Origin of the sequence: Lysinibacillus sp. FJAT-14745 (assembly GCF_001275675.1) — a bacterium.
In the GTDB taxonomy this organism is placed as follows: domain Bacteria; phylum Bacillota; class Bacilli; order Bacillales_A; family Planococcaceae; genus Lysinibacillus.
Window position 1 is genome coordinate 714,402 of record NZ_LITM01000002.1, and the last position, 115,343, is coordinate 829,744.

General features: G+C 36.5%; 106 protein-coding genes, 5 pseudogenes and 1 riboswitch (1 of these 112 only partly in view). Of the genes and pseudogenes, 54 read left to right on the forward strand and 57 right to left on the reverse strand.

Annotation, left to right across the window (positions count from 1 at the left end; genetic code table 11):
* The first annotated feature begins 135 nt into the window (after positions 1 to 135).
* Complete coding sequence (locus AMS59_RS04885) at positions 136 to 1,338, forward strand: tyrosine-type recombinase/integrase (RefSeq protein ID WP_082337383.1); 1,203 nt, start codon at positions 136 to 138, stop codon at positions 1,336 to 1,338.
* A gap of 44 nt (positions 1,339 to 1,382) precedes the next feature.
* Here AMS59_RS04885 and AMS59_RS04890 read toward each other — a convergent pair whose 3' ends face one another.
* The gene (locus tag AMS59_RS04890) at positions 1,383 to 2,117 is read right to left on the reverse strand and encodes a hypothetical protein (RefSeq protein WP_053482625.1); all 735 of its coding nucleotides are present in this window, start codon (positions 2,115 to 2,117) and stop codon (positions 1,383 to 1,385) included.
* Positions 2,118 to 2,300: 183 nt separating this feature from the next.
* A pseudogene (locus AMS59_RS04895) lies at positions 2,301 to 2,762 on the reverse strand (PhnE/PtxC family ABC transporter permease); the annotation flags it as partial.
* A gap of 15 nt (positions 2,763 to 2,777) precedes the next feature.
* Between AMS59_RS04895 and AMS59_RS24065 the strand changes: the two are divergent.
* Positions 2,778 to 3,281, forward strand: coding sequence for a 5'-nucleotidase C-terminal domain-containing protein (locus AMS59_RS24065; RefSeq protein ID WP_255349999.1), 504 nt, complete (start codon positions 2,778 to 2,780; stop codon positions 3,279 to 3,281).
* Between the two features lie 91 nt (positions 3,282 to 3,372).
* Here AMS59_RS24065 and AMS59_RS04905 read toward each other — a convergent pair whose 3' ends face one another.
* The 3 genes from AMS59_RS04905 to AMS59_RS25760 all read right to left on the reverse strand — a co-directional run bounded on the left by AMS59_RS04905 (position 3,373) and on the right by AMS59_RS25760 (position 6,201).
* Complete coding sequence (locus tag AMS59_RS04905; RefSeq protein ID WP_053482627.1) at positions 3,373 to 4,164, reverse strand: GNAT family N-acetyltransferase; 792 nt, start codon at positions 4,162 to 4,164, stop codon at positions 3,373 to 3,375.
* On the reverse strand, positions 4,157 to 5,956 hold the full coding sequence (gene abc-f, locus AMS59_RS04910) for a ribosomal protection-like ABC-F family protein (protein WP_053482628.1): 1,800 nt from the start codon (positions 5,954 to 5,956) through the stop codon (positions 4,157 to 4,159). Before abc-f ends, AMS59_RS04905 begins: the two co-directional genes overlap by 8 nt.
* A 104-nt stretch (positions 5,957 to 6,060) precedes the next feature.
* Positions 6,061 to 6,201 carry an RAxF-45 family protein gene (locus AMS59_RS25760; RefSeq protein WP_166672191.1) on the reverse strand — a complete coding sequence of 47 codons (141 nt, stop codon included), beginning with the start codon at positions 6,199 to 6,201 and terminating at the stop codon, positions 6,061 to 6,063.
* Between the two features lie 251 nt (positions 6,202 to 6,452).
* Here AMS59_RS25760 and AMS59_RS04915 point away from each other — a divergent pair, with 251 nt between their 5' ends.
* On the forward strand, positions 6,453 to 8,147 hold the full coding sequence (locus AMS59_RS04915) for a methyl-accepting chemotaxis protein (protein WP_053482629.1): 1,695 nt from the start codon (positions 6,453 to 6,455) through the stop codon (positions 8,145 to 8,147).
* A 59-nt stretch (positions 8,148 to 8,206) separates the two neighbouring features.
* Here AMS59_RS04915 and AMS59_RS04920 read toward each other — a convergent pair whose 3' ends face one another.
* Positions 8,207 to 9,235 (reverse strand): AbrB family transcriptional regulator, encoded by a 1,029-nt coding sequence (locus tag AMS59_RS04920; protein WP_053482630.1) that lies wholly within the window; start codon positions 9,233 to 9,235, stop codon positions 8,207 to 8,209.
* Between the two features lie 229 nt (positions 9,236 to 9,464).
* Here AMS59_RS04920 and AMS59_RS04925 point away from each other — a divergent pair, with 229 nt between their 5' ends.
* The 6 genes from AMS59_RS04925 to AMS59_RS04950 all read left to right on the forward strand — a co-directional run bounded on the left by AMS59_RS04925 (position 9,465) and on the right by AMS59_RS04950 (position 13,359).
* Entirely contained in the window at positions 9,465 to 9,914 is a 450-nt protein-coding gene (locus AMS59_RS04925; RefSeq protein WP_053482631.1) for a LytTR family DNA-binding domain-containing protein, read from the forward strand.
* A gap of 1 nt (position 9,915) precedes the next feature.
* Positions 9,916 to 10,320 carry a DUF3021 domain-containing protein gene (locus tag AMS59_RS04930; RefSeq protein ID WP_053482632.1) on the forward strand — a complete coding sequence of 135 codons (405 nt, stop codon included), beginning with the start codon at positions 9,916 to 9,918 and terminating at the stop codon, positions 10,318 to 10,320.
* Positions 10,321 to 10,326: 6 nt separating this feature from the next.
* The gene (locus AMS59_RS04935) at positions 10,327 to 11,247 is read left to right on the forward strand and encodes an ABC transporter ATP-binding protein (protein ID WP_053482633.1); all 921 of its coding nucleotides are present in this window, start codon (positions 10,327 to 10,329) and stop codon (positions 11,245 to 11,247) included.
* The gene (locus AMS59_RS04940; RefSeq protein WP_053482634.1) at positions 11,247 to 12,122 is read left to right on the forward strand and encodes an ABC transporter permease; all 876 of its coding nucleotides are present in this window, start codon (positions 11,247 to 11,249) and stop codon (positions 12,120 to 12,122) included. Before AMS59_RS04935 ends, AMS59_RS04940 begins: the two co-directional genes overlap by 1 nt.
* Before the next feature lie 123 nt (positions 12,123 to 12,245).
* Positions 12,246 to 13,001 (forward strand): DUF2087 domain-containing protein, encoded by a 756-nt coding sequence (locus AMS59_RS04945; RefSeq protein WP_053482635.1) that lies wholly within the window; start codon positions 12,246 to 12,248, stop codon positions 12,999 to 13,001.
* A gap of 16 nt (positions 13,002 to 13,017) precedes the next feature.
* A complete protein-coding gene (locus AMS59_RS04950) occupies positions 13,018 to 13,359 on the forward strand; it encodes a GIY-YIG nuclease family protein (protein WP_053482636.1) in 342 nt (113 codons plus the stop codon).
* A gap of 545 nt (positions 13,360 to 13,904) precedes the next feature.
* Here AMS59_RS04950 and AMS59_RS04955 read toward each other — a convergent pair.
* The 9 genes and pseudogenes from AMS59_RS04955 to AMS59_RS26880 all read right to left on the reverse strand — a co-directional run.
* Positions 13,905 to 14,279 (reverse strand): MmcQ/YjbR family DNA-binding protein, encoded by a 375-nt coding sequence (locus AMS59_RS04955; protein WP_053482637.1) that lies wholly within the window; start codon positions 14,277 to 14,279, stop codon positions 13,905 to 13,907.
* Positions 14,280 to 14,463: 184 nt separating this feature from the next.
* Positions 14,464 to 15,279, reverse strand: a complete 816-nt coding sequence (locus AMS59_RS04960) for a YitT family protein (protein WP_053482638.1) — start codon at positions 15,277 to 15,279, stop codon at positions 14,464 to 14,466.
* 108 nt (positions 15,280 to 15,387) lie between these two features.
* Positions 15,388 to 16,713, reverse strand: a complete 1,326-nt coding sequence (locus AMS59_RS04965; RefSeq protein WP_053482787.1) for a M48 family metallopeptidase — start codon at positions 16,711 to 16,713, stop codon at positions 15,388 to 15,390.
* Between the two features lie 229 nt (positions 16,714 to 16,942).
* Positions 16,943 to 17,740, reverse strand: coding sequence for a hypothetical protein (locus AMS59_RS04970; RefSeq protein WP_053482639.1), 798 nt, complete (start codon positions 17,738 to 17,740; stop codon positions 16,943 to 16,945).
* Entirely contained in the window at positions 17,737 to 18,831 is a 1,095-nt protein-coding gene (locus AMS59_RS04975; RefSeq protein ID WP_053482640.1) for an MBL fold metallo-hydrolase, read from the reverse strand. The genes AMS59_RS04970 and AMS59_RS04975 overlap by 4 nt, the downstream gene beginning before the upstream one ends.
* Positions 18,824 to 20,485: an iron ABC transporter permease gene (locus AMS59_RS04980; RefSeq protein WP_053482641.1), complete on the reverse strand. Its 1,662-nt coding sequence runs from the start codon at positions 20,483 to 20,485 to the stop codon at positions 18,824 to 18,826. Before AMS59_RS04980 ends, AMS59_RS04975 begins: the two co-directional genes overlap by 8 nt.
* 60 nt (positions 20,486 to 20,545) lie before the next feature.
* Positions 20,546 to 21,571, reverse strand: coding sequence for an ABC transporter substrate-binding protein (locus AMS59_RS04985; protein ID WP_053482642.1), 1,026 nt, complete (start codon positions 21,569 to 21,571; stop codon positions 20,546 to 20,548).
* Between the two features lie 334 nt (positions 21,572 to 21,905).
* Positions 21,906 to 21,950 (reverse strand): hypothetical protein, encoded by a 45-nt coding sequence (locus tag AMS59_RS26875; protein WP_369814307.1) that lies wholly within the window; start codon positions 21,948 to 21,950, stop codon positions 21,906 to 21,908.
* Positions 21,951 to 22,053: 103 nt separating this feature from the next.
* Positions 22,054 to 22,536: pseudogene (locus AMS59_RS26880) on the reverse strand (ABC transporter ATP-binding protein); the annotation flags it as partial.
* A gap of 134 nt (positions 22,537 to 22,670) precedes the next feature.
* Here AMS59_RS26880 and AMS59_RS04995 point away from each other — a divergent pair.
* The 6 genes from AMS59_RS04995 to AMS59_RS05020 all read left to right on the forward strand — a co-directional run bounded on the left by AMS59_RS04995 (position 22,671) and on the right by AMS59_RS05020 (position 28,615).
* The gene (locus AMS59_RS04995; RefSeq protein ID WP_053482644.1) at positions 22,671 to 23,567 is read left to right on the forward strand and encodes a LysR family transcriptional regulator; all 897 of its coding nucleotides are present in this window, start codon (positions 22,671 to 22,673) and stop codon (positions 23,565 to 23,567) included.
* A gap of 79 nt (positions 23,568 to 23,646) precedes the next feature.
* Positions 23,647 to 24,096: a PTS sugar transporter subunit IIA gene (locus AMS59_RS05000; RefSeq protein ID WP_053482645.1), complete on the forward strand. Its 450-nt coding sequence runs from the start codon at positions 23,647 to 23,649 to the stop codon at positions 24,094 to 24,096.
* A gap of 5 nt (positions 24,097 to 24,101) precedes the next feature.
* The gene (locus AMS59_RS05005) at positions 24,102 to 24,365 is read left to right on the forward strand and encodes a PTS sugar transporter subunit IIB (RefSeq protein WP_049666973.1); all 264 of its coding nucleotides are present in this window, start codon (positions 24,102 to 24,104) and stop codon (positions 24,363 to 24,365) included.
* Positions 24,366 to 24,398: 33 nt separating this feature from the next.
* Positions 24,399 to 25,667, forward strand: coding sequence for a PTS ascorbate transporter subunit IIC (locus AMS59_RS05010; protein WP_053482646.1), 1,269 nt, complete (start codon positions 24,399 to 24,401; stop codon positions 25,665 to 25,667).
* Positions 25,668 to 25,970: 303 nt separating this feature from the next.
* Positions 25,971 to 26,957, forward strand: a complete 987-nt coding sequence (locus AMS59_RS05015) for a BMP family protein (protein WP_053482647.1) — start codon at positions 25,971 to 25,973, stop codon at positions 26,955 to 26,957.
* Positions 26,954 to 28,615 (forward strand): methyl-accepting chemotaxis protein, encoded by a 1,662-nt coding sequence (locus tag AMS59_RS05020; RefSeq protein WP_053482648.1) that lies wholly within the window; start codon positions 26,954 to 26,956, stop codon positions 28,613 to 28,615. Before AMS59_RS05015 ends, AMS59_RS05020 begins: the two co-directional genes overlap by 4 nt.
* 67 nt (positions 28,616 to 28,682) lie before the next feature.
* Here the strand turns inward: AMS59_RS05020 and AMS59_RS26885 are convergent.
* A pseudogene (locus AMS59_RS26885) lies at positions 28,683 to 28,763 on the reverse strand (SDR family oxidoreductase); the annotation flags it as partial.
* Positions 28,748 to 29,587 carry a hypothetical protein gene (locus tag AMS59_RS24850; RefSeq protein WP_234007681.1) on the reverse strand — a complete coding sequence of 280 codons (840 nt, stop codon included), beginning with the start codon at positions 29,585 to 29,587 and terminating at the stop codon, positions 28,748 to 28,750. The gene AMS59_RS24850 and the pseudogene AMS59_RS26885, both read right to left, overlap by 16 nt.
* A 425-nt stretch (positions 29,588 to 30,012) precedes the next feature.
* Between AMS59_RS24850 and AMS59_RS05025 the strand changes: the two genes are divergently transcribed.
* The 7 genes and pseudogenes from AMS59_RS05025 (at position 30,013) to AMS59_RS26895 (ending at position 38,417) form a co-directional block, all read left to right on the forward strand.
* Entirely contained in the window at positions 30,013 to 31,947 is a 1,935-nt protein-coding gene (locus AMS59_RS05025) for an ATP-binding cassette domain-containing protein (protein ID WP_053482649.1), read from the forward strand.
* 23 nt (positions 31,948 to 31,970) lie between these two features.
* On the forward strand, positions 31,971 to 33,491 hold the full coding sequence (locus AMS59_RS05030; protein ID WP_053482650.1) for a hypothetical protein: 1,521 nt from the start codon (positions 31,971 to 31,973) through the stop codon (positions 33,489 to 33,491).
* A gap of 88 nt (positions 33,492 to 33,579) precedes the next feature.
* Complete coding sequence (locus AMS59_RS05035) at positions 33,580 to 34,263, forward strand: response regulator transcription factor (RefSeq protein ID WP_053482651.1); 684 nt, start codon at positions 33,580 to 33,582, stop codon at positions 34,261 to 34,263.
* The gene (locus AMS59_RS05040) at positions 34,263 to 36,059 is read left to right on the forward strand and encodes a HAMP domain-containing sensor histidine kinase (protein WP_053482652.1); all 1,797 of its coding nucleotides are present in this window, start codon (positions 34,263 to 34,265) and stop codon (positions 36,057 to 36,059) included. Before AMS59_RS05035 ends, AMS59_RS05040 begins: the two co-directional genes overlap by 1 nt.
* 517 nt (positions 36,060 to 36,576) lie before the next feature.
* Positions 36,577 to 37,485 carry a permease gene (locus AMS59_RS05045; protein ID WP_053482653.1) on the forward strand — a complete coding sequence of 303 codons (909 nt, stop codon included), beginning with the start codon at positions 36,577 to 36,579 and terminating at the stop codon, positions 37,483 to 37,485.
* A 10-nt stretch (positions 37,486 to 37,495) separates the two neighbouring features.
* The gene (locus AMS59_RS26890; RefSeq protein ID WP_369814300.1) at positions 37,496 to 37,846 is read left to right on the forward strand and encodes a DUF1980 domain-containing protein; all 351 of its coding nucleotides are present in this window, start codon (positions 37,496 to 37,498) and stop codon (positions 37,844 to 37,846) included.
* 206 nt (positions 37,847 to 38,052) lie between these two features.
* Positions 38,053 to 38,417 (forward strand): annotated as a pseudogene (locus AMS59_RS26895) (TIGR03943 family protein).
* 201 nt (positions 38,418 to 38,618) lie between these two features.
* On the opposite strand, the gene AMS59_RS05055 reads toward AMS59_RS26895, so the two are convergent.
* The 6 genes from AMS59_RS05055 to AMS59_RS05080 form a co-directional block, all read right to left on the reverse strand.
* Complete coding sequence (locus AMS59_RS05055) at positions 38,619 to 39,050, reverse strand: response regulator (protein ID WP_053482654.1); 432 nt, start codon at positions 39,048 to 39,050, stop codon at positions 38,619 to 38,621.
* Between the two features lie 77 nt (positions 39,051 to 39,127).
* On the reverse strand, positions 39,128 to 39,976 hold the full coding sequence (gene eutC, locus AMS59_RS05060; protein WP_053482655.1) for an ethanolamine ammonia-lyase subunit EutC: 849 nt from the start codon (positions 39,974 to 39,976) through the stop codon (positions 39,128 to 39,130).
* Positions 39,977 to 39,991: 15 nt separating this feature from the next.
* On the reverse strand, positions 39,992 to 41,353 hold the full coding sequence (locus AMS59_RS05065; protein ID WP_053482656.1) for an ethanolamine ammonia-lyase subunit EutB: 1,362 nt from the start codon (positions 41,351 to 41,353) through the stop codon (positions 39,992 to 39,994).
* Positions 41,354 to 41,629: 276 nt separating this feature from the next.
* Entirely contained in the window at positions 41,630 to 42,727 is a 1,098-nt protein-coding gene (locus tag AMS59_RS05070; RefSeq protein ID WP_053482657.1) for a sensor histidine kinase, read from the reverse strand.
* Between the two features lie 250 nt (positions 42,728 to 42,977).
* Positions 42,978 to 44,687 (reverse strand): methyl-accepting chemotaxis protein, encoded by a 1,710-nt coding sequence (locus tag AMS59_RS05075; protein WP_053482658.1) that lies wholly within the window; start codon positions 44,685 to 44,687, stop codon positions 42,978 to 42,980.
* A 585-nt stretch (positions 44,688 to 45,272) separates the two neighbouring features.
* On the reverse strand, positions 45,273 to 46,244 hold the full coding sequence (locus tag AMS59_RS05080) for a DMT family transporter (protein ID WP_053482659.1): 972 nt from the start codon (positions 46,242 to 46,244) through the stop codon (positions 45,273 to 45,275).
* Positions 46,245 to 46,378: 134 nt separating this feature from the next.
* Between AMS59_RS05080 and AMS59_RS05085 the strand changes: the two genes are divergently transcribed.
* Entirely contained in the window at positions 46,379 to 47,236 is an 858-nt protein-coding gene (locus AMS59_RS05085; RefSeq protein ID WP_053482660.1) for a LysR family transcriptional regulator, read from the forward strand.
* Between the two features lie 188 nt (positions 47,237 to 47,424).
* Here AMS59_RS05085 and AMS59_RS05090 read toward each other — a convergent pair whose 3' ends face one another.
* The 4 genes from AMS59_RS05090 to AMS59_RS24860 form a co-directional block, all read right to left on the reverse strand.
* On the reverse strand, positions 47,425 to 47,820 hold the full coding sequence (locus AMS59_RS05090; RefSeq protein WP_053482661.1) for a VOC family protein: 396 nt from the start codon (positions 47,818 to 47,820) through the stop codon (positions 47,425 to 47,427).
* A 239-nt stretch (positions 47,821 to 48,059) separates the two neighbouring features.
* Positions 48,060 to 48,230 (reverse strand): hypothetical protein, encoded by a 171-nt coding sequence (locus AMS59_RS24855; RefSeq protein WP_156304558.1) that lies wholly within the window; start codon positions 48,228 to 48,230, stop codon positions 48,060 to 48,062.
* Positions 48,231 to 48,250: 20 nt separating this feature from the next.
* Positions 48,251 to 48,628 carry a MaoC/PaaZ C-terminal domain-containing protein gene (locus AMS59_RS05095; RefSeq protein ID WP_053482662.1) on the reverse strand — a complete coding sequence of 126 codons (378 nt, stop codon included), beginning with the start codon at positions 48,626 to 48,628 and terminating at the stop codon, positions 48,251 to 48,253.
* Positions 48,629 to 49,757: 1,129 nt separating this feature from the next.
* A complete protein-coding gene (locus AMS59_RS24860; RefSeq protein WP_156304559.1) occupies positions 49,758 to 50,000 on the reverse strand; it encodes a hypothetical protein in 243 nt (80 codons plus the stop codon).
* A gap of 841 nt (positions 50,001 to 50,841) precedes the next feature.
* On the opposite strand from AMS59_RS24860, the gene AMS59_RS05105 reads away from it, so the two are divergent.
* Both AMS59_RS05105 and AMS59_RS05110 read left to right on the forward strand, forming a co-directional pair.
* A complete protein-coding gene (locus AMS59_RS05105) occupies positions 50,842 to 52,239 on the forward strand; it encodes a hypothetical protein (protein WP_053482664.1) in 1,398 nt (465 codons plus the stop codon).
* A gap of 106 nt (positions 52,240 to 52,345) precedes the next feature.
* A complete protein-coding gene (locus AMS59_RS05110) occupies positions 52,346 to 52,897 on the forward strand; it encodes a GNAT family N-acetyltransferase (RefSeq protein WP_053482665.1) in 552 nt (183 codons plus the stop codon).
* Between the two features lie 206 nt (positions 52,898 to 53,103).
* Here the strand turns inward: AMS59_RS05110 and AMS59_RS26160 are convergent, their stop codons facing one another.
* From AMS59_RS26160 to AMS59_RS05140, 6 genes are read right to left on the reverse strand one after another with little or no spacing between them, the layout of a single operon-like run.
* The gene (locus AMS59_RS26160) at positions 53,104 to 53,316 is read right to left on the reverse strand and encodes a GntR family transcriptional regulator (RefSeq protein WP_234007694.1); all 213 of its coding nucleotides are present in this window, start codon (positions 53,314 to 53,316) and stop codon (positions 53,104 to 53,106) included.
* A gap of 44 nt (positions 53,317 to 53,360) precedes the next feature.
* Entirely contained in the window at positions 53,361 to 54,941 is a 1,581-nt protein-coding gene (locus tag AMS59_RS05120) for a hypothetical protein (RefSeq protein ID WP_053482666.1), read from the reverse strand.
* Positions 54,931 to 55,632: an ABC transporter ATP-binding protein gene (locus AMS59_RS05125; RefSeq protein ID WP_053482667.1), complete on the reverse strand. Its 702-nt coding sequence runs from the start codon at positions 55,630 to 55,632 to the stop codon at positions 54,931 to 54,933. The genes AMS59_RS05120 and AMS59_RS05125 overlap by 11 nt, the downstream gene beginning before the upstream one ends.
* 24 nt (positions 55,633 to 55,656) lie before the next feature.
* Positions 55,657 to 56,436 carry an ABC transporter permease gene (locus AMS59_RS05130; RefSeq protein WP_053482668.1) on the reverse strand — a complete coding sequence of 260 codons (780 nt, stop codon included), beginning with the start codon at positions 56,434 to 56,436 and terminating at the stop codon, positions 55,657 to 55,659.
* 4 nt (positions 56,437 to 56,440) lie between these two features.
* Entirely contained in the window at positions 56,441 to 57,343 is a 903-nt protein-coding gene (locus AMS59_RS05135; protein WP_053482669.1) for an ABC transporter ATP-binding protein, read from the reverse strand.
* Positions 57,327 to 57,578: a PLD nuclease N-terminal domain-containing protein gene (locus AMS59_RS05140; protein WP_053482670.1), complete on the reverse strand. Its 252-nt coding sequence runs from the start codon at positions 57,576 to 57,578 to the stop codon at positions 57,327 to 57,329. Before AMS59_RS05140 ends, AMS59_RS05135 begins: the two co-directional genes overlap by 17 nt.
* Positions 57,579 to 57,754: 176 nt before the next feature.
* Here AMS59_RS05140 and AMS59_RS05145 point away from each other — a divergent pair, with 176 nt between their 5' ends.
* Positions 57,755 to 58,300, forward strand: a complete 546-nt coding sequence (locus AMS59_RS05145; protein WP_053482671.1) for a helix-turn-helix domain-containing protein — start codon at positions 57,755 to 57,757, stop codon at positions 58,298 to 58,300.
* 38 nt (positions 58,301 to 58,338) lie between these two features.
* Positions 58,339 to 59,199 (forward strand): YitT family protein, encoded by an 861-nt coding sequence (locus tag AMS59_RS05150; protein WP_053482672.1) that lies wholly within the window; start codon positions 58,339 to 58,341, stop codon positions 59,197 to 59,199.
* A 276-nt stretch (positions 59,200 to 59,475) separates the two neighbouring features.
* Here AMS59_RS05150 and AMS59_RS05155 read toward each other — a convergent pair whose 3' ends face one another.
* Positions 59,476 to 59,973 (reverse strand): ABC transporter permease, encoded by a 498-nt coding sequence (locus tag AMS59_RS05155; RefSeq protein ID WP_053482673.1) that lies wholly within the window; start codon positions 59,971 to 59,973, stop codon positions 59,476 to 59,478.
* 284 nt (positions 59,974 to 60,257) lie between these two features.
* A complete protein-coding gene (locus AMS59_RS05160) occupies positions 60,258 to 61,094 on the reverse strand; it encodes a hypothetical protein (RefSeq protein ID WP_053482674.1) in 837 nt (278 codons plus the stop codon).
* A gap of 418 nt (positions 61,095 to 61,512) precedes the next feature.
* Here AMS59_RS05160 and AMS59_RS05165 point away from each other — a divergent pair, with 418 nt between their 5' ends.
* The gene (locus tag AMS59_RS05165; RefSeq protein WP_053482675.1) at positions 61,513 to 61,818 is read left to right on the forward strand and encodes a hypothetical protein; all 306 of its coding nucleotides are present in this window, start codon (positions 61,513 to 61,515) and stop codon (positions 61,816 to 61,818) included.
* Here the strand turns inward: AMS59_RS05165 and AMS59_RS05170 are convergent.
* The 4 genes from AMS59_RS05170 to AMS59_RS05185 form a co-directional block, all read right to left on the reverse strand.
* Positions 61,799 to 63,322 carry a HAMP domain-containing sensor histidine kinase gene (locus AMS59_RS05170; RefSeq protein ID WP_053482676.1) on the reverse strand — a complete coding sequence of 508 codons (1,524 nt, stop codon included), beginning with the start codon at positions 63,320 to 63,322 and terminating at the stop codon, positions 61,799 to 61,801. The two genes, AMS59_RS05165 and AMS59_RS05170, sit on opposite strands and share 20 nt — an antisense overlap.
* Positions 63,306 to 64,007, reverse strand: a complete 702-nt coding sequence (locus AMS59_RS05175) for a response regulator transcription factor (protein ID WP_053482677.1) — start codon at positions 64,005 to 64,007, stop codon at positions 63,306 to 63,308. The genes AMS59_RS05170 and AMS59_RS05175 overlap by 17 nt, the downstream gene beginning before the upstream one ends.
* 107 nt (positions 64,008 to 64,114) lie before the next feature.
* On the reverse strand, positions 64,115 to 64,708 hold the full coding sequence (locus tag AMS59_RS05180; RefSeq protein ID WP_053482678.1) for a DedA family protein: 594 nt from the start codon (positions 64,706 to 64,708) through the stop codon (positions 64,115 to 64,117).
* Positions 64,708 to 65,280 carry a class I SAM-dependent methyltransferase gene (locus AMS59_RS05185; RefSeq protein ID WP_053482679.1) on the reverse strand — a complete coding sequence of 191 codons (573 nt, stop codon included), beginning with the start codon at positions 65,278 to 65,280 and terminating at the stop codon, positions 64,708 to 64,710. Before AMS59_RS05185 ends, AMS59_RS05180 begins: the two co-directional genes overlap by 1 nt.
* Positions 65,281 to 65,485: 205 nt before the next feature.
* Here AMS59_RS05185 and AMS59_RS05190 point away from each other — a divergent pair, with 205 nt between their 5' ends.
* The 4 genes from AMS59_RS05190 (at position 65,486) to AMS59_RS05205 (ending at position 69,208) form a co-directional block, all read left to right on the forward strand.
* On the forward strand, positions 65,486 to 66,388 hold the full coding sequence (locus AMS59_RS05190; protein ID WP_053482680.1) for a hypothetical protein: 903 nt from the start codon (positions 65,486 to 65,488) through the stop codon (positions 66,386 to 66,388).
* A 479-nt stretch (positions 66,389 to 66,867) separates the two neighbouring features.
* Positions 66,868 to 67,515, forward strand: a complete 648-nt coding sequence (locus AMS59_RS05195) for a TetR/AcrR family transcriptional regulator (RefSeq protein WP_082337386.1) — start codon at positions 66,868 to 66,870, stop codon at positions 67,513 to 67,515.
* Between the two features lie 11 nt (positions 67,516 to 67,526).
* A complete protein-coding gene (locus tag AMS59_RS05200) occupies positions 67,527 to 68,414 on the forward strand; it encodes an ABC transporter ATP-binding protein (protein WP_199777671.1) in 888 nt (295 codons plus the stop codon).
* Entirely contained in the window at positions 68,411 to 69,208 is a 798-nt protein-coding gene (locus tag AMS59_RS05205) for an ABC transporter permease subunit (RefSeq protein ID WP_199777662.1), read from the forward strand. Before AMS59_RS05200 ends, AMS59_RS05205 begins: the two co-directional genes overlap by 4 nt.
* A gap of 88 nt (positions 69,209 to 69,296) precedes the next feature.
* Here the strand turns inward: AMS59_RS05205 and AMS59_RS05210 are convergent, their stop codons facing one another.
* Positions 69,297 to 69,893 (reverse strand): TetR/AcrR family transcriptional regulator, encoded by a 597-nt coding sequence (locus tag AMS59_RS05210; RefSeq protein ID WP_053482683.1) that lies wholly within the window; start codon positions 69,891 to 69,893, stop codon positions 69,297 to 69,299.
* A gap of 115 nt (positions 69,894 to 70,008) precedes the next feature.
* Between AMS59_RS05210 and AMS59_RS05215 the strand changes: the two are divergent.
* The 8 genes and pseudogenes from AMS59_RS05215 to AMS59_RS05250 all read left to right on the forward strand — a co-directional run bounded on the left by AMS59_RS05215 (position 70,009) and on the right by AMS59_RS05250 (position 76,557).
* Positions 70,009 to 70,497 (forward strand): annotated as a pseudogene (locus AMS59_RS05215) (HXXEE domain-containing protein).
* A 101-nt stretch (positions 70,498 to 70,598) separates the two neighbouring features.
* Positions 70,599 to 71,327, forward strand: coding sequence for an ABC transporter ATP-binding protein (locus AMS59_RS05220; protein WP_053482684.1), 729 nt, complete (start codon positions 70,599 to 70,601; stop codon positions 71,325 to 71,327).
* Positions 71,324 to 72,340 (forward strand): ABC transporter permease, encoded by a 1,017-nt coding sequence (locus tag AMS59_RS05225; RefSeq protein WP_053482685.1) that lies wholly within the window; start codon positions 71,324 to 71,326, stop codon positions 72,338 to 72,340. The genes AMS59_RS05220 and AMS59_RS05225 overlap by 4 nt, the downstream gene beginning before the upstream one ends.
* A gap of 164 nt (positions 72,341 to 72,504) precedes the next feature.
* Positions 72,505 to 73,383 carry an ABC transporter ATP-binding protein gene (locus AMS59_RS05230; RefSeq protein ID WP_053482686.1) on the forward strand — a complete coding sequence of 293 codons (879 nt, stop codon included), beginning with the start codon at positions 72,505 to 72,507 and terminating at the stop codon, positions 73,381 to 73,383.
* Positions 73,384 to 73,404: 21 nt separating this feature from the next.
* The gene (locus AMS59_RS05235) at positions 73,405 to 74,112 is read left to right on the forward strand and encodes a hypothetical protein (RefSeq protein ID WP_053482687.1); all 708 of its coding nucleotides are present in this window, start codon (positions 73,405 to 73,407) and stop codon (positions 74,110 to 74,112) included.
* 124 nt (positions 74,113 to 74,236) lie between these two features.
* Entirely contained in the window at positions 74,237 to 74,722 is a 486-nt protein-coding gene (locus tag AMS59_RS05240; RefSeq protein ID WP_053482688.1) for a DinB family protein, read from the forward strand.
* Positions 74,723 to 75,160: 438 nt separating this feature from the next.
* A complete protein-coding gene (locus tag AMS59_RS05245; protein WP_053482689.1) occupies positions 75,161 to 75,772 on the forward strand; it encodes a hypothetical protein in 612 nt (203 codons plus the stop codon).
* Positions 75,773 to 76,155: 383 nt separating this feature from the next.
* Positions 76,156 to 76,557 carry a hypothetical protein gene (locus tag AMS59_RS05250; protein ID WP_053482690.1) on the forward strand — a complete coding sequence of 134 codons (402 nt, stop codon included), beginning with the start codon at positions 76,156 to 76,158 and terminating at the stop codon, positions 76,555 to 76,557.
* Positions 76,558 to 76,823: 266 nt separating this feature from the next.
* Here AMS59_RS05250 and AMS59_RS05255 read toward each other — a convergent pair whose 3' ends face one another.
* Positions 76,824 to 77,282 (reverse strand): DUF523 domain-containing protein, encoded by a 459-nt coding sequence (locus AMS59_RS05255; protein ID WP_053482691.1) that lies wholly within the window; start codon positions 77,280 to 77,282, stop codon positions 76,824 to 76,826.
* A gap of 237 nt (positions 77,283 to 77,519) precedes the next feature.
* On the opposite strand from AMS59_RS05255, the gene AMS59_RS05260 reads away from it, so the two are divergent.
* On the forward strand, positions 77,520 to 77,996 hold the full coding sequence (locus AMS59_RS05260; RefSeq protein ID WP_053482692.1) for an 8-oxo-dGTP diphosphatase: 477 nt from the start codon (positions 77,520 to 77,522) through the stop codon (positions 77,994 to 77,996).
* A gap of 51 nt (positions 77,997 to 78,047) precedes the next feature.
* On the opposite strand, the gene AMS59_RS05265 is transcribed toward AMS59_RS05260, so the two are convergent.
* Together AMS59_RS05265 and AMS59_RS05270 are read right to left on the reverse strand one after the other, a co-directional pair.
* Complete coding sequence (locus AMS59_RS05265) at positions 78,048 to 78,569, reverse strand: DUF6886 family protein (protein ID WP_053482693.1); 522 nt, start codon at positions 78,567 to 78,569, stop codon at positions 78,048 to 78,050.
* A gap of 226 nt (positions 78,570 to 78,795) precedes the next feature.
* The gene (locus tag AMS59_RS05270; RefSeq protein ID WP_053482788.1) at positions 78,796 to 79,998 is read right to left on the reverse strand and encodes a YbfB/YjiJ family MFS transporter; all 1,203 of its coding nucleotides are present in this window, start codon (positions 79,996 to 79,998) and stop codon (positions 78,796 to 78,798) included.
* A 119-nt stretch (positions 79,999 to 80,117) separates the two neighbouring features.
* Between AMS59_RS05270 and AMS59_RS05275 the strand changes: the two genes are divergently transcribed.
* The 4 genes from AMS59_RS05275 to AMS59_RS05295 all read left to right on the forward strand — a co-directional run bounded on the left by AMS59_RS05275 (position 80,118) and on the right by AMS59_RS05295 (position 87,129).
* Positions 80,118 to 81,008 (forward strand): LysR family transcriptional regulator, encoded by an 891-nt coding sequence (locus tag AMS59_RS05275; RefSeq protein ID WP_053482694.1) that lies wholly within the window; start codon positions 80,118 to 80,120, stop codon positions 81,006 to 81,008.
* A 543-nt stretch (positions 81,009 to 81,551) separates the two neighbouring features.
* Positions 81,552 to 82,919 (forward strand): guanine deaminase, encoded by a 1,368-nt coding sequence (gene guaD / locus AMS59_RS05280; protein WP_053482695.1) that lies wholly within the window; start codon positions 81,552 to 81,554, stop codon positions 82,917 to 82,919.
* A 46-nt stretch (positions 82,920 to 82,965) separates the two neighbouring features.
* Positions 82,966 to 84,318, forward strand: a complete 1,353-nt coding sequence (locus AMS59_RS05285; RefSeq protein ID WP_053482696.1) for a uracil-xanthine permease family protein — start codon at positions 82,966 to 82,968, stop codon at positions 84,316 to 84,318.
* A 420-nt stretch (positions 84,319 to 84,738) separates the two neighbouring features.
* Entirely contained in the window at positions 84,739 to 87,129 is a 2,391-nt protein-coding gene (locus AMS59_RS05295; protein WP_369814301.1) for a DEAD/DEAH box helicase family protein, read from the forward strand.
* Positions 87,130 to 87,581: 452 nt separating this feature from the next.
* On the opposite strand, the gene AMS59_RS05300 is transcribed toward AMS59_RS05295, so the two are convergent.
* The 7 genes from AMS59_RS05300 to rpoN form a co-directional block, all read right to left on the reverse strand.
* Positions 87,582 to 89,561, reverse strand: a complete 1,980-nt coding sequence (locus AMS59_RS05300; protein ID WP_053482699.1) for a hydantoinase B/oxoprolinase family protein — start codon at positions 89,559 to 89,561, stop codon at positions 87,582 to 87,584.
* A 23-nt stretch (positions 89,562 to 89,584) separates the two neighbouring features.
* Positions 89,585 to 91,609 (reverse strand): hydantoinase/oxoprolinase family protein, encoded by a 2,025-nt coding sequence (locus AMS59_RS05305; RefSeq protein ID WP_053482700.1) that lies wholly within the window; start codon positions 91,607 to 91,609, stop codon positions 89,585 to 89,587.
* 194 nt (positions 91,610 to 91,803) lie between these two features.
* Positions 91,804 to 93,201: an aldehyde dehydrogenase family protein gene (locus AMS59_RS05310; RefSeq protein ID WP_053482701.1), complete on the reverse strand. Its 1,398-nt coding sequence runs from the start codon at positions 93,199 to 93,201 to the stop codon at positions 91,804 to 91,806.
* Positions 93,202 to 93,239: 38 nt separating this feature from the next.
* On the reverse strand, positions 93,240 to 94,568 hold the full coding sequence (locus AMS59_RS05315; protein ID WP_053482702.1) for an aspartate aminotransferase family protein: 1,329 nt from the start codon (positions 94,566 to 94,568) through the stop codon (positions 93,240 to 93,242).
* A 517-nt stretch (positions 94,569 to 95,085) separates the two neighbouring features.
* Positions 95,086 to 96,732 carry a sigma-54-dependent Fis family transcriptional regulator gene (locus tag AMS59_RS05320; protein ID WP_053482703.1) on the reverse strand — a complete coding sequence of 549 codons (1,647 nt, stop codon included), beginning with the start codon at positions 96,730 to 96,732 and terminating at the stop codon, positions 95,086 to 95,088.
* A 169-nt stretch (positions 96,733 to 96,901) separates the two neighbouring features.
* Positions 96,902 to 98,317 (reverse strand): amino acid permease, encoded by a 1,416-nt coding sequence (locus AMS59_RS05325; protein ID WP_053482704.1) that lies wholly within the window; start codon positions 98,315 to 98,317, stop codon positions 96,902 to 96,904.
* A gap of 619 nt (positions 98,318 to 98,936) precedes the next feature.
* A complete protein-coding gene (gene rpoN / locus AMS59_RS05330; RefSeq protein ID WP_053482705.1) occupies positions 98,937 to 100,274 on the reverse strand; it encodes an RNA polymerase factor sigma-54 in 1,338 nt (445 codons plus the stop codon).
* A gap of 222 nt (positions 100,275 to 100,496) precedes the next feature.
* On the opposite strand from rpoN, the gene AMS59_RS05335 reads away from it, so the two are divergent.
* The 5 genes from AMS59_RS05335 (at position 100,497) to AMS59_RS05355 (ending at position 105,591) form a co-directional block, all read left to right on the forward strand.
* On the forward strand, positions 100,497 to 101,651 hold the full coding sequence (locus AMS59_RS05335) for an acyl-CoA dehydrogenase family protein (RefSeq protein WP_053482706.1): 1,155 nt from the start codon (positions 100,497 to 100,499) through the stop codon (positions 101,649 to 101,651).
* Positions 101,648 to 102,724, forward strand: a complete 1,077-nt coding sequence (locus AMS59_RS05340; RefSeq protein WP_053482707.1) for an acyl-CoA dehydrogenase family protein — start codon at positions 101,648 to 101,650, stop codon at positions 102,722 to 102,724. Before AMS59_RS05335 ends, AMS59_RS05340 begins: the two co-directional genes overlap by 4 nt.
* A 49-nt stretch (positions 102,725 to 102,773) precedes the next feature.
* The gene (locus AMS59_RS05345) at positions 102,774 to 103,580 is read left to right on the forward strand and encodes an enoyl-CoA hydratase/isomerase family protein (RefSeq protein WP_053482708.1); all 807 of its coding nucleotides are present in this window, start codon (positions 102,774 to 102,776) and stop codon (positions 103,578 to 103,580) included.
* Positions 103,581 to 103,600: 20 nt separating this feature from the next.
* Entirely contained in the window at positions 103,601 to 104,743 is a 1,143-nt protein-coding gene (locus AMS59_RS05350) for a CaiB/BaiF CoA-transferase family protein (RefSeq protein WP_053482709.1), read from the forward strand.
* A gap of 80 nt (positions 104,744 to 104,823) precedes the next feature.
* The gene (locus tag AMS59_RS05355; protein ID WP_053482710.1) at positions 104,824 to 105,591 is read left to right on the forward strand and encodes an IclR family transcriptional regulator; all 768 of its coding nucleotides are present in this window, start codon (positions 104,824 to 104,826) and stop codon (positions 105,589 to 105,591) included.
* Between the two features lie 60 nt (positions 105,592 to 105,651).
* Here the strand turns inward: AMS59_RS05355 and AMS59_RS05360 are convergent, their stop codons facing one another.
* From AMS59_RS05360 to AMS59_RS05375, 4 genes are read right to left on the reverse strand one after another with little or no spacing between them, the layout of a single operon-like run.
* Positions 105,652 to 106,215, reverse strand: coding sequence for a nucleotidase (locus tag AMS59_RS05360; protein ID WP_053482711.1), 564 nt, complete (start codon positions 106,213 to 106,215; stop codon positions 105,652 to 105,654).
* Between the two features lie 16 nt (positions 106,216 to 106,231).
* Positions 106,232 to 107,317, reverse strand: coding sequence for an FAD-dependent monooxygenase (locus tag AMS59_RS05365; protein WP_053482712.1), 1,086 nt, complete (start codon positions 107,315 to 107,317; stop codon positions 106,232 to 106,234).
* Positions 107,314 to 108,423: a bifunctional diaminohydroxyphosphoribosylaminopyrimidine deaminase/5-amino-6-(5-phosphoribosylamino)uracil reductase RibD gene (gene ribD / locus AMS59_RS05370; RefSeq protein ID WP_053482713.1), complete on the reverse strand. Its 1,110-nt coding sequence runs from the start codon at positions 108,421 to 108,423 to the stop codon at positions 107,314 to 107,316. The genes AMS59_RS05365 and ribD overlap by 4 nt, the downstream gene beginning before the upstream one ends.
* Positions 108,424 to 108,437: 14 nt before the next feature.
* A complete protein-coding gene (locus AMS59_RS05375) occupies positions 108,438 to 109,169 on the reverse strand; it encodes a GTP cyclohydrolase II (protein WP_053482714.1) in 732 nt (243 codons plus the stop codon).
* Positions 109,170 to 109,439: 270 nt separating this feature from the next.
* Between AMS59_RS05375 and AMS59_RS05380 the strand changes: the two genes are divergently transcribed.
* The 4 genes from AMS59_RS05380 (at position 109,440) to AMS59_RS05395 (ending at position 113,579) form a co-directional block, all read left to right on the forward strand.
* A complete protein-coding gene (locus AMS59_RS05380) occupies positions 109,440 to 110,075 on the forward strand; it encodes a TrkA C-terminal domain-containing protein (protein WP_053482715.1) in 636 nt (211 codons plus the stop codon).
* 283 nt (positions 110,076 to 110,358) lie between these two features.
* Entirely contained in the window at positions 110,359 to 111,558 is a 1,200-nt protein-coding gene (locus tag AMS59_RS05385; RefSeq protein WP_053482716.1) for a glycine betaine/L-proline ABC transporter ATP-binding protein, read from the forward strand.
* Positions 111,551 to 112,405 (forward strand): proline/glycine betaine ABC transporter permease, encoded by an 855-nt coding sequence (locus AMS59_RS05390; RefSeq protein ID WP_053482717.1) that lies wholly within the window; start codon positions 111,551 to 111,553, stop codon positions 112,403 to 112,405. The genes AMS59_RS05385 and AMS59_RS05390 overlap by 8 nt, the downstream gene beginning before the upstream one ends.
* Before the next feature lie 298 nt (positions 112,406 to 112,703).
* Entirely contained in the window at positions 112,704 to 113,579 is an 876-nt protein-coding gene (locus AMS59_RS05395) for a glycine betaine ABC transporter substrate-binding protein (protein ID WP_053482718.1), read from the forward strand.
* Positions 113,580 to 113,716: 137 nt separating this feature from the next.
* Here AMS59_RS05395 and AMS59_RS05400 read toward each other — a convergent pair whose 3' ends face one another.
* From AMS59_RS05400 to AMS59_RS05410, 3 genes are all read right to left on the reverse strand, one after another.
* Positions 113,717 to 114,031 (reverse strand): multidrug efflux SMR transporter, encoded by a 315-nt coding sequence (locus AMS59_RS05400; RefSeq protein WP_053482719.1) that lies wholly within the window; start codon positions 114,029 to 114,031, stop codon positions 113,717 to 113,719.
* Positions 114,031 to 114,372 (reverse strand): multidrug efflux SMR transporter, encoded by a 342-nt coding sequence (locus tag AMS59_RS05405; RefSeq protein ID WP_053482720.1) that lies wholly within the window; start codon positions 114,370 to 114,372, stop codon positions 114,031 to 114,033. The genes AMS59_RS05400 and AMS59_RS05405 overlap by 1 nt, the downstream gene beginning before the upstream one ends.
* 558 nt (positions 114,373 to 114,930) lie before the next feature.
* A riboswitch (guanidine-I (ykkC/yxkD leader) is annotated at positions 114,931 to 115,026 on the reverse strand.
* 31 nt (positions 115,027 to 115,057) lie between these two features.
* A protein-coding gene (locus AMS59_RS05410; RefSeq protein ID WP_199777663.1) for a PstS family phosphate ABC transporter substrate-binding protein crosses the window boundary here: on the reverse strand, positions 115,058 to 115,343 show its 3' portion. Its footprint extends 866 nt past the window's final position; 286 of the gene's 1,152 nt are visible here — the last part of the coding sequence; its start codon lies off the right edge, out of view; its stop codon occupies positions 115,058 to 115,060.

Here is a 115,343-nt window from a genome sequence, read left to right on the forward strand (position 1 = left end):
TTTCGTGCCTGGAATATATTACAGAAAATTCAGTTTAAACGTTAGTGTGGAATTATTTTAATGCGACACTAGTGATAGTTTTTATAACTTTTAATCTCACCTATTCCTGTACACACGCCGCCAAGCATGAAAGGAATGGACAAGGTGAAATTATATAAATCAACAAAAGAACCTGAAATTTATCACTATTTCAATGCAAACAAAGAGAAATTGTGGATGTTTCGGCATAAGTATTATGATTCGTCTGGGAAGCGGAAAGAGAAGAAGAAAAGTGGTTTTAAAACAGAAAAAGCAGCATTGAAAGCCCTACTGGAATTGAAGGCTTCAACGCTGCGAGGTGAAACTAAACATATAGAAAATGATAACCTAACTGTCGGACAATGGCTAGATATGTGGTATGAAACCAATCAAAAAAAGTGGAAAATTGCTTCACAGAAACAACGTGAAATGGCTATTCGTTTACAAATGAAGCCATTAATCGGTCATTTAAAACTACAACAGCTAACAAAAGCGATATATCAAAAACATTACATTAATGAATTAGAAAAGAAATATAAACCTAGTACGGTCAGATTACTTCACGATTTATTTAAAATTGCTATCAATGCAGCGGTAGAAGATGAAATCCTAACACGGAATAAATTGCATGGAACTGTCTTGCCTTCTCTAAGAGGAAAAGAAGCAGATAAAAATTATCTTACACCTGAGCAGTTAGGTTTATTACTAAATCATATCAAGCAACACGAAGATATTGCCTATTACAGTTTATTTTTAACGATTGCTTATACTGGTATGCGTAAAGGTGAGGCATTGGGGCTTCAATGGCGGAATATCGACTTTACAAAACAAACGATTACCATTGAGCGTCATAGAGGTAGTAATGGTGTAGACTCTACGAAAACAAAGAATAGTGAGCGTACCATTAAAATAGATGAAGTTGTTTTGCAGCAGTTGAAGAGTTATCGAACAGCTGTTAAAGCGCTGTTGTTGTCACATGGTCGGAAATTACATGACGATATTACGAAAGATGATTCCTTTATTTTTATATCACCTAATACTATCGAACCATTTGCTTCTACAGGATTAAATGCCACTTTTAACCGTATTGTAGCAACAGTTGGGTTGCCAGCTACCACTATACATGGTTTACGGCACACACACGCTACAATTTTGATGAATAATGAAATTCCTGTGAAAGCCATTGCCGAACGATTAGGGAATACGCCTGAAATAATCCATACAACATACGGGCATGTATTGAAAGAGATGGAAGATAAAATTATCGACATATTTGACCGTGCTATTGGAAATGGGGCTAAAAGTGGGGCTAGCTCATAGCTAACCCCCATTCAAAGCGCATTATATAGGCATTAACATAGCCTTTAAGATTCTAGTACATTTAAAATAGCATCAAGATCATTGACAGCAATATCTAGGCGTTCCTTTGCCTCAATATTTTGCTGTTTTAATTGACTAAACTCTAGCAAATTTTTCTCATGCTTTAATTTGATAGAAGACAAGCGTTCAATTCGCGATTCTACCTTTTCAATAGCTTGCTCACAAACAGCTGTCCATAGCTTTTCTGAATGCTGCATTTCAGTCGTTGATGGGTTGTGTTGGCGCATAATTCGTGCATATACTGCTTCGATTTGTTCAATTAGTTCTGAATAAAAATGTCGCTCAACACGAGTTGTTTGGAATGTTGGGTGCTCTACCTCTTTTGCATATGGGGTAATTTGACGTAGCAGCTTTCCAGCATTTTCTCCAAAACCATGTGATAAATTCAATACATTCATTAACTGTAAAAGTAAACGAATTTCTTCTAAATTAATAAGCTGTGAATCGATGCTTTCCTTTACCTTTAAGGATTCCATATAGCGTCGATCAAAGTGCTCAATTTCACCATTGCGTTGTTCTACTAAATGATCACCTGCATTGTCTTTTAAGCTTTTAATATAGCGAATTGCATGGCTTTTTAGCTCTTCCATCGATAGCAAGTTATCATTGTCTTGTTGTGGCTTTCCTCGTTGAACATACGCAAATGCATCCATTTTTTTGGGCCATTGTGCTGCTGGGGTTTCTTCTGAGACATTATAGCGTATATAAATTCCGTGCATTCCATATCCTCCAAGTCCATTAAACAAGTATCTCTAAAGAGAGTAAATCGAATTCGCCATTTTTTCAAGTAAAAAACTTTTAAAGATTGAAAATCTTTCTTTTGAACAGTAATTCAAAAATCCTGAATAGTCGATACTATTCAGGATTGCCTCATTTTTTATCAAGATAAAAATTTTACCACTTTATCCTCTGACAAGCTTTGTTCGTATACGGTTTGAAACATACTCCACGACTAAAATAAGCAACATTAGTCCCAATAAAATAGCTCTTACCTCTGACCACTTATAGGCATTCATAGCAAAAATAAGTGGTGCTCCTATTCCGCCAGCTCCAACTAGGCCGAGTACTGTTGCATCACGCAAATTCATATCAAAACGGTAGATCACAATAGATAAAAATAATGCCGTGAGCTGAGGCCATATTCCAAATCGGATCTTCTCCATTAATGTGCAGCGGATAGCCTCCATTGACTCAAGTACACCTTTATCTAAGTCCTCAATTACATATACATATAGCTTTGCTAGCATTCCGATAGACGTCAATGACATTGTTAGCACACCTGCAAATGGGCCAGGACCTGTTACCCTGATGAACATAAGTCCGTAAACGATTGCTGGAATAGTGCGGATGACGATTAATAACAAAAATAATAGCAACAAATTCGCCCTGCTCTATTTGAGCGTGGTGGCTTAAAACAAGAGGTAACGATTCGTGATATTGTTACAAATTATATTTACGAAAATACATTAAAAGTTCTTCGTTTATCAGGGCTCGACATCTTACTCGCCCTTGAACAGTCAGCGACTTATTTTACTGTAGAGGCGGGAGAACTGAAAGTAGCCGAGTCTTTTCTTTATCCTAAAGCACAGCCTTATAATTATGACATGTGGGAAGGTATCGAATATATTTTTGATATTTCAAAGCCTATTGGTGAGCGTGTAACTAAGCTTACTATCAATGGTGAGCCTATAAAGATGGATGAAGAATTCGACGTTGTGATGAGTAGCTATCGTGCAACTGGGGCAGGAAATTTTGATTTTTTAAGAAACCGTCCTGTCGTGAAGGAAATACAAATTGATATAACGGAGCTAATTGCAGATTATATTTTAAAACACCCATTTATTCATGCAACATGTAATAAAAATTGGCAGGTAACGTTCTAGCAAAAAAAAATTCGCTATTTTCCTGTAGGAGGATCCACCTTGGATTGCTGTCCTACAGGAGTATGGCGAAATTTTTTATCGTTCACCCTAATTAAGAATCTTGTCGTATTTGATGAATGCTTTTTCCCTCGGTAAAGGCATGAATGGATTCAATTTTACCTACTGATTTGAAATTGGCTTTGTCATAGACCTTGGCAACCTGTTCATTGATAGGCAAAATCCACAGATAATCTAACCCCTGCTTTACCGACTCTTGCTGAATATGCTGCAGAATATACCCAATCAAACCTCGACCTCGATGGCTTTCAAGTGTTGCTACACTCTCGACTCTCCCTTGATTTCCTGAGACGAAAATATTGGCAGTACAGCAAGCTGTGCCATCCAATCTTAATAAATAATACGTAAAATGCGGAGAATGATATGTTTCCTCAAAAGCTTTTTTGATTAATGCAGGCTCCCCAAATGTAGAAATGCTCATTTCTACAGCTAATGCTTCCTCCATATTTGCATCTGTTACACGTTCAATTTGTATGGCTGGATTATGAGCTAATTGCGAGTATTCACCATTCCAACACTGTACATCATCAGTAAAGCTTTCATATTGAAAGCCATGATTCTCCAATGCTTCTATACATGACTGATTTTCCTCAAGATTGTATAAATACAATCTTGGTACGAGAGATTTTGACTGATAGAAACTCTTGATTTTCTTTAAAAACATATTTGGCTCGGCAATCTTCTTCCAAATGTGTGCATGATTGGCGTCGTAATATGTTGGTATTTCCTTATTGTAAAATAATATACCTTCGTTACATGTTTCCATCTCACTAAAACTTTTAATATAATCCTTATCTAACTGCATGATATGCTCAATTTTATGCATCTTTTGTTCCTCCCTCAATCCACTTTTCATATAAATCCTCTAGCTGCCGTTCAAGCTTTTGACGTTGCTCCATAGCAAGTGTTGGCTCCTTTAATCTCATTTCGAGCTTTTCAATTTGTTCTTCAATTGGTATCTCTTTTTTAACAGCATAGGATTTTTCAGGTACTTCTTTTAGTACTGGTTCTTTTACTATTTCTAAGCGTTTTTGCCTTGCCCATTCATAATCGCCTTCAAATACTTGAATCGTTTCGTGCTCAATCCATGCAACTTTAGTAAAAATCTTTTGTAAAAAATAACGGTCATGTGAGACGCCAATAATGGTTCCTTCAAAGGACTCCAGTGTATCCTCCAATACCTCTCTCGCTTCAATATCTAAATGGTTGGTTGGTTCATCTAGCATTAATAAATTAATATCCTCATGCATTAACTGCGCTAGACGTAAGCGCATTTTTTCTCCGCCACTTAAATCCTTTACTTTTTTAAAAACGTCATAGCCATAAAATAAAAACTGAGCAAGAATATGACGTGCCTCAGCCTCAGACACAGAGACGCTCTCACGAAAGGCATCTATTAAGCGAATGGCAGGATTTTTATGCTCAAATTGCTGTGAAAGGTAGCCAATTTTAACACTTCCGCCGACATGACAAACACCGTCATTAGGTTCAACCTCACCTAACATCATTTTTAATAACGTTGATTTTCCACTGCCATTGCCACCAACAATCGCCAGTCGTTCTCCGAAGTAAACCGCTAAATTACTTTCTTTAAATAATGGTTTCTCAAATGCATGGCTAATGCCCTTCATTTGTACAACTTCTTTCCCACTACGCTCAGCCATCGTTAACGCCAAATTCATTTTCTTTTTCGTTGAAGGCTTCTTCACACGCTCTATACGGGCTAGTGCTTTTTCCATACTTTTAGCACGACGATGCAAGCCAGCGTTTGGCGGATTCGCTTCATTGGCCCATTGCTTTAAGCGCTTTATAGTTTCCTGCATTTTTTTAATTTTCTTTTGCTGTTCTTCGTATTGAGCAAATTGCTGTTCAAGCTTAGCTTCCTTTTGTTCAATAAATGCATCGTAATTGCCAATATACGTAAATGCCTCTCCATCTTCAATTTCAATTATTTTTTGAGCCATTTGATTCATAAAGTGGCGATCATGTGAGACTGCAATAACAATTCCTGCAAAGTTTCGTACATAATTTTCTAGCCATTCAATTGCCTGCATATCTAAATGGTTTGTCGGTTCATCTAATAGCAAAATAGACGGATTACTTAACAGGATTTGCCCAAGCATCACCTTCGTTTTCTCCCCACCACTTAGGCTACTAAAAGGTTGTTCAAGCAATGGTGTTATACCTAGACCGTTTGCAATCATCGCTAATTGCGCATCAATTTCATAGCCACCCAGCAGCATAAACTGTTCCTGCACATGGCCATATTGCTGAAGTACCTTATCTGTAACAGTTAACTGCATTTCCTGCTCCAGCTTTGTCATTTTTGCCTTTAATGCATAAATTTCCGCAAATGCTTCTTCCAGCACTTCCTTCACTGAGAACAAAGGATACTGTGGAATTTGATGTAAATAACCAATCGTCGCTTCCTTACTTTTTATGATTCGTCCCTTATCTGGCGTATCCAACCCAGCTAGTAACTGTAATAAAGTCGTTTTCCCACTGCCATTCACGCCAACAATAGCAACATGCTCACTTGTATTTACTTCTAATTGAAGCCCTTCAAATAAAACATTTCCACCAATATTTTTTTCTATTTGTTCAGCCTTAATTTGCATCGTTTTTTTCCTCCAATGAAACGTGCGAAAAACATCTATAGACACAAAAAAGACTGCTCGATTAACAAGCAGTCTTTTCCTCATTTGTTTGTGAAAAAGAATGGTTAATTCGCTACGTTTGATATTTGATTTTGCTTAAAAATGGACAGACCTATCCCGTTGTTCGCAAAATCGAAAGTAATCACACGTGCAAAATACATAGCTGTATCCACTTTTACACATGTTTTCGTAGCGTTTTTATTCATCCCTTTTCACCTCCGTTCAATATAATTATATTTATATTACCATAATTCAGTGAATTTGGAAAAGGAAAATTTTTCACTTCCGAATTTTTATGAATATTCAATACTCTTACTAGCTATATACTAATATAAAAATAGAAATATTTTTCTATATTATTTCGTTAATTAGTCATTTTTTCGCGGATATACGAAAAAATTTCATGGTATATTAGTCTTACTTTATATTATGAGGGTAAAAATACGGAGGAACATTTATGAAAAAATTAAGTATGCAAAACAAAATGAGCTTATTAATTGTCGCAATCATTGCATTCGTAATTATTGCAATCGGTCTAGTCAATACAAACGAAATGAAAACAACATTGCAAGCAGAATATAATACTCGTCTCACTCAAATTTTTGATTTAAGCGTACATAATTTGGATCAAACATTGCCAGGCAAATGGCATTTAAAAAACGGGGATCTTTACAAGGGAGATGCTAAAATAGCTAACGAAACAGCTATCATTGATAAATTAGGTGAATTATCTCAAGCAGCAATCACTATTTTTGCTCAAGATACACGCATTAATACAAATATTGTAGTGGATGGAAAGCGTGCGATTGGGACAACCGCTGATCCTAAAGTAGCAGAAACCGTGTTAACGCAAGGAAAAAGTTATACAGGTACTGCTGAAGTTGTCGGCGAACCCTATTTAACAAAATATGAGCCCATTAAAAATGCGGGTGGGGAAACAATTGGTATGATATTTGCAGGAGTGCCTTCTTCTGAAATTGATGCAGTGGCTCAAAAAATGCTACTTAAAATGTGTTTCCTTACAATTATCGCAGCCATTATCGCTGTTTTTGCAGGTATTTTATTCGTACGAGGGATTGTTAAGCCTTTAAAGCATTTAAACACTCAGCTCGAAACAATTTCAGCTGGGAAGGGTGATTTAACACAGGAGCTTGTTGTCAAGTCTAAGGATGAAATCGGTGAACTCGCAAATTCCTTCAATGCTATGCTCGCCACATTACGTAAAATGATGCAGCAAGTCGATAAAACAGCAAATCAAGTATCTGCCTCATCAGCTGAATTATCTGCAACAGCGAGCTCTACAACATCAACAACTGAAAATTTAACGGCCAATATGCAAGAACTAGCGAGTGGAGCAAGCACACAAAAACATAGTGCTCATGAAAATGTGGAAGCTATGCAGGATATAGCAGGAGGTATTCAACTAGTAACTGAAACAAATAGCGAGGTTTCATCTTATGCATCTGATGCCTTTGTTACTGCTAAGCACGGTGAGGAAACGGCGCAGAAGATGCAAGTACAAATGCGTGCTATGACAACGGCCGTGCAGGACAGTGCAAATTCTATCACGTCTCTTGATTCATATGCCAACAAAATTGGTGAAATTGTTGAGGTTATTCACGCAATAGCTGACCAAACTAATTTACTTGCGCTCAATGCATCCATAGAGGCAGCACGTGCTGGAGAACATGGTAAAGGCTTTGCGGTTGTAGCTGAAGAAGTTCGTAAACTAGCGGAGCAATCGAAAACATCAGCGGCAGAAATTACCGATACCATTCATACGATGCAGCAGCTAACAAAGGAAGCAAGTGAGCATATGAAACAAAGTGAACAGGAAGCCGCTTCAAGTGCAGAAATTGTTCATACAACAAGTATCGCTTTTGAAGACATTACATCCAAGGTTTTACAAGTAACAAATAAAATTCAAGAGGTTTCAAGTATTGCCGAAGAGCTCTATGCACGAATCGAACAAGCTAATGCTTCCACACAAATTATGGCTGAAATTGCAGTAGACGCACGAGAGCAATCAAAAGTAGTTACACAAATTGCAGAAGCAAATCTTGAATCCATGGAGGATATCAAAACAGCAGCCTCACAGCTTACTTATAATGCAGAGTCACTACAAGATTTAATCCATCAGTTTAAATATTAAAGCTTGTTCATATCTTTTTATTTCCTAATTTAAAGAGGCTGAGAAAATCATCAGCCTCTTTATGTTTTCACTTTTCTCACAAACATTTTAACAAACGGTACGAGGAAAACGGATACAACCAGCACCCTGAAAAGCTGAAATGCGGTGACGATCGTGACATTTGCATGTACGGAAGCAGCGATAATCCCCATTTGATCAAGCCCGCCTGGTACGATACTTAAAAAGCCTGTTTTAAAATCAAGGCTGTATAAACTCTTCATAATAAATGTTAAGCCATAAGCTGCGCCAATAAAGATACCTGCCGATACAAATGCGTAAAACACATGCTTCTTCGATAAATGTAGATCTTCTTTTTTCAATAAAAGTCCGATGTAAATGCCAAGCATTAGCTGCGCAATATGAAGTAGTGACAATGGCAATTTCGGTACGTCGATCCCTGCTATATTGATACCCATCAATAAAAACACTGGGCCAAGCATATGGCCTGTTGGAATTTTCGCCTTTTGCGCCAGCCACCCTGCTACTCCACACATAACAAGTAAAGCTATAAGGCTCCATGTATACGCCCCGTTGACAACTACGCTAGTTCCCCCAGCTCCTGACACCATTAATGGCACAAAGCCGACGATTAAAAGAACCCGTAATATTTGGAAGAACGTAATCACGACCATATCCATATCCCCTTGCTCTTCGGCAAAGGCAACAACTTGTGACATGCCACCAGGTACACAGCATGTCAACGCCGTCGCAAAATCTAAATCCGTACGTTTTGCAACTAAATAACTAACGCCAAAAAACAATACAATAAATAATATGTTTAAAACAATCATGCTTCCTATAAATTGTTTAATATCCTGCACCGCTTCTGGAGTAAAGGCAAAACCAATGGAATAGCCCGCAACGATTAAACCAAAATTACGGAAATATTTATGCCATTTCAATTGTACTTTCGTCGATAACTGAACAATTAGCACCGCCGCTATAGCTCCAAGTAACCACGGCATAGGAATATGTAATACATTAAATAAAATCGCACCTGTTAAACCAATACATAATGTAATAAACATGTGCTTGTCAAAAATAAACATAGAAGCAACCCCTCGTGACTGTATCATTCTATTATGCCGTGAACATGCCTATTTTTCTACTTCATCACTTTTTTGCAATGTTATATATCGTTAAAATTTAACCTCTTATTTATAAAATTTAACCTCTTATCCAAGATTTTCTCCAAGCCAAAATTTTCTATGCTACATTATTATTACCTGATTCAGTGATTCACCGTTGCGGAAATATGGAAAGGAGGCCTCCTATGAAATGAAAATTCATTTAACAATCAATAGTGCATTAGAAGAAACTGAGGTTCATATACATGCAAAGGAATATAACGAGCAAATTGAACGACTGATGAAGCAGCTACAAACTTCACAAACAACAATGTTAGATGGCTACTTTCAGCAAGAAATTCATATGCTAAAAATTTCAGATATTTACTCCATTTACGCAGAGGGTGCAAAAGTTTTTTTGCAGACAGAGGAACAGGAATTCGAAACGAAGCGTAAATTATATGAGCTCGAAGCACAATTAGCGAAAGACTTTGCCCGAGTCAGCAAATCGACACTCGTCAACATTAACAAAATTGCCTCTATTCAAATGGGTAAAATCGGTACAACAGAACTGATTTTAGAAAACGACGTGTCCGTCCATGTTAGCCGTAAATATTTAAAAGAACTAAAACACCACTTAGGAATTGGGAGGGACTCATAATATGAAATTTATTCGCATGATGATTATTGGAATACTCATATCACTTAGCTCTTCCTACGTCTTAGTAACATTAAGTGTCATATCTAATAACGCTATGATGACAGGGCCGGAATTACTTGAACAAATTATCATTGCCGCCATACTTGGAGCTGTAATAGGTCTACTATCCATGATCTATGACATTGAGCGTTTACCTTTTATTGTTCAGTTTATTTTACATGTAATTGCCGTTACGCTGTGTGTGTTGATTGCAGGCTATTTCGGGCGCTGGTTTGAACATTCAAGCATTTCGTCTATTTTTATAAGCGAAGCTATTATTTTCTTTTTCGCTTGGTGCATTATTTATGTAATCCAAAAAAATGATATTGCAAAAATCAATCAAGAAATTCAAAAAAGAAAGGAATAAAACAATATGACCTTTGCTATACAAGTTGAAAATCTATGTAAGCAATATGGCGATCAACAAGCCGTAAAGGGTATTTCATTTACGGTCGAACAAGGCTCCCTCTTCGCCTTTTTAGGTGCGAATGGTGCAGGAAAATCAACGACCATTGAAATACTTTGTACATTATTAAAAAAATCAAGCGGTACTGTAAAAGTTAATGGCTATACACTTGATGCAAGTAATGACAATGCGGAAATTCGAAAATCCATTGGTGTCGTATTCCAGCAAAGTCTACTAGATGAACGATTAACGGTGCGGGAAAATATAATTCACCGTGGTAAAACTTATGGCTTATCGAAACAACAATTGAACGAAAATTATCAATTCGTTTCAACATATTTACATTTAGCTGATATAGAAAAACGCAAATACGGGACTTTATCAGGTGGTCAAAAAAGGCGTGCTGACATCGCTCGAGCCCTTATCCATCGACCGAAAATATTGTTTTTAGATGAACCAACAACTGGACTTGATCCACAAACGCGGCAATTCGTTTGGCAAGCGATTAAGCAGCTTCAGCTAGAAACGAACATGACTGTTTTTTTAACAACGCATTATATGGAGGAAGCGGCAGTCGCTCATCAAGTCATCGTCTTAAAAGAAGGAGCCATTGTTGCTGAAGGCACACCAGATGCACTTAAAACAAAATACGCCTATGATTCAATGGCAATTGTTTTTCATAATAATTCTGAAGGAATACAGTGGCTCGAGGAAAATGCCATCTCCTATACAGAAAATCTAGGTATTTTCTCCATCCGAGTTGAATCGACACTTCATGCTTTAACGCTATTAAAAAAAGCGGAGTCGCTTATTGCTTCATTTGAAGTAATCAAAGGTACGATGGATGATGTCTTTCTTCATATTATGTCCGAGGGAGGTGTAGCTTAATGGAAGCGTTATTTAGCTTAGTAAAACGAAATAACAAAGTTTTCAGACGTGATAAAACACAAGTCTTTTACTCGCTTCTTTCTGTCATTATTGTTATAGTCCTTTACGCAGTATTTCTTCAAAAATCGCAAGTAAATGCCATTGAAGCAGTGACAAAGGCTACTCCAGCGGTGGTAACAATGGTCAATGAGTGGATCGTAGCAGGTTTACTCTCTATGATCGCTGTTTCTACTACACTCGCTGCGTATGGTATTGCTGTTAGGGACCTTGAATCAAAAGCGCAAGCTGATTTTCTCACAGCCCCTATCTCGCGAGCAACTATTCAATTTAGCTATGTATTAAATGCCTTTTTCATTGGCTGTATCTTTTCCTTTATCGCCCTTATTGGCTGTGAAATATTTATCGTATCAACTGGCGGTGAACTACTAAGCTTTGGAAATTTCATGAAAGTAGTAGGCTTACTATTTTTATCTGTGTTACTTGCCAGTGTTTTTAATCTCTTCCTTGTGTTACTTGCTAACAGCCAACATTCATTTTCAACGCTCAGTACAATCGTCGGCACAGCACTCGGTTTCTTATGTGGTGTCTATGTACCTGTTGGGGCACTTCCAAGCTTTGCTCAAAATGTTATTATGTATTTCCCAATTAGCCATACAACATTACTATTACGCAATGCCTTTATGGAGAGCTCAATTTCCAAGGTTTTCGAAGGTGCGCCCGCTTCGCAGTTAGAAGAATACAAAAAAGTATATGGTATTGTCTATGACCTTCACGGAAATATACTAAGTACCTCAACAAGCATGATCATTATTATCGTCACAATTATTGTGCTAGCTATCTTATCTATCATTATTTTCAAAAAGAAAAATAAATAAACACTTTCGCACATCGTTTATAAAGCGATGTGTTTTTTATTGATTTTATTTAAACAATTTGTTATTTTAATAATATATAAGCAAACAAAATAAGTAATCGTTTGTTTTTTAGGAGGATTTTCAATGGATGTAAATGAATTATTTTGGCAAGCTTCGATTCATGACATAAAAAAAGGCTACAATGATGAAACAACACATTTCACTTGTTTGCTTTGTGGGGAAAAGATTGAAAAGGGTATTATTTATCCACATGAAGACGTTCTCTACGAGGCAGAAAAATATATGCAACATCATATTACTGCCGCACATCGATCTGTATTTCATTATTTAAATGGCCTTCATAAAAAAATGACAGGACTAACTGATCATCAAAGTCATATTTTACGCTTATTTTATGAGGGGAAAACCGATCAAGACATTAAAGAAGAATTAGAGATTGGTAGTGCAACAACGATACGTCACCATCGCTTTACCCTTAAAGAAAAAGAACGTCAAGCGAAAACCTTTCTTGCAATGATGGAGCTATTAAAAGAACAGAATCAAAAGGAAGACAGCTTTGTACCTATTCACAAAACGGCTACGATGGTCGACGATCGCTATAATATTACGATTTCTGAAGAACAGCAGCTACTTGAAAAGTACTTTCCAAACGGTATTGGCAAAGAGCTTGTCCGCTTCCCAAAACGTGAAAAACATAAAATTGTAATACTTCGTGCAATCACAAAGCTTTTCGATGAAACAAAACAGTATTCAGAAAAAGAATTAAACGAAATAATCCAACCGATATATGAGGACTATGTGCAAATACGTCGCTACTTAATCGAATACGGCTTCATGGATCGACAAGAGGATGGCAGTGCTTACTGGATAAAAAAATAAGAAAGTAGGGTTTCCAATGGACCATAAAAAAGAATTAAAGGAAATGTATAAAGAAATAAAAATCGAAGCTGGTGTTTTCACAATGACCAATCAACAAAATGGTAAAGTGTTTGTTGGTAGCTTAAATAATTTAAAACGCTTAAACGGCTTTCAATTTTCATTAAAAACAAATACACATACTAACAAAAAACTACAAGCTGATTACAACACATTCGGCAAGGATGCCTTCGTTATTGAAGTTGTGGAATATTTGAAGAAAAAAGAAGAGGGCTATTTCGATCCAAAAAAAGAGCTAGAAAAACTAGAACAAAAATGGCTCGACAAGCTTCAGCCATTTGGTGAACGTGGATATAATTAAGTAACACTGAAAAAAGAATCTGTTTTCTCCGCGATTTAGCTGGAGAAACTTGCAGATTCTTTTTTAATTTCATATATTGTGTTGTTTTGCGTGGGGATTCACCGCTTCCGGGGTATTCCATTTCGCCGGTAGATCTAATATCTACTGAACCGGAGCAGTTCTGTGGCTGACCGGAGCAGTTTTCTCTTGAAGCCGATCAGTTCTTTGGCTTACCCGAGCACCTTTCTCTAGCACCCGATCAGTTCTTTGGCTTACCCGAGCACTTTCCTATTGTACCTGATCAGTTCTTTGGCTTACCTGAGCACTTCCCACTTGCACCTGATCAGTTCTTTGGCTTACCCGAGCACTTTTCTCTTGTACCTGATCAGTTCTTTGGCTTACCTGAGCACTTCCCCTTGCACCTGATCCATTCTCTAGCTGACTCGAGCACTTTTCTCTTGTACCTGATCAGTTCTTTGGCTTACCTGAGCACTTCCCCTTGCACCTGAGTATTTCTTCGTCGGTCTGCCCCCACCTCTTTGCGCGGGGTCAACCTACTTGTTCTCTTACTTCATTTCTTCCATTAAATTAATTTCCTGTTGAGCTTTTTTCGTTAGCTTTCCGAAAACTAGCTCATACGAATGTTTGATTAAATTTTCAACTAAATCAATTGGCACGTCATTTGCATCCATATAGATTGAATTCCAATGTGTTTTATTCATATAGTAACCTGGAATAATACCTTCATAGGCTTCTCTCAACTCTTCAGCTCGATTAGGTTCGCATTTCAAAGTAAGTACTGGTCTTCCAGCACCATCTCCGCCCATCATCCCATACATTTTACCACCAATATGAAAGCGATCCGCTTGCCATTCTTCTTTATAATCATAGGTTGTCCCATTAAGCTTTAGGCAATATGCATGAATTGTTTCTTTGTTCATTATTTAACCCCATTTCGTCTAAAAATATAAAAACACACGTTCGATTATATTCATTATAATCAACAACGTGTGTTTTGGAAATAATTATTTATTTTAAATTGTCAGATGAGCCGCTTTGTAATATGGTTATTTTGTACGAAAGTGCAGCGTTAACCACACGAAACGCGTTATTACAGGACATCCTTTACTTTACGCCTCTATCAAACATGCCGATGACCTCGGTAGTTTGCAATATATTGACAAAGGCTCTGTTATCTGTTTCCTTGATCATACCTTTAACTTCAGCAAGCTGGTAGCGTGTAATGACGGTAATTAATACTTTTCGCCCTTCTCCTGAATAAGCACCCTCCGCATCCATAATAGTTACACCTCTATAAAGCTTTTTCAGTAGCTGCTGTTTTACTTCCTCGCCCTTGCTCGTAATAATCATCAGTGTCAATTTAATATGACTCGTATGAATAGTGTCGACAACCTTCCCCGTAGCATAAATCGATACGAGCGTCAGTAATGCTGCATCCCAGCTAAAAACGAAGCCAGAGATAGCTACCACGATACCATTCATCGCAGAGATTAATGTACCAAGTGGAAAATCTCGTTTACGGCTTAGTAGCATCGCTATAATATCAAAACCTCCAGAGGAACCTGCCGCACGAAAAATCATACCCATCCCTACGCCCACAATAACACCACCAAATAACGAGGCAAGAATTGGCTCTTGTGTAGCTTTATAAATCGGAATAATATACAAGCTTACCGACAAGACAACTACTGAAAGAATGGTATAGCTAATGAAACGCTTCCCTAATTTCATAACCCCTATAATAAGCAACGGCAAATTCAATAGTAAATTTAAAACTCCCGTATTCAAGGGTGTAATAATACCAAGCATGATGGCAATCCCGCTTAATCCCCCACTTAAAATTTCATGTGGAATTAACAAAAAATTGTAAGCAAAGGCGACTAATATCGATGAAAGTGTAATAACGACAATATTTCGCATAAAATTTCCCCTATCATTAACGAACGAGTTTTGTACTTCTTTCCCTTAGAATACCCAACTTATTCGTTCAAAAAACCTGGAGTATGGCACTACTGCTTTTAGCGGTAGTTATTTCTTCTGATGTTCTTTTTTCTGCTCCTCTTTTAACGGCACTTCTTTTAACGGCTCCTCTTTATTCTCTTCAGCTTTCTCCGCTACCTTATAAATACGTTCAAGCATTGGCGGATGTGTATAACGGAACCACTTTACGAGTAACTGTGGATTTACCTCACTTAAACCTGATATCGTTAGCTTTTGGAATGCAGTAACTGCGGACTCTCGATCACCAGTTAGCGAAATCGCATATTGATCAGCTCTATTTTCCTGATACCTTGAAATATAATTCGACAGAGGGCTTGAAGCAAATAATAAAACGGACGTTATGAGTAAAAACAATGGATACGAGCCTATATCACCGATTTTTTTAATTTTCAATACCTGTCCGTAACGTCCAATGAACCACCTCAAACATTTCGCTGTTAGCCATAATCCTAGCAATGTCAACAGAAGATACCCAGCAATGCCAAAATAAATATGCTTCTCAACGTAGTGTCCCATTTCATGTGCCATGATAAATAATATTTCATTATCTGTTAAACGATTTAACGTTGTATCCCATAGCACAATTCTCGAATTACTGCCAATACCCGTTACATAGGCATTTAGAGCATTTGTTTTTACTGCCATATTGACTTCATATACGTGCTCTGCAGGTATATTTGCCTGTGTAGCAAGAGACAAGATTTTCGTCTCTAGCTCTTTATTTTTTAGCGGATAAAAATCATTATATAAAGGATCAATAACTACAGGTTGAATAAACATCACAAATATTGTAAATGGAATCGTTAGAAACCATGCATATAACCACCATCTTTTGGCACTTTTTTTGATGAGCCAATAAAGGACTGACACGATGATTAAACTCATGCCAAAGTTGACCCAAAAATCAATAATGCCATCTCGCATCCATGAAGAAAACCCTTGTGTACTAATTCCATAGGTTTTGCTTAAATTGTAACGATAATAATCGAGTGGAAATAGTACAACATATAGTAAAAGTGATAATAAGAATAAGTAACTTGCATTTTGTAATAGCTTCCATTTTGATTGTGATGTTGCGACCTTTTCGAAATAACGTGATACGCCCATAATTAATATCATGAAATAGATTAACCATTCCAAAGGTGTAGCAACAAAGAATAGGAAGTTCCGTATTTTAGAATATTCACCGCTTAAGTATAGTTCTTTTTCAGACATAAACATCACAGGATCTGCAGCTGTCCCCTGCATCGCTCGTGGTATTGTACCACCACCGCTGTGGAATATATACCAATACATACACAGCACATAAACACCGAATAAAAGTAGCGCGACAATTCCCATTTTTTTCGCTATGTCATTTCCTCCCTTGTTCAACACTAAGTTCGTCCTATAGTAAGTGTAAGCCAAAATGCAAAAGTTAGAACAAATTTTTCTTTGTTTTATTTACCTTCTATTCTACGTCACACCAAAAAGAAAAATTCACTCTACTTCTCCAAACACGTAACAAGCCATGTAGATGCTAAAGCACCATGGCTTGTTCGCTATTCCTAGAAGTGTCGCGAATTTTAAAGAATATTTTTTATTACTTATCCATTACAAATGCCGTTTTGCCACGTTGATCTTCACTTAAATAACCAGCTAATTCTAATCGATCATGCCATTCTTTTTCTATAATAGCTGCCTTTAATGCATCATCCTCTTTCGTTGATAGCTCTACCATAATCTCCCCTTGATATTGCCAAACTTCAATATCTGCCGCATAGCCGGCAAAGCTTCCTTTATATGTTGTTGCCTTTGCAGGACCATATACGACAGCTTGGGATAATGTGTTTTGGTACCATGCTTCAGAATCCCAATTTAAAATTTTCTTCGGAACGTTTTCTAAAATTAATTTTTTTGCCGCATTTGGATCCACTGCATCATAGGAAACTTTAGATGTAGTCTTTAATGACTCCTTACGACTAATCGTGAATGTCCGATTACTACCCTTAATATCCATTTCAAATTTATAGTTGGACTCTGCTCCAGTAAAACCATGACTTTCTGTTATTGCAATTGCTTCATCCAGAGGTGTCTGTAAAAATCTCTTTTTATACGTGATATCCATATTATTGCTTCCTTTATATACACGTAAACGGTGGATATAATCCTCATTTAGAAAAGCTCTATTCGGAGTATCAAAGAAATAAATCTTTACTTCATCTTTTTTTGTAGCTTGGAAAACATTAAAAATATCCGATTCAGTGAAAAGTTCAGATTTAATATTGAATTTAATTTCATTCCCTGGCTCGATTGCTGCTTTAGCTCGTGTAGAATCCAATCCAATTATGCTAACAAGTACAATACCGATTAAACAAAAATTTAGTACCCATTTCTTCATGTTATTTCCTCCTCATTTTGTAGTAATTGCAAAATAGTCGTTTCTCTATTCGTAAATGAACTGTGAAAATAGATTGTCTTAAGTGCATGTATTTTCTTAGAAAGTGCAATGATATCATCATAATCTGGATGCGTTTTATAAAAAAATTCCTTATGTTGATTTTCGGAAAATTGAATTCTATATTTGCCTTTATTCCAATATCCCGTAAAGATAACCATAGCTGTTGGCTTTTTGTGAAGTAGCTCCACTAATTTCGCTTCATTTCGCTCAGGTACAAAATAAATGAAGTTTTCACTTTCTCTTATCTTTGTCATACATTCTAGTTTAAACTCTTGCAAAATTGTTTTGGTAGACAATAAATTTTCAAGTGCCTCATAACAATTATCAAATAACGACAACAAATCATAATCTACACGTATCGCTCTTGTCGTATGCTGAAAAAGATAAGTAGCAATATCTGCTGTTTTTCCTGAGAAAGAAGATGGGAAAATGATCGGGCAGCCTGGATTTGCATTGATATATTCCGTCATTTGCTGCAATACTTCTAAATTATTGATGCGCTTCTCAACATGGCCGCTATCTATAATGGCTAGATCATAAACAGTCCCGTCCTCTATCGGCAGTGCTGCTTTTAACAAATAGGAATCCACAACATAATCGCCAGAATAAAATATCACCTCCTCGAAAAAACGAATCTTATACCAAACGCTTCCTATTAGATGCCCACTATAGCCCCATTGAAAGGCAAGGCATTTACTAACAACTATCCACTCTCCGATTGATTCTGGTTGAAAAGTTCTTGTATGTTGAAAAGACTGTTTTAATTGCTGCGCAGTCATTTTACTCATAATGATCGGCCCTCTATATCCCCATTGCTCAAGTAAAGGAATAGCACCTACATGATCTGTATGTGAATGGGAAATAAACACTGCATCAAGCTTTGCCACATGAGCTTGTGTTAAATTAGGAGGAGTCTTCTGTCGATTGTTCATCACTCCGCAATCTAGTAAAATAGCATGTCCATTATTTTCAATGAAAAAGCAGTTACGCCCATACTCACCGACCCCACCTAAAATCTCTACATTAAGCATCTGCATGTCCTCCCCGTTTTTGCAGCCAATCTAATAGAAACATGAAAATAACGGTCATGATGACTGTAATCACCGCTACAGCCATTCCTACACCAACATTTCCTTGTTCAAATTGACTGTAAATAAATGTTGCGCCAGTCTCTACTGAAGGAGGCAAAATGAGTAATCCAGCGACAAGCTCACGCATGGAGATAATAAACGTTATCATCATTCCAGCAAGAATTCCCTGTATTAATAACGGAATGATGATATGTCGATAAACCGCCCAGCTACTTCGCCCAAAAATAGCGGCTGATTGGAATATCGAAGAATCTAATTGTGATAAAGAGGACTTTATATATTGCACGGAATATGGTAAAAAAAGTACACAATACGTGACTACAACCATTGTCTTTGTGTTATAGATGGTCGCTGGTAGCCACGGTGCATTCCAAAACATGATTAACCCAACTACAAAGACAATTCCAGGAATAATATTAGGCATTAAACTAAAGAAATCTAATACTTGCTGCTTTTTCGTTTCTCCCTTTTTAATGTATAAGGCAATGAACAAGCCAATAATTGCTGTAACGACAGCTGTGATTACGGAGAAAACAACACTATTTAAAAATGCTGACAATCCAGCACTTCCACTTGTAAACACTTCCTGGTAGGAAGCAAAGCTAAAATTCCCTGCCTGCAAACCATCGCCCCTTACTTTCTGCAAAGATGTCACAATAATTGAGAAGTAAGGAATACCGATTGATAGCAAAATGATGATTCCCACAAAGAACCATGAACCGAACTTGACATACCACTTATCTTCGATTTGGCGAATAGCTGGTGTTTTTCCAGATAGCACGCTATATGTATATTTTCGTCCAATAAGATTTTGAAAATACCAGATAACGAGACAAACTGATAGTAAAAATAATGACAGTGATGTTGCCATACTAATATCAACTGGCCATCTTGAAAGGTAAGAGTGAATCTCCGTTGTAAATACTTGAAAGCCAATTCGACTACCAAACGTAGCAGGTGTTCCAAATTCAGCAAGCGTTTTGATGAAAATTAGTAAGCTCCCAAGAACATAGCTAGAAACTACTAAAGGCAAAACTATCTTCATCCAATTTCTCCAAGAGCTTCGTCCAAAAATTAATGCAGCATCTAGAAAGGAGCCATTGATTCTTAATAGCGTATTTTTCAGCATTAAATATAAAAAAGGAAAAAGATGCAGGCTCATAATCATGACCATTCCAAATAAGGTGAAGAACGATTCAGTCATCCAAGCAGCACTTGGAAATAGCTGTTGGAGAAAGCCATTATTTTGCATGAACAATATCCATCCCATGGAGCCAATATACGGAGGTGTCATAAATGGAATGGTTAAAATAATATCTAGCCAATCGTATTTATATAAGCTTGTTTTCGTTCTTATTAACGCCATTGGGAATGCTACAATCGTAGTCCCTAAAACAACTAAAACCCCTAATAATACAGAGTTTCCAAGCGTTTGCCACATTCTTTCATTGGCAAACATTCTATTAATCTGCGAAACATCTAATTGCCCATCTTTTATAAACGTATAAAATGCAATGGCAATTAACGGTGCGATAGCAAACGTGACGACAAGTGTCAGTAAAAATCCAAAAGTTCGTCTGCCCTCCATAATCATTGATGATTCAATCCTTTCCTAGAAAAACTTCAAGGAGGCTAAAAAACCTCCCCTAACTACTTAACGAAAAATATCATTGAATTTAGTTAATACTTCAAGCTGCTTCGCTTCTGCACCTTTCCAATTCACGTTTAGCTGAGGAATTTCATCTAATGCTGCACGATCCTTAACAGGTATATCTTTGTTGCCTGGCAGTAAGTAGGCATTTGCTACAAGCTTTTGCCCTTCATCTGACAGTAAAAAATCAACGTACGCTTTTGCACTTTCTACGTTTTTTGCATCCTTCAAAATACCAACAGCTCGCGGACTGACAACTGTCCCGCTTTTTGGATAAATAATTTCTACTGGCTCACCATCAGCTTTTGCTTTATAGGCCATGTAATCTACCCCTGAAATTGTGGCATTTTTGTCACCAGTAATAACAGCATCTAACGCTTCCTTATTGGCACCATTCACCTGTAAACCATTTTCCTTCCACTTCTCCATCGTAGTCCAAGCTGTTTTTTCAGCTTCTGTATATCCGAATAGGAAGTCTACAGCAGAGCCTGACAAGCTAGGGTCTGGTATATTAATTTTATTTTGCCATTCAGCTTTTGCTAAATCTGTCCATTCTGTCGGAACCTGTTGCGTATTTTTAGTATTATAAGCAATTCCTAATGCTGAGGCACTGTAACCATAGTAATAACCTTCTGCATCTGACCAATCGCTATTGATTTTCTTGGCATTATCAGCGTCTTTATAGATTTGAAGTTGATCTGTTCCCTTTAAGCCCTCCATTGAAGCGACAGAGGCTAGTACGACAACGTCAGCTACAGGGTTATTTTTTTCCGCTTCTAAACGCGATAATATTTTGCCTGTTGTTCCTTGGAACATCTCTATTTTTATGCCTGTTTTCTCTTCAAATGCTTGTTGAATATTCGCTGCTAAACCATCAGGACCAGCAGAGTATACCGTTAAAGTTTTTTCTTCTTTTGGATTTGAACTTGCTTGATCATTCTTCTCTACCTCTTTATTTCCACAGCCTGCTAATGCTAATGTTAAAAGAATCCCAGCTGTAGCAAATAGTTTTAACCCTCGTTTTTTCAATGGTAACCCTCCAATTGATATATTTGTTTTTCATCAATAAAAACTTCAAGCTGTTTGCCATGTTCTATCGGTTCTGCTTCGTAAAAGCTCCAGTGCTTACCTTCTACCTGTGCTTGTACTAAATAACGATCACCAACAAAGGTACTTTTTACAATCATCGCTTGTTTTGCAATTGTACCTGGGCGTCGTAGTCTGGAAACTCCTTCAGGTCGCACAATATAATTACCTTTATCAAGCCAGTTCACTTTGCCGATAAAATCTGCTACATACGGTGTTGCTGGGGCGTGATAAATTTCTTCTGGTGTTCCTACTTGTGCAATTCTTCCAGCCTCCATCACGATAATTTGATCTGACATTGCCATTGCCTCTGTTTGATCATGTGTGACAAAAATTGCCTGACAATCTAACTCGTGAATAATATGCATGATTTCATCTTGCATTTTTTCTCTTAGTACTGCGTCGAGCGCTGATAATGGTTCATCAAACAAAATAAGCTGTGGATTTGTCGCTAGTGCCCTCGCTAGTGCTACTCGTTGCTGCTGTCCTCCCGATAACTCCCCTGGCTTTCGTTTTTCAAAACCCTCCATTTTCACCAATCGCATAACATGCTCCACTCGAGCCGGAATGTCCGACTTTGGAATAATACCCTTCAGGCCAAAAGCAATGTTTTGGAAAATAGTCATATGAGGCCATAATGCAAAATCTTGAAAAACCATTGCCATATTTCGCATATTTGGTTTTACATTTTTATGGAGTTTGGATGAATAAATAATTGTGTCATCAAAACGGATTTCTCCATTTGTTGGTTGTTCAAGACCTGCCAATACTTTCAATAACGTTGTTTTACCACAGCCTGATTGTCCTAAAATGGTAATGAACTTGCTATCCAGCTCCACATTGATGGGCCATAACGCTTGAGACTGTCCATATTTTTTTTCGATATTCGTTAATGAGATTTTCATCATATCCTCCTCGTTAATTACAACTATAAATTCCAGATATTTAGAAAATATTAATCTACTATTAATAACTCGTTAAAAAAAATCTAATAAACTAAAGCAAATACAAGATTTTTTCTAATTTACTTTAGGAGGATAAAATGAATAACATGAAGTTACAGGCATTTTGCCTACTCGTAGAATTAAAAAAATTAGCTCCTGTTGCCAAAGAACTTGGTCTTACAGCACCGACAGTATCCTTTCATATTCGCTCCATTGAAGAGGAATATGGCATCCGTTTATTTCGGACAAATGCAGGTGGATACCGTTTAACAGAAGCGGGAGAAGGACTCTATCATTACGCTCGCCAAATTGTACAACTACAAAAAGACATGAACCGCTTTGTCGAAAATCTTTTAGCGGGTAATATTGGGTCCATTCGTCTTGGCGCAAGCGGGCTACCTGCACATATTTTCATGCCGGATATTATCCATCTCGTTTCAACAGCTTACCCAGACATTCGAATATCGCTAGACGTAAAAACAGCACCTGAAATTGAACAAAAGGTAGCTCTTCAAGAATTAGATTTCGGGCTAATTATGGAAACAAAACAAGAAAATTCGTCTCTTATATACGAAACAATCGGCGAAGATTCCCTTGTATTAGCATTGAGTCCTACCCATGAGCTTGCAGCAAAAAAGGACATCACAAAAGCAGATGTCCTAAAAAACAAAGTATTATTGCATACATCCTCAAGTTCAACGAATCATTTTATAGAAAAATGGATGGACCCATTTCACCCATCCATTTATACGATCGAGCTAGATTCTGTCAGCACTATTAAGAAAATGCTTACTTTCGGAAAAACAATTGCATTTTTGTCAGTTGCCCTGATAGAGGATGAGTTAAAATCAGGACTTTTGATCAAAAAAGACTTACACGATGTGACACTTAATAGAAAGATTCAACTTATTTATCCTAAATCTCGTTTAGATAGCAAGATGGATGCGTTTATAAAAACTGCAATTTATGATTTAGCCAAACAATTAAAAATATAGCCTCTTATGACATAATTCCATAGTCAACATTAATAACATGGAATGGGAACTGTTTATCCCTATGAAAGGAGGGTTGTACTTGCTAACTGAGTTACTGACAGAAGATACTATACAACTCGCAAATTTTGTAAATACTTGGCAAGAAGCTATTCATTTAGCAGCAAGTCCACTTTTAAAGCACAATAAAATCGAAGAACGCTATATTGAGTCAATGATTCATTCCATCGAAAAACACGGACCTTACGTAGTCATTACACCGAAAGTAGCAATTCCACATGCACGGCACACAGAAGGAGTCAATGAGCTAGCCATGAGCCTATTAAGCTTACAAAAACCTGTTTTGTTTGGACCAGAAAAGCCTGTTTTCTTAATTATTGTCTTAGCTGCGACCGATAGTGCGTCGCATCTGCAGGCATTAGTTGACTTAACAAAGATTTTGCAAGAACCCAATCAAATCGACAGCATTATCGCCTGCCAGCATAAAGACGATATTATCAAAGAAATTCAACAAATTGTGGCAAAGGAGTAATCATAATGAAAATTTTAGTAGTGTGCGGGAATGGCTTAGGCAGTAGCTTTATTATGGAATTGAATGTAAAAAAAGCGTTAACTGAACTTGGAAAAGTTGCAGAAGTAACGCATACAGATTTAGCGTCTGCCAAGGCAGAGAAAGCGGATATTTATATTGGCGCAGAAGATATTGTCAATCAATTAGGCGAAGAGAGAGGTCATATCGTTAGTATTGTCAATATGATGAGTATTTCTGAAATTAAATCAAAGCTTAAACCACTGCTATGACTAATTAAAATTTGGATAGGATGAGGTGTTAATATGTTAGATGTTATTATGAATGACATTTTAGGAACACCAGCTATATTAGTCGGCCTATTCGCTTTTGTCGGTTTATTAATCCAAAAAAAGTCAGCTTCAACAGTTCTTTCTGGTACATTAAAAACGGTTATGGGCTTTGTTATACTTGGCGCAGGTGCAACCGTTTTAATTGGTTCTTTAAATCACTTTAGTAAAATGTTTGATCATGCATTTAATGTTCAAGGAGTTATCCCAAATAATGAAGCGATTGTAGCAGCCGCTCAAACTAGTTTCGGAACATCTACTGCCATGATCATGGTTTTCGGTATGATTTTGAATATATTATTTGCGCGATTTACGCCCTTAAAATATATATTTTTAACTGGTCATCATACATTGTTTATGGCGTGTTTAATTGCGGCATCGCTTTCGGTTGGCGGTATGAGTGGCACACCTCTTATAATTGTTGGCTCTATTATACTTGGTCTTTGTATGGTCGTATTCCCTGCCATTTTACAACCAACTGTTCGTCAAATAACCGGCAGTGATGATTTTGCTATTGGTCATTTTGGAAGTGTTGGTTATTATGTATCTGCTAAAATTGGAAAGCTCTTTGGAAACAAAGCCAAATCAACGGAAGATATAAAAGTTCCACAATCTCTTGGTTTCTTAAGAGATACATCTGTAGCTGTGTCCTTAACTATGAGTCTGTTTTTTATTATCGTTGCCCTTTTCGCAGGTCCATCCTATATTGAGACACAGTTATCTGGCGGTTCGAATTTTATCGTCTTTGCCATTATTCAAGCTATTACCTTTGCCGCTGGTGTCTATATCATTTTGGCTGGAGTGCGAATGCTAATTGCCGAGATTATTCCTGCCTTTAAAGGTATTGCAGATAAACTTGTGCCAAACACAAAGCCTGCATTAGACTGTCCTACTATTTTTCCGTTCGCACCAAATGCAGTTATTATCGGCTTCCTGTTTAGCTTTGTAGCAGGCTTAGTGTCCATGTTTATACTTCCCCTCATAGGGTTAAAAGTGATTGTACCTGGGCTTGTGCCACATTTCTTCACAGGTGCGGCCGCAGGAGTATTCGGTAATGCAACTGGCGGTAGACGCGGTGCTATGGTAGGAGCATTTGCCAACGGATTAATTATTAGCTTTATCCCCGCGATTCTACTTATCTTTATGGGTGATATCGGCTATGAAGGAACTACATTTGGCGATTCAGACTTCGGCATTGTAGGGATCATTATTATAAATGTGTTGAAATTATTTGGTGCAGTTTAAATATTATCGGATAGTAGGTCTCGTAAACACTTTAGGTGTTTACGAGGCTTTTTTAATATGCCAATAGTACTTATATCGCGATATCCCTACCTTTCTCACTATAAACATAGAGAAAATCAACTGCATAACAAACTAAATACTCAGTGATTAAAAAATAACGGGAATGATTTGAACCCATTTTCCTGTAGTAAATTGTAAATAATTTGATAACATTTAATGGTGTAATAAATATTGTCGTCTGACTTCTGACTTAGAATAACTTTTTGCCGATACAAATAGTACATACAATAGGAGGTACATAAATTGAAAAAATTATTGATTGGCTTGTGTTTAATAGCTTTATTAATAGCAGGCTGTTCAACAGCTTCACCAGAAAAAGCGAAAAATGACTATAAAATAGGTATCTTACTCTCAGATGCAGGGCTTGGTGATGAATCGTTTAATGACTCAGCTTTTAAAGGGCTTGAGAAAGCACGAGATGAGCTAGGTATTTTATTTGATTATAAAGAGGCGCCTGATGGCAATTACGAACAGAAGCTTGAGGAACTTGTTTCAGAAAAGTATAACGTTATTATTGGTCTTGGCTTCTCTGTACAGGAGGCATTAGAAAAGACTGCGAAGAAATATCCTGATCAACAATTCGTTTTTATTGACGGGCAATCAGATGTTGCAAATATCACTTCCATTACTTTTAAAGAACAGGAAGGTAGCTTTTTACTCGGAATGGTTGCAGCAATGACGAGTAAAACTGGAAAAATAGGATTTATTGGTGGTGCAAATGCTCCGGTTATCCACCATTTTGAAAACGGCTTTATTGAGGGTGCTCATTATTTTAATCCAAATATCGAAATTGTTAGTGAATATGCTGGCTCATTTGATGATACCGATGCGGGTGCCGCAATCGCAGAACGTTACATAAAGAACAAAGTAGATTTTATTTATCATGCAGCTGGATTCACAGGCTTCGGTGCTATAAAGAAAGCGGAAGAAATGGGCGTATATGCGGCCGGAGTTGATATTGATCAATTTTACATTGCAGAAAAAACTGTCGTAACATCGATGTTAAAAAATGTCGACCAAGCTGTTTTTCAAATTGCTAAAACATTAGATGAGAAAGGGAAAATTTCCGAAAAATCGTTGTCATTTGGTTTAGCTGATAATGGAGTGGGCCTAGCGGATATACGTGTTATAAAACTTACACCTGAACAACAGGCTGCTATTGAAAAAGCAAAAGAAGACATTGTCTCGGGTAAAATAAAAGTTACTGCAGAAAAGGGGAACAGCCAGTGACACTACGAAAAAAATTATTTGTGAACATCCTTATACCCATTGCCCTTGCAATGGCTATGCTTGGTTTTATTATCGTTCAAACATTTGATATACAAACAACTGCACAAGATGATACAGAATTATTACTGGCAGTGAAAGAACTTGAACAAAGTTTAGTTGTAGCAAGCCAATCATTAAACAATTACACTTTTTTAGACAGTGAGGCCAATAAAAATGAAGCTCTTTCAACTTTAAAAGAAACGAAAATAAATTTAGAAAAACTCTCAACAATTGCAAAAATATCTGAGCATAAGATAATCATCAAAAAAATCGAAGGTAAATACGACGAATTAGCAAAAGCTGCAGAAGCAGGATTTCATGCTCACAATCGTCCTGAGATAAAAAAACAAGCAATTAGAATATCCGGTATATTGAACGATATGTACTTACTGAAAAAAGAGACAAATGAATGGTATAAAGAAACGAATGATTTGGCAAAGCAAAAAATTTCTTTTATTACCACAACGGCCATCATAGGAAGTATCCTTCTAATTATTGCTACAATCGTTTTTTCATATGTCTCAACGAAAAGAATTACAAATCCGATTAATCGAATCGTGGATTGTGCACAATTGGTGGCTGCAGGGAAATTGACAATTGACACCTCTTCCCTCCCCTATAAGAAAGGCAGTCGAAATGAAATTGATCAACTAACTGAGAACTTCTCCAAAATGATTGTTAGCTTAAAAAGCACCGTACAATCCATTGATGATGTAGGTAAAAATGTTGGCCTATTTACAAAAGATGTGACAAGCTATATTGAAACCGTTAATGTAGGCAATAAACAAATTGCCGCATCAACAGACGAACTGGCAAAAGGAAGTTTAACTATCTCAGAAGATATCCAGTCAACGGCTATCCTTATGAGTACGATGACAGATCAATTTACTATTGTTCAGCAGACAAGCGATAAATCAGCAGCAAACGGTAAACAGGCACTTACTGCTGTTCAAAATGGTCGTAGTTCACTAGAGAAGCAATCCTCCATCGCGAAGGATATTACATCCACATCGCTGGATATTAAAGATTCTGTTACTCAATTCTCTCAATTCACAACAGAAATTCAGGACGCAGCTAAAGCAGTTCACACTATTGCCGATCAAACCAATCTGCTAGCATTGAATGCTGCAATCGAAGCAGCACGCGCTGGAGAGGCCGGAAAAGGATTTGCAATAGTGGCAGAGGAAGTCAAAAAACTTTCAAATGAAACTGAAAAAGCAACTAGTTTAATCACTTCTATGGCTACACATATACAAGATGGCATTACGCTCATTCTTTCTACCGCTGAGCGTGGACATCAGCTTTCTAATGAGCAATCACAATCAATGATCGATACAGAACAGTCATTTGAGGCGATTGCTACACATGTTTTAAACATTCATGATCAGTTACAGCACCTTACAAAGGATATGGAGCAAACAAGCGAAATAAGCCAGCAAATGAACAGTGCCATTGAAAACATTTCAGCTATTACAGAAGAAACTGCAGCAGGAACAGAAGAAATATCCGCTTCTACTCAAGAACAGTTAGGATCATTCCAAAAAATTAGTGAAAAGGTTTCAGAACTTCAAGAAATGACAAATACATTGTCTGTAGAGCTAAAAAAATTCACATTATAATGATCAATACAGCTTTTAATTAATAAGAAAAATCCCGAATAACGCTCAATATTCGGGATTTTTCTTATTATAAAGTTAAACCACCGTCAACTAAAACTATTGATCCTGTCATATAGCTAGCGCGATCAGATGCTAAGAATACAACCATTTAGCCTCAAATGTGATCGGGTACGCCGAAGAATTGCTCAGGTAAGCCTCAAATGTGATCGGGTTCGCCGAAGAATTGCTCAGGTAAGCCTCAAATGTGATCAGGTCCGCCGAAGAACTGCTCGGGTAAGCCTCAAATGTGATCGGGTCTGCCGAAGAACTGCTCAGGTAAGCCTCAAATGTGATCGGGTTCGCCGAAGAATTGCTCAGGTAAGTCTCAAATGTGATCGGGTTCGCCGAAGAACTGCTCGGGTAAGCCTCAAATGTGATCAGGTCCGCCGAAGAACTGCTCAGGTAGGCCTCAAATGTGATCGGGTTCGCCGCTGAACTGCTCGGGTAAGCCTCAAATGTGATCGGGTTCGCCGAAGAACTGCTCGGGTAAGCCTCAAATGTGATCAGGTCCGCCCCAAATGTGATCGGGTCCACCAAAGAACTGCTCGGGTAAGCCTCAAATGTGATCGGGTACGCCAAAGAACTGCTCGGGTAAGCCTCAAATGTGATCGGGTTCGCCGAAGAATTGCTCGGGTAGGCCTCAAATGTGATCAGGTCCGCCCCAAATGTGATCGGGTCCACCAAAGAACTGCTCGGGTAAGCCTCAAATGTGATCGGGTACGCCAAAGAACTGCTCGGGTAAGCCTCAAATGTGATCGGGTTCGCCCCAAAAGTGATCGGGTCCACCAAAGAACTGCTCGGGTAAGCCTCAAATGTGATCGGGTACGCCAAAGAACTGCTCGGGTAAGCCTCAAATGTGATCGGGTTCGCCGAAGAATTGCTCGGGTAGGTCTCAAATGTGATCAGGTCCGCCCCAAAAGTGATCGGGTCCACCAAAGAACTGCTCAGGTAAGCCTCAAATGTGATCGGGTTCGCCGCAGAACTGCTCGGGTAAGCCTCAAATGTGATCGGGTTCGCCGAAGAACTGTTCGGGTAAGCCTCAAATGTGATCGGGTTATTTCAATATTTAGATGCTATAAAAAGAGTCTAGGACATAACTGGCTAAAATCTTAAAAAGTGCGAGAAATCAGTTTTAGAAACGTTGATTTCTCGAGCTTTTCTGTTGTGAAATTTTTTAATTTTTCTTAGAAAATATACTTATGTCCCAGCCTCTTTCTTTTGTAGTCAACAATAAGTTCAGGTCTGACTTTTGAATTGGTATCCTTCTCCAATAGTCACAAAAAAGTCATAAGGTATTCATAAGGCCATCATAACCAACCATTATCATAGACAACAATTAGAAGAGATGGAGTGGTTCAATGATAGAAATTAGAAATGTTAGTAAAACCTATTATCCAGATAAATCAACCCCAATCCCTGCATTAAAAAATGTAAATTTAATGTTAGATCACGGTGAGTTCGTTGCGATTGTAGGAGCTTCTGGCTCTGGAAAGTCTACACTTCTCAACACACTTGGTGGTCTGGATAAACCCGATTCTGGAGAGGTGTACATAAATGAAACACCTATGTCGACGTTTAACGATCATCAGTATTCTGATTACCGTAAAGATAATGTCGGATTTGTGTTTCAACATTTCCACCTAATCCCTCACCTGACTGTGTTGGAAAATGTAGAATTAGCTTTGGCTATGAGCTCGTATGAGAAAAAGGAAGCTCACCAAAAATGTGTACACGCCCTACGAGAAGTTGGTCTGGAAAAAGCGATTCACCAAAAGGCTAATGAATTGTCGGGAGGACAGCAGCAAAGAGTTGCGATTGCAAGAGCGTTAGTTAAGTCGCCCAACATCATATTGGCTGATGAACCTACGGGTGCCTTAGATTCCCATACTTCTCAAGAAATAATTGATTTATTGAAAAGAATTTCTGAGCAAGGCCGCTTGGTAGTTGTAGTCACCCACGATGAGGCGGTTGCTGAGCAAGCTTCAAGAATCGTTCGAGTGAAAGACGGAGAGATCATCGAGGACAGGAAACAAAGTAAACGGGATTCTGTTCAAATGGAGATAACGGAAGAACCATCCCGGAAACGTTCTTTTCAACTAAAATCAGCATTTAGACTTTCTTATCACAGGATTAAGGAAAAAAGGTGGCGCTATTTCCTTGTATCCATAGGTATCTCTATCGGGATATGTGGATTTTTACTGGCTCTGGCGTTCGGGAGTGGAATAGACAACTATATACAGTATTCATCTGATAAAGTAATAGACAGTAAAAAGCTAGATTTTAAAAAGGAACAAGATTATATGGTTAGCTCCGATTATTATGAACTCAAGAAAAATGAGCATATCAAATTAGTGCAGCCTGAATTCGAGCTTTCGGCAAGGATTGAGAAAAAAGATATCATCGGCTTTGATGTCAAACCTTTGCATAAAGAAAAAAATAGAAACGATTACGCCTTGCCGAAGGTATTATATGGCCAACTTCCAAAAGATGAGGAGCACGGAATTGCCTTGTCAGAAAGCACAGCCAAAAAATTGCTAAAGGAAGACGGCAAGCTGGAAGATTTAATCGGCAAAGAGATTACTATTAAATTTTTGTCCATGGACGAAATTACGAGCTATCCCTCTCGATGGGACACGCAAAAGCTGAAGATTTCTGCCATTACGGAACAATCTTTTATCGGAAAAGAATATTCATATATTCCATACGATTTCCACACAGAGGTTGTTAAACGTTCAAGATTTATCGGAAAAGACTCAGAAATAACGACTAACAAGTATGAAGTGTATGTGGATTATAAAAGTTCAATCACATCAGTTGTCAACCAGTTTAAACAAAGCTATACCATTACAACACCTGAAAACGTATTGAAAGAGTTAACTAAAACATTTAAAAATATAGAGCTTGCTATTACTGGCGTTTCTATGCTAATTCTCTTAATCTCCTCTATTATGGTAGGAATTATTCTTTATATCAGTGTTTTAGAGCGAAGAAAAGAAATTGGTTTGTTCAAAGCAATTGGCGGCAGAAATAGAGAAGTTCGCTGGATCTTCTTTTCGGAAGCAATTTTATTGGGAGGCATGGCTTCTATCAATGGTACAGTGCTGGGCATTGTGGTTCAGGTTATTTTGAACCGTGTACTGGAAGCTAAAATTCATTTCGAGCTGTTACATATAGATGTATTTACAGTCCTGCTAACTATAGGATTTGGCATCATAATTAATGTATTGGCATGTATGATTCCTGCTAACCAAGCAGCAAAGTTAAATCCAATTCAACTACTTAAACAGGATTAATTATTAAAAGAAGGATGATAATTATGTTAAAAACAGTACGTTTAATGTTCATGATTTTGATCATAACCATATTAACGGCATGCAACAACAATAGCCAAGAAACGACAGAAAAGCCTGAAAACAAAAAGGTTGAAGACTCCCAGAAGACGAATGAAGATTCGATGGACAGCAACCCGATTGAAAATAGTAAAAAAATTAGAGAAATAACACCTGAATTAGTGAAAGATATAAAAAAGATTTTAATAGACGATGCAAGCAAGCTATGGCCATCGTTCAATAATGAGGATAAACAAATATTATTGTTAAATCCTTCAAATAAAATGGCCTATTTAATTAACAACCAGAAAACCGATATTGGACCTAAAGACGAAGTGATTGAGTATAGTACGGATTCCATAAAGGATACTCAATTGTTGGTGACGCCATTCCAACTTACGACATTCAACGGTCACCCTACCTATGTCTTTAACCTTGAATTTGCGTCAGACTTTATTTCTGGCACAGATGAGAAGGCAGCGTATGAAAATGTATTTAAGTTTATTGTCCATGAAGGGATTCATATTCTACTACAGTCTGGAGGCACTGTGGAAGGTCTTGGTACAAGAGCTGAAACATATCCCGAAGATATCGACAGTAGATATTACCGAAATGAAATGTACCAATACCTAAAAAAAGCTATTGAATCCAAGAAGAAAGATGAGAAAATCGATCAGATTCAAAAAGCGGTATATTTTTATGAATTATATTTAAATAGTAACAAAAAGAATAAGGACCAAGACGGCTACGATAATATTGAAGGAATGGCTACTTATCTAGAGTCAAAAGCATATCAGATGCTCAAACATCCAGACGCATCTGTAAAAGAATTAAATGAGTTGACTGAACAAAATATTATAGATAATTCTAATCAAGAGCAAGAAGAAGTACTCTTGATGAAGAACCGAGAATTTTATGATATCGGAGCTTTAGCAATTGCTTCTGCAGTTGACTTGAACCTTAATGACAAAACCATATTAACAGCTTCTCCTTTAGGATTGTTGAAATCTGAATTTGGCAGTAAAAAAGCTGAAGGTCATCAAAATATTAAAAAAGCTAACGATGATTATTACAATTCTTATAATAGTAAGCTAAAATCTTATGTAGATGATATAGCATCCAAACAGAAGGATAACCAGTATGCAGCAGTCAGAATCCCTGTGACGATCCAAAACTCCTCAGCTATGTTTGAGGTTATGATGGTGGAATATCAATATAAAGGGATTCCAGCAGAAATACAGACAACGACAAGAGAAATTATCCTTCCAGATACTCGAATCAAACTTAACAAAATGAAATCTCTTTTCATAGAAGCTTCTATGGAAGGTTTGGAAGATCCGACGAAGATGAATCCTAATACGATAATGGGTTACACGATTGTATTTGTTCCTAAAAAGGAGATCGAATTCTCTAAGGACAAACTACTTACGATTCAAAGAGATGATTTATTAATCTTTGATGCCAAGTATGAGGAAAAAGACGGAGAATATCAAATATTGATGAAATAACGAACCCATATATTGAGCAGGCATTTTTCTTCGAACGGTAAATAATTTTACTAAGAAGATGCCTGCTTTATTAAATAAGGAGATTTTAATGAAGCGAACGATTTTAATTATAGAAGATGAACTGAAAATTGCTAATATAATAGCTGACTATTTTACAATGAACGAATACAAAATCCTAATTGCGACGAATGGTAAGGTTGGTCTGCAAATGTTTGAAGAAGAAACAGTCGATTTAATCATTCTCGACATCATGCTACCAGAAATCGACGGATTCTCCGTGTGCAGAAGAATTAGAAAAAAATCAGATATTCCTATCATCATGCTGACAGCACGATCAGAAGTAGAAGATCAGTTGATGGGCTATGAATTTAAAGTGGACGATTATATGACTAAGCCGTTTAATCCTGAGATTCTAGTAGCTAAGTCTAAAGTTCTTCTCGATAGAATCTATACTGTTAAAAAAGAAGATAGAGACAAAGAAACCTTGCAGCTAAAAGGAGTCACGATTAACAAACTTACACGTGAAGTATGGATAGATAGCACGTCCATTGAATTAGAGCCAAAACAATTTGATCTTTTACTGTATTTGATGGAAAACAAGCATATTGTCTTGTCCAGAGATCAAATATTAAATGAAGTATGGGGATATGATTATTTCGGAAGCGCAAGAGTAGTTGATGCGCAAGTCAAAAAACTTAGAAAAAACTTACAGCATAAAGCCTACCTTATTAAAACCGTATTTGGTTTAGGGTATAAGTTCGAGGTGGAATAATGCGAAAAAGAGGGATTGCCTACAAGCTTTTTTTAATTCATATCTTATTATTTACTGCTATTTTTATAGTCCAAATCGTCTTTCAATCGATTTATTTCGAACCTTACTATATCCATAAAAAGAAACAAAATATGGAAGAGTTTGCCCATACAGTTGAATCAAAGATTAAAAACCATGAGTCGACTGACACAATTAATCAGTATATTACTGAAATGTCAGAGAGTAACAATGCTATTATTTCGGTTATCAATAATCAACTTCAGGCTCATTACGGAGCGTCTTTAAACAATAATTACTCGCAATTCGTGGTCAGAACGAAGGACAACAAGGAGTATAAAATCGTAGATGACTTTATGTCTATTGACTATAAAGAAATAAATAAAGAGAACAACATCTCAATCGAGGGTCTGCTATTAGATGATAAGGAATCCTTAGTTCTCCCGAAAAAAATCAAAATTGGTACTCAAATCTTAGAGCCAACCGATGCATCCACGATATTTTTTGAAGGAATCACTATAAGTGACAATGAAATGATGAATGAGCAGCCTAAGCCTATTACAATTGAAGGAAAAGTGATTTCTAAACCAACTGAAAGTAAATCCTTCACAGCGCAAAAAAATGTCCTTATTCAAGAAATGATTGTCATGACAAATAAAAATGAAGGTCATACGTTACCTAATCAAATATATACAGTACGAGACACACAGACAGACATTAATAATTTGATGTTAATTGAAAATGTGGAAGGAACAGATTTGGTAATATTGGCTGTTTCTTCTCTTCAATCTGTAGATGAAGTTATCGGCAATTTAAATCAGTACTATATTATTCTATTTATTTTTACGATGATTATCGTTATTATAATAGCTATTGTTTTTTCTAAGACATTATCCAAGCCTTTGGTTAAAATGAGCACGATCGCGAATCAGATTGCAAATCAAAATTTCAGCGAAAAATATATTGTTAAGTCCAAGGACGAGCTTGGGCAAATGGGTGAAGCATTAAACAAAATTTCTACTAACCTAGAACAGAAAATTACGGAATTAGTCCATGCCAATGAAAAACTTGCACAAGATTATGAATCACAGTTGAAGTTGAAGGAAAAAGAAAAAGAGTTTGTTGCCAACGTATCTCATGAATTAAAGACCCCTTTAACCGTAATAAATGGTTATATTAAAGGCATAAAAAACGGTGTATATGAGCAAAACGACTTAAAATATTGTGATGTCATTTTGGATGAAGTCGACCGAATGACGGAAATGGTGCAAGAAATGCTTGAAATTTCGAGACTAGAGTCCCCTATTTATCAGCTTACTGAAAGCACTTTTGACTTATGGCATACATTTTTAAAGGTGTACGATAAATTCAAAGCAATGGCTGACGAAAAAGGATTGCAGGTTCTATTTGAAATTGATGAGGAAGCTTATGTAAATGGGGATATAAAAAGAATCGAGCAAGTCATTACCAACCTATTTGTCAACGCTGTAAAATATACGCCAAAACATAACCGTATCAACATCAAAATTGTCTATCTAGAGGGTTTAAATAAATATAAGTTTAAAATTGAAAATGAAAATATTTTCATTCCCTATGATGAAATCGAACAAATTTGGGATCCATTTTATAGAGTAGAAAAATCAAGAAGCAAAGAATTTGGTGGTTCTGGCTTAGGTTTAGCTATTGTAAAACAAATATTGGAACGTCATAATAGTAGCTTCGGCGTAAATAACACTGAAAACGGAGTCGAATTTTACTTTGACTTGAGAGCAGTTAGTACAGATTATTTGGACTACTAAGGAAGATTATTAGAGTTAACGTAGGGATGATATAGGTTCATTGCTAAACTTCACAGATCAAAGCTATTTCCACGCCAAAACAGTATAGAAATGAGCAATATAACAAGTCATACGGTAGCCAAATTAAAGAGAAGGTGAAAATATTTACTAAACAACATTTCACCTTCTCTTTTAAGTTCTTTCAACTCTCATAACTTCATCACTAAAATCCAATGTACTAATGCGTACTCGTTAGATACTGAAAATAAATCACCTTTCATTTCGATGTATTTCATTTCGCTCCCTTTCTTTTCCTACATTTAACCAATTACAATTCCTATCCTTCTATATAAACATGTAATGTATTTCAAAAAAACAATTATTTTCATGCTTAAAAATTATCATTTAATAGTTTTTACACTTGAAATGCTTTTCAAAAATCTAATGTATTGTGTAATACCTAGTTGTCCTTTTACATAGTTTATATCAAAACGGAATCATTACAGTTTACAAAGATAATGATTTCAGGGAGGTAAATGTGGAACGTCTTTATATTCCTAAATATCTATTTAATTTTTGGTTCATTTTAATTTTATTTTTATTCTTTATTCAACCATTCTTAATAGCCTACTCAACATTTGAGACTCTCGCTTCGTCCATTATGAATCTTAATACTATATTTATTAGTATTTTAATTGAGGCTCTCCCCTTTGTGCTAATTGGAGTCCTTATTGCAGGATTTATTCAAATTTTTATAACTGAAGATCATATTCAAAAGTGGATTCCTAAAAATAAATTTATAGCAGTTTTAATGAGTTGCATTGTTGGGGCATTATTTCCTGCTTGCGAATGTGGAATAGTGCCTATTGTTCGAAGGCTGATTTCAAAAGGAGTGCCTATACATGCAGCAATAGGATTTATGTTAACCGGCCCTCTTATTAATCCGATCGTTATTCTCTCTACCTATATGGCATTTGGCAATGATATGAAAATCGCGGGCCTACGAATGATATTAGGTTTCTTCATTGCTATTATAATATCTTTAATAATTAGCTTGTTTTTTAAGGGGACACAATTCAAACGAGGGATTCAAACAGATTCATCACGTAAAGACGTAATAAAAACTTCGGCAATTGTACAAACGTATGTGTCGACAAAAACATTAGTCGACATAGGAAATGATGTATCCTCTTCAATAATAGTAATGATGGGCTTAGCATTTATTTTATCACTTTGCTCTGAAGCGGATGCATTTATAGGAGCTTCTTTTAGCTCTATATTCTCAACGCCTTCTATTCTAGCATTTTTAATTTTAGGACCTATGATTGATCTGAAAAATACAATTATGTTGATAGGAGTATTTCGCTTTAAGTTTGTACTGTGTTTATTAATTTTAATAGCCACTGTTGTCTATTTTAGTTTATTTATACTTTCAAGTTATATATAAGGGGGAAAACATGAAATTTCAATTCCAACAAGCAGTAAGAGCTATCATTTTATTAGCTTTTTTTGCCATGATTTTCAACCTACATTGGACTGGAGAAATCACAAAATTCATTAATCCAAAATACGAAAATTTAAGTAAAACAGTTGCTATTTTATTCTTACTTTTATTTTTTGTTCAATTGACGAGAATTTTTTCTTTTTCAACTAAAAAACAACATTGTCACAGTACTGAACACATTTGTACTCACCACGATCACGGAGATTCACCTATTAATAAAAAAAAGGTATTTTCTTATCTAGTTATCATTACTCCATTACTTACTGGTTTTTTATGCCTGCAAAGGTACTGGACGCTTCTATAGCTGACAAAAAAGGCGCTTCTTTAATTCTCACTAAACAATCCAAAACATCTAAAATAGAAGACTATATCACTTCAAATAAAACCGTTAACGAAAATATATATGACGAACATGCTCAAGATCCAATGTTGATGGAGGAAAGGCGGGAGATGCCTAAAAAAGAATACGATCTTTTAAAACAACAGCTCTCACAAAATCAAACTATTAAAATGACAGATAAGGATTACACTATTTATTATGAGGATATTAATAAAGATTTATCAAAACATCTAGGAAAAAAGATACAATTGAAAGGTTTTGTTTTAAATGAGATAGCTTTCCTCAGAATCAATTGGTTATTTCAAGATTTCTCATTACCCACTGTATTGCTGACGCAAGTATAGTAGGCTTTCTAGCAGAATTTCCAGAAAATCATACTCTAGATAATGATGCATGGATTGAAGTAATTGGAACAATCGATATTACAACATACAATGGAGAAAGCTTACCCGTTATTAAAGTGGATAATTGGGTAAAAATAGAAGAGCCTGAAAAACCTTATCTATATCCAATTGATATTCTTATAAGCTTTTAACCTACTATTAAGAAGAAGGCAACGAGGGATCACCTTCATTGCCTTCTTTATTTTGGTGTTGTTTTCGCTGAAATCCAATCATCTGCCATCCGCTATTAAAAAAAGCGAATTTTCCGTTTATTAACAACAGATGTATCAACAATAATACTTTGAATTAATGTAATGATTACTTCCCATCAAGTTGTCCTTTTGCTCGCTCAATTATCTTTCGCGCTTTTGAATTTTTTCTTGTGTTAGTTGTAAAGATTGTTTTAGCTTCTGTGTCCTCTTAGCTTGTTGAAATGCAATCATCACTGCTGGAATTAAGCTGTCTTCAGAAACCGGTTTAACTAGATATCCCATAATATTATCTTGCTTAGACTTTTCTACAAATTCTTTTTGACTGTATGCAGTAATCAACAACACAGGTATATCTAGCTGACGACCAATAACCTTGCTTGCCTTTAAACCATTTAGTTTTGGCATTTCTATATCCATTAACACCAAATCCGGTTTTAACTTAAAAGCGAGCTCAATCGCTCGATCCCCATCTCCTGCTTCCCCGACTACCTCATAGCCGTTATGTCGAAGCATCATTTTTAAGTCCAGTCTAATAATTGGTTCGTCCTCAGCAATCAGAATCCGTTTTTTCATAAAACATCACGACCTTTCTGGACGGAGAGAATACTACATATATCCATTATGTCTCAGCATAATTTCGTCCGGAAGTTTTAACTTCTTTGTTGAGCAAAAGTAACCCCTGAACATTTTGCCAGAAGCATTTGTTCGATTAAATCAGAAAGATAGGCACCAGCTTCAACTGAAGTCAGTCCATCTTTATGGATATTTGAAATGACCGTCCGATCAGCTTCAACTGTTTTTTCAGTCGGGCGATAAATCATGTATGCACTCAAGCTTTCATCTGTATTTAGACCGGGCCTTTCACCAATCAATGAAATAACAAGGTCACAATTAACAAGAGCAGCTACTTCGTCTTGCACCCATACTCGCCCTCGCTTAATAAAAAACGGCTTTGCGACGCTTATATTTTTTAATTTTAATCCTTGAATTAAAGCGGGCAGTAAATCAACTACATTGGCTTCTACCGCAGAGGAACTCAATCCATCACATACAATAATTTGAACATTTTTGCCTTTATCCCCGCTTTTTTCAAGATACTTAATAGATTCATCTGATAACTTTCGACCAGCATCTAAATCCATTAAGTAAGTTTTCATATCACTAGCTTTTGTTTCCAGCTTGTGTAAATCCATATGTTGAAGAAAATCATCACTTACATCTTTTAATACAGCATCCTGCGCAGCTGCATGATCAATTAAAAATTGTAAATAGCTTGTCGTCAGCATACGTGTTCCAGTTCGACCAATACCAATACGGGCAGGTGTAATACTTTGTGCCCACTCAATAGATGCAGCGTTATGCGGCTTCTCTACCCCTTCTATACGTTCTTCTGGAAAATATATAATTTCTTCTTTATTTTGATCGGTTTCAGTTTTTAGCGAATTCATGTTTTTCTTTACTTCTTCCACTACTCTTTGAACAATTTCTTGAAAATCCATTTTGCTCCTCCCTCCTCAATCAAAAATTGATAAGTCTCCTGCTCGTTTTGTCAACTTTCCATTTTCCATTAGGCCCATATTCTCCATCCATTTTTCAAATTCTCGAAGTGGTCGTAAGCCTAGAATTTCACGCAAACTAGCATCATCATGATAACTTGTATCTTGATAATTCAGCATGACATCATCTCCACCCGGTACGCCCATGTAAAAATTCGCTCCGGCAACTGCCGTTATGATACCGGCAACTTCCTGATCATTTTGATCGGCATCCATATGATTTGTGTAAGTTGGAGCAATGCCCATTGGTAAGCCATGTAATTTCCCCATAAATCCGTCTTCAAGATCCGCTCTAATTAATTGGCGCCCATCATAAAGTGTTTCTGGTCCAATAAAGCCAGAAACGGTATTCACCATGAAAGGCTTCCAGTGACGTGCAAAACCGTAGCTTCTTGATTCAAGAGTTTGCATATCTACTCCAAAGTCAGCATTTAAAGATACCTCCGAACCTTGTCCTGTTTCAAAATACATAAAGTTTGGACCTGCAGATGTACCATATCGAGCCATCATCTCATAGCCCTCATCAAGAATTTTTTTAGATATACCGAATGCTTCATTCCCTTTTTGTGTACCCGCTAAACTTTGAAACATAAGTGCGATAGGTGCCCCCTGCTTTAAAGCTTCCATTTGTGTTGTTATATGGGCCAAAACACAATTTTGAGTTGGAATTTGCCATTTCTCAATAAATTCATGTGAAAGTGTCAAAAGCTTTTTGACAGATTCAATCGTATCCACATTCGGATTGATACCAATTACCGCATCCCCCGCTCCGTAGGACAACCCTTCCTTTATTGAATACAAAATGCCTTCTGGAACATCATTTGGATGGTTGGGCTGACAACGAAATGCTAAGCGACCGGGCTCTCCAATTGTCGTATTACAATGTGCTTGATATTTCATTTTCTGTGAAGCAAGAACAAGGTCAATGCTTGACATCAGCTTGGCAACAGCTGAAATCATTTCACTTGTTAATCCCCTTGATAATTTCAATAATTGATCTGTACCTGTATCAGATGACAGAATATAATTTCTCAGTTCACCGACCGTCCAACTTTTAATATCTTTGTAAATCGTGTCGCTAATATCATCATAAATCAAGCGTGTTACTTCATCGATCTCATATGGAATAACTGGATTCTCATAAATTTCTTCCAACTTCATCTCGCTAAGTACTACTTTTGCTGCCATGCGCTCAAGCGATGATTCCGCTGCTACACGCGCCATCACATCCCCAGACTTCGCTTCACTCGCTTTTGCAAGTACCTCCCTTACCGACGAAAACGTATAATGAGTTCCTTTTACTACACAAGACAATTTCATCATTTAACACCCCTTTTTATATGCTAAAGATTGCAATCTAACGAAAAAAAGCGCTTTCACTTATCCCTGAAGAAATTTTCTTCGGGCGTGAAAGGCGCCTTTGCCTCAGATATTATTTTAGTTCATTCTACACTACTAGCAAATATTTTGTAAATAGTTCGAAAACAATAACAACATTAATTAAAAATGTTATTTATTTTTAAATATACAATTCCTCAAGATTAAACAAACTTGTAACTGTATAACTAAAGGTTTGTTTAGGAGGCTTAGTGTCATTTAGTATTCATTAACTTCGGTAGATACTATCGGAAAGGTTATTGAAACTTTTGTCCCTTTATCAGACAGTGGGAATGAAAGAACTCCTTGCAACCTCTCTTCAACTAACATCTCTACAAGATGTAATCCTAAAGATGATAGATCTCCTAAAGAAAAAGAATCACCAGCTCCACATCCATCATCCGTTACTGTAATCGTAATCATTTGTTTTCGTCTCCTCAAATTTATATCGATTTTCCCACAATTTTGTGAAGGAAAAGGAAAAGCATGCTTAATGCTATTTTGAACTAACTCATTAACAATCAGTGCAATAGCTGTTGCTTGATCTGAAGGACAGAATACAGAATTCCCTTCAACAGACACAGTAATATGTTGACCTGGAATAATGGACGAAGACACTAGCAAAGTAGTAATTTGCTGTATTAAAAGTTTAATATCCGCTTCCTCAATTCCACGCTGGGCCAAATAATCATGTACTAAAGCCATACTAGAAATACGAGATATACTATCGTGAAATACCTCAGCTACTTCTTCCGAGTGAGTGCGTTGCATTTGTAACCGTAGCAAACTAGAAATAACCTGTAGATTATTTTTAACGCGATGATGAATTTCTTGAACAACAATAGCTTGAAATACACGTTGCTCGTCCTCACTATTAGTCGCTTTCATAAGCCGCTCTATATTTCTTTCGTTCTGAACTTCCTGTGAAATATCTCTTTCCTTAATTAATACCGCAATAGTCTCCCCATACTGGTCATTTATAGGAACAATATCTTGTTGCATGATTCCACGCTCTTCCGTAATACCTCTTGATCCAAAAATTGGTTTTCCGGTTTTTAAACTAAATAAAACACCTGGTTCCATGTCTTCATATGCTATCTTCCCTAACATACTTTTTTTATACAAAGATGCTATCGTGGTAGGCTTTGCTTCAGCTACAACGAAAGATGCGTTATCTTCTTCCAAAAGACAATCAATGAAGATGTCTGCTTGAGAAAGGTCAGCTATTATTTGTAGATTTTGGGCCACACCTAAAATAATTTCACACTGTTCATTTGATAAACTTGTCAATCGTTCTAAATCTAAAATTCCCATCATGAAATGCGCCCCCCTTTCTCTAGTTTTGCAAACACTATAGCAAAAATTAAAATTGTGTTCAATGTGCTATAGAAAAAATTTCGGAATTTTCGAAACAACATGCATTCCCTTTTTGTAATTCAAGCTTGTTTGTGTTACTTATCGTTTTAAGACAGTGTATACCTCATAAGATGTAAACAAAAAAACCTGCTATCCTTAGATAACAGGTTTTTCAGACTATACTTTGCACTTAATATGACAATTCTTTACGTTATACTTTAAACATATTTGTTTTTTCTTGTAAGTCTTCTGCCATTTTAGAAAGTGCCGTAGTAGATGCAGTAATTTCTTGCATAGAGGCTAACTGTTCTTCTGTAGCTGCTGAAATATTTTGTGTTCCTTCTGCAGAGGTTTGGGCAATTCCATTGATTTGTTCCATGGATTTGGTCATTTGATTAACTCCTGTAACCATCTGTTCTACTGAAGAAGAGACTCCTTCAATTTGATTAGCTACTTCATTGATAGCATGTTGAATTTTTTTAAAGGCTTCACCTGCGATGTTCACATTGTTAATACCTGTTTCCACTTCATTTGTTGTGAAGTGCATAGAGTCTAACGCTCTATTCGTTTCCGTTTGAATTCCTGTAATTAACTCCGAGATTCTCTGTGCCGACCCAGATGATTCTTCGGCCAATTTTCGCACTTCTTCTGAAACAACCGCAAAGCCCTTTCCGTGTTCTCCTGCTCTTGCCGCTTCAATTGCTGCATTTAATGCCAGTAAATTGGTTTGCGCTGCAATGCCAGTAATGACTTCAACGATTTGACCAATCTCTGTCGAACGCTCACCTAAACCACTAATTACATTACTTAGACTACTAATAGAAGTTTGAATTGCGTTCATTTGCTGAACAGCGTTTGTAATAATGTTATTTCCATCCACTGTAATTTGTTCAGCTTGTATAGTAGCCTCTGAAACGTTAGTAGAATTTTTTGCTATTGTTTGGACATCTTGTACCATATGATCAACAACATCTGATGTGTCTATAATCGTTCTAACTTGATCGTCCGTGCCACTTGCCACCTCTAACGTAACAGACGCAATATGTTCACTAGCCTCACTTGTTTGTTCTGCACTTGCCGAAAGCTCAACCGAAAATGCCGCCATCTGTTCGGATGATTGTTTCACCTGACCAATTAAATCTCGTAATTGTGTAATCATATGATTAAATGAAGACGTTAGGACCCCTAGTTCATCCTTTGAATCGTAGTCTATACTAAAATTTAATTCTCCAGCTTCTGCTCGTTGAACAGCAAATTTTAATTTTTCAATTGGGGAAATTATATATTTTCGTACACCTATAAAACCGATTGCAACAAACAAAATTCCTAATACAATTGAAATGATTAGAGTGATTGTGATATCTTTACTCGCCTCGGTTTTACTTTCCGTATTCAAAGTACTTGCATATTTTTTATTCAATTCAGTCAACTCTACACCTTTTGACGCAATTTCATCAAACACACTCTTGGCACTTGTATTAAAGAGATTTAATGCCTCCTCATCCTTATTGACAAGACTTAGTTGAAAAACTTGTTCCATGCTTTCTTTAAAACCTGGAAATTTCTGAACCAGTTCATTTATTACTTTATCCTCATCCGGTTTTAAATTGGTTGCTTTAAGTAATTGAAGATTCTTTTCATTTTCGGTAAAAGCTTTCATCACTTCATCTTTAATCTCTGTAAGTGTTGCTGCATCTGTATAAAGGAAAGAACGATACATATCTGTAATAATAGTTCGATTATTAAGTCTAAAATCAGTCAAAACAATACTTGGTTCTAAACGGTTTTTAAAAATATTCTCTGTATTATTCTCCAAAGATTTCATTGTGTTATATCCATTCACTTGGATAATCCCAACTGTTAAAATGGCTAACAACATTAATAGGACTAATTTTTTAAATATGGATAGATTGCGCAGCATGGTTAATACTCTCCTTCTTGAATTCAATTAATTGGTGCACATTTTAATGAAAGACAATGAATCATACACTATCAAAGATGCGAGCATACATGTTTGTTTACTTCATAACAACACGGAGGCTTACCTGCTTATCTCGTTTTAATTCTATGTTTTCATTATCTTTACTCGTCTCTTCGTTTTACTGATAACATACTTAAAACTAATATAAATCTTTTTAACTAAATAGGTTTTTTAGCCCCTTCCTAATAACAAAGAAATCTATTTTCCATACTATTCACAATATATTTCGTCAAGTTTCGGCATTTTTTAACAAAAAATCGCAAAATAATACAATTAAGCAAATCAACCTAAATTACTACACTTTTTCAATAAGTAGTTCTTTAGAAATGGTTTCTTAACTTTTCTAAAGAAAGGGAATGTCCTAAAAGTCATTTGCAACAAAATAAAGAGCGTGTCTTTAATCGAAAACGGATTAAAACACGCTCTTTATGTAAATTTTATTATTCTTTTATAAGTTTAATCATTTACTGAAAATTAGTGGACTAGGAGAATTATGCCTCAAAGAAAAAAATATATCTTCTAACATTAGACAGCCTGCCGTAATTCTTCTTCCTCTTGTATAATCTGCGGATTCGTGTTTTCTTCTCTGCGCTGACATATGTTATTCCAAATAAGAGCTGAAATTACAAGTAGAGTCCCTGCTATATCAAAGATTGTTATTTTATATCCTTGTATCATCATAATGACCAATGTAGTAATTGGAACAAAATTAATAAATAAAATCCCATTAATGGATGATAGGATTTTCACACCATAATTCCAACTAAGTAATGCTACAATACCTGGCAGTGTCATCATAAACAATAAATCATATTTAATAGCAAAAATCGTTTCCATACTTGGAACTGATACATACCCTTGCATCGTGATAATCATTGTGATAATACCTGTTACAGCAGTGCCAAATACACATGTTAATGTTGAATAGCGGAGAGCAGACCAATCATTAAATGTTTGACCGCCCATTGTATAGATGACCCATCCTATAACTCCAATGAAAATGAATGCGAGCGCAACTAGATTTTGTTTCAGTGTAAGAAAGAAACTCATATCGCCTTTTGTAATAACAAAAATAGCTCCAATAAAAGCAATGATCATGCTACTAATCATATAATTTTTCGGTTTTACATGTTTATATCCCCATAGAATAGCAATCGAAATCATCGGCATGAGTGCTTCCATAATCGACGCTACCATAACGCCGGATTTCCCCATTAACATCTGACCTAAAAAAACTAACACGTTGTAAACTGTAAACGCCATTGTCCCAAAAAAGACGAGCGGCTTACCTTTCCCTTCTAAACGAAACGCTTTCTTCCCTTCTTTCATCCATAATAAAATGACTAATACAATCGATACCACCCCATATCGAATAGTTGAAAAATAGAATGGATTTATATATTCAAGTGCATGATCTGCTACTGGAAACATGGCCCCCCATGACATACTTGCAATTAAACATGCGATCACACCTACTATTATTTGACTTCTTCTCACTGTTTTTCCTCGTTTCTATATACCTACTATGAAATGCACAATGAGAATTATAAAAAAGAAAATACATCACGTAAAATGATTGAAAGTGATATTAACTATCATTTATAATGATAGTTTTTAAGGGGGTATGCTCAATGGAACTGCGAGATTTACAGATTTTCAAAAGCGTCGCAAATCACCAAAGCGTCAGCCATGCTGCAAAAGAATTAAATTATGTACAATCCAATGTAACTGCACGTATTAAGCTATTAGAAAAAGAGCTCAATACTCCGCTCTTTTATCGTCATAAAAAAGGGATGACATTAAATCCGGAAGGGCGAAAAATGCTTGCTTATGTTCATAAAATTTTGCAGGATGTCGAGGAAATGAAACAAGTATTTTTAGATAGTGATACACCGACTGGTACATTAAAAATCGGTACAGTCGAAACAGTGAGTATATTACCAACCATTCTAGCTTCTTACTATAAGGGGTATCCCAATGTCGACTTAACACTGCAAGCTGGTTTAACTGAGGAACTTATTAAAGAAGTAGCGGATCACCAATTAGATGGAGCTTTTATAACTGGACCAATTAAACATCCAGTTTTAGAACAATATGATGTGTATACAGAAAACCTCGTTCTCCTATCACAAAACAAATCCTTTCGTATAGAGGAATTTATGTCTACACCAATTCTTGTTTCTAATCAAGGTTGCGGATATCGATCCAAGCTAGAACTCTGGCTCAAAGATGAGGGTTTACTGCCAAAAAGAATTATGGAATTTAATATATTAGAGACAATTTTAAACAGTGTTGCCATTGGCCTTGGCGTTACACTTGTACCACAATCGGCTGCTGAACATCTATCTACAACCGGCAAGGTTTATTGTCATCCAATTCCTAAAAAATACGGTACGATTTCAACCGTCTTTATCCGCCGAAAAGATGCATATATGACAAATTCGATGGAATGTTTTTTAAAAACAATTGCTGAGCATCAGCGTATATAGGATAACTTCTATTTATTTCCGCGTCTTTTCTTCTGTCAATCATCTTTAATAGTGTCTAAAGGGGACATTCATTGATAAAAAATAGTGCAGTGACAAAAAACGCTTGGTTTTTAGTACCAAGCGTTCTGTTCTAATCAGTGTTAATAATATTTGGCTAGAAAAGATGCAGCCAATCTAATCCATTATGCCTATTTTGCATTTTCGTCAGGTTGATGAATTCCGAATATATTGCCTTCGGTATCAATATAGTATCCTTGCCACGCCATTCCTGGTAAAGCATACTTTGGCATTGCAACCTTGCCGCCATTTTCAAGAATTTTAGCTTCTGTTACATCGTAATTTTCCACACCCATTGTACAAGCAAATCCATTTAAAGCTTGGTTTGGTTCCGGAGAAGCACCTTGACGTTGCATTAAAGCGCCATTGATTCCTTGTTCGTCCTCATTGCCAGTCACCGCTCCAAAGTAAGGCATTCCTGCATAATCACTCCAATCTTGAAATGACCATTCAAATACCTCTCCATAAAATTTTTTTGCACGCTCCATGTCACTTACATGAATTTCAAAATGAACTAATCTTCCCATGATATCCTCCTCGTTATTAAAGCAGTAACTCTTACTGGAATTAACTGTGTCTAACTAAAATTACTATATATTATTATTAGGCAGAAGGGAAATAAATAATTCTGAAAATAGAATAAAGTCAAGGACATAACATTGTAAATTGAGACTCCCACGAGCCGCAAGCCCTATAGCTTACGGCATGACAGGTGAGACTCTTAAATGACTTAACGTTCGCAGTTCATTTCTGTTTTGAATAGCCTTCAAGATGAGGGTATCTCATTACCCTTCCCTGCTTCGGTTAAAAGTTTCTCAGTTCGAACTATATCGCTACCAAATCCGGTATCAATTAAAAATGTTTGATTATCTTGACTTACAATACTATTGGCACTCAGAAATCGAAGCTCAAAAAATCGGATTTCTGCAATTTTCATATGGTAAACTCCTCTAAATGTTATAGAATGATACCTGAAAAACTTCCCTTTAACACTTCTTTTTCAAGTTGATTTGTACATGTAAATGTTGCAGTAATTGCCGTACGATTTTTTTCATCCGGTTCATACTGTTCAATTATTACATCACAACGAATCGTATCATCACTAAAAACTGGACGCAAAAATTCGTAATCCATTTTACGTGCTAGTACGTTATAATCACCTCCGACTTTCGTTGGGAGCGTTGCTGTTAAAAGCCCATGCACGACAAATCGACCTTGTTCGTCTGGTGTGATATGATGAACCCCTTCATCTCTTGATACCCTCGTAAATAATTCAACATCCTCTTTTGTTATCTTACGCTCAAATGTAATTTTTTCTCCCACTTGTAATGCCATCGATATCCCTCCTATAAAAAACGCACCCTTATAAATTGAATAATAAAACTATTCAGTTTATAACTCAACAATTACATATCAACATATGGAAATTATTATTTTTATACCATTCTTTTATTAAAATCATAGCAATGACAATATTTAATCTAAAAAGTTCTTTTGGTGTACAAAACGCTACTCCGTTACAAAAACATTTGCTGAATGAGGATAGACATATACCTTTGCGAGCGAACAATTCTAAGAATTTTCAAAATATTTATTGCAAATACCAAGAATTATTGATCACAGTTCTGTGAAACTACTTCTTTACTCGCAATACTTGAAAGCAGTAAGGTGAAAGCGAAAATGCTAATTTTTCAGAAACCATTAATTTAAGATTTGCTCGTTGGATTGCAGTACGAAAAAGATCACTACTATCAAATGTTAGTTTTTCTTTCTTTTCCTCCGAAAGTTTACTATAAATGATGTGAAATCGATCCTTTTTACGTCATAAAGTGTACATATAAATAAACTTTGCTGAATATCTGCCTGTTCAACATACACCCAATCTAGTATCCCATTTTTGTTATACTTTCCGTTACACTGTAGGACGGAGCTAAAGTCATACCGGACCCTTTTTGTTAATATTATTTAATTTATTGAAATGTATAACCACTATGGGGCATTCTATTCAATCGTATTGAATAAATTCTTCAAAATGCTCCACACTTTTAAATTCCTATAAGTAGAGAAATTCGGATTTCATAATCCAAAAGAATTTCTCCATCACAGAGCCAAATGAATTAACACCATGTCTAACTTTTACGAGTCACTTCAAATTTTGATTAAGTGGTCTAGTTAACGAACTATTCAACTTAAGAACTACACTACAATGAATATTTATTTTATACATATCGAAATTGAATACATGTTATTTTACATAACAATCCTTTAAGCTAATAAAATATTTGGTTCCAGATGTCAATTGAAGAGTATCAGTATAGGTGGGTGGCAATTTGCTGAACAATCCAAAATCGTCCTTTGCAAAGATTCCAAACCTATGCCTTAGTCTAAGCCAATTCATTGATTGAACATAGCCTATACTATAATCAATTGAAGGGAGTTAAAAAAATGGTAAATCCAATGCGTTTTAATGAGGGGCGCCGATTTTTTCCAGGTATGAGACCGTTTTTTCCGGGTAGCCCGTTTTTTCCAGGTATGAGACCATTTTTTCCAGATAGAACATTTTTTCCAGGTAGCCCATTTTTTCCAGGTATGAGACCGTTTTTTCCAGGTAGACCGTTTTTTCCAGGTATGAGACCATTTTTTCCAGGTAGCCCGTTTTTCCCAGGTATGGGACCGTCCCGTGGATTTTGAAGCGAATTTTTCCCATGTTCACCTAGATAATTAGGATTTCTTTGGAATTACCGATGATATTGTTAAAGCAAACGGCTGAGAGGCATCAACTGCAGTGTTGGTTACGGAATGTTTTATATCATCAACGTTGTTCTAAAAGATATTAATTTAAATGGTGAGGCAACGGTTTACGTTCTTTTTAAAGGTAAAGATGATTTAGGTTTTCCAACAATAGCTGTTACTAGCATAGAATAAGTCACTCAAAATGAACTACCCCCGTCAAGTAGACAGTGGAAATAATAAAAATGCGTTAAATAGCTTGAGCTCTAAATTCTAAAGGGCTCAAGTCGTTTATTGCAGCAGGTAATAAATATTTATTCACCGTACCAGCAAGTCTTTCTCCTAGTATAACTATCTTCATATTATCTTTCCTTTATTATTGTTGCTCTACATGCAGACTTACCAGCACTTGGTGTACCTAACGCCAACAAAGGAATCTTTTTATATTCATAAAACCAATGCTATATTATAACTTTTCTTTCATTAAAAACCTCCAAAAAAGCTTAGGAATGTCTCCTAAGCCTTTTAATTTGTAATCCTCCTCATCCACTATATATTGCCAAATACAGAATTAAGGCTTCCTATCATTTTAAACAAAAGAAATTCTTCATATTGCATTTGGGAAATCTCACCAATTCCAATTTTCATTAGATTTAACTATTTTCATATTAACTCTTCTTTATTATAAATTATTAATACTTTTTCAATTTATCAATTCATATTGCCACTCTGCTTTGGGCGAATTTTTTCAGAACCATCACCAACTTTTTTCCCCTTCATATTCTATAGAATCAGATCGAATATTGAGGGGGAAACGTATGGGGATTGAATTCACGGCTCTCCATTGGATTTACGTTGTTTTTATTGTCCTTATCATTGGCTTTATGGTTAAACGTCGCGACACCACCCTCATTTGTGTACTAGGCATATTTATGTTAGCAATCGTTGCTACAGGCGATATAACTTCGTCTATTAGTGGTGTTTTTAACAGTTTTATTTATGCCATCACTGAGCTTTTGTCGACCATTCTCATTATTTCTATTATCGTAGCCATGAGTCGGGTCATGATGACTTCTGGTATTAATGAGGTTATGATTGCGCCTTTTACGAAAATTATTAAAACACCCGCTTTAGCTTATTGGACGATTGGTCTGTTAATGATGTGTATTTCTTGGTTTTTCTGGCCTTCACCTGCTGTTGCTCTATTAGGGGCAGTTTTGTTACCTGTTGCTCTACGTGCAGGCTTACCAGCACTCGGTGTGGCGATGGCGATGAATTTATTTGGTCACGGAATCGCTCTATCGAGTGATTTTGTTATACAAGGAGCTCCTAAGCTAACTGCTGATGCAGCTGGTATTCCAGTTAGTGAGGTAATGACTGCTAGTATTCCCCTTGTTATTACAATGGGTGTTGTTACTACGGTAGTCGCTTATATCTTATTACGACGGGATATGAAGCGTGGATTAGCGAATTTATATGCAACAAACGACACAAATAAAGATGTAGAACAAATAGCCGCTGAAGACCTGCTAACACTTGGGCAAAAACGCTTTTTCGCAGTACTTATTCCAATTGCCTTTGTACTCGATGTCATCGCCATGTCCATCTTAAAATTACAAGGCGGAGATGCAACAGCATTAATAGGAGGCACTTCGGTCTTTATACTACTATTGCTTTGTGTTGTAGCCCACAAAAAACAAGGGCTTGAAAAGACGACAAGCTATTTCATTCAAGGATTCCAATTCGGATTTAAAGTATTTGGGCCGGTTATTCCAATCGCAGCCTTTTTCTATCTAGGAGATTCCGGATTTACACAAATTATTGGTGACTACTTACCAGCCACTTCACATGGTATCGTCAACGATCTCGGTGTGGGTCTAGCTGCAGTAGTTCCATTAACTAAGGGAATTGCGGTCGTCACTTTAGCAGTCGTTGGCGCCATTACAGGCTTAGACGGCTCTGGCTTCTCAGGAATTTCCTTAGCAGGTTCCGTCGGTAGTTTGTTCGGCAATGCGATTGGTGGAGGTACTGCAACTTTAACAGCTTTAGGACAAATAACAGCGATATTTGTAGGGGGCGGAACATTAATTCCTTGGGCATTAATCCCCGCTGCTGCAATATGTAATGTTAGCCCATTTGAACTTGCAAGGCGTAATTTATTGCCAGTGGCGATTGGCCTTGTGATTACAACTATTGTGGCTGTGTTTTTAATTTAACATTGTAAAAGTAAGGAACTCTTTTAGTGGTTTCTTACTTTTTTCTCTTCCACTCAATACAAATGGTATAATTTAACTGAACAAATTAGAAAGGGAGATGAGTTCAATGAAAGTTTCCTATTGGCGTGGAGAAAAAATACGATTGAGGGCGCCCAAGTCTGAGGACATTCATATATTTGAAAATTTAGATGATGACATACTTAAAAACCTTGATTCAATCGCATTTCCTCGGACAAATCAACAAATTGAAGAATGGATAAATGAAATATCACAAGGGGCATCTACTGACAGTGATGATTTTTACTGGATTGCGGAGGATGCTTCAAACAATATCGTGGGGACAATTGAGGTTTCTGGTTGTGATGCAAAGAATGGGACGTTTGATTATGCTATAACGGTATTTCCCTCGCATAGAGGAAAAGGGTATGCAAAAGATATGATTTTAACGATTTTAAAGCATTATTTCTTTGAACTTCGCTATCAGAAAGCAACAATCTGTGTTTACTCCTTTAATGCATCTTCTATAGCTCTACATAATAAACTGCGATTTGTTGAGGAAGGCCGGTTAAGAAATATGATGTATACAAATGGTACCTTTTATGACGAGGTCTATTTTGGGATGACAATGGGTGAATTTATTAATATACACCGTAATTAGAAAGAGATGGCTTCTGTACATTGCAGAAGTCATCTCTTTCTCTCCTAACGCTCAATATAATATTTTCGCAAATTCTCATGAAATATCTGCTGTAGTTGATGTTCACTAATACCTAAAACATAAGCTTCACACATTATTTGTTCGACCATTATAGATATTTGTTGAAGGTTAACATCCTTTGCTTCGGCAGACTTCATAACAATTGCTTACGAGCTAGGTTTTATATCGATTATTCCCTTTTTTTGAAGCTCCTTGTAGCTTTTATGGACTGTATGAAGATTGAGATTTGTTTTAGCTGCTAAATCACGAATGGAGGGCAATGAGTCACCATTTTGCAAATTCCCTCTAGCTATTTCAAAAAGTAGTTGCTGGGTTAGCTGCTGATAGAAAGGAATATTACTCATAGGATCTATTTTCACATTCAATTGTTTACATATCCTTTCATATGATTCATCGCGTAAAGTTATGGTGATGAGCATTCCAAATTCTTTCTATTAAATATTTTGTAAATTATTGTGATTGCACATAGTATTGCAATCATCAAAATAATTGCTGCCGAAATCGACAGAGAAACATTGAAAGATAGCAAGCTAAAATGAAGAAGGCCGATGACAATCAATAATGGTAATCCATATAGCATGCTTATTAATACTGTAGGATTTGATTTTATTGCCTCCGATGGATTAGACCATTCAAGTAAAGGATGCCCTCTATCATAAAGTGGAGACAATAAATTATACGTAATGACTAATAGTAATGTAATCAATAAATGCAGTCCCGTAATAATGTCGCCTCTACCAAATAGCATGTAAATGATATAGCTTATTACAACCGATATTGTGCCGATGCATGATGAAGTCATAACCTTTGCCATGTAAACCTTTTGTGGATCAAATGGCATCGTCATGCTAGATGCATAGTATTTCCCCTCTCGTGAATAGGGAGTTCCACTAATATTGTTCATACAACTCATGAACAAAACCATATAGGCAAAAAGAAAAGATTCATTGTTAACAATCCATTCAGCCTTTACAATATTTGTCTGTATGAGAGTTAAAAAAATGATTGTACAAATTGGCGGTAAAATAATCCCTAAAATAGCTTGCATTTTAAAGTATGGTTCAGATTGAATAATCCAATATTCACGTTGCAAATAATTGAGCAAACTACTTTGAATATCTCTTCCCCAAACTTTAGTCGTTTTTTCTATTCTACTTACAAGCAAGCCATGTTCATAATACTTAGACGCAATCATTTTTATAGTTGCTTTAAACAATAAATAACATAGTGCGAATAAAAGGATGAAACTTATTACAGTATTTAATGACAAAAGCGTCTCCACTAATGACTGTTGCATTGCAAAACGATAACCTATATCGAGAAAATCTGAAATTGAAGCACTTAAGGCTGATATTGTTGAAGCATCTAATTTCGCTAAAACAATGCTGATTGCATGATAATTTTTTATTAAAAAGTACAACATTGGACTTATTCCAATACCTACTATAAAAATCATCCTAACAAACAAATATACGGATGTATTAATAAATACACTGCGAAAATGATTCAAAATGGATAATATAAATAAAAGGAGCAGTACAATAAAGACGTTCATCACTAATAAAAATCCAATTGATTTTACAGCAACAGCTAGCTTAAACTCTATCAGTAATATGAAAAATGTCGGGATTGAAAGAATACTTACTACGATGATCGGTAAAGCTACTCCACTTATTATTTTTGACATTACAACCCGCTTCGCTGAAATGGGCAAATGAGCAAATATAGCAAAATCACTTTGACTAAACACTACCGAAATAGCAAAATAAGAAATCAATATATACGTCACACCATTTGAAAGAAGAATATTGTAAAATAAATACTCCTCTGGTGTCTCTATAAAGTAAATAATGAGAGTAAGTACAAAATACTGAATGGCGACATAAATAAATGCAATAATTAGGAGTACTTGAATTACTGGCTGCTTTGGCTTTGCATAAAAGGATGTTAAAAAGAATTTGATTAATTGCATATTATCCTTCATGAGCTTGTTTCTCCATAAAAATAGTCTCTAGGCTCCCATCGACTAGCAAATTCTCTACACGCTCATGTAAGACAATCTTTCCATCTTTTAAAAACGAAATGGATTGACAAATTTTCTCGGCGACATCTAACAAATGAGTGGAAAAAAGAACGGTTCCACCCTTTTCAACGTACTCTTTCATACAATTTTTAAAAGCAACGACAGCCAGTGGATCTAGGCCATTTAATGGCTCATCCATAATAAGGATAGGCGGACTAATTGTAAAAGCAGTGATCAACGCCATCTTATGAAGCATTCCATAAGAATACGTTCCCATTGGTTTATAAATACTTTTTTCCATGCCAAAGATGTTAATGAAGTTTTGTAGTTTTTCATTATCCGTTTTTTCATATAGTTTCAAAACGTAATGTATCCAATCATATGCAGCTATATTTGGAAATACATGAATCGTATCAGGTATATAATAAAATTGCTTTTTATATTCGAGTGACTGTGATTTCGCAACATTATTAATCATTATTTTTCCGCAATTTTGTTCTATTAATCCAGCAATACAATTTAATGTCGTTGTTTTACCTGCACCATTCCCACCAACAAACCCCAGTATTTCTCCCTTTTCTATTTTTAACTCTACACCCTTCAAAACCTCATGCTGTCCATATGATTTCTGTAAATTTTGGATCGATAACAATTTCTTCACCTCATCCCATATCAGTTAAAATTTCTTTTTCGCAATGAAACTTTGCATAGTAATAAGCATCAATAAAACTAACAGCAGTGTTACTACAATATTGATGCCATACCAAGATCCCACATCACCTGACATTAGAATATTTGTTGCATACATACTATTACTAGCAGGATTCACAACGTCTATTAATGGATGTAGCCCAGCGATAAAACGACATATTAATAGGACAACGATACTTATTAGTGCTATAAAAGCAGGACTATTAAAAAATGTACTCATCATCGCAACAAACGTAATGATGAATAACAGCCAAACACAATAAAATGCTAATGCCCATAAAGCTTGTGGCATAGGAACAGTAGTAAATAAATACGCTGAATAGCCATAGGACACTGCATAGCCAAGAGCTATACATATAACAGCCAATATATAATGGATGATGATTTTACTATTTAAATAAGATGATATCGATACTGGTCTTGTTAGGATAAATGCCATCATGCCATTTGCTTTCTCTCCTTGGATAATACTCATAGTGGCAACGACCAAAATAATAATGCCTAGCTGATCAAACTGTGAATTTAATGTTGATGCAAGTACCTCCTGTCCCACAGGCTTTGCCATCGTAGGATCAATTATTATACCTTGAACACCACCAGCTGATTGTAAAATAACAGGTAAATAATACATCATAATCGGTTGTGTTAGCCCTAGTAAAATAAAGACGATTGGGAGCCACAATATTTTAAACTCCCTTGCCATTTGATGTACTTCTTTTTTGCTTAATTCGATAAAAGCATTCATTCACTTACACCACCAATTCTAAAAATATTTCTTCTAGATTTTCTTGAATACCCACTTCAAATTTAGTAAACATCACTTTTGAATCCAGTCCGTGCTGTATTAATCGATTAGCATCTATTTCTAAATTTTCAACGTGAATTTTGAAGCCATTTCCACAGCTTTCGATTTTCTGCACATAAGATAATTGTTCAAGCATTGTTAACCATTGAAAATCTACCTTGCGAATCATTAAAAAGATAGCTGATTCTTGATGGCGCTCAAGTAACTCTGATTTTGTAGCATCCTCTATTTTGTGACCATTTTTAATCATTACAAAGCGCTCACAAATTTCCTCCGCATCGCTCAATATATGCGTTGATATTAAAACTGTCGTTTCTTTTTTTATCTCTTGTAATAGATTTAACACTTCTCTTCTCCCTATTGGATCTAGCGCTGAAACCGGTTCATCCATAATCATCAAAGCTGGCTTATGCAACAATGCTTGTGCAATACCAAGGCGTTGCTTCATACCACCTGAAAATGTCCCGACATGAATATGTGCTTCTTTCCCTAATCCTACCTTTTCTAAAAGTAATGGAATTTCTTTCTGCAATTCATTTTTTGCTATGCCTGAAAGTGTTCCCATAAAGGACAATGTTTCAAATGCTGTCATCCATGAGAAAAAATTAGGATACTGAGGTAAGTAACCAATTTGATTTTTCATAGATGAAATCTTTTGACCATCAAGAAGAATTTCCCCTTTGTCTGCATTCAGAATGTCGGCAATGATTTGAATTAACGTGGATTTCCCCGCTCCATTCGGTCCAATTAATCCAACACACTCATTGGAATCAATGACCATTGAAAAATCATTCACGGCTGTTTTTTGTTTAAACTTTTTCATAATATTTTTAATCTCTAAGCGCACGTTTATTTACATCCTTCCTACCAATAATGAAGTATAGAACAGAACCAATTGAGTTAAAGAACACAATGATAATTGTCCACATCAGTACGTTTTCTCTCGTATCTCGGTGCCGATATAGATCAAATAAAGCAACCATGATTAGTACAAATCCTACGAATAACAATGGCAAAATGATTGGAAGTATACTTGCCCAATCCAGTTGGCTTAAATCATCGAAACTATAGTGTAATTTCATTCCTAAAACACCCTTTCGTTATCATTATCGATAACGATAACAGAAGATGCTAAAAATTTCATTACCTTTTTACTGTACATCTGTAAAAAATATATATAGTATATTAATTGATAATGTTCTCATATTGATAACATTTGATTGCTTTCCTTGATTCCATCATATAGGAGGATCGTTTTATGCGGAATAAAGCAGAGGTTTTAATGCACCCTGTGAGAATGAAAATTTTACAAGCTCTAATGCACGATAAAGAAGAAGGCTTAAGCACTTTGGAGATGATTTCTATCATAAAGGATGTACCTCAAGCTACTTTGTATCGTCACATCCAAATTTTAGTGGATGAAAACATCATAAAAATTGTGAAAGAGCGAAAAGTACGTTCTGTTACAGAAAAATTTTATGCAGTAAATGAAGGAGCAGCAAAACTTAGTAAGGAGGATTGGTCACAACTAACAATCAAACAAAAGTTAAATTATGTTTCTTACTATCAATTAGGCTTACTATCTCAATATCAAAATTATTTAAATTCATTTGATGAAGAAGAAAGACTTTCAGATTTAGCAACTTTTTCATTTCTTGATTTGACATTAACGACTGATCAATTTATGAGCTTTGAAAATGAATTGAACGATTTAATAATTAAATACTATAATATGGCCGACTCAAGCAAAGAAACCGAGACTGAGACAAAAACAATAGCTATAAATATTATTCCAAAACCTTAAAACCTTAATTATCATTTTTAAAGAAATGGAGAAGATTAATGAAAAAAAGAAAATCAGTTGAAAACACACGAAAATTTATCATGATTGTAATAGGCGCTGTCATCGCAGCATATGCACTTGAAGCGGTATTAATTCCGAACGATGTCATTGATGGTGGTGTAACAGGCCTTAGTATTATGGGAGCACACCTCTTTGGTATTCCATTAGGCGTACTGCTCTTTGTTTTAAACATTCCGTTTATTTATATTGGCTACAAACAAGTAGGTAAAACTTTTGCATTGATGAGTTGTGCTGGGATAGCAGCTCTATCTATTTCCACAGCGCTTATGCACGATGTTAAAACAATTTTAGGTCCTAATGACCCACTACTAGTTGTTTTATCTGGTGGTATGTTACTAGGTGTTGGGATTGGGCTTGTCTTACGTAACGGTGGCGCTTTGGATGGCTCTGAGGTCTTAGCCGTGCTACTATCACGTAAGATTCCGTTTTCAGTCGGGGATATTATATTATTTATTAATGCCTTTATTTTCTTAGGGGCAAGCTTTATTTTTGGCTTAGAAAGCGCATTATACTCAGCTGTAACGTATTATATTGCGAAAAACGTTATCGATATTATCCAAGATGGTTTAGAAAAATCAAAAGACGTTCGTGTTGTTAGTGCGAAGTCAGAGGAGATTGGAGATGCGATTCAAGCTCGTTTAGGACGAGGTGTTACATATACTAAAGGGCGAGGCGGTTTCTCTAATGAACCCACTGAAATTTTAAACTGTGTTATTAACCGTATGGAAGAAAATAAGATTGTTTCGATTATTAAAGATATCGATGAAAGTGCTTTTGTCGTCATTTCTGATGTTTCAGAAGTACGCGGTGGTAACTTCAAAAAACGTGATATCCACTAAATAAAAGGTAAGAAAGTAAGTCGTTCATAAGCTGCACCCCAATTGTTAGATATCTAACAGTTGTAGGTGCAGTATTTTTTATGACTAAATTCACAGTTGAAGATACATTACGATTGGTTTAGCGTACTTTAACAGGGGGCCAACATGGCTGAAGTCAATTGAACTAAACTAAGATCGCTAACTTTTAGAAAGAGGAGTTATCAAAACTTTAGCTTTTCTTCTCCATGACACTAATGCCAATGCCCATAAATACGACTGTCATAAATGATAGTAGCCTTAAAGGGTCACACCTTTTAAAATCTCTAAACCATATATGATTGGCGAAATATAAAATAAAGCTAATATTACTTTAGAAGAAACGATTTCTAATGGCCAGTAAGTACCACCTAGCATCGCAAATGGTACTGCAATGCACGCCATCACTGTATTAAATTTACTAGGTGTATTCGTAATTGAGGCGATAAATATGGATAGTGCAATGATACACAATAGATATGGTATGACTGCAATTAAACTAGCTACAAACCCTCCGTAAAACTCTACACCAACGCCAAAATAAAAAATGCAAAATACTAATACGATTTGAAGATAGCCTACTAAAAACGCATAAGCTAGATTGGCGGTATATACTTCCCATTTACTAACACTTGAATCCGTTAAACGATTCCAAATACCATTTCTACGCTCCATGACGATATGATTGACACCGTTGGCTACCGTATAAATAACTATAAACAGTGCAAAGCCAAATAGAGTTGAAGTCCGGAATCCCATTTAAATCCTTTTTCGGAAGATAAAATATTTCATAGATAGACTCCACCCTATTCTATTATTTTCAACTTATTATACATCTCTAATTCCTTAAAATGTCTTGATTTACAAATATCAATAAAAAACACTAGACATAATCATCAACATGTCTAGCGTTTTTTGCCATTAGAGCGTGTCAACTCATATTTAGTGAACATCTTACTCGCTCTATAGTTTCATATACATAACTGTCCATTTTCTGAGGAATTTGGTGACATTTAGGAAACTGTCCGTTATTAAGCTTTCTTTTATTTTCTCTTGTTCTCCAGCCTTTTAGCTAAATCATTAAAGTCTTGGATTACTTCTCGCATTGTTGATTTTTTCACTAACGAAATTCCCTTTTGAATCGATTTAGATGCTTCTTCAAGTTTATTTGCTTTGATTTGGGCATCTGCAAGGCAATACCAAAAATACCAGGCATCCATTTCTGAAATTTTTTCGTTATAAAACTTTTCAATCTTCGGATAGTATTTGGAATATAATTCTTCATCATAAACCAACTTTTCACCATTCCATTTAAGTACATCTATTAAATAACTATCACCAATATACATTTGCCAAACAGCTATTCCGACTTTTTGCTTTTCATTCACAAAGTCAATTTTATGATAAGGAACATCAGCAATTTTTTTGAATGAGTTATCAACCCATTGAAAAACTTGAAGTTCACTTCCTATTGCTGCACCAATTGTCACACCGAATAAATATTCTTTTATACCATCGCCAGTAATATCTGCTAAACCGGAAAAATCCAAATCGACTCCTTGAATTTTTGTTTCCCAAATTTTTCTCCAATCAGTATTGTCTTTTTTTAGCACTATCGATCCAAACTGGGAAGGTTGATCTTTTACTTTAAATTCATAAGTAAAGATTATTTCTTTCTGTCCATCGTGGTCAAAGTCATAGAGTTGAATTGGCAGTGTAGAGAAAGGATTTTCAGGACTTATAAGCGATGAGTTCGCAGGCATGAATCTGCTAACGATTTTCATTAAGTCTTCTTTCTGGTTCTCGTTAGCGTGAACAACTATTGGACTAAAGTTAACTGCCACGAGTAACAATAATGTAAGTAGCATTATTTTCTTCATCCACATGTCCCCTCTTTTTACCAGAGATCAAAGATTGTAATTCCCATGTAGTATGGGCTTATTTAGAAAAGTAATGCTTCAGCAAACTTGCCCCGATAGCTAACATTTCATAAATTTTGAACAATCATTGAATTACAACAAGGAAGTCGAATACCTGTAGGATGGACTTGCCCTATTTAAGTTTACTATTCACCGTCTCTCTAAAAAGAAAGAGCTGTTTACACTAAAACAGCCCTCTTTTTTAGGCAAATTAATTTTCTGCAATAATAGCCGACTTGATTTTGATTGCCGATTCTTTTTAAGTTTTTTACTATAATGAGGTGACAAGCTTTCCTCATATTTTCATCTAGTCTATCTTTTGACGATTTATCTAATTTCCTTTAGGCTTAATTTAAAACGTTTTACAAAGGAGTATTATATGGATATATTTATCGCAAGTAATCGCCAACTACCTATTCGTTATTACGTCAATGAAGCGATTTGGATTCGTCGCGGTGGCTGTACAAAACATCCTCAAATGACATTACCGTTTTTTGTCGAGGTTGAAATTAAAAACAGTGTAAACTTAAAAATAATAATCGAATATATTTATGAATTTCAACGACAATATAAACAGACAGAAATTCAAATACTAATAAAAGACACAAATATTTTAGCTACTATTCAAGAGAAACTAACTAACAATACGTTAACCAATCACACAATCACGATTCAGCAGTTGTAACCGGTAACACAATAATAAACTGCAACATACTATCTGCATATTTTGCGTTTATTTTGCCTCCGTGCAGTTCAATAATATTCTTAGCAATTGCAAGTCCAAGCCCTGAACCTTCTGCAACGCTTGTTCTAGATTGGTCCTTTTTATAAAATCGCTCAAATAAGTTCATGAGTTCTTCGGATGTAAATTCATCACTTTCATTTGCAACACTGATATGAATATTGCCTTCCTTTCTTTCAAGGGAAACAAAAATCTTACCATTACCGGTACTATATTTAACGGCATTTATTAGTAAATTATCAAAAACCCTGACAATTTTTTCAGAATCGACCGTGGCAAAGATGCGTTCCTCTGAGAAACTTTTTATAAATGAACGATGATTTTCCTCTGCCTGCGGGATTAACTCCTCAATTAATTGATCGAGAAGCTCATTGATACATACCTTTTGTTGCTCAAGGACAATGCTTTCATTCGTTAGTTTCGTATATTCAAATAAATCATCAATCAGTTTTTTTAATTGTTCGGATTTTGAAAAAGCAATCTTTAGATACTCATCATACTGCTCCTTTGTTTCATACCTCTCATCTCTTAATAATCGTAAATAGCCCATAATCGAGGTAAGCGGTGTCCGTAAGTCGTGTGATACATTGGTGATTAATTCACTTTTTTGTTTTTCAATTTTTCGTTCCATTTCAATACTTGTCATAATTGCTTCGGCCATATGATTTACATTGTCTGTTAATACAGCAATCTCATCCTGCCCTTTTTTCTTAATGCGATAGGCTAAATTTCCTTTAGCGATTTCCATAACCCCCTCCGCCAACACCTCAATTTGATTCATTTTTCGTTTCGTTATATAGAAGAATGAAAAGGTAAATATAATAATTGCACTAAATAATGGGATAAGGCCATCATTCGAACTTGCGATAACCATCCCCTCAGGAATACCACTGACAAACAAATATAAGTTTTTATCTTCTATAATTAAAGGATAAAATGAAATGAATTCTTGCCTAATTTGCTCGATTGCTGGTATCTCATAATTATAGAGTGGATGGTTAATCGCGAAATCCATTACATTCCGAATCTTATAATGCAAATTGATTTGTTCCTCTTCCACTTGCTTTGTTTTGTATAAAACCTTTCCATTCTCATCGGTAACGATTACTTTTAATGCACTTTGTTTCATTTCAAATTTTAAATTTTCTGATTCAATCATTTGCTGTATTGCTTCTAAACTATTTTCATTGCTGGCTAGATCCGCGGCACGCTGCGCTTGATAATTTATTTCCTGCATCCCATGACTATAATCAATCTTAACTGTTGGGTTGATATTCAAAGCAAACGAAAGTGCGGCTTTTGCTCCAAGTAAACCTAAAAATGCACAAAGAATAAAAGTCGTCAATAGTTGAATTCTAATGCTTCGCCGAACTTTTGTTATAGCAGTTACAATGAACATTTTTAGTTTGTTTAATAAGAAAAGTAATGGCTTAATGATCTTTCTCAATTTTATAACCTACTCCCCATACGGTTTTAATATATTGAGGATTTCTTGGATTTGTCTCAATTCTTTCTCGAATTTTACGAATATGTACCATAACCGTATTTTCAGACTGTATAGCCTCTTCCTTCCAAACCTTTTCATAAATTTGCTCAGCACTCATCACAATGCCTTTATTTCTTGCAAGTAATTCAAGAATTGAAAACTCCCTTGGCGTAAGCTTCACTTTTACATTGTTGACGATTACTTCATGTGTGTCAGTATTAATTCGCAGATCACCAATCTCTATCTCATTTTCGTTCATCCTTTCCAGTTGATTCATTTTGATATATCTACGAAGCTGAGATTTTATGCGCGCAATTAGCTCTAAAGGGTTAAAGGGCTTTGTTACATAGTCATCTGCCCCCAAAGTTAATCCAGTAATTTTATCCATATCCTGTGTTTTTGCAGACAGCATAATAATTGGCATCTCGGCAATTTCCCTCACCTTCATACACATCTCAATGCCATCCACATTCGGCATCATAATATCTAAGACAATTAAATGTACTTTATGTTTCTTTAAAAGATTTAAGCCCTCCTCTCCATCACTTGCTTCTAGAATATCGTAGCCTTCATTTTTTAAATAAATGGCAATAAGATTTCTAATCTCTTTTTCATCATCAACGATCAGTATTGTTTCTTTCGTCATATAATCCCACCAATTTTAAATTAAATAAAATCCCATATTTACAATAATTATCATTCCTAATTTTAACTATTTTTTTATTTTTCGTATATAAAAATAATAAAAACACTCTACATTACCGACTTTAATTTTCGTTTATAAAAATAATAAAAACATCCTACAATACCGACGAAAGCACCAAGATATATACCGTACTTTGTTGCTAGTATGGAAATGTTTTCAATGTGTTTCCCAAAAAACAAACCAAGTGTAAAGTAAATCAATGTCCAAACAAAACCTGCTGTGTAGTAATACAAAGCGTATTTTTTAAACGACATGTTATTCATCCCTACTAAGTATGGAAGTATATGTCTCACAATTGGTATGAAATAGCTTATTACTAAAGCAAAATGACCATATCTATCTATTAGTTCTTTTGACTTTAATAAATATTTAGCCTTGTTCTTTTTCACCAATTTATCAAGTATTTTATGGCCAAATACTTTACCAAGGATAAATCCTAAGGAAAGTCCTGAAACTGCACCGAGATAAGTTATTACAAAAGCTTTTAACACACTCATTTTTTCTAACGAAGACATAAAGCCGCCGCTCATAACGATCATCTCATCAGGAAGGGGCATACCCACGATTCCTAACCATAAGCTGAAAAATAAAGCAAAATAACCATATTGCTCGATATATGATACAAGATCCTGTAATCCCATTAACTAGTCCTCACATTTCCAAGTTTGCAGCTTAGCACATAGGCAGGTGGAATATTAATCCATACTTTTTCATGTGAAATATCTTCAAAATAGTTTTGAATAAAGGATTTTTTAACAAGTGAATATTGGAATGTAATAAATTTCCCTTCCTCTAAGCAATCCTTAACATTCCGTAAAATACGTGAGGAAACGGCAGGATCCAAAGATGTAAAAGGTAACCCAGATACGATATAGTCAATTTTTTCGATATTTAATGCTGACAAATACATGCATAAATCCTCAGCAGATCCATGTATAACGAATACACTCGGCTCATGTTTAAATTGGTCACGAAGCTTTTCACAAAAAATTTCATTATTTTCGATAAGAATTAACTTTGTTGACTGCTTTTTTCTTTTCATTATTTCTTTCGTAAATGAGCCTGTACCTGGACCTAGTTCAACAATACATTGGGCATCTTCAAAGTAAATTGCTTCGACCATTTTTTTTGCTAATTTTTTTGAACTAGGCGAAATCGCACCTATCGTTTTTGGATGTTTTATAAATTCAGTAAGGAACGTTATAAATTGCATAATTTTTTCTCCGATCGCATGTAATATTTGATTATTTTAAATATAACGACCATTCCTTAAAGAATTACGAGGGAATTTCTTAAATTTTTCTTAAGAGTTTTAAAAGGTCATTGATATTTCCTTCAGAAATTAGGCATACAATCGCTTCTAGTAGAATAGAAACCTATATAGAGAACATTTGAAAAATAAAGTGGGGTGTGAAAGGATGCTTAAACTAAATGATGCAAAAGAAATGGTACTCAGAATTGTGCAACATGACCCATTGTTTGTCGTTATACAAAATACGCCGCCTCTAGAAGAAATACTTTATAATGACGACTATTTAGCGCAAATTGAAGAATCAAATTATTATTCTACTTCAGATGTCGCTAGCTGGTTTGAAATAACTGATGCGAAGCTTCGTTATTACATTAAACCATTTGAACAGTATATTTTTGATAATGCTACGATTAGCCCAAACACCAATATTCGTTTGAACCTTTCTGCCATTTTAAGACTTCGTATGATATTACTGTTAAAGGATAAACACCGCGTCAAAGGTTTAAAACTTATATTAGGTATTGATGACAACGGTCAGCTCATCAAACATCAAATAACTGCAACAACTTTAGATACTGATGATTTAACTAACAAAGTCGATGTTCTTGGAAACGTGCTACAGCAAATGATACAAACAGGACTCTTCAATATCTTTCCAAATGAAGATCATGGAGCATTGCAAGTAACCTTTAATCAAGATTTTCTTGCACAAAAGTTTCAATTGCTATCCTCCGAATCTACCCTTCAAGTTGAAAAAGTTCAAAAGGAAACAGCTAAACTTAAACAAGAAAACGACAATCTACAAAGGCAAATTTCAGAGCTGCAAGAGGATAGTGTTAAGGACATTGTCCAAAAAATCCGTGAACGTCATATTGAAAATGAAATAGTGTCGACATTACGGACAGAAGCATTACAGCAATTTTCTACGGAAAATAAGGCAGGGTTATTTACGAAAATTTTTCGTTCCTCTCAAATTGAGATGGAAAAGGAGCAATTTGTATTGAGCTATATTTCGAAGCACCTAGAAGAACGTTTAGAAATAGCACTGAATGATTATTATGGAGAATAAATATCTTTCCTTTAGAAACCATCTAATTTTTTTCAATTCTCCATTCTTTAAACACTTAAAAGCATTTCATCTTGAGTACTAGTCAAAAGTTATTCGCTGAGAAGATATTGAGCCTCCTCAGAGTAAAATGATGTGATCACGAAGGAGTCGTCAAAAGAAGTGACGATTTTAGCCTTCGTACTTTTCTATCATCCCTGCGGAGTCTCACATTTCCCGCTTTTAACCTTATTTTTAAACGGTTAACTTCAGCTACAGGATTTGATGCTTCCTCCTGCATTTCTCCTTATTTTTGAAAAATAACACGATTTGTTCCTTCCCCTCCTCACCTATCTGTTACACATAAATTGTGACAAAGCACAATACCTTAAAATCCACATGATAATTTTTAATTCATTTGTAAAAATACCCATTTTATCAATTGACCAACCTGGTCAAATTATATATAATCATGGTAAAAATACACTGAAGGGAGAAAAAACTTGTATCAAACATTTCTTAATTTAGAGGTTGAAAAACAACATAAAATTATCAACTCTGCACTTAAAGAATTTTCCATCAATAATTACGATACCGCTTCTACAAATAAGATCATTAAGGATGCCAAAATTTCAAAAGGAATTTTATATCACTATTTTGGTAGTAAAAAAAATTTATATCTTTACTTATATGAATACGTTACAACGATTTTCATTGATGCAATCAATAGTCGCTTAGATTTAGAAGAACCTGACATATTTAAACGCTATGAACAAATCATGACAATAAAATTGGAATTAATTAAGCAGTACCATACTTTTTTTGATTTCCTTAAAAAGACGTATATTGAAACAAGTTTAGAAGTAAGAAGTGAGCTCGATCAATATAATTTAACTTTACAAAATAGTTCCTATGACAGTGTGTTTGCAGGAATTGATTACGATTTGTTTCATAAAAATATAGATAGTAAAAAAGCAATAGATACCATTCGGTGGGTTACGGATGGAATAAGTGATCGATATGAAGAACGATTGAAGAGTAATGTAGATAACAGCGAAGCCTTTAACCAACTCTTAGAACAATGCATGGAGGAAGCAAACGATTATTTTCAATTTTTAAAGCAATTAGTATACAAAAACACAAAGAGGTGAATTGTATGGCAATAATCGAGGTCAATAATTTAACTAAAAAGTTTGGGGATTTTTATAGTGTACAGAAAGTAGACTTACAAATCGAAAAAGGTGAAGTGTTCGGTTTTTTAGGTCCAAATGGTGCTGGGAAATCTACAACAATACGGCATTTAATGGGCTTCTTACAGCCCACAGAAGGACAGTGTTTCATAAAAGGGTTGGATTGTCGCCAATCTACGGCTGAAATCCAAAAATTCGTAGGCTATTTACCTGGTGAAATTGCGTTTATTGATAAAATGACTGGACAACAATTTATCAAATTTATTGCCCAAATGCGAGGGTTACATGATTTAACAAGAGCTAATGAACTTATGGAATACTTTGAATTAAATGCCACTGGGCTTATTAAGAAAATGTCAAAGGGTATGAAGCAAAAAACTGGTCTAATTTGCGCATTTATGCATAACCCTGAGATAGTCATTCTAGATGAACCGACAAGTGGATTGGACCCCCTTATCCAAACAAAGTTTATCGATTTTATTTTAGCTGAAAAAGAAAAAGGGACGACCATATTCATGTCCTCTCATATGATTGAAGAAATTGAAAAAACTTGTGACCGTGTAGCGATACTTAATGCTGGTAAAATTGTTGCAACGGAAACAATTGCTGACTTAAAAAAGCGAAAATCTAAAAAGTTTTTAATTGAATTTCAAAGCGAACAAGAGCTCTCTCGCTTCTTAGGAGAACCACTTAAAATTGAACAGACTGGGCCAACACAAGCCATTATAAAAGTTCAGGGTAATGTCCAAACATTACTTCACATATTAGCAGACTATAAAATTAATGACCTCGATATCATTTCACAATCACTTGAAGATATATTCATGCATTACTACGAAAGAGGAGGTCAAGAATCATGAACTTTACTTTGCTAAAACACGAGGTACTAGCTACTGTTAAACTTTTTAGTATCATACTCGCTGTATTAATGCTCTATATCATTAGTATTGTTTATATGTATAACCCTGAAATGAGTAATACTCTTAATAAGCTTACCGAAACAATGCCTGAATTGATGTCAGCATTTGGTATGACGAATATAGGCAATACGTTAATTGAATTTCTATCAACCTATTTGTATGGATTTTTATTGCTTATTCTACCGTTAGTTTTCATCATTATGTCGGCAAATAAACTAATTATGGGCTATATCGATAATGGTTCCATGGCATACCTTATTGCGACACCGAATACACGTTTTAAAATTGTCTTTACGCAAGCATTTTTTTTAGTTGCTAGCATTTTTATATTGCTCTCAATTACAACTTTAGTTGCAGTCATATTTTCTGAGATTCTATTTCCAAATGAATTGGATATAAGTGCTTTTTTGACTTTAAATATCGGTCTTTTTTTCTTACACTTTGCCATTAGTGGCTACTGCTTTTTTGTATCCTGCAGTAGCAAGGATTTAAGAACCTCTTATGCGTATAGTACAGGAATTCCTATTCTATTTTATTTAATTCAAGCGCTTAGTAATATGGGTGGTGCTTTAGGAAAGCTTAAGTACTTCACAATTTACTCATTGTTTTCACCTGAAAAATTAATGACTCAAGATAGCTCGTCTATTTGGATGCTAGGAGCATTATTTTTAATTGGAATGTTATGCTATATGCTGGCTATTCGTGTTTTTGTTAAAAGGGATTTGTATTTATAACGTAAAAAACTGCTTGCTTTCTCTGAGCAAGCAGTTTTTTAGATCTCTAGAAATATATGAATACCTGAGAAACCTGAGTTAACATTCATTACTGCATAGACGTTAAATTACCAAGGAATCGCAATAAACGAAAATGAATTTTTGCCAATTCTTCCACACTTAAATCCTCATTTCCTCTGTCTAGCCATTCCTGAATAATCCCCAAAATTGCAGAAGCTAAAAAAGCCTGTAAATATTGTCGGAATTCTGGATCTTGCAATTCCTCTCCAATAACGGAAAGTCTATCTAAAATTTGATTACTAAAGACTTCCTTCAATCTCTTGCTAAATCCGGGACTGCCCTGCTCCCCTAATATAACTCGAAAGGCGGTGGCATGCTCTTTAAAACATTTAATCACTTCGACAAATGGTGGATAAAACTGTCCTGTTTTTAACGTTTGAAAGGCTTCTAGTGGTTGCACATTTTTAACATAGCTTTCTAGTTCATTTATTAACTCCTGCTGCAAGTCCTCCATCACTTCAAACTTATCCTTATAATGTAAATAAAAAGTTCCTCGATTGATGTTTGCAGTAGAAGCTAGATTTTTAACTGTTACTCGTTCAAAGCCTACCTCTTCTATTTGTATAATTAATGCATTTTTTATAGCCTGTTTTGTTTCAAAATTCATTATTTTATGGATAGACATGTATAACCTCCGTTCTATTGACACTTTATACCAACTTGTTCATTGTATTTGCCTACATGCTAACGTAAAATTTTACTAGTATCAACACCGTGTTCAGTAAAGGAAAGAAAAATTAATGGAACCTTTAGCCGTTTTCTTTTGTTTAGCAATTACCTTGCACAATATTGAAGAAGTTATTTGGCTACCTCAATGGTCATAGCAGGGTTCAAAGTTTCAAAAAGCTGTGACGCCAAATGAATTTCATTTCGCAGTTTTAGTGATTACAGCTTTAGCTTATTTATCGGCATTTTTCTTTATCTTTTTTCCACAATCTAATTTTGCGAAATGGCTTTTCGTTGGATTTTTAGGCGCGATGATTATCAATGCTATTTTTCCACATCTTTTAGCAACAATAATAATGAAAAAATATGCCCCCGGACTTGTAACAGGATTGCTACTTAATATACCAATCAACTGCTTCATTATTCGAAGGATGTTTGAGGCACAATTAATTGGATGGACAGAGCTACTATTTTCAACGATTCTAGTAGGGTTAAGTTTGTTAGCGCTTATTCCATTTCTGTTTAAGTTAGGCAGGATGGTTACACTTAACTCGAAAACGTAATCAATGAACACTTTTTGTAATTCTGTTTATTGTAATTGATTAATCATTGTCTTAAAATTTCAGTTATCAACACTGTGTTCAGTAAAAGGAGAGATGAATAAATGGGAAACAATGCGATTTCATTAAACTCTATTGAAAAAAAGTTTCACAAAAAACAAGTAATTGCCCCGCTATCCTTAGAAATTCCTAAGGGACAGCTTATTGGCTTACTTGGCCCTTCAGGCTGTGGGAAAACGACGTTAATTAAAATGATTATGGGGATGATCAAGCCCGATAATGGCAATATTCAAGTGTTAAATCATACAGTTCCTCATAAGCAATTACTGACGGATATCGGCTATATGGCACAATCTGATGCGCTGTATTTGGATTTAACCGGCGAAGAGAACCTTCATTTTTTTGCAAAGCTTTATCGTTTATCAAAAAAAGAGCGTGCAGAGCGTGTCAATTATGCTGCAAACCTTGTTCATTTAACGGATGATTTAAATAGTAAGGTGATGAATTATTCTGGAGGGATGAAACGGAGATTATCTCTTGCAATTGCTCTTATCCAAAATCCAAAGTTATTGATTTTAGATGAGCCAACTGTTGGTATTGATCCCGTATTGAAAAAAGAAATTTGGCAGGAGTTAATTCGTTTAAAAAACGATGAGCATAAAACCATTTTAGTAACGACACATGCAATGGATGAAGCAGAGCGCTGCGACCAGTTGACTATGCTACGCAATGGCCGGATCATCGCACATGGAACACCACATGATTTGAAAGCTCATTATCAAGCAAAAGATTTTGATGAAGTGTTTTTAAAAGCTGGAGGTGAAGCACTATGAGAATCGGCGCAATTGTTACTAGAATTATGCAGCAAATGATCCGTGATAAACGTACACTCGCTTTATTATTTTTTGCACCTCTTCTTGTGCTTTCGTTAATGTATTTTGTTTTTAATAGTGCTGAGCCTGAAGTAACACTAGTCGTATCAAATGGTCCTGTACAGCTAATTGAAAAACTTGAAGCAGCGGATTTCCATGTCATCGAAAACAACGATTTTACTAGTGCCAGTTTAAAAGAAGAAAAATATGATGGCTGGTTAGCTTTCAATCAATCTCAATTGAAACTCACATTATTAAATGATGATCCGTCTACCGCCAAGGCTTTAAAAATGAAGCTTTCTCAAGTTTTGCAGCCGGAACAATCTTCAAAGATGAAGTTGACGACTGAATATGTATATGGCGATGAAAATACCGCTATTTTTGATATTTTTAGCCCGATGCTTATAGGTTTCTTTGTGTTCTTTTTCGTCTTTTTAATTACAGGCATAGCGTTGTTAAAAGAACGAACTTCAGGGACATTGGAACGTTTACTAGCGACACCGATTAAACGTTCTGAAATTGTTGCTGGCTATATGGTAGGTTATGGATTGTTTGCTTTTCTTCAAACGACTATTATTGTTCTATTTGGGATTTATGTTCTGGATATCGTACACGTTGGCTCCATCTGGCTCGTTCTACTAATCAATATTGTCGTTGCGCTTGTTTCATTATCATTAGGAGCTCTCTTATCAAGTTTTGCTTCTTCAGAGTTTCAAATGATGCAATTTATCCCGCTTGTCATTGTACCGCAAATTTTCTTTTCAGGTATTTTCCCACTCGATAATATGGTTGAGTGGCTGCAAAATATTGGTCGTATTATGCCACTATACTATGCGGCTGACGCGTTGAATGGGGTTATGTATAAGGGATATTCCTTTAGTGAAATTCTAGCCGACTTAGCGATTCTTGCTTGCTTCGCTCTAGTATTTATTACATTAAATATTGTAAGTTTAAAAAAATATCGATCATTATAATCACAGGGTTCTGCTCAAAAATTGGGCAGAACTTTTTCAATTAGAAAATTCCACCAATTTTCTATTAGCAAAGGAGCTAATATTCATCTATACTAAATTTACAGTTAAATGGTTAAATGTTTTACATCGTAAGTTAAAAAGCCTAAAAATAAAGGTGTGTAAAGATGAAGACGATTATGGAAATTCAGAACGTTTCTAAACAGTATAGAGGGAAGAAAATTTTAGAGAATGCTACATTTTCTATTTGTGCCAATCAAATTATAGCTCTAGTAGGAAAGAATGGATCAGGTAAGAGTACCCTTCTAAAAATCATTGCGGAATTAGTCGATGCTGACAGTGGCTCTATTGTGAAACATCGACAATCTTTAAAAATTGGTTATGTGCCAGAAGTGACCCCTTCACATATTTTGTTTACGCCTGAAGAATATCTTTATCATATGGGTAGTATTCGAGGCATGGCAAAAAAACAACTACAGCAAAAAATAAATGATTTACTTGAATTATTTCATTTAGAGGAAGCTCGGAACATTCGGATTGTTAATTTTTCTAAGGGTATGAAGCAAAAGGTTATGATTATGCAGGCAATGCTTGAAGACACAGATCTACTAATCTTAGATGAACCATTATCAGGACTCGATCCTAAGGCCCAAAGCGACTTAGAAGAAACTCTCTCTATTTTAAAGGACAAAGGATTAAGTATCGTTTTAACATGTCATGAAACAAAATTACTTCAACATCTTGTTGATACCGTTCTTGTTATTCAAAATAATAAGATCATTCAAGCTGATTCATTCAATAAAAATGATGTACCGAAAAATAAATTAATTTTTGAGATTTCAAGCGAGGAATTATTGGACCATCTATTACCTATTCTTGAAATTCAACAACAAAGTCTTTTAAACAACAGTTGTTATGAGGTAATCACCATTATTAAGGCGGAGGAAACAGACCGAATATTATTAGAGCTACTACATAAAAAAGCCTCTATTAAACAATTAATCCCGATAAATGAAAAGGAGGAACAATTCTATACCCATTTTTAATGAGGAAGAATAGAAACCGACATGACTAGTTTATTACGCTATCAATTTATCAATTATTTAAGAACCTATAAATATGTTCCACCCTTTTCAATTTTCATTTTATGTCTTGTTGTAAACTATACTTTTGTCCCAAATCCAATTTTAGATAGCTATTCGTTTACAGCCATCATCCTCTTTCTTCTAATGGGATGGTTTACAGTTACACTATTTCACGCAGAAGATGAAGAGCAAAAAGTAATTACAACACTTCATGCAAAAAGTCGAACACAGTACAATTTAGGAATTTTTATAATTTGTGGACTAATTGGTTTCGGTCTGAGCTGTGTATCAGTAATTTACCCTACTCTAATTGGTGCCTTTGGAGAAGAACCAAGATTTATACATCAATTACTTGGATTCCTCTCTCATTTTAGTTTAGCTGTACTAGCCATTGCACTTTCAGCAATATTTACAAGAGAGCTCGTCAAAAACAAGCAAAATACTTGGTGGGGTGTACTTAGCATCTTACTTTTTTCTATCGTTATCGCTACCTTAACAGAGGCGATTCTTCAGATAAAAGGACTAATTTGGCTGCTTCCACCTGTCCGTCTTTCATTGGAAATGATGGGTTCGGAAGATTCTATAAAAACAATACCGACCATTTTTTATTGGCAGTTTGCTTGGATTTTCCTCTACTCAACCTTCGTCATCATGTTGTTCTTCCTCCTATCGAATCGAAAAAGGAAATAAGATTTCTATATGGAGGCTGATTTTATTAAAATATCTTTGCTCTTAAAACACCTAAAATCAAAGGATAATTTCGAAAAATTAAGAATATAAGTAATAAAAGTCAGAAAAATTGGAGTGTAAATACATGATTCATGAAATAGAGGAATATGTAAAATATTTAGATGGTGTTCATAAACGAACGATGCAATATGTGAAGGTAATACCTGATGAACTTTTAAATTGGAAGCCTTCTGAAGATAAATTTTCTATAGGTGATTTATTGCGACATATCGCATCATCTCGTTTGATGTTTCTTGGTATATTTGAACAGGGTTCGTGGACGTATGCAGGACATGATTCTGGTAAAGGGACTTCTCTTGAGGATATTTCAAATTATTTAGAGTCATGTCAAATTAAATTAACAGAGGGGCTTTTAAAGATGGGCAACGATATTTTATCAAAAAAGGTTTTAACCCTTCTTGGTCATGAAGTTAGTGCTTGGAGAATACTTATGTCAATTCCTGAACATGAAATCCATCATCGCGGACAAATCTCTACATATTTACAAATAAACAAGATTGAACCTCCTCAAATTTTCGGATTAAAGATTGAACAAGTTAAAACATTATAATTTTATAAAAGAGCTTTGGACACCATCATATATCCAAAGCTTATTTTTGTCATTATATTAAACTTCCCCCGTTGTATAGAGTAAAACTTTAATTAGTGAAAATAAAAAAGCCCAAAAACAGAGTTTCTTTTTAGCGTCCATTGGTTGTTGAATAGTCACGAAAATAATCGCCAAAACCTCACCTCGAATTTTGCTCGTTGACTAAAAAATGCCCCCGATTTACTTAGGTAGTGGGGGCAATCATTTTCGTATACGGATTGTCATTTTTAATTTATTCAATCCAACCTCCAACCTTTTCTTATAGATCATCACTTTTATTTTAAAAAAGCCGAAGTTTAAAGAGCGACAAACAATACTGGTTTTTGGGAATTTTTCGTGCGTTAAATGATGATAGCAATATATAATAGAAGAAATTCAAACTAGACTGGATGTGATGACATGGAAACAGTTCATATTCCTATCAATGCTGAACATATTATTAGTACCTCTAGTAAAGGAAATCAATCGAAATGGCGTATCGGCAACAAGTGGGTCAAACAAAATGCACGAGGGTATGAGGGGCAAGCAGAAGTATTAGCTTCCCTCATGCTTGAATGCTCAACTCTTGATCGCTCTAAATATGTCGTCTATCAGCCATGTATCATTCAGTTGGCTGACGGTGAACAATTTGAAGGCTGCTATTCACTCGACTTTCGTGGTACAAAACAGGAAGTGACACTTGAGCGCTTGTTTGAAGCAAATTTCAGCTCTACTGACCCTATTACAAATAACAAAACACTTTCTACTAAAGAAAAATTCGAGCAGTTAATGGCACAGATTGAGCAGTATACAGGACTCGTTGTACATCATCAAATTGCACAGCTATTCGCTTTTGATGCCCTTATTCTAAACGAAGATCGGCATACAAATAACATTTTATTTTTATACGATCCAAAAGAAAAAACGTGGGAGCTGGCGCCTATTTTCGATAACGGGCTCAGCCTACTATCTGATGAAAAAGACTATCCACCTGGCAAACCTTTAACAATTATCAATTATACCTCGGCATAATTGCGTCCGGAATCGGCTTTGTGATTAGGCCTGCATGATGCAGGTCAGTTAGCCGTTATCGCATGGATGCGATGGTTTTAGGCTAACATCCTATGTGAACTCCTTTTCGATTCCGTGACATCCGCCGGAGGCTTTAACTTCTTTCAGCGGGTGTTTGGACACCAGCTGAAAGAAGTTAAAGAGAAAAGTAAAGGCAAAACCACTAAATTCATCTTTCACAAAACAACTTGCTCTTTACGAAGGACCACCTTTTATTGATAAGGAGAAATTAGTAGCGACAATCGAACAATCACCGTACGATTTTGGACGTGCTAAAGACGTATTACTTTCACAGTTGCGTGATCCAGTTTTGAAACATTTATTCATAGAAGGAAGTGAAGCTATTGATTGATTACATGACTTTTGACGTAATGTGGATGGATGACATTATTGCAAACGTTGAGTTAAAACCGACTAATGGTGGCACACCATATGTCATTAACTATATTGAAGATTTTAACAAGCAATTTTCACCGACGATGGAGGGGCATATCACCTTAGAAGAACTGGAACGTTGGCTAAAATGGAGAACTTTCCCCCCTACTCGGGTCAATGCAAAGGAATTACTGGCTTCACTAGATATGCAAGCCTATAATCGCTGGGGCATCGTGCGGAAAACACATGGTGTAATGGCAGATGATGAAATTTGGATTCGATTTAAAGGCGAAACTCTCACCCATCGGGATGTCTGCTTACGCAAGGATCTATACTATCCTGAGGAACCAAATTTCCCAGAATTTCAATAAGTTAACTGGCGGTAAATCTCTTTAGTACGAGTTTTTTTAAATTAAATGAGCTCTCAGACGTATTTTAAATCGAGTTGACGGGTGATTTCCCTAGCTCGATTCGTCTGGGAGTTCTTTAAGAAAATTAGCATAAACCAGAGCGAAAATTTTTAGCGAAGAACAGGTGAGGGTATAAAACAAACGATTTCATTCTGTCGCTTCAATCGCTTGATGAAATTTTTTTCATTCGATTTCATGGCACCAATTCCTCTCTTACAATGATTAAATTATTTAATATCTGTGAAAAAATCTTCTTCAGAAAAGACACCAATATTATTTCTTCTAAGCAATGCAGTTGTTACGCCTACGCCCACTAATTTTGTACCATTGAAATCCCCATTGTAGATCACTGCACTGCCACAAGATGGACTATACTCTTTTAAAATAACCTTAGTCGCACCTAGTTCGAGTGCTTTCTGTAATGTTGCATATGCACCCTTAATATAAAGATCCGTGACATCACGGCCAGATTTTTCAACCACTCTCGCTTTTCCAGCAAGAACGTCTTCACCATCTCCCCCAACAATTTCAGCGGGCTCACGAGGTGTTGAAAAACCTCCCATTAGTTCAGGGCATACAGTTACGGCCTTATTTTCTAACACAAGCTTTTGAATTCTTTCATCTAAACTATCTGTTCCGTTATAACGTACCTTTAATCCTGCTAAGCAAGAACTAATTAAAATCATATGTGCACCTCATTTTTAAGCTATATCGTATAAGTATAACTTTAGCTTATTAAAAGAGTCTGTCAACCGCTTTTACAATGACATAATGTAATTCCTTGCTACTCTATTCTCTAATATTGATATTTTCAAACCTTTTTTATTATTAGTAGGACAACCATTTCACCAGGTTGTGCTACTATTTTATTATCTATATTTTTTTATGAATTCATTTCATCATTTAAAAAGGAGGAACAAGACTTGGTTGAATTTACAATTTGTTTTCTTAAAAAGGGTGACCAAATATTATTGCTAAATAGGGATTTTCCAGAGTGGATGGGGGCTTGGAATGGTGTAGGTGGCAAGATTGAGAAAGATGAAACTCCACTGGTGGGGGCATTACGAGAAATTAAGGAAGAAACGGGCATTGTACTGAAGGATATTACATACAAAGGAAAAATAACATGGACTGATGGAATGACTGACTTTGGCTGTATGTATGCTTTTATTGCTGAATTGCCAGAATCCTATCATTATGTGACACCGATAAAAGTTGCAGAGGGTATTTTAGATTGGAAAGATCTATCATGGATCTTCCATCCTAAAAATGTAGGAATAGCTGATTTAAAATATTACTTACCGAAAATGCTGGATGAAACAGTCAACTATGAATACATATTTACATATAAAGATAGTACATTGATTGATATAACGAGTACCCCATTAGTTACTGTCTAAATAGAACAAGACCTCGTAAACGCGACAGTAGCGTCTACGAGGCTTAGCTAATTATTTTCTTGGTTGCGCAAATCGCATTCTGCACATCGACCAATTCAAGGTTGTATTTTGAATTTCATCATAGATGTTCCACAGGCTATCGACTACCCGTAATTCAACATTACGTTTAGACATTTCCTCAAATAAATTTTCTACTTCGAATTTAGCAATAGGATATTGTGTTGTTTCACTTGTATAATAACCCGCATTTTGATCCTGTAGTGTAAATTCGTGGATGTCGAACTCATATAAGTAAAGTTTCGTATTTTTCATCGTCTCAAACCACTTGCTTTCAATTACGACAACATGTCCATATAATGCTGATGTTATATAGGTTCGTTTATCCCGTTCGGTTGTATTCTCACCAATATAGTAGCACACTCGTGGGCAATTCCTAGGTGTCAAAAAATTAGGCAAGCATGTATCGTTGATTGCCCATACTAGACCTTTTTCTGGATCTAAATCTAGTCGATCAGGTAATCGTGGGTGAAATACTGTAATATCACTTTCCTCACTGACATGATATATGCGCACATGTTCCCACTCCTTATTTTCCAAATTGGAAGAATTAAATTCGTATATTGATTCCAAAGTTTAATCGCCTTGTTACTTACGTTACGTTTTTTGTGCACACTCATATTTTTTCATTAACGAAAAAAGATAGAGACTTATATTATTTATATCATGTAAATAGAAGCTCGCCATCTTTTTGTAAAAATACAAGCCAGAAATCCCTAAGCGGACTTCTGGCTTTTCTAATTTAAGAACTGGATTGCGTTTTGATAGGTAATGCATTGTCTAGAGTGTCCTGTCGTTTAACAGTGATCCATCTTCCGCATAACATGACAATCAATGCAAAAAATACGATGACTCCTGCAAATACAAGCGCTGCCTTATAGCTACTATAAATCGCCACAAGCTGACCCGCGATAATTGGACCGATAATTTGTCCAAATGCATAAAAAGTTGTTAACAATGATACGACCGGGCCGCTTTGTGTTGGAAATAGCTGACGTGCATAGGACGTCGTTAACGTCACAATGCCTACAAATGTCAAGCCGAATAAAAATGACGATAATAATACGCTCCAAACTGTTTGTGAAAATACTGGTAATAAGATGCCTATTACTTGCAATACATACGCGACAAACAAAATTTTGATAGCAGAGAATTTTTCTAATAATACAGTCCAAACAGGTGCTGACGGGATAGCCGCTACTCCAACAATGACCCAGCTATACGAAGAGTAAGCTTGTAGCGAAGGAATATTATGAATGATATCCACTAAAAAAGTACCAGTAATAATATAGCCTAACCCTTCAAAACCATATGCGACAATTAGCCATGGCATAAAGCCCTTTGTCATTTTGGCATCAGAGGATTTCGCGGTTTTCACAGTATCTTGTACATGCAAACCTCTCCAAAGAATAAATGTTATCACTAAAAAAACAGCAGATAAAATCCCTAAGCCTATCCATGTACCTTGCCAAGCAAAACGTGCTTCAATAGCAGGAACTAATAAACCTGAAATAGCAATCCCTAATCCGATACCACCAAATAAATAGCCTGACCATCGTGTAAGTGAATGCTTTGCTAAATAATCCATAATAATACTACATGTTAATACAAAAATAAGTCCCCCTGTAATGCCAGCAATCAAACGAAGCACAAGCCACACACTATATATTTCAATGATTCCCATAAGAACAACAGAAAGGACATTCAAAACAACACTTAACAATAAAAAGTTCTTCTTTTGGCGATTGATAAATCCTGCCCACAAAGCGCCAATGAAATAACCAATATAATTACTTGATGCTAAAAATCCAGCAACTTCAAACGAAAACCCGACATCATGACGCATAAATGGCAAAATTGGTGTGAATGCAAAGCGGCTAATCCCCATAGCTACTACAAGTAAAAGCACCCCACCAAATAAAATTCCGATGTGCTGTCGATTCATCATGTCCCCACCCCCCTAAAAACTTTTTGTAATTAAAAGGATACAGAGTGAAAATTAATAAATCTAATATATAATTTATATAAAAGGATAAAAAATTTTTATAAGAGGTGGGATACATAATGAATTTACATGCTCTTAGATTATTTACAAAAGTAGCTGAGCTCAAAAGTGTTTCTAAAGCAGCACAAACTCTAATGATTAGTCAACCTGCCGTTACCATTCAAATTAGAAATTTAGAAAGGGAACTAGACTTAACTCTTTTAGAATCAAAAGGTCGAGGAATTACATTAACACAAAATGGAGAATTTTTATTTAAACAGGCTCAGCGATTATTTGATTTAGAATTGGATATTGAAAACAAACTAGAGCAATTAAAAAACACAGGTAATGAAGAATTACAAATTGCTTCTACCCATGTTCCATCGCATTTTTTATTACCAAAATGGCTCGCAAAGTATAAGCATGCCTATCCGACAACTAATATCCACATAAAATCGGCTAATTCACAGCAAGTTATTGAAGAATTACTTCACTATAAGGCTGATATGGCTTTTATCGTAAAAGAGGACGGTCATCATCCAGATATTAGTTATCAATTTCTCATGAATCTCGATTATTGGTTTATCGTCCCATATGGACATCCACTGGCAGACCAGGAAGTGACATTAGCGGAATTAATGCAGCAACCATTTGTTTCACGGGAAGATGGTAGCTCTACGAAAGAATATTTAAACGCTTTATGTAAGGTTCATAAAATTCCACCGCCAAGAGTAGGGCTACAACTGGACGGTATCAACGAATCCATTCACGCCATTGCAGCTGGGTATGGTACGATGCTAGCTCCATCTATAGCAGCTTCTAGCTTTATTCAACGGCAGCAAATAGCGCGAGTTTTTACAAAAGACATCGATGTTCAACGTCCTATCTATCTTTGCACACGAAAAAATGAACAAAATACCTCTTCAACCTTTAATACATTTATTAACATCATTAATGATTCAATTTCATAACAGTCTTTTTTCAAAAGTTTGAACTACACAAAATTTGAGCAATAAAGAATTGATGTGTAGTTTTTTCATTTTCAAAAAATTGTACTATATCTCACAATCTCATCAACATGGGATTGATATTCACTCCGGTCGGACGCTTTCCTGAGGGCGTCCGATGAGCCACTTCTACGCTGCAGGGTCTCGGGCCAACAGATGTCTTTTGCGCGAAAGCGTAGTGCTAACGAAGCGTCAGCAGCACCGATGTTGGTCACGAAGGCGTTATCACAGGATGTGATGGTTTTAGCCTTCGTTCCCCTACCGCTAATCCCCAAGGAGTCGCCTAATTTCCACCCCAATCAACTACATGGCATACGTTTACAAATGTCATCCTAACTTTTAGCAATGATTCATCTTAATGACTGTAAAAGCTGTAAATAAATAGTGAATCCCGTTTAAAAAGTTCGCGTCAATTCCATTAATATTCGTTTTCTTATAGACTAAACGGTTTCAATGACCTATAATAATCCATAAATTCATCAATACACGAACATTAAGGTGGTTTTTATGACTGAATATACGTTAATTTTCAAAGGGACAGCTTTTTCAAGTAAGTCTCCTACTGAAGTACAAATTTTAAAGGATTATTTATTCTTCATTAATGCAGACGGGATGATTGCGAAAACAGTAGCTCCTGAGCATCCAGATTATCAAAATCTGCTAACTACATATCAGCATCAAGAAAGTTTTCATCAATTAACTGACGGTCAATATTTCTTACCTGGCTTTGTCGATTTGCATATACATGCACCGCAATGGGCACAAGCTGGAACTGCATTAGATATTCCACTTTATGACTGGCTGAACACATACACTTTCCCTATCGAATCGAAATTCTCCGATTTAGAGTTTGCACAAGAGGTCTATGAAGATTTAGTAAGTACTCTTCTTGCCAATGGAACGACTACATCACTCTATTTTGCAACTGTCCATAAAGAAGCGAGCCTGCTATTAGCGACAATTTGTGCCGAAAAAGGGCAACGTGGTCTAGTTGGGAAAGTGGTGATGGATGATCCTGAACAAAATCCAGACTATTATCGAGATGCAAATACTCAGACTGCACTAAAAGATACAGAAGAATTTATTTTAGCTGTGAAGGAATTAGCCAAATCAACGAAACAAGGTGTTTATCCAGTTGTAACACCACGCTTTATTCCAAGCTGTACAGATGATGCTCTAAAAGGTTTGGGAGAATTAGCAGCTAAATACGATACACATATCCAGTCACATTGTAGTGAAAGTGATTGGGAGCATGGTTACGTAAAGGAACATTTTAAGAAAAATGATGCCTTTGCCTTACATGACTTTGGTCTCTTAGGCGATAAATCTGTGATGGCACATTGTAATTTCTTAAATGATGATGATGCACAATTATTTGCTGAAACAGGCACAGCGATTGGTCATTGCCCAATTTCTAATGCTTATTTTGCAAATAGTGTCATTCCAATTGCCCGCTTCCATGCAAAAGGCGTTGATATCGGACTAGGGTCAGATATTTCTGGCGGCTTCTCACCTAGCCTATTCGATAATGCTAGACAAGCAGTCATGTCGTCTAGAATGCTAGAAGACGGTGTCGATACATCTCTTTCTGCTGAAAAACGTGGTGTCCCAAATTCACGTATTACGATTAATGAAGCATTTTATTTAGCAACAGCAGGTGGCGGAGAAAGCTTAAGCCTACCCATTGGTCGATTACAAGAAAACTACATATGGGATGTACAAATCATCGATACTAACATCCCTTCTGCAAAACTTCCTATATTTGATAACAAGGAAGATTTACAGGACATCTTCCAAAAAATTATGTATCTTGTGCGCCCTGAAAATATCCGTGAAGTTTGGGTACAAGGAAATAAGGTTCACGTTAGAGCATAAATAGTCTCTTGCATAAAAAAATTACAATTTTGAGGTGTACTTCTTAGTGGAAACGCAACATAACAAATTAGCTAACGATAAAATGAAAACTCAGCAATTAACAGTTTTACCAGATGAAAAGGTGTCATTCGGTCAATCAGCCCTACTTGGATTACAGCACGTTATGGCAATGGACGTCTATGTAGTGCCTTTTTTAATTGCCATGTTAATCGGTTTACAATCAGGTCAATCAAGCGCATTGATTCAATCGACATTTATTGCAGCAGGGATTGCAACGATTATCCAAACTCATTTTTGTATGAAGCTACCGATAGCCCAAGGTCCTTCATATGTTCCTCTTGGCGCCATTGTAGGTATTTATGCTACAAGTGGTGGTGGAGATCTTGGCTGGAGCACTGTGCTAGGAGCAAGCTTAATCGGCGCCCTCTTAGTTATTATTTTAGGTTATACAGGTATATTCAATAAAATCGTCAAGACTTTCATTCCTCCACTTGTCGGAGGGACAATTATATTTGTAGTCGGTCTTTCATTAATGCCTGTAGGTTTAAGTAATAACATTTTTAACGCAGCAGGTGCATCTATTAACCAAAACATCTATTTAGCTCTAATTTCAGCTACGGTTCTTATCGTTTGCGTTATGCTAGGTGCAGTCTTTCATAAAAAAGGTCGCGTATTTCGTATCACTTCAGTAATCATTGCTTTAATCGCAGGTAGTATTGCCGCGAATATTATGGGTGTCTTAGATTTATCAGCAGTATCTCAAGCAAAATGGTTTAGTATGCCTCAAATTCCATTTGCAGATTTCGGCTTTACGTTCAATTTTTCAGCCATCATTACAATGGTTATTATTTATATCGTCTTAATGGCAGAAACTACAGGTACGTGGTTTGCAGTTAGTAACGTCATCGATAGACCGTTAACTGATAAACAAATTAATCGAGGCGTTATCGGTGAAGGAATTGGCTGTTTCGTTGCTTCTTTACTAGGGTCAACTCCTGTTACTGGCTATTCAACAAATGCAGGTGTGATATCGATCACAGGTATCGCAAGTCGCCGTGTTTTTATTGCTGCAGGTTTTTGGTTTATTTTATTCGGCTTCTCCGGTAAATTAGCAGCTCTAATTTCTGCTATTCCTTCAGCAGTTATCGGCGGAGTATTCGTTATCGTTTGTGGCATTATTGCGATTAGTGGTTTACAAGTAATGAAAAATGAAAACATTGGTGAAAAGGAAATGTATGTAATCGCTGTACCGGTGATTTTAACATTAGCCCTAACATTACTTCCTAAAGATTTCTTATACTCATTACCAACAACCGTTCAATACTTATTCGGCTCTCCAATAGCAACAGCTGCTATAGTAGCTATATTGTTGAATAAATTATTACCTAGTGTGAAATAGCTTTAACTCATGCACAACTCTCCTATTTTTATAAGAAGAGTTGTGCATTTTCTTAATTAAATTATTCCCTGAAACTTCTGTCTTATTTTCTTTTGTTTTGTTATACAATAGCAAAAAAGTAGGGATTATAATTATATATAACGTTATTGTAATTAGTAAGAGATCAACTGGATTAGTAGCGGGCAATAATTTAGCAAAACAAAGAAATAGGTAAAAAACCTTTGTCCCAATGAAGTTCCTAACCTTGTCCATGCGTGGGTCCTTTTCAGTGGATTTAACTGACTTTATCTACTATATATCAAAAATAAATCATCGAACATTTCTAGTATTTTTAATACTGAGGTTTTTAATGCAATACTACTGATATTTTTTTAAGCGTAGTACATGAAAAGTTACTAAAAATTAAAAATGGAAGTTGTGGTGGTTAAATTGGAAAAACTCGAGGAACAACTTCAGCTAGCATTAAAAGAGTGCGAACGACTAAGGTTGGAAAATCAAACATTAAAAGAACTTCTGAAATATCATAATATAACGCCTAATACGATCCCTTATTTTCAAAAAACAAAAGAAGTTGCTATTACCAAAGAGCAAAAGATACAGGAAAGAATGCAAATATATCGGAATCTTTTCAAAGGGAGGACAGACTTATATGCAGTAAGATGGGAAGCTAAAAATGGGAAGTCTGGCTATATGCCTGCGTGTGAAAATGAATGGCATCCAACTTTATGTCAGAAACCAGCAATAAAATGCGCAAATTGCCAGAATCGAAAATTACTCCCTTTAACAGATCAAGTTATTTATGACCATCTTTCTGGCAAACACACTATTGGGCTCTACCCTCTTTTACAAGATGAAACGAGCTGGTTTTTAGCCGTTGATTTTGATAAGAAAAACTGGTCAAGAGACGTTCAATCATTTATGGAAACATGTAAGGAATTAGGTGTCCCAGCAAGTATTGAGCGCTCACGTTCAGGAAACGGATGCCACGTGTGGATTTTCTTCAATCAAGCTGTCCCTGCTTCCTTAGCTCGTAACCTCGGAAATGTATTATTATCATACACACTTTCAAAATGTTATGAAGTGGGCATGGATTCGTATGATCGTTTATTTCCAAATCAAGATACACTACCAAAGGGAGGTTTTGGGAATTTAATTGCACTGCCTTTACAGAATGGTCCAAGGAAGGACGGGAATAGTGTTTTTGTCGATGAGTATTTTATTCCTTACCCAGATCAATGGCACTATTTACATCAAATACGAAAAATGAAAAGAGAGGATATTAACAAAATTATTAAAACATATCATAAAAACAATGATTCTTCTATGTCTGTAAAAGAAAATAGACAACCTTTAACGAATGAGGATAAAATTCAGCTCTCAACTAACGTCACAGTGATTGAAAAGAACGGTTTATATATCCAAAAAGAAGGTCTTTCTTCTTCTTTCATTCATAAACTTATGCAACTCGTAACTTTCAAAAATCCTCATTTTTATAAAACCCAAGCAAAGCGATTATCGACTCATAATATACCACGAAACATTACTTGCTTTGATCATACAGAGGAGTATTTAATACTGCCACGTGGATGCAAAGATGATATGCTAAGCCTATTAAATGATTTCTCTATGGATTATGATTTTGTTGATAGTACAAATTCAGGAACCAAAATACCATTAAAATTTGAAGGCAATTTAAGAACAGAACAAGAACAAGCAGTGACAAAATTATTAGAAAATCCAATTGGTATTTTATCTGCTACGACTGGATTCGGAAAAACTGTAATCGCTGCGGCGTTAATTGCAAAAAGACAGACAAATACCTTAATTATTGTTCATCGAAATCAACTAATCGATCAATGGAAAAAAAGTTTATCTACATTTCATAATCTTGAAGAAAAACAAATTGGTCAAATTGGCGGTGGCAAAAATAAACAAACAGGTTTCATTGATATTGCTACTATACAAAGTCTAAATTATAAAGGAAAAGTGAAAGATCTGATTACACAATATGGTCAGATTATCGTCGATGAATGCCATCACATTGCAGCGGTCAGTTTTGAGCAAGTGTTAAAAAAAGTAAATGCCAAGTATATTGTTGGATTAACCGCTACGCCTATACGAAAAGATGGATTACATCCAATTATGACAATGCAGTTAGGACCTATTCGTTATAAAGTAAATGCTAAAAATCAAGCGAAAGTCAGGCCATTTAAACAAATATTGATCCCTCGTTACACGAAGTTTAAGTCCGGTGAAAAGGACATCCAAACAATATATACAGAACTTACAAAAGATGAGAGCCGAAACCAAATGATTTTTGATGATGTTTTAAAAGAATTAGACAACGGTTCAGTACCTATTATTTTAACCGAAAGAGTTGAGCATGCCTTTTATTTAGAATCTAAATTTAAAGGGTTTGTAAAGAACGTTATCATTTTAACAGGGAAATTAAGTAAAAAAGAAGAGAAAGAAAATCTTAAAATCTTAGATATGCTTGCTGATAATGAAGAAATGCTGATTATTGCAACAGGAAAATATATAGGGGAAGGTTTTGATTACGCTCGATTAGATTCCTTATTTTTAGTTATGCCTTTTTCATGGAAAGGTACATTGCAACAATATGTTGGGAGGCTACATCGTCAGCACGATTCAAAATCGATAGTGAAGGTCTATGATTATGTAGATTGTCAGGAGCAAATGTTCAAAGTTATGTTTGAAAAAAGATTAAAAGGTTATCAATCGATGGGGTATAAATTATTGGAAAACAAATCAATTGATGAAACTTTGTCAGAACAAATGAGGTTATTTTAAGAATCCAATCAGATTTAAGCCTAAACACATTACTTGATATTAAAAATTTATATATCCTTATTTCGCAGAGTGGCTGGGACAAAACTGGTCAAAACCTTAAAAAGCGCGAGAAATCAATTTAGAAACGTTGATTTCTCGCGTTTTTTCGATGTTAAATTTTGCGTAAAAAAATATGCTTATGTCATAAGCGACGTAAATTATCAGTGCGGTCAGAGAGTGTTGCATGAAGGTAGATGTCGATATTTTTCAAAAGTTGGTCGATAACTTAAAAATGTTGGTAGATAAATTAAAATAGTTGGTAGATAAATTAAAAAAGTTAGGTGATAAATCGATAAAGTTGGTCGATAAACAATCAAAAGTTCTCGACAAATCTCAAAACTGCAGCTCATTAAAGATTTTTGGCCCAGCCTCTTATTTATTATACTCAATCAAATTGTACTAGAACGTTTTGATTATCCCCAATAGGCCAAAGAACGTTTCTTCATCGCTTCCCGGTATTGCTCTGTTGAGATTGGCAATGCTGTATTTGTTTCATAATCCATAATGACACCATATTTACGAACAACATCCATTTGATTAATTTTACCGTTGTTATACATCTGCTCAACTTCTATTGGATCTGTTTCCAGCCATCTATGGCGATTTTTGCGAATATAATCTCGTTCTTTTAATGTTGCAGCCATATCAATTTCGTAAGCGTCCATATCGCGGTCAATTTCACGGATAACTACACCGTAATCAAGCTTTGCACGCTCAATCGAAACATATTCATCGATAACGTCCTCTAAAACGGCGTTTACATCTCGCGCTAATGGGTCACCTAAACCACCACCTCCTGCTGAAGGACGTGTAAAGGAATCCCCTTTCTTCAATTCAACATTGGAGAAGATCGTGCCTAAAAATTGTTCATCCTCTTTGTTTGGGTTTAAAATAGCCCCTTGTGCGATAGAAGGTAAGCCGCCCATAATCCCCCATGTAATGGAGCGAGAACGATCACAGCAATAGGACATCACTGTTTGGTTGACATCCGTTAAAACGCCTCCCTTTTCTACACCACAACCGCCACGGTATTTACCTGGACCAGCAGAATCTATAATGATTTCATGCTTCGTTGTAACAACTGGAGACAAACGCTCTTGCCCCTCGCATGGTTGAACACTTAAACCTACCCCGAACACTGGCGAGGTAGTATTCGCACCATCCCGGTCAATACGTCCACCATGACCACCAGCCATCCAGTCATACCACATAAAATATTCACTACTATCTCTCCGCTCATCATAGCCACCTATTAATAAATACTCTAAATTAAATGAACATGCGATAGCGCGTTCCGGCATAATGTTCGACCATAATTCGAAGCAGGCATTCATAATTTTTTCAAACGCTCCTGAACAATAGCCAGAAACAGCTACTGGGCTAGGTGCGTTGACGACAGAGTTTTCAGGAAGAAATATTTTCACAACACGATAAAATCCTGAGTTCAGCGGAATCTCTGGGAAAAATGTTTTGGTTCCTGCATAAGTACCAGAAAGTGCTGAGCCAAACCCTGCATTTAAAAAGCAGCTAATATAAGGATGTGAATCGCTTAAATCATAAGCTATTTCATCCTCCGTAATGGTCATTTTCACCCGAATTGGGATGAGGCCATCTCCTAATTGTGGGTCCATATCGATATAGTCCACCGTTTCCCATTGTCCTTTTGGTAAAGCTTTAATTTTCGCTCGCATTAATCGTTCAACATAATTTTGGACTTCTTCAAAAGCTACTAGCACCGTTTTAATACCGTACTTCTCTATCATTTCCTGAAGCTGCTTCTCACCAACTTTTGCGGCTTCCACTTGAGAACGTAAATCTCCTATACGTTCTTCCGGGATACGCATATTCATAACGATAATCTTCACAACATCTGTTAAATATTGGCCTTTACTATAAATGCGGACAGGTGGGATACGTAGACCTTCCCCGTAATGTTCTTTAGCTGTAATATCAAAGGAACCTGGGTTAGAGCCACCAACATCTGCCCAGTGACCATTTGTTTGCATAAGTGCAATTAGTTTGTCATCATGGAATACCGGTAAAATTACACGTACATCACTGAAATGTGTTCCTCCACGATAAGGATCATTTACTAAAAATACATCACCTGGATGGATGTCATCAGCGAAATCCTCTAAGACAGCTTTTGCAGTTAAATGCAGTGTTCCTACATGTACCGAAATATCTTGTGTTCCTTGCATAACGGTATTCCCCTGTGCATCGCATAATGCACAGCTGAAGTCTCGATTATAAATAACAAATGAGTAACATGTACGCAGCATTTGTTCAGCCATTTGATCGACTAAATTGACAAAGCCGTTTTTTAATACTTCAAATGTTACAGGGTCTAGATTTTGGACCTTTTGATTCGTCTCCAATTTCGTTGTACTCATAGCCAATTCCTCCTTATCGTGTATTAGTTCACCGTTATAATAATATTTTTATAGGCATCTACTTCTGCAGTAAATCCTGGTGGAATAACAGTCGTCGTATCAAGCTGGTCGATAATAGCTGGACCAGCAAATTGTGTGTTAACAGGTATTTTATCGCGATTATATACGTTTGTTTCTATATATTTACCCTCAAAATAAACTGGACGTGTTTCTTTAAAAGCATCTTCTAGTGAGCCTTCAGAAACATATTGCGGGAAATTAGGCTTTGGTACTGTGCCTATAGCCGTTACACGTAGGCCAAATATTTCTACGATCTGATCCTTATCAGAAAATGCAAATTCTCGTTCATGCTCTTGATGGAATGCTTCCAAAATAGCGTCTAAGGAAGTTATTTGATCGGATACGGGAACAGCTAGAGATCGCCATTGTCCCTTATAACGAAGGTCAATATAATTTGTTAATGTTGACGTATTTTCTGCAATTCCTTCCTCTTCTAATAACTCTCTTGCCTCTTCTCGTAATTCACTGAATTGATTTGTCAGTTCCTCTGCACTTACTTCATCTAGTTTTTTCACATACGTTTTAGAAATATCGTGACGGACATCTACAAGTAGGCATCCCATTGCCGCTGCTACGCCTGGATGAGTAGGAATAATGACTTTTGGGATGTTCAAATCTTTCGCCAAATAGGCACCGTGTAATGGACCTGCACCACCAAAAGCTACAAGCGCGAAATCACGGGGATCATAGCCTCTCCGTACCGATATTAATCGAACTGCATCACTCATATTGGCATTGGCAACTTCTATAATGGCACTTGCCGCTTCCTCAACCGTTTGATCGAATGTATTTGCAATCTTTTCCACAGCATCTCTTGCTGCCTCTTTGTTTAACTGCATTGATCCATCTAACAAATCCACGCCTAGACGTCCTAACACTAAATTTGCATCTGAGTTAGTTGGCTCTGTGCCTCCTCGGCCATAGCAAGCTGGACCTGGCACTGCCCCCGCACTTTGCGGTCCATTTCGTAAAGAACCGCCTTCATCTTTCCAGGCGAGGCTACCTCCACCGGCTCCTATTGTTAATATTTCAATACTTGGGAATCCAATTGGATAGCCGTATTCTATCGACCAGTCCTTTGTAATTCGTATATCTCCCTTATACATCAGTGAAATATCAGTACTTGTACCACCCATATCTAAGCCGATTGCATTGTCAAATCCGCACAACTTTGCGATATGCTTACTTGCAATTGCGCCAGCAACTATCCCCGAACTTGCCAATCTAGCAGCATAGCGGGGCACTGTACTTGAAGTCATGACACCGCCACCAGAGTGTAAAACTAATATTTCATCGTCATAGCCCTTTTTCTGCATTTCAGTGCTTAACTTACTAATATAATTACTCATAATTGGTCCAAGAACGGCATTGATAATGGTTGTACTCATACGCTCATGCTCGAAAATTTCCGGAAGCACCTCACTTGAAATACAAACATAGACATCTGGTAATTCCTCTTTTAAAATTTCTTTGACTTTCGCCTCATTTTCCCCGTTCACATAGGCATTGACAAAACACACGGCAATGGACTCTGTTCCTCGACGTTTTAATTTTTTTGCTAATAAACGAACTTCCTCTTCATCAATGGCTTGAAGAATATTTCCTTCATAATCTATGCGTTCTGTCACTTCAAATCGATCACGTCGTTGAATATAGGGCCTCGCAGTATCTTTGTAGGTATCCCAAATATCTTCTTTCGTCCCTCGGCGGATTTCAATGACATCTCTAAAACCCTTTGTCGTAATAAGAGCTGTTTTTGGCAGCTTGCGCTCAATTAACGCATTCGTTCCAACTGTTGTACCATGAGAAAAAATTTTAATATCCTTACCATTTAATGCTGCTTTTTCTACTCCATTTAAAATTCCTTGCTCCGGATTTGAAGGTGTAGACGACGTTTTTGTAACGAACACTTCCCCCGTCTCTTCATTAAAAACAAATACATCCGTAAACGTTCCCCCAACATCAATTGCTAAACGACTTTGTGCCATAGCTCTACCTTCTTTCGTTTATAAAAATTTATAACCCCAAAATTTTCTGTATATAGTTAATGCCTCAAGCGGATGCCCCAGATTTTTTTTAAGTTAATGCGTACAATTCAAGAAAAATCTGGGACATTACACCGAGACATATGTGAAGTATATTTTTTTGTTTTCTATCCTAAATTTCTTTCTAAATAAACTTTTTACTCACTTTTAGTGCCAATCGTAATTGTTTTAAACGTTGTAAAGAACTCTTTCGCTGCCTGCCCCTGCTCACGGGCACCGGTACTTGAGTTTTTCATTCCTCCAAAAGGCGCTTGAGGCTCAGCTCCACCCGTTTCATCGTTAACCTGTACAAGGCCAACTTCACTACGGTTAATAAAATCAAATGCTTTCGGAATGTTATTTGTATAAATAGAAGCACTCAATCCAAAATTAGAATCATTCGATAATCGAATCGCTTCTTCATAATCTTTTACTTTTATAACCGCTAAAACTGGTCCAAAAATCTCTTCATGAGCAATCGACATCTCGTGTGTTACATTCGTAAAGATTGTTGGATCAATATAGTATCCTTCTAACATACCTTTTGAAGGACCACCGCCAAATACAAGCTCTGCTCCCTCAACTTTTGCTTTCTCGATGGCGGATAATATGGAATCATATTGTCCTTTAGATGACACAGGCCCCATCGTGACACCAACTTCAATTTTTTGGGCTTCCTCAATTAACTGCTCTAGTACCTTTTCATAAACCGCTTCCTCGATGTAAACTCGACTAGTTGCTGTACAACGCTGTCCTGTTTGCTTCATCGCACCTTCAATCGTTAATTTTGCAGCTTGATTAATATTGGCATCAGCTAAAATGATCGCTGCATTTTTGCCTCCAAGTTCGAGCTGAATTTTCTTATTAGTTGATCCAGCAGTATCTAAAATACTTTGCCCTACATTATTTGAACCTGTAAATGTAATTGCTTTTACTTCAGGTGCCTCCAATAATACCTGCCCTACCTTTGAACCGCGGCCTTGAACGACGTTTAACACGTTTTTCGGTAAGCCTGCTTGTTGGAATAGTTCTCCAATTATTTTACCGGTTAAAGCGCTTTCAATAGAAGGCTTCCAAACAACCGTATTGCCGTATACTAATGCTGGTGCAATTTTCCACAGAGGAATAGCGACAGGGAAATTCCAAGGAGTTATTGCGGCAACGACACCAAGTGGTACCCGCATTGTGTATAATAATTTCGCTTCATTGGCAGAAGGTAAAACCTCACCTGTTGCCCGCATTCCTTCTTGTGCAAAATAACGTAAAATGGAAGCGCCACGTTTAACTTCACCAAGCATTTCATTTTTCGTTTTACCCATTTCACTCGAAGCTATTTCAGCTACTTTATCCATATTTTTCTCTAGCAAGTCTGCTGTCACGCGTAAAATTTCTCCACGTGCAACAGAAGACGTATTTTTCCAACCTTCAAATGCTTCTTGAGCTGCAACGATAACGTCTTTCGTTTCATCTATTGTCAAAAGCTCAACTTGACCAATACATTGAGATGGCTTTGCAGGATTAAATTGTTCTCGTATTTCTCTAACGATCGTTGTCATAAAACTCCTCCTTCAAATAATGTTCGTTTACACTGACATCAATTTTTTTCAACAATTGTTTTACGTATATGCTCAAATGTCTCGTCTAAAATACGTAACATTTCATCTAGCTCTACTTTTGATAGAATGAGAGGTGGAGAAAAAACAACTGTATCTTGATCATACGTAACCGTTCGTAGAATCAATCCTCGCTTCATCGTTTCTTGTACAAAAATTGGACTAAGAGGAGACTCAAACAATTCACCCGTCTCACGGCTCTTTACTAATTCAATAGCTCCAAGTAATCCAAGAGTACGCACACGCCCGATAAAGCTATATTTTTCTTGCAGTGCTCGGAATCCTTCTAGCATGGCATCGCCCATCTTTGCAGCATTTTCAACAAGATTTTCACGCTCGATGATTTCTATATTTTTCAACCCAACTTGACAAGCGAGTGCATGACCGCTGTAAGTATATCCGTGCATTAATGTCCCTTTAGAAAACTCACATAAATCTTGATGAATTGTTTCAGAAATCGCCACACCACCAAGTTGAACATAGCCACTTGATACGCCTTTAGCGAAAGACATCATATCTGGCACTACCCCGTAATGCTCCATACCGAAAAATTTACCTGTACGACCAAACCCGGTAATCACTTCATCTGCAATGAATAAAATACCGTATTCATCACAAATTTCTCGCACTTCTTTAAAGTAATCCTTTTGTGGAATATTAACCCCACCTGCACCTTGTACAGGTTCAGAAATAAATGCTGCCACAGTCTCAGGGCCTAACGCTTCAATAGTTTCACGTAAATTACGAACGGATTCGCTGTATACATAGTGGAAATCGGGAGCGTGTGAATTAGTAAAGTCACGAAACGCTTGTAAGCCTGTCGCATTTGTAGCCCCCATAGCGACACCATGGTATGAATGGGTACGTGAAATAATTTTTTGACGCTCTGGCTGCCCTTTTAGTAACCAGTAATGACGTGCTAATTTAATCGCTGTATCATTCGACTCTGAGCCGCCTGAAGTGAAAAATACAGTGTTTAAGTCTCCCGGAGTTAAAGAAGCAATTTTCGTCGCTAAACGAATAGCTGGCTCATTGCTAAACGATGCAAAGCAGGAACTAAATGCTAATGTAGATATTTGCTCCTTCGCCACTTCAGCGATTTCTTTACGACCATGCCCAATATTTACATTCCATAAAGAAGACATCCCGTCAATGTAGATCTTTCCTTCTATATCTTTTAAATAAATGCCATTACCATCTGTAAAAATGGCTGCTGGACCTTGTGTTTGCTGTTGTTCAATCGACGTTGTTGGGTGTAGAAAATGTTTTTGATCTAACGTTTTTAGCTCTTCTTTTAGTTGAATTGTCATAAATGCCAACCTCTTTTCGTTTATAATTTCATACATTTTTTTAGTAGCAATTCTCATGCCAACTGTTGAAAAAAATTCTTTTAACGAAAAAACATTGCCTTTTTGCCATAGCGTGGGGTTTTTGTGAAGCTGCAATCAATTGCTTCGTAATGTTTTGATTCATCACAAAAAGTTAAGATGATATTTAGATTAAAACGTATGCCATGTAGTTGATTGGAGTGGAGGCTGGGCGACTCCTTGGGGATTAGCGTCACAGATGAGACCCTGGAGCGAGCAACGCGAGTGAAGCGGCTCATCGGACGCCCCCAGGAAAGCGCCCAGCCGGAACGGAAATCAACCGCTACCAATTGAAAAAGAGACGCTTTCTTGTTTGAAAATGTCCCTTTTCTATCCCTTTTTTCAAAATCAATTAACAGTATTTATGATGTATTTCATCATTTACTTTGTACTTATTAGTGAATGTTGCGATATTACAACTTATTGTGCATGAATGAAATTTCGATGCAAAAATACATCACTAATCCTCATATGAAATTTGTTTCGTTAATTGGAATTTTTGTATTTTACGTACTAATGTTGACTGATCACAGCCAAGTGTTTTAGCAGCTTGCCTGATACTTGGATATTTAGATAGAGCTTCCTTAATAATTTGCTTTTCAAACGCAGCTACTTGCTCCTTTAAAGTACCACTAAACTTCGGGGATACAACTTGTTCCTGGATGCTTTGTATTTCTACTGGATCTTCTAGATCACGTATAATAATTGGGTTACTATCTAACTCTTGTTGCACGATATATGCTGTTATTTCTGGCTGCGTTGCTAGCAAACAAATACGCTCCACCATATTTTTAAGTTGACGTACATTTCCTGGCCAATCATAAGATTCTAATATTTTCATTGCAGATGACTCAATTGTTCGATGAATGCCATACTTTTCTTCAATAGAGGCCAAAAAATGGTAGATAAGTGGGATGATATCTTGACGACGGTATCTTAAAGGAGGAATTTCAATCGGGATAATATTTAAACGATAATATAAATCCTCACGAAAATGACCTTGCCTCACCATTTCAGCTAAATTACGATTTGTCGCAGCGATTATGCGTACATCAATTGGAATAGGCTTCCCACTACCTAAACGCTGAACCTCTGATTCTTGGAGCACACGTAATAATTTCGCCTGTAGTAGCAAGGGCATCTCTCCAATTTCATCTAAAAACACTGTGCCACCAGACGCAATCTCAAATAACCCTGCCTTACCACCTCTGACTGCACCCGTAAATGCCCCTGCCTCGTAGCCAAAAAGTTCAGATTCTAATAAATTCTCAGGGATTGCACTACAGTTAATCGTTAATATTTGCTTATCGTTACGCCGACTATTTGCATGAATAAGCTTTGTAATCTCTTCTTTACCAACGCCCGATTCGCCACCAATTAATACAGTTGAGTCTACCTCTGCTACTCTCATAACCCGCTTTACAACCTGCATCATTGCTGAAGATACAGCTATTAAACTACTTTTTGTTGTTTCTTTATTATGTAAGGCATGTAGCTTATTTTTAAAGTTCTCATTTTGAACTTCTAATTTTTTTACTTCTTTCTCTAACAGTTTCAATTGTGTCATATCACGTGTAATTGCTACTACGTATTGTAATTCACCCTCTTCATTAAGTATTGGCTTACCAGAAACTAAGAAGCATTTTCCATTAATGAACGTCTGCAAAATAGTTACTTTTTCTTTTGATTCAATTACTTTCATCGAAATGGAGTCACTCATTAATCCTTCCGCGATTACGTCTTGTGCATATCTCCCCATTAAATCAATGCCTACAATTTCTATATCAATATCGTTTTGGAATAAAATTTTGCCATCGCTATCACATACTGTAACGCCATCGGATATGGAGTTTAATACTTTAATTGACAATGGGTTCATAAAGTCTGTATAGCTATACTGCATGAATGGTTTGACATGAAATAAGCTACCTTGCGAAGTCTCTAATACATGAACGAAATACCCTTCAACCTCAAAGGTTTCTATTCCTTCACTATATTTTTTTATTATTTTTCCAAGAAGCTCTATTTGGATATCACTTTTAATCATTACCTCATCATTTTTCACAATAAAAAAATGTTCCTCTTTATGAAGTTCAGTTATCGACATATAGACCACTTCCTTTCGAACTTAAAAAAACTTCATCCATTAATACAAAAAAATTCGCTCACTTTCTACGGGCATCGATTAGCCTAAAAGGTGTTAAAGCATCCTTTAAGTCCTTTCATGGCTTGATATCTCGCGGAAATATTGCGAATTTTTTGTATTTAATAGTATTCTACTCTGAGGCTAGCTTTTCCTCTATTTGCTCCGCTGGTTTTGTCGACAGCTTTCGCATAATCATGAATAACACAACTGAGCCAATTAATACAAATGTACTCAAATAGAATTGTGAACGTAAAGATTCGATGAGGGCTTGGCATAAATAAACAACTGTTAAAATACCAATTGTCACATACGATAAATATGGAAATAGCCACATTCTAATCGATAATGGCTCATTTGAAACCTTGTCATAATAACGCCGGAAACGAATTTGTGAAATAGCAATGAAAATATAAACGGCAATCATTAATCCTCCAACGCAATTACCTAAAAAGTAGAAAATGACTTCAGGTGAAATGAAGTATAACATCGCACAAATATACGCTACTACTGTACTACCAATAACAGCTGGTACAGGTACACCTCGACGATTTTTAATTTGTGAGAATATTTTTGGTGCATCGCCTTGACGCGACATTTCTAGTAACATACGTGAGCTTGTATAAAGAGCAGAATTTAAAACAGAGATGAGTGAAATAAAAATGACGATTTGAATAAGTTGAGCAGCAATCGGAAGCCCTGCCATCGTTAAAATATTTGCATAAGGCGCTGCCAACATTTTTGAATCATTCCAAGGGATAATTAAAACCATAATAGCTACTGAACCTACAAAAAATAAACCTAATCGAAAGACAACGTTACGAATGGCACGGACAATATTTCTCGCTGGATTTTCAGACTCTGCTGCCGCGATGGCTGCAACCTCAGCACCACAAATCGAGAATATAACAAAAACAATTGCCGTGAAAATTGGGACAATTCCATTAGGTGCGAATCCACCGAATTCCGTTAATATCCCTATCCCCTTCGGTTCATAATTTGGCCAAATCCCTAAAATCATAGCTATACCAACAACTAAAAATACAATAATTGCCGTAACTTTAACGAAGGATAGCCAATATTCAAATTCACCAAATGATTTTACTGAATAAATATTAACAATTGTCATCAATAATGTTATACCTACGCTTCCGAGCCATGTCGGTATCATCGGAAACCAATTATGCAGCATTCCCCCTATGAGTGCCGCTTCTAACCCGACAATAAATACCCAGCTTGCCCAATAAAGCCAGCCTACTGTAAACCCTGCCCATGGACCAATATATTTCCCTGCATAGGAAGCAAATGAACCTAGCTCTGCCGAACCTCCTGATTTCTTTCCTAATACTATTTCTCCTGATGCCATTTCCCCAACCATTTGCATGATCAGAACTATAAGTAAGCATGCAATTGCATATGAAATCACCGCTGCAGGACCGGTACTTAAAATATTTTTTCCTGTCCCTACGAAGAGCCCTGTACCAATAACCCCCCCAATGGAGATCATTGTAATATGCCGTGTTTTCAATGATTTTTGCAAAGCCCCCATTAAACCACCCCTTTAGTGTTTTATGTAGACATTTACTAGCCCCTTTCTTCTATTTCAATGTCTATCGTTTAAGGAGCAATTCTGATGCCAAACCTATTCAATTATTAAAAATTCATTTTTTTATCTATACATCTATTATTGAATTCAGGGATAAGGATGTTTGGGCACCCTCTGAAAAGAAGTTAAAACCTATCCCATGTATAAGTTGATTGGAGTGAAGGCTGGGCGACTCCTTGGGGATTAGCAATAAAGGAACAAAGGCTAAAACCATCACGTCCTGTGATAGCGCCTTCGAGACCAACATCGTGTAGGCCCAAGCGGCTCATAGGACGCCCCCAGGAAGCTTTGCTCTGCACGAAAGCGAAGCGTCAGCAACAAATGTTTTATCTGTGCGAAAGCGAAGCAACAGCAACAAATGTTTTATCTGTGCGAAAGCGAAGCAACAGCAACAAATGTTTTATCTGCGCGAAAGCAAAGCGTCAGCGGCAAAGCGCCCAGCCGGAACGGAAATCAACTTCACGTTAGGTGAGGAGCCTTTACAAAAATCTATGAATCTTTTTCATATGCGATTTTCAAATTTTGATGCAAAAATACATCATTAATAGTTTATTTACATCATCTATCCAAATACTCGATTAAATGAACTCATAATATTCATCTCTTCCCTGTACTTCGCTACTGTTCGTCTGGATATTTGAATACCTTCCGCACTTAAAGTATTTGTAAGCTGCTGATCAGTTAAAGGCTTCTCTCTATCCTCTCCCTCGATCAACTGTTTGAGGCGCTTTTTAATATACATAATAGAATCCATTTTTCCAGAAATATTCATTACTCCTTTTGTAAATAACGATTGAAAAGCATACACACCATGAGAGGTCTTTATATATTTTCCACGCACAGCACGACTAATCGTTGATGCATGTAGATTTAAAATGTCCGCTACATCTTTTAACCGCATAGGCTTCAATGCCTCTTTGCCTTTATGGAAAAAATCCTCTTGCACTTCCACTAGTAATCTAGCTAATGCGTACAGTGTTTTATCACGTTGTTCAATTCCTTGTAATAATAAAAGAGCATCTTTCATTGTATCTTTAAAATATGTTTTACAATTCGGATCATTTTTTAGCATTTCAACATAATGTTTATCGATAGTAACGATCGGTAAATATCCACGATTTAATTTAATCAGCCATTCCTCTCCTAATCTTTCTACTTCGACTTCTGGCATGATATATGGAATCTCATCAAATTTATCTCCTGTCATCACTGGTTTTAAATTTTTTATATAGTTGACAGTTTTCTTCACGTCATGTGGAGACGTTTTATACTTTTTACTTAACTGTTTAATAGCCTGTGCAGCCACTAGTTCTAAATCCGTTTCGATAAATCGAGAGGCTAATTTTGGTGCAAGTACGTCACTGTCTACCTGAATGAGTAAAAACTCCTTATAATTACGTGCCCCTACTCCTACCGGCTCGAAAGTTTGCAGTAAGTCCAATAGTGCCTCTACATGCAAAACAGTTGTTTTACATTTATCGGCAACAACTTCTACATCAACATCTAAAAATAGACGCTCATCTAAAGATTGGATTAAAAACGTTAAGATCTTTAAATCTATAGAAGATAGATTTTTATGCATAGGTACTTGTTCCAATAAAAACTGCTCATAGCTTTCTTTTACTGCAAGCTTCATTTCAATAGGGTTAAATGAATCATTTTCCGGCCCATAATATTGCGTAGAATAACTCTTATCGGAATAGCTTGCTAATTGCATGATTTCCTCATATTGCATTTTTACCATCGCATCCGTGACAACTAACAGTGGGTTTTCGTTAGCCTTATCATAAATATACTGTTCTAGCTCATTTGTTGAATATTGCAGTATTTCTAAATGCTGTACTAATTGTGGTGATAACACTTGCATTATTTTTTGGGAAGTTTTGATAGCTATTTGCATACCCCATACCTCCATTACAGAATTTTCTACATAGTAACATGTTTATTCTGTAATTTTCCATTTTTTCACCTAATTTTTATTTTTAATACTTAGTTCATCACTCTATTCGTTAAAATTTTCTAATAATTCCAAAAAAGTAATTGACTACAGTTATAACAGATCATAAAATACACATATACAATAATAGTTACCACATTACGGTAAAATTTAAGGAGTGATCAAATGTTTCATTTACCAACTGTGCAATTTACACAAGAGCAAGAGCAATTTCGCTTAGATGTTCGAACGTTTCTACAGGATGAATTAGCAAAAGGAACCTTCACGCCAAAATGTGATTCTTGGCTAAGTGGAGATGATCCTGAATTCTCTAAATTAATTGGTCAAAAGGGTTGGATTGGCTTAACTTGGCCTAAAAAATATGGCGGTCAAGAGAGGAGTACCATTGATCGATACATTTTAACAGAGGAATTTTTAGCTGTTGGTGCACCAGTTGCTGCACATTGGTTTGCTGATCGCCAAACAGGACCACTTCTTTTACGGTATGGAACAGAAGAACAGCGTGAATACTTCTTACCGAAAATTGTGAAAGGCGAATGCTACTTCGGCATAGGATTAAGTGAACCTAATAGTGGCTCTGACCTCGCTTCGGTTAGCACACGCGCTGAAAAAGTAGATGGCGGATGGATTGTCAACGGTCAGAAAATATGGACGAGTAACGCACACCTTTGCCACTATATGGTGACTTTAGTACGAACAAGTCCTTTTGATGGAAAAAGTAAACATGCAGGGCTCAGTCAGTTGATTGTTGATTTACATGCGGAAGGTGTAACTGTAGTTCCTATTAAATTTCTAACTGGCGAGCATCATTACAACGAAGTGTTCTTTGACAATGTTTTTGTACCTGACAATATGGTTGTTGGAGAAATCGGTAATGGCTGGGCTCAAGGATTAGCAGAGCTTGCCTTTGAGCGCAGTGGTCCTGAGCGAATATTGAGCACATTTCCATTAATCGATGAGCTTATTCAAGAGTTAAAGCGCCAAAACAATTTAGAAGGGTTACAGCAAGCATCTAAAATAGTAGCTCGTCTTTGGGGTCTACGCAATTTGTCAATTGGGGTAGCCCAGCTTTTAGAATCTGGTAATAGTGAAGACGTATCTATTCCTGCAGCACTTGTGAAGGCACTCGGTACGAAATTTGAGCAAAGTATTCCTGAAATCACACGCTTGATCGTACAGACTTATCCTACACTTGACGCGCATCGTAAAATTGATCGCTTTATGGCTGAATCCATTTTACATGCACCAGGTTTTACGATTCGAGGAGGAACTTCAGAAGTACTGTATGGTGTTGTAGCGAAAGGGGTTGTAGCTCAATGAGTGAAATGAAAGATATGATCGTCGATGTTGTAGAACGCATGTTAAAAGAAAAAGTCGATAAAGAGTTAGTCGATACAGTGGAACAAGGTCATTGGGCACCAGAACTATGGGATCTGTTTAAAGAAAACGGTATGACAGCTGTAGCCATTACAGAAGAAAATGGCGGTGCAGGTGGCGACATAGAGGATTTATTGAATATTGTTCGTTTAACTGGAAAATATGCGGCACCAATTCCATTTGCCGAAACAACATTTGCAAATTATTTATTGGAGTTTACTAGTTTACAAGTAATTGAGGATTTAGCGACGTATATGCTCTGCCCTAACCAAGCCTTCACGTTAGAGAATGGCAAATTAACGGGAGAGGCCATGCAAGTCCCTTGGGCACGTCATACAAAACATCTAGTGACACTCGCCCATAGTACGGAGGGCACACATCTTGTAGAAATAGATTTAAGCCAAGCTGAAATTAAGCTAAGTACAAATTTAGCAAGCGAGCCGCGTGATACTGTGATAGTCAATCATGCTAAGGTTTCACAAATATCTGCTGTGTTATCTTATGACAAGATACACGCTATAACAACACTCAATACTGCTTTTCAATTAGCACTGATGACTGGTGCCGTCGATAAAATCAATGACTTAACTGTTCAATATACGAAAGAACGTGAACAATTCGGTCGACCGATTCACCGCTTCCAGCTCGTTCAACAGCATATTGTACATTTAGCAGGTGAAACAGCGATCGCTCTTGCAGCATTTAATAATGTTACGGAAGCCCTTCAGACGAACAGTCAAAATAGTGAGGTTGCTTACGCCCGCATTCGTTTCGAAGAAATTATTCAAGCAGTGACAACAATTGCGCATCAAGTACACGCTGCAATTGGTACAACCCATGAACATAGTTTGCATCAATTTACACGTAGACTTTGGTCATGGCGCGATGAAGGAGTCAGCACCTCTTATTGGACTCATTTTGTCGCAACACAACTATTGGAAAATAGCGGAGATAGTCTATGGGGATATTTAACTTCGTTTAGCGCAAGCTCTCCCCTACTTAAAGTGGAAGGCTAAGTAATTAATTTGTGACAAACTACTAATGACATGATAAGGAGTGTTATCGATGACTGATTTACTTTTTGAAGTGCAAGACCATGTAGCCACAATTACATTAAATAGACCTGAAGCGTACAATGCTTTTAGTGAAGAGATGATCGCTAAATGGATTGAAGCCCTTGAAAATGTTCGTGATTCAGAGGATATTCGTGTTGTCATCGTAAAAGGTAATGGAAAATCATTTTGTGCTGGTGGGGATATTAAAGCGATGCAAGCTGGTGAAGGGTTTTTCCAAAGCGAGGACGATATCTCTTCTACAGGGTTAGCACGAAAAAATTCTCTGTGGAAAAAGATTCAGCGTATTCCCCTTCTTCTTGAAGAAATTGATAAGCCCGTTATTGCACAGGTACACGGGTTTGCAATGGGCGCAGGACTTGATATGGCCTTAATGTGCGATATACGGATTGCTGCAAAATCTACAAAGATTTCAGAAAGCTACATTAACGTTGCGATCGTTCCAGGCGACGGTGGCGCTTATTATTTACCGAAATTAATCGGCATCGATCAAGCATTGGACATGTTCTGGACAGCTCGCGTGTTAACAGCTGATGAAGCAAAAGACAAAGGTGTTGTGACATTTGTTGTAGAAGACCATGAGCTGGAAGACTACACATTGAATTATGCAAAGGAATTAGCAAGTCGTCCAACTACGACATTGCAATTCATAAAGCGTGCTGTTTATCAAAGTCAACGAATGGATTTACGTAGTGCCCTTGATTACATTTCATCACAAATGGCTATTGTAACAGAGCTAGATGATTTTAAAGAGGGTGTAAACGCAGTTGTAGAAAAACGTAAGCCTGTTTATAAATGACGTGTTTAGGAGGAAGAACAATGCAACCTCTTGAAAATATTCGAGTGTTAGATTTATCTCGTGTTTATGCTGCCCCTGCTGGCTCCATGATGTTGGCCGATTTAGGAGCAGAAGTAATCCGTGTAGAACATCCAAATGGCTCTGATAGTATGCGTGATTGGGGGCCATTTGTAAATGATCAAAGTACGTATTATTTATGTGCCAATCGCAATAAAAAATCGATCACATTAGATTTAAAGACAATAGATGGCAGTGAAAAATTTAAAGAACTAGTCAAAGATGCCGATGTCGTCCTCGAAAATTTTAAAACGGGGGACATGGAGCGGATGGGACTCAGCTATGAGGAGTTAAGAAAAGTGAATCCTAGAATCATCTATTGTGCAGTTACAGGATTCGGTCAAACTGGTCCTCTTGCGTATGAACCAGGATTCGATCCAGTTATTCAAGCAATGAGTGGTTTAATGCATGTCACTGGATCACCTGAAGGAGAAGCGACAAAAGTTGGTGTTCCTATTGCAGATATTTTAACTTCTAATTATGTTGCCATTAGTATTTTAGCCGCTTTACGAATGCGTGATCAAACAAATACAGGGCAATTTATCGACTTAGCTTTATTAGATGTTCAGATGAGTAGCTTAGCGAATGTAGCAAGCGCTTATTTAAATACAGGTTTTATCTCAGAACGTCTCGGTAATCGTCATAATAATGTTGCGCCGTATCAAGTGTTTCACTGTGCGGATGGCCCCTTAATGATTTGCGTTGGTACAGATGGACAATTTAAAAAGTTTTGCACAATGTTAAAACGTGAAGAATGGGCCAATGATCCTCGCTTTATAACAAATACGATGCGCAAGCAACATGAAGCGGAGCTAGTTCAGATGATTACTGACATGACAATGACAAAAACACGGGATGAATGGATTACCTTATTACAGCAATATAAAATTCCAGGTGGACGTGTGAACACAATTGCTGAGGCACTAGAACAACCGCAATTTAAGGCACGAGATATGATTGGTGAAATAGAGCACGAACAATATGGTTCAATCAAATTCATCAAAAGCCCGTTAAAGTTCTCTGATTTAGATATTCAATATAAACTAGCGCCACCGATACTTGGAGAACATACAAACGAATTCCAAAAGTCCTCTCTACAAAAATAAAATTACGCTATAATAGAATTCATGAAGATAAATGCTCCAGCGGATGTCGAAGAAAATTATTTTATTACGTAGGTGATGAGATGAATCAGGAGATTTTCGAAAAAAACTATACAATGTCATCACTGCACAAAGCTATTAAAGTATTAAAAGCTTTCTCAAAAGATGAGCCTAGCCTTTCCCTAACTGAGCTAAGTAAAAAAACAGGGATTAGCATTTCCAGTTTACAGCGCTTTGTTTCTACCTTTGTGTACGAAGGCTTTCTCCACAAAGATGAACGTACTAAGCGCTATCAATTAGGTCATTCACTTCTGTATTTAGGCAATTTAGTAAAAGAAGAATCAAGTCTTATAATTGTAGCAGAACCTATTTTAAAAAAGTTAAACGAAGAAATCGGCGAAAGTGTTTCCATGAATATTATTGATGGATTGGAAAGACGATGTATTTTAAATTATGATTCAACATACCCGCTTTCAACGAAAATGTTTGTAGGTGACACCTCCCCCCTTTATGCAGGTGCATCATCTAAAATATTGCTCGCATTTATGCCAAATGTTGAAGAATATGTGGAGAATATTAGTCTTGAAGCTATCACTGATAGGACGATACTTTCAAAAGAGCAGCTATTAGAGGAATTAAAGCATATCCGTTTACAACGGTTCGCGAAAAGTAATAGCGAACGAGTGCGTGGAGCATGTTCTGTATCTGCACCGATTTTAAATGCTTCCAACCAAATAATTGCATCAGTGTCACTCGTTATACCAGAAGTACGCTACAGTGACTATGATGAACATTTATTAATTGAAACTATTCAAAGCGTTGCATTAGAAATCGAAAAGCAATTGTATTGATAAAAAGAATACACCCGAATAGAATCACTTTTTAAGTGCTTGCTATTCGGGTGTATTGCTTTAATTATTTACTAATCTTAAGAAATCATGCCATTGATTTAAACGTGGCAGTTCAACATGCTTATTATAGGATTGATTTTTTAAAATTACTTTTGTCTTCACATCTTGCAGTGTTTCTAATACAGCTGGTTTATCATCTACATAAACATCTAAAGCTAGTTCTTTGATGATCGCCACTTTCTCGGTATCCTGCATGCCGCAAAAAAAGTGACCTTCTGTAATTGGAAATCCTTGTACTTTCATCCATTCACGCGTTTGCTCACAATATTGTTTAGGACGTGAAGTAATATAATAAATGTCATGTCCCTGCTGTGCCAAAGCTTGAAGCGTCTCTAGCGCTCCCTCAAAAGAAGGACAATCCGTAAAATAAATGTCCTCTAATGAACTATTCCACATCGCCGCTCCTTCAGCATCTGTTAGACCAAAAGGTTCGTGAATTTCAACTCTTTGCAATGCTTGAAAAACTTCTAGCGCAACATTTTTGCCAAGTTTTTTATTATAGAGCGCAAAGGCGTGTGCTCGTAAATCTATGAGTGTGTCATCTATATCAAAGCCAAATTTCATGTTGTTTTTCTTCCCTTCAAGAAGCCTTGTTGATGAAGTTAGTGGCGAATGTTTGCTCTTTTTCAATTTGCCTCGCTAATACTTCTTCAATAGCTTGCTCGCGCATTTGTTGAAAATCTTGTACGTTAAAATGAGCAAGCGTATCTTTATTTAATAATGACGCAAGACAATCTGCATCCTTAAGTGCACTATTGAGACCAAATGCCCCGGTTGGTGTCATCGTGTGAACAGCATCCCCTAACAGCACAAGCCCCTTTGTCCCCCAGCAGTTACAATGACTACTGAATACATCAAGCAAGACAAAATCTTGCCAAGATCTAATATGTTCCTTAACCGCATCAGATAGTTCTGGAAATTGATCTGAAAGCTGTTGGATAAATGGCGTAAATGCTTTTTTTCTGAGCTGAGGAAAACTTCCTTGTTCAATATTCCAGCCGATTTGAATGAACCCACCTACCTGCGTAAATAAGGATAGCTGTTTATCACCTATTAACGCCATTTTAATCGATGGCTCCCAGCCTTGAGGAGTAGGAATTTTTGCCCACAATAAATCAAAGCCATGTTTATGCTTTTGAATCTCAATGTGCGCTTGCTTACGAATAGTAGAGTAACGACCATCAGCACCGATAATGAACTGACTACTAATTTCAATGGTTTCCCCATCCCTTGATGCCATGACACCCGTATATCTACCCAAAGAATCAACTATGAGCTTCGTCACCTTCGTATTGAGGAAACAAGAAAAGTGCGGAAAATGCTGTGTTTCTTGTAATATTCCCTTTAATAGATTTGCTTGCGGTATATGAATTCCTAAATGTCCTACAGCTTCATCAGGGAGAATAGTTTTTATTGCTCTGCCGTCTACGTAATATTCAAGCTTTCCCATTCGTAATATACCGAGCTCCTCGACTGCTTCAAAAAGCTGGTGACTTTTTAAAACAGCCTCACCCTCGTCATTTAAATGCTCGCCGCGAAATGCCTGCCCAAGTGCTGCTTTTTGTTCCAGTAGAATCACGGAAAGACCTTTTTTCGCTAATAAGTGCGAAAGAAGTGCTCCACCTGGCCCAGCCCCTACAATACAAACATCTGCTTGATATTTCACTTTTCTTCACCTATCTTTGGATAAGCAATAATACGTAAATCTTGCCCAACCTGCTCAAACGAAGCAAATTCTACATCCCATGCTTCATCCATAGTAGATGGATTTTGACCAGCAAAAGGTGTTAATGACAAACGACCACCGAGAATCTTCGGCGCTATGTAAATCACATATTTGTTAATAGCACCTTGCTGTAAAAATGACGAGTTGATCGTACTGCCACCCTCTACTAAAATATCCGTAATGCCATTTTGATATAGTTTTTCAAGCATATCATCAACAACTAGCCCTTGCGAATCATGTCGAACCGGCAATATAGTCACGCCTTTTTCCTCAAATGCTGTTATTTTTTCTTGACTGGCATTCTCACTACATACAATAATTGTTTTCGCTTCTTCTACATTCAAAACATTAGCATGAGTTGGTGTACGAAGGGAGCTATCCATAATAATGCGCACCGGATTTTTTCCATAATCTTCTTTTAATCTTGTCGTTAAAGATGGATTGTCAGCTAAAACAGTACCAACACCAACTAAAATACCATCCACCTCATGACGAATACGGTGAACATCCTCACGCGCTGCCTCACCAGTTACCCACTTGGAATGTCCTGTATGGGCAGCTATTTTCCCATCTAATGTCATCGCGTATTTTGAAATAATAAATGGACGTTTTGTTAGCATATTGTGAATAAAACGTTCATTTAAACGGCGAGCTTGAGCTTCTAAAATACCTACCGCTACGTCAATGCCCGCATCTCGTAACAGTTGAATACCACGTCCAGCAACAGCAGGATTTGGATCTTCCATCGCTACAACAACACGACTAACTGCTGCTTCTTTCACTAAATTCGCACAAGGAGGTGTTTTTCCATAATGTGAACATGGCTCAAGAGTTACATAAAGTGTTGCACCTTTAGCATGTTCTCCAGCCATACGGAATGCATGCACCTCCGCATGTGGTTCCCCTGCTTTTCTGTGTAAACCTGTTCCAACAATGACACCGTCTTTGACGATTACAGCCCCTACAAGTGGATTGGGATTCGTATTTCCTTTTGCACTAGCGGCTAAATCAAGTGCCAACTGCATATATTTTTCATCTGTTGTCATCTTCGTTCCTCCACTCACTTCTCTTCGCGCAAATGTCCAGATTTCTCTACTTTCGTGTCTAAATAAAAACGATTTGTCTCCGTTAATCCTCCCCATAATGGGACATGTCCTTCTGCTGCTAAACCATGTGCCTGTAATGCAGCAAGTTTCTTCGGATTATTAGTAATCAGTGTAACTGGCTTTGAACGCAGTGCAGCTAACACAGTAATGGCATCTTCATAAGAACGAGTATCGTCCGGGAAGCCAAGAGCATGGTTTGCTTCAACCGTATCTAACCCCTCTTCTTGTAATAAATAAGCAAGAGATTTCGAGAATAACCCGATGCCACGACCTTCATGATTTGCTAAATAGAAAATGGCACCACAGCCATGCTCCACAATCATTTTCATCGATTCATGTAATTGATACCCACAGTCACAGCGCTGGCTCCCAAAAATATCGCCAGTATGACAAATGCTATGCATACGAATTAATGCTTCCTCTGCATGTGCAAAATCTCCATAAACAAGCACTGATGACTGTTGTAAAAAAGCTAAGTTTGCAGATGCTAATCTATCAATAATTTCTTCTTTCTCTTGATTAGCATCTACTTTTAACCAGTTATACCATTGAAATGTCGCTGAAAATTCACCCTGTTTTACCGGTAATTTTACTGGACCAACTAGGCAAATACTTTCAGTTTCTGATTGCTTCACGACCGTCATTTTGTCTTTCACTATATCCAAAACTTTAGTAGTAATTGTCATATTTTCTCCAACCTTCTATTGTTAACAGCTAGCTAAACCTACTAACTGAGCACTTGTATTTTCACATCACTTACATAACGTAACTTAGTTTATAATAATAACTAAAAACTGTCAAACTACAGCTACTACTCTATAAAAAAATTAATTAGAAACAATAACTGCTATATTACGTTTTTATCATATACTAATAGCTTATGGAGATGCTATTTTTTCTGTGCAGGCTAGTCTATAATAAGCTGTGGTAACTGTAATGACGAAAGGAAGTTTAAAATGCAATTAGAAAAAAATGTGCAGGTGAAACAACCAAAATACCAGCAAATAGCTGTCGATCTAGCCTCAAAAATCGTGGAAAGAAAATATCGAATTGGCGATAAAATTTACGCAAGATCATCTCTAGCAAGCCAATACAATGTCTCTGCGGAAACTGCAAGAAGAGCAATTGCCGTTTTGCAAGACTTGGAAATTGTGGAGGCTTCCAAAGGCAGTGGGGTTATAATCATCTCATATGAAAAGGCTGCGCATTTTGTCCGACAATTCCATGATGTTCAATCGGTCCATGAACTACAACATGAGCTTATGTCTAGCATCCAAAAGCAACACCAAGAATTAATAAATCTACAGGAAAAGACCAAACAACTGATTAGTCGAACTGAACATTTCAGATCCGTCAATCCGTTTATTCCTTATCAATTAGAAATGACAGCTGAAAGCCCTTGTATCCACCAAACAGTACAGGAATTGAATTTTTGGCAAAATACATCTAGTACGATTGTCGGAATTCGTCGTCAAAATGAATTATTACTTTCACCTGGTCCATATGTGTCTTTGGAAGAAGGGGATATCATTTACTTTATCGGAAATGATGAAAGTTTTGCTCGAGTTCAGAGCTTTTTATATCCAAATTAAAATCCGCTTAAGCGCTGATATAACAGCGTTTAAGCGGATTTTTTCTATTTTGTCGATTTGACAGAAGTAACAACTCTTTGTTAGGGTTAAGTTGTTACTTGTTTATATTTGGGTATCATTATCCTCAAATAGTATTTTTCTTCATTCAGTAAGTGTCCAAACACCTACTGAAATAGAGGAACTCAGCCTAAGAACGCCACGTCTAGTGGCAATTCATCTGTGCGTAAGTGAAGCAACACCCATTACGCCAAGGCGAAATTGATCTACGAAAGGAGTGGTTCTATTGGAAAAAATAAAAGTGGAACATGTTTCTAAAGTTTTCGGGAAACATATTCCCCAAGCATTAGAACTCGTCAAGCAACAAAAAAGCAAGACTGATATCTTAAAAGAAACAGGTGCAACAGTTGGTGTATACGATGCAAGTTTTACTGTAAATGAAGGTGAAATTTTCGTTATCATGGGATTATCAGGAAGTGGAAAGTCGACACTTATTCGTCTTTTAAACCGGCTGATCGAGCCTACAAGCGGAAATATTTATATCGACGGAGAAAATATTTCCAAAATGGGCAAAGAGAGTTTACGTAATGTCAGAAGAAATAAAATGAGTATGGTCTTTCAAAACTTCGGTTTATTCCCCCATCGTACACTTCTTCAAAACACTGAATATGGCCTTGAAATCAGAGGCATCACAAAGGAAGAACGACAAGCAAAAGCAGAGCAAGCTCTCGAAAATGCAGGCTTACTTGCTTATAAGGAGCAATATCCCAGTCAATTATCAGGTGGTATGCAACAGCGTGTTGGATTAGCACGTGCACTTGCAAATGACCCTGAAATATTACTAATGGATGAGGCTTTTTCTGCACTCGATCCATTAATTCGTAAAGAAATGCAAGATGAATTACTTGATTTACAGAGCACAATGAGAAAAACAATTTTATTTATCACCCACGATTTGAATGAAGCATTACGTATTGGGGATCGTATCGCCATTATGAAAGATGGCTCAATCATTCAAATTGGTACTGGAGAAGAAATTTTAACAAATCCCGCAAATGATTATGTTAAAACCTTCGTAGAAGACGTCGATCGCTCTAAAGTATTAACTGCTGAAAATGCTATGGTTCGACCTGTATCTGTCAATGTGGATATAGATGGACCGACCGTAGCACTTAAAAGAATGCGCGAAGAAACGGTTAGTTTACTAATGGCTGTTGACAAAAATCGACATTTAAAAGGCTATATTACCGCTGACGACGCACGGGCTGCAGCTAAGAGACAAGAACAAACGGTACATTCAATTGTTCAATCAGATATGTTGACCGTTCCACCAGATATGCTTTTACAGGATATATTAGGTTTGATTCATAATTGTCCTACTCCTATTGCAGTTGTAAAAGATGAGCGCTTGCTTGGTGTTCTTATCCGGGGCGTTGTCATCGAAGCACTTTCAACTAGCGATGAGGAGGCTGTTTCACATGAATAAATTTTCAGACAATATCCCAGCTATTCCATTGGGACCATGGGTAGAATCAGTTATGGACTGGTTGACGAGTAATTTTTCAGTGTTTTTTAACTTGATTCAAAAAAACGGAAAACTACTCATGAATCAGGTCACTGATTTATTAGTGAGCATTCCTCCTATTATTCTTATTTTACTTGTTGTTATTTTTGCCTTTTTCATTACCGGCAAAAAATTCGGGCTCGCAACGTTTTCATTATTTGGTTTGTTATTTATCTATAATCAAGGCTTATGGACACATCTTATGGAAACAACTACGCTCGTGCTATTTTCAAGTATCATCTCCATCATTTTAGGTATTCCTCTTGGCATTCTAATGTCCAAGTCAACTGTAGCAGAAAATGTGATTAAGCCAATACTCGATTTCATGCAAACAATGCCTGGCTTCGTCTACTTAATCCCTGCCGTTGCTTTCTTTGGTATTGGGATCGTACCTGGCGTATTTGCATCCGTTATTTTTGCCTTACCACCAACTGTACGTATGACGAACCTAGGAATTCGCCAAGTACCAAAAGAATTAGTAGAAGCTGCGGATTCATATGGTAGTACCTCAAGACAAAAACTATTTAAAGTAGAAATCCCTCTTGCCAAATCAACTATAATGGCAGGGATTAACCAAACTGTTATGCTATCACTGTCAATGGTTGTAACTGCCTCAATGATTGGTGCACCTGGTCTAGGACGTGAAGTATTAACTGCACTACAACGTACACAGGTTGGGAATGGCTTTGTTGCAGGTTTAGGTCTAGTAATTTTCGCCATTATAATAGATCGCTTAACGCAAAGTTTTAATAAGAAGAAAGCCGTATAGAAAAAAGGCAATTGATTATTAACGCAAATCTTAGTTCTTCACTTTCACTGCTGAGATTTACATTTTGTAGTTTGATACAAAACTAATCAATTATGCCTCGGCATAATTGCGTCCGGATTCGGCTTTGTGCTTGCACAAAGAACTCCTTTTTGAATCCGTGACATCCGCCGGAGGCTTTAACTTTTTCAGCGGATGTTTAGACACCTGCTGAAAATTAACTTAAACCCTTATTCATCTCACAACCTATCGAGGTGGGAGATGTATGCTGAAAGAAGTTAATATATGAAAGGAAGATTCGATGAAACTGAAAACATTAACTAAATTAGGAATGGCTTTAGGGCTTGGCTTTTTACTAGCCGCGTGTAGTGGTGATGATTCAAGTAAGAGTAGTGGTAACTCAAAGGACGTCAATCTAGCCTACGTTGAATGGGATACAGAAATTGCTTCAACTAATGTAGTGGGTCAGGTGCTAGAGGATTTAGGCTACAATGTAACATTAACACCACTTGATAATGCAATTATGTGGGAGGCTGTTTCAAAAGGTGAAGCAGATGGTATGGTTGCTGCATGGTTACCGAATACTCATGCCCCGCAGTACGAAAAATATAAGAACGACCTTGATGACCTAGGCGAAAACCTTGCTGGTGCCAAAATAGGTCTAGTAGTACCAAGCTATATGGACGTTAATTCGATTGAGGATTTAAAAAAGCAAGCAGATCACACAATTACGGGTATTGAGCCTGGTGCTGGGATTACAGCTGCTACTGAAAAAGCATTAGATGAATATGATAACTTAGCAGATTGGAATCTATTAACTTCTTCATCTGGTGCTATGACCACTTCTCTTGCTAAAGCCATTAAAAATAAAGAAGACATTATCGTGACAGGCTGGTCCCCTCACTGGATGTTCGCTAAATACGATCTTAAATACTTAGAAGATCCAAAAGGCGTTTATGGTGGCGAAGAAACGATTAACACATTCGCTCGTAAAGGTTTAAAAGAAGATCAACCAGATGTCTATTCTGTACTAGATAACTTCCACTGGACATCAGAAGACTTAGAGAGCGTTATGCTAGAAATTATGGATGGCAAAGACCCAAAACAAGCTGCTAAAGATTGGGTTGCAGCAAATTCAGACAAAGTTGCTGAATGGACGAAGGATGTAAAAAAATAATTTTTTTAAAAGACGGACAACTGCTGAGCGATTGTCTGTCTTTTTTTACGCTCCTCAAAATCTTATTTGAAGAACATTATAAAAAAAGTCACCCCGCAACGATTAGACCGATGCCAGATGACTATTTAAACTATTAGTTAAGATAATAATTTCAAAAATATCGCTGCCCCTAAAACAAGAACAATGCAAACAAGACGTCTCCAATCTTTGGATTCATTGAAAAACAACATACCGAGCAAAGCGCCACCAGCAGCTCCAATCCCTGTCCAAATTGCATAGGCTGTCCCCATCGGTAATGTTTCCATAGCATATGCAAGACCAGCAAAGCTCAAGGTAAAAACAAAAATCAATAACATTAAATTTTTAATACTTTTAGCATCATTATATTTACTAATCATATAAACACCCATCATCTCACATAGCCCTGCGACTACTAATGCAACCCATGCCATTATTCATTCACCTCTTTTTCTTTAGAATCCCCTGTCACAAGCTTTAAACCGACGACCCCTGCAAGTAAAACGACAATACATAAAATTTTGGCTAATTTCCATGGCTCTCCAAATAGTAAGCTATCAGCACATACAGTACCTGCTGTCCCCAAGCCTACGAATACAGCATAAACAGTGCCGACTGGTAAGCTTTCTCCAGCCTTAATTAGTAAATAAAAGCTAACAAAAATTGCAATTGCGGTACCAATCCATTCAAAAATACTTCCTGCATGCTTTAAGCCAATAACCCAACCGACTTCAAAAGAAGCAGCGATTAAGACACTTAACCATTGTTTGTTCATTGCAAATTCCTCCATTTTATTGTTAGATACGGATGAATGACTATATTGAGCAGTTCTCTGACGCGGTTTTTCTGACCTAACCGATCACTTCTTCGGCTTACCCGAGCAGTTCGGTGACCTAACCGATCACTTCTCCGGCTTAACTGAGCAGTTTGGTGACCTAACCGATCACTTCTTCGGCTTACCTGAGCAGTTTGGTGACCTAACCGATCACTTCTCGGCTTACCCGAGCAGTTTGGTGGCCTAACCGATCACTTTTTCGGCTTACCCGAGCAGTTTGGTGACCTACCCGATCACTTCTCCGGCTTACCTGAGCAGTTTGGTGACCTAACCGATCACTTCTCCGGCTTACCCGAGCAGTTCGGTGGCCTAACCGATCACTTCTTCGGCTTACCTGAGCAGTTTGGTGACCTACTCGATCACTCTTCTGCTTACCCAGTCAGTTTCCTGATCTACCTGAGCAGTTCGGTGGCCTAAACCCTGAATTGAGCTTTTTCTTTAACGTCCTACTCACAATAGCCAAATAAAAAAAGCCTAAGGAACACTGCTGTAAACAGTATCTCCCAGGCTTTTATCCTTCCGTGTCACAAAATCAGTTTGTGGTTTTCTCTCGGACCAGACTAGCATTGCTACGGAACCCTAGAAAACTATCCTATTTGATTATGCTACTAGTATAGCAAACTCTTCAGTCATTTTCTACTCGTACATATCCAACTTTCTCAACTAGTGCTTGCCCCTCATCTGATACAATCCAGTCGATAAACTTCTTTACATTAGGATTATCTGTTCCTGCTGTAACAGCATAAAATTCAGATACGAGCGGGTATGTGCCTTTACGAATATTTTCCTTTGTAGGTGCAATCCCATCGATGGACAATAATTTAATTTCTTTGTTATTCACCATTTCTGTTGAGTAAAATCTAAACGTGTAGCCAATGGCATTTTTATAATTACGATATTGTGATACCTCA

Coding starts and splice junctions, on each gene's coding strand:
- AMS59_RS04885 (WP_082337383.1), top strand. CDS start 136: ATGGACAAGGTGAAATTATATAAATCAACAAAAGAACCTGAAATTTAT.
- AMS59_RS04890 (WP_053482625.1), bottom strand. CDS start 2,117: ATGCACGGAATTTATATACGCTATAATGTCTCAGAAGAAACCCCAGCA.
- AMS59_RS04905 (WP_053482627.1), bottom strand. CDS start 4,164: ATGCATAAAATTGAGCATATCATGCAGTTAGATAAGGATTATATTAAA.
- abc-f (WP_053482628.1), bottom strand. CDS start 5,956: ATGCAAATTAAGGCTGAACAAATAGAAAAAAATATTGGTGGAAATGTT.
- AMS59_RS25760 (WP_166672191.1), bottom strand. CDS start 6,201: ATGAATAAAAACGCTACGAAAACATGTGTAAAAGTGGATACAGCTATG.
- AMS59_RS04915 (WP_053482629.1), top strand. CDS start 6,453: ATGAAAAAATTAAGTATGCAAAACAAAATGAGCTTATTAATTGTCGCA.
- AMS59_RS04920 (WP_053482630.1), bottom strand. CDS start 9,235: ATGTTTATTTTTGACAAGCACATGTTTATTACATTATGTATTGGTTTA.
- AMS59_RS04925 (WP_053482631.1), top strand. CDS start 9,465: ATGAAAATTCATTTAACAATCAATAGTGCATTAGAAGAAACTGAGGTT.
- AMS59_RS04930 (WP_053482632.1), top strand. CDS start 9,916: ATGAAATTTATTCGCATGATGATTATTGGAATACTCATATCACTTAGC.
- AMS59_RS04935 (WP_053482633.1), top strand. CDS start 10,327: ATGACCTTTGCTATACAAGTTGAAAATCTATGTAAGCAATATGGCGAT.
- AMS59_RS04940 (WP_053482634.1), top strand. CDS start 11,247: ATGGAAGCGTTATTTAGCTTAGTAAAACGAAATAACAAAGTTTTCAGA.
- AMS59_RS04945 (WP_053482635.1), top strand. CDS start 12,246: ATGGATGTAAATGAATTATTTTGGCAAGCTTCGATTCATGACATAAAA.
- AMS59_RS04950 (WP_053482636.1), top strand. CDS start 13,018: ATGGACCATAAAAAAGAATTAAAGGAAATGTATAAAGAAATAAAAATC.
- AMS59_RS04955 (WP_053482637.1), bottom strand. CDS start 14,279: ATGAACAAAGAAACAATTCATGCATATTGCCTAAAGCTTAATGGGACA.
- AMS59_RS04960 (WP_053482638.1), bottom strand. CDS start 15,279: ATGCGAAATATTGTCGTTATTACACTTTCATCGATATTAGTCGCCTTT.
- AMS59_RS04970 (WP_053482639.1), bottom strand. CDS start 17,740: ATGAAGAAATGGGTACTAAATTTTTGTTTAATCGGTATTGTACTTGTT.
- AMS59_RS04975 (WP_053482640.1), bottom strand. CDS start 18,831: ATGCTTAATGTAGAGATTTTAGGTGGGGTCGGTGAGTATGGGCGTAAC.
- AMS59_RS04980 (WP_053482641.1), bottom strand. CDS start 20,485: ATGATTATGGAGGGCAGACGAACTTTTGGATTTTTACTGACACTTGTC.
- AMS59_RS04995 (WP_053482644.1), top strand. CDS start 22,671: ATGAATAACATGAAGTTACAGGCATTTTGCCTACTCGTAGAATTAAAA.
- AMS59_RS05005 (WP_049666973.1), top strand. CDS start 24,102: ATGAAAATTTTAGTAGTGTGCGGGAATGGCTTAGGCAGTAGCTTTATT.
- AMS59_RS05010 (WP_053482646.1), top strand. CDS start 24,399: ATGTTAGATGTTATTATGAATGACATTTTAGGAACACCAGCTATATTA.
- AMS59_RS05025 (WP_053482649.1), top strand. CDS start 30,013: ATGATAGAAATTAGAAATGTTAGTAAAACCTATTATCCAGATAAATCA.
- AMS59_RS05030 (WP_053482650.1), top strand. CDS start 31,971: ATGTTAAAAACAGTACGTTTAATGTTCATGATTTTGATCATAACCATA.
- AMS59_RS05035 (WP_053482651.1), top strand. CDS start 33,580: ATGAAGCGAACGATTTTAATTATAGAAGATGAACTGAAAATTGCTAAT.
- AMS59_RS05040 (WP_053482652.1), top strand. CDS start 34,263: ATGCGAAAAAGAGGGATTGCCTACAAGCTTTTTTTAATTCATATCTTA.
- AMS59_RS26890 (WP_369814300.1), top strand. CDS start 37,496: ATGAAATTTCAATTCCAACAAGCAGTAAGAGCTATCATTTTATTAGCT.
- AMS59_RS05055 (WP_053482654.1), bottom strand. CDS start 39,050: ATGAAAAAACGGATTCTGATTGCTGAGGACGAACCAATTATTAGACTG.
- eutC (WP_053482655.1), bottom strand. CDS start 39,976: ATGGATTTTCAAGAAATTGTTCAAAGAGTAGTGGAAGAAGTAAAGAAA.
- AMS59_RS05065 (WP_053482656.1), bottom strand. CDS start 41,353: ATGAAATTGTCTTGTGTAGTAAAAGGAACTCATTATACGTTTTCGTCG.
- AMS59_RS05070 (WP_053482657.1), bottom strand. CDS start 42,727: ATGATGGGAATTTTAGATTTAGAACGATTGACAAGTTTATCAAATGAA.
- AMS59_RS05075 (WP_053482658.1), bottom strand. CDS start 44,687: ATGCTGCGCAATCTATCCATATTTAAAAAATTAGTCCTATTAATGTTG.
- AMS59_RS05085 (WP_053482660.1), top strand. CDS start 46,379: ATGGAACTGCGAGATTTACAGATTTTCAAAAGCGTCGCAAATCACCAA.
- AMS59_RS05090 (WP_053482661.1), bottom strand. CDS start 47,820: ATGGGAAGATTAGTTCATTTTGAAATTCATGTAAGTGACATGGAGCGT.
- AMS59_RS24855 (WP_156304558.1), bottom strand. CDS start 48,230: ATGAAAATTGCAGAAATCCGATTTTTTGAGCTTCGATTTCTGAGTGCC.
- AMS59_RS05095 (WP_053482662.1), bottom strand. CDS start 48,628: ATGGCATTACAAGTGGGAGAAAAAATTACATTTGAGCGTAAGATAACA.
- AMS59_RS24860 (WP_156304559.1), bottom strand. CDS start 50,000: ATGGGAAAAATTCGCTTCAAAATCCACGGGACGGTCCCATACCTGGGA.
- AMS59_RS05105 (WP_053482664.1), top strand. CDS start 50,842: ATGGGGATTGAATTCACGGCTCTCCATTGGATTTACGTTGTTTTTATT.
- AMS59_RS05110 (WP_053482665.1), top strand. CDS start 52,346: ATGAAAGTTTCCTATTGGCGTGGAGAAAAAATACGATTGAGGGCGCCC.
- AMS59_RS05120 (WP_053482666.1), bottom strand. CDS start 54,941: ATGAAGGATAATATGCAATTAATCAAATTCTTTTTAACATCCTTTTAT.
- AMS59_RS05130 (WP_053482668.1), bottom strand. CDS start 56,436: ATGAATGCTTTTATCGAATTAAGCAAAAAAGAAGTACATCAAATGGCA.
- AMS59_RS05140 (WP_053482670.1), bottom strand. CDS start 57,578: ATGAAATTACACTATAGTTTCGATGATTTAAGCCAACTGGATTGGGCA.
- AMS59_RS05145 (WP_053482671.1), top strand. CDS start 57,755: ATGCGGAATAAAGCAGAGGTTTTAATGCACCCTGTGAGAATGAAAATT.
- AMS59_RS05150 (WP_053482672.1), top strand. CDS start 58,339: ATGAAAAAAAGAAAATCAGTTGAAAACACACGAAAATTTATCATGATT.
- AMS59_RS05155 (WP_053482673.1), bottom strand. CDS start 59,973: ATGGGATTCCGGACTTCAACTCTATTTGGCTTTGCACTGTTTATAGTT.
- AMS59_RS05160 (WP_053482674.1), bottom strand. CDS start 61,094: ATGAAGAAAATAATGCTACTTACATTATTGTTACTCGTGGCAGTTAAC.
- AMS59_RS05165 (WP_053482675.1), top strand. CDS start 61,513: ATGGATATATTTATCGCAAGTAATCGCCAACTACCTATTCGTTATTAC.
- AMS59_RS05175 (WP_053482677.1), bottom strand. CDS start 64,007: ATGACGAAAGAAACAATACTGATCGTTGATGATGAAAAAGAGATTAGA.
- AMS59_RS05180 (WP_053482678.1), bottom strand. CDS start 64,708: ATGGGATTACAGGATCTTGTATCATATATCGAGCAATATGGTTATTTT.
- AMS59_RS05185 (WP_053482679.1), bottom strand. CDS start 65,280: ATGCAATTTATAACGTTCCTTACTGAATTTATAAAACATCCAAAAACG.
- AMS59_RS05190 (WP_053482680.1), top strand. CDS start 65,486: ATGCTTAAACTAAATGATGCAAAAGAAATGGTACTCAGAATTGTGCAA.
- AMS59_RS05205 (WP_199777662.1), top strand. CDS start 68,411: ATGAACTTTACTTTGCTAAAACACGAGGTACTAGCTACTGTTAAACTT.
- AMS59_RS05210 (WP_053482683.1), bottom strand. CDS start 69,893: ATGTCTATCCATAAAATAATGAATTTTGAAACAAAACAGGCTATAAAA.
- AMS59_RS05220 (WP_053482684.1), top strand. CDS start 70,599: ATGGGAAACAATGCGATTTCATTAAACTCTATTGAAAAAAAGTTTCAC.
- AMS59_RS05225 (WP_053482685.1), top strand. CDS start 71,324: ATGAGAATCGGCGCAATTGTTACTAGAATTATGCAGCAAATGATCCGT.
- AMS59_RS05230 (WP_053482686.1), top strand. CDS start 72,505: ATGAAGACGATTATGGAAATTCAGAACGTTTCTAAACAGTATAGAGGG.
- AMS59_RS05235 (WP_053482687.1), top strand. CDS start 73,405: ATGACTAGTTTATTACGCTATCAATTTATCAATTATTTAAGAACCTAT.
- AMS59_RS05240 (WP_053482688.1), top strand. CDS start 74,237: ATGATTCATGAAATAGAGGAATATGTAAAATATTTAGATGGTGTTCAT.
- AMS59_RS05245 (WP_053482689.1), top strand. CDS start 75,161: ATGGAAACAGTTCATATTCCTATCAATGCTGAACATATTATTAGTACC.
- AMS59_RS05255 (WP_053482691.1), bottom strand. CDS start 77,282: ATGATTTTAATTAGTTCTTGCTTAGCAGGATTAAAGGTACGTTATAAC.
- AMS59_RS05270 (WP_053482788.1), bottom strand. CDS start 79,998: ATGAATCGACAGCACATCGGAATTTTATTTGGTGGGGTGCTTTTACTT.
- AMS59_RS05275 (WP_053482694.1), top strand. CDS start 80,118: ATGAATTTACATGCTCTTAGATTATTTACAAAAGTAGCTGAGCTCAAA.
- guaD (WP_053482695.1), top strand. CDS start 81,552: ATGACTGAATATACGTTAATTTTCAAAGGGACAGCTTTTTCAAGTAAG.
- AMS59_RS05300 (WP_053482699.1), bottom strand. CDS start 89,561: ATGAGTACAACGAAATTGGAGACGAATCAAAAGGTCCAAAATCTAGAC.
- AMS59_RS05305 (WP_053482700.1), bottom strand. CDS start 91,609: ATGGCACAAAGTCGTTTAGCAATTGATGTTGGGGGAACGTTTACGGAT.
- AMS59_RS05310 (WP_053482701.1), bottom strand. CDS start 93,201: ATGACAACGATCGTTAGAGAAATACGAGAACAATTTAATCCTGCAAAG.
- AMS59_RS05315 (WP_053482702.1), bottom strand. CDS start 94,568: ATGACAATTCAACTAAAAGAAGAGCTAAAAACGTTAGATCAAAAACAT.
- AMS59_RS05320 (WP_053482703.1), bottom strand. CDS start 96,732: ATGTCGATAACTGAACTTCATAAAGAGGAACATTTTTTTATTGTGAAA.
- AMS59_RS05325 (WP_053482704.1), bottom strand. CDS start 98,317: ATGGGGGCTTTGCAAAAATCATTGAAAACACGGCATATTACAATGATC.
- rpoN (WP_053482705.1), bottom strand. CDS start 100,274: ATGCAAATAGCTATCAAAACTTCCCAAAAAATAATGCAAGTGTTATCA.
- AMS59_RS05335 (WP_053482706.1), top strand. CDS start 100,497: ATGTTTCATTTACCAACTGTGCAATTTACACAAGAGCAAGAGCAATTT.
- AMS59_RS05340 (WP_053482707.1), top strand. CDS start 101,648: ATGAGTGAAATGAAAGATATGATCGTCGATGTTGTAGAACGCATGTTA.
- AMS59_RS05345 (WP_053482708.1), top strand. CDS start 102,774: ATGACTGATTTACTTTTTGAAGTGCAAGACCATGTAGCCACAATTACA.
- AMS59_RS05350 (WP_053482709.1), top strand. CDS start 103,601: ATGCAACCTCTTGAAAATATTCGAGTGTTAGATTTATCTCGTGTTTAT.
- AMS59_RS05355 (WP_053482710.1), top strand. CDS start 104,824: ATGAATCAGGAGATTTTCGAAAAAAACTATACAATGTCATCACTGCAC.
- AMS59_RS05360 (WP_053482711.1), bottom strand. CDS start 106,215: ATGAAATTTGGCTTTGATATAGATGACACACTCATAGATTTACGAGCA.
- ribD (WP_053482713.1), bottom strand. CDS start 108,423: ATGACAACAGATGAAAAATATATGCAGTTGGCACTTGATTTAGCCGCT.
- AMS59_RS05375 (WP_053482714.1), bottom strand. CDS start 109,169: ATGACAATTACTACTAAAGTTTTGGATATAGTGAAAGACAAAATGACG.
- AMS59_RS05380 (WP_053482715.1), top strand. CDS start 109,440: ATGCAATTAGAAAAAAATGTGCAGGTGAAACAACCAAAATACCAGCAA.
- AMS59_RS05390 (WP_053482717.1), top strand. CDS start 111,551: ATGAATAAATTTTCAGACAATATCCCAGCTATTCCATTGGGACCATGG.
- AMS59_RS05395 (WP_053482718.1), top strand. CDS start 112,704: ATGAAACTGAAAACATTAACTAAATTAGGAATGGCTTTAGGGCTTGGC.
- AMS59_RS05400 (WP_053482719.1), bottom strand. CDS start 114,031: ATGGCATGGGTTGCATTAGTAGTCGCAGGGCTATGTGAGATGATGGGT.
- AMS59_RS05405 (WP_053482720.1), bottom strand. CDS start 114,372: ATGAACAAACAATGGTTAAGTGTCTTAATCGCTGCTTCTTTTGAAGTC.